This window comes from Synechococcus sp. Nb3U1 (genome assembly GCF_021533835.1).
Classification (GTDB): Bacteria; Cyanobacteriota; Cyanobacteriia; order Thermostichales; family Thermostichaceae; genus Thermostichus.
Genome location: NZ_JAKFYQ010000001.1, coordinates 592,079 through 707,421, shown reverse-complemented (window position 1 = coordinate 707,421; position 115,343 = coordinate 592,079). Strand labels below are relative to the sequence as shown.

At 54.4% G+C, this 115,343-nt stretch carries 93 protein-coding genes, 2 tRNA genes, 1 other RNA gene, 2 pseudogenes and 2 riboswitches (1 of these 100 cut by a window edge); of the genes and pseudogenes, 52 read left to right on the top strand and 46 right to left on the bottom strand.

What is annotated here, in order from left to right; translation table 11 throughout:
* Positions 1-410 carry the 3' portion of a phosphodiester glycosidase family protein gene (locus L1047_RS03225; RefSeq protein WP_235277327.1) on the top strand. The gene continues 772 nt to the left of window position 1, outside the view, so only the last 410 of its 1,182 coding nucleotides appear in the window; its start codon lies off the left edge, out of view; its stop codon occupies positions 408-410.
* 97 nt (positions 411-507) lie between these two features.
* On the opposite strand, the gene L1047_RS03220 is transcribed toward L1047_RS03225, so the two are convergent.
* Entirely contained in the window at positions 508-2,118 is a 1,611-nt protein-coding gene (locus L1047_RS03220) for a mechanosensitive ion channel (protein WP_268836414.1), read from the bottom strand.
* A 602-nt stretch (positions 2,119-2,720) separates the two neighbouring features.
* Between L1047_RS03220 and L1047_RS03215 the strand changes: the two genes are divergently transcribed.
* The 7 genes from L1047_RS03215 (at position 2,721) to mraY (ending at position 11,470) form a co-directional block, all read left to right on the top strand.
* Positions 2,721-3,260 carry a formylmethanofuran dehydrogenase subunit E family protein gene (locus L1047_RS03215; protein ID WP_328286056.1) on the top strand — a complete coding sequence of 180 codons (540 nt, stop codon included), beginning with the start codon at positions 2,721-2,723 and terminating at the stop codon, positions 3,258-3,260.
* Between the two features lie 40 nt (positions 3,261-3,300).
* Positions 3,301-3,452: riboswitch (cobalamin riboswitch) on the top strand.
* 41 nt (positions 3,453-3,493) lie between these two features.
* Positions 3,494-5,452: a TonB-dependent receptor plug domain-containing protein gene (locus L1047_RS03210; protein WP_235277325.1), complete on the top strand. Its 1,959-nt coding sequence runs from the start codon at positions 3,494-3,496 to the stop codon at positions 5,450-5,452.
* 71 nt (positions 5,453-5,523) lie between these two features.
* A complete protein-coding gene (locus L1047_RS03205; RefSeq protein ID WP_235277324.1) occupies positions 5,524-5,934 on the top strand; it encodes a DUF1636 domain-containing protein in 411 nt (136 codons plus the stop codon).
* A gap of 31 nt (positions 5,935-5,965) precedes the next feature.
* Entirely contained in the window at positions 5,966-6,478 is a 513-nt protein-coding gene (locus L1047_RS03200; protein WP_235277323.1) for a DUF7676 family protein, read from the top strand.
* A gap of 29 nt (positions 6,479-6,507) precedes the next feature.
* The gene (locus L1047_RS03195; RefSeq protein WP_235277321.1) at positions 6,508-7,104 is read left to right on the top strand and encodes a hypothetical protein; all 597 of its coding nucleotides are present in this window, start codon (positions 6,508-6,510) and stop codon (positions 7,102-7,104) included.
* Positions 7,105-7,783: 679 nt separating this feature from the next.
* Positions 7,784-10,165, top strand: coding sequence for a phosphoketolase family protein (locus tag L1047_RS03190; RefSeq protein ID WP_235278844.1), 2,382 nt, complete (start codon positions 7,784-7,786; stop codon positions 10,163-10,165).
* A 282-nt stretch (positions 10,166-10,447) separates the two neighbouring features.
* On the top strand, positions 10,448-11,470 hold the full coding sequence (mraY, locus tag L1047_RS03185) for a phospho-N-acetylmuramoyl-pentapeptide-transferase (protein WP_328286055.1): 1,023 nt from the start codon (positions 10,448-10,450) through the stop codon (positions 11,468-11,470).
* A gap of 56 nt (positions 11,471-11,526) precedes the next feature.
* Here the strand turns inward: mraY and L1047_RS03180 are convergent, their stop codons facing one another.
* Positions 11,527-12,741, bottom strand: coding sequence for an aminotransferase class V-fold PLP-dependent enzyme (locus L1047_RS03180; RefSeq protein ID WP_235277318.1), 1,215 nt, complete (start codon positions 12,739-12,741; stop codon positions 11,527-11,529).
* A 140-nt stretch (positions 12,742-12,881) separates the two neighbouring features.
* Between L1047_RS03180 and L1047_RS03175 the strand changes: the two genes are divergently transcribed.
* The gene (locus L1047_RS03175; RefSeq protein WP_235277316.1) at positions 12,882-15,278 is read left to right on the top strand and encodes a M48 family metalloprotease; all 2,397 of its coding nucleotides are present in this window, start codon (positions 12,882-12,884) and stop codon (positions 15,276-15,278) included.
* 14 nt (positions 15,279-15,292) lie between these two features.
* Here the strand turns inward: L1047_RS03175 and L1047_RS03170 are convergent, their stop codons facing one another.
* A complete protein-coding gene (locus tag L1047_RS03170) occupies positions 15,293-16,324 on the bottom strand; it encodes a sirohydrochlorin chelatase (RefSeq protein WP_235277315.1) in 1,032 nt (343 codons plus the stop codon).
* A 29-nt stretch (positions 16,325-16,353) separates the two neighbouring features.
* A riboswitch (cobalamin riboswitch) is annotated at positions 16,354-16,489 on the bottom strand.
* 52 nt (positions 16,490-16,541) lie between these two features.
* Here L1047_RS03170 and L1047_RS16720 point away from each other — a divergent pair.
* Positions 16,542-16,661: an NAD(+)--rifampin ADP-ribosyltransferase gene (locus L1047_RS16720; protein WP_443081699.1), complete on the top strand. Its 120-nt coding sequence runs from the start codon at positions 16,542-16,544 to the stop codon at positions 16,659-16,661.
* Between the two features lie 122 nt (positions 16,662-16,783).
* Here L1047_RS16720 and L1047_RS03165 read toward each other — a convergent pair.
* Together L1047_RS03165 and rplS are read right to left on the bottom strand one after the other, a co-directional pair.
* A tRNA-Trp gene (locus L1047_RS03165) sits at positions 16,784-16,856 on the bottom strand.
* A gap of 74 nt (positions 16,857-16,930) precedes the next feature.
* Complete coding sequence (rplS, locus tag L1047_RS03160; protein WP_235277314.1) at positions 16,931-17,302, bottom strand: 50S ribosomal protein L19; 372 nt, start codon at positions 17,300-17,302, stop codon at positions 16,931-16,933.
* A 202-nt stretch (positions 17,303-17,504) separates the two neighbouring features.
* Between rplS and L1047_RS03155 the strand changes: the two genes are divergently transcribed.
* The 3 genes from L1047_RS03155 to L1047_RS03145 are packed head-to-tail and all read left to right on the top strand — an operon-like array spanning position 17,505 to position 20,433.
* The gene (locus L1047_RS03155; RefSeq protein WP_235277311.1) at positions 17,505-17,831 is read left to right on the top strand and encodes a hypothetical protein; all 327 of its coding nucleotides are present in this window, start codon (positions 17,505-17,507) and stop codon (positions 17,829-17,831) included.
* Between the two features lie 14 nt (positions 17,832-17,845).
* Positions 17,846-19,219 (top strand): efflux RND transporter periplasmic adaptor subunit, encoded by a 1,374-nt coding sequence (locus L1047_RS03150; RefSeq protein WP_235277310.1) that lies wholly within the window; start codon positions 17,846-17,848, stop codon positions 19,217-19,219.
* A 2-nt stretch (positions 19,220-19,221) separates the two neighbouring features.
* Complete coding sequence (locus tag L1047_RS03145; protein ID WP_235277309.1) at positions 19,222-20,433, top strand: ABC transporter permease; 1,212 nt, start codon at positions 19,222-19,224, stop codon at positions 20,431-20,433.
* Here L1047_RS03145 and L1047_RS03140 read toward each other — a convergent pair.
* Positions 20,430-21,938 carry a UbiD family decarboxylase gene (locus tag L1047_RS03140; RefSeq protein WP_235277308.1) on the bottom strand — a complete coding sequence of 503 codons (1,509 nt, stop codon included), beginning with the start codon at positions 21,936-21,938 and terminating at the stop codon, positions 20,430-20,432. The two genes, L1047_RS03145 and L1047_RS03140, sit on opposite strands and share 4 nt — an antisense overlap.
* 51 nt (positions 21,939-21,989) lie before the next feature.
* Entirely contained in the window at positions 21,990-22,889 is a 900-nt protein-coding gene (locus L1047_RS03135) for a carbohydrate ABC transporter permease (protein WP_235277307.1), read from the bottom strand.
* A 202-nt stretch (positions 22,890-23,091) separates the two neighbouring features.
* Between L1047_RS03135 and L1047_RS03130 the strand changes: the two genes are divergently transcribed.
* Positions 23,092-23,427 (top strand): YbaB/EbfC family nucleoid-associated protein, encoded by a 336-nt coding sequence (locus L1047_RS03130; protein WP_235278843.1) that lies wholly within the window; start codon positions 23,092-23,094, stop codon positions 23,425-23,427.
* Between the two features lie 21 nt (positions 23,428-23,448).
* Positions 23,449-24,048 carry a recombination mediator RecR gene (recR, locus tag L1047_RS03125; protein WP_235277306.1) on the top strand — a complete coding sequence of 200 codons (600 nt, stop codon included), beginning with the start codon at positions 23,449-23,451 and terminating at the stop codon, positions 24,046-24,048.
* 7 nt (positions 24,049-24,055) lie between these two features.
* On the opposite strand, the gene L1047_RS03120 is transcribed toward recR, so the two are convergent.
* The gene (locus tag L1047_RS03120; protein ID WP_235277305.1) at positions 24,056-24,550 is read right to left on the bottom strand and encodes a hypothetical protein; all 495 of its coding nucleotides are present in this window, start codon (positions 24,548-24,550) and stop codon (positions 24,056-24,058) included.
* 494 nt (positions 24,551-25,044) lie between these two features.
* Here L1047_RS03120 and frr point away from each other — a divergent pair, with 494 nt between their 5' ends.
* The 6 genes and pseudogenes from frr (at position 25,045) to L1047_RS03090 (ending at position 31,345) form a co-directional block, all read left to right on the top strand.
* Entirely contained in the window at positions 25,045-25,593 is a 549-nt protein-coding gene (frr, locus tag L1047_RS03115) for a ribosome recycling factor (RefSeq protein WP_235277304.1), read from the top strand.
* A 442-nt stretch (positions 25,594-26,035) separates the two neighbouring features.
* A complete protein-coding gene (locus L1047_RS03110; RefSeq protein WP_235277303.1) occupies positions 26,036-27,001 on the top strand; it encodes a hypothetical protein in 966 nt (321 codons plus the stop codon).
* 53 nt (positions 27,002-27,054) lie between these two features.
* The gene (locus tag L1047_RS03105; RefSeq protein WP_235277302.1) at positions 27,055-27,333 is read left to right on the top strand and encodes a DUF7219 family protein; all 279 of its coding nucleotides are present in this window, start codon (positions 27,055-27,057) and stop codon (positions 27,331-27,333) included.
* An 86-nt stretch (positions 27,334-27,419) separates the two neighbouring features.
* Entirely contained in the window at positions 27,420-29,147 is a 1,728-nt protein-coding gene (locus tag L1047_RS03100) for an ABC transporter permease (protein WP_235277301.1), read from the top strand.
* A 138-nt stretch (positions 29,148-29,285) separates the two neighbouring features.
* Positions 29,286-29,747 (top strand): annotated as a pseudogene (locus L1047_RS03095) (DUF29 domain-containing protein).
* 236 nt (positions 29,748-29,983) lie between these two features.
* The gene (locus tag L1047_RS03090) at positions 29,984-31,345 is read left to right on the top strand and encodes an ABC transporter ATP-binding protein (RefSeq protein WP_235277300.1); all 1,362 of its coding nucleotides are present in this window, start codon (positions 29,984-29,986) and stop codon (positions 31,343-31,345) included.
* 65 nt (positions 31,346-31,410) lie between these two features.
* Here L1047_RS03090 and L1047_RS03085 read toward each other — a convergent pair whose 3' ends face one another.
* The 4 genes from L1047_RS03085 to L1047_RS03070 form a co-directional block, all read right to left on the bottom strand.
* Positions 31,411-32,334 (bottom strand): ABC transporter substrate-binding protein, encoded by a 924-nt coding sequence (locus L1047_RS03085; RefSeq protein WP_235277299.1) that lies wholly within the window; start codon positions 32,332-32,334, stop codon positions 31,411-31,413.
* A gap of 422 nt (positions 32,335-32,756) precedes the next feature.
* The gene (locus tag L1047_RS03080; RefSeq protein WP_235277298.1) at positions 32,757-33,194 is read right to left on the bottom strand and encodes a hypothetical protein; all 438 of its coding nucleotides are present in this window, start codon (positions 33,192-33,194) and stop codon (positions 32,757-32,759) included.
* Positions 33,195-33,710: 516 nt separating this feature from the next.
* On the bottom strand, positions 33,711-35,276 hold the full coding sequence (locus L1047_RS03075) for an NAD(P)/FAD-dependent oxidoreductase (RefSeq protein WP_235277297.1): 1,566 nt from the start codon (positions 35,274-35,276) through the stop codon (positions 33,711-33,713).
* 11 nt (positions 35,277-35,287) lie between these two features.
* Positions 35,288-36,619 carry a four-carbon acid sugar kinase family protein gene (locus tag L1047_RS03070; protein WP_235277295.1) on the bottom strand — a complete coding sequence of 444 codons (1,332 nt, stop codon included), beginning with the start codon at positions 36,617-36,619 and terminating at the stop codon, positions 35,288-35,290.
* A gap of 224 nt (positions 36,620-36,843) precedes the next feature.
* Here L1047_RS03070 and phoU point away from each other — a divergent pair, with 224 nt between their 5' ends.
* From phoU to L1047_RS03050, 4 genes are all read left to right on the top strand, one after another.
* Positions 36,844-37,485 carry a phosphate signaling complex protein PhoU gene (gene phoU / locus L1047_RS03065; protein WP_235277293.1) on the top strand — a complete coding sequence of 214 codons (642 nt, stop codon included), beginning with the start codon at positions 36,844-36,846 and terminating at the stop codon, positions 37,483-37,485.
* Between the two features lie 77 nt (positions 37,486-37,562).
* Complete coding sequence (locus L1047_RS03060) at positions 37,563-39,902, top strand: ribonuclease R family protein (protein ID WP_235277292.1); 2,340 nt, start codon at positions 37,563-37,565, stop codon at positions 39,900-39,902.
* A 246-nt stretch (positions 39,903-40,148) separates the two neighbouring features.
* The gene (gene clpB / locus L1047_RS03055; RefSeq protein WP_235277290.1) at positions 40,149-42,800 is read left to right on the top strand and encodes an ATP-dependent chaperone ClpB; all 2,652 of its coding nucleotides are present in this window, start codon (positions 40,149-40,151) and stop codon (positions 42,798-42,800) included.
* A 268-nt stretch (positions 42,801-43,068) separates the two neighbouring features.
* Positions 43,069-43,440: a pentapeptide repeat-containing protein gene (locus L1047_RS03050; RefSeq protein WP_235277288.1), complete on the top strand. Its 372-nt coding sequence runs from the start codon at positions 43,069-43,071 to the stop codon at positions 43,438-43,440.
* 37 nt (positions 43,441-43,477) lie between these two features.
* Here L1047_RS03050 and coaD read toward each other — a convergent pair whose 3' ends face one another.
* Genes coaD through psb29 form a run of 3 tightly spaced genes read right to left on the bottom strand, consistent with a single transcriptional unit; the run spans position 43,478 to position 45,059 of the window.
* Entirely contained in the window at positions 43,478-43,957 is a 480-nt protein-coding gene (gene coaD, locus L1047_RS03045) for a pantetheine-phosphate adenylyltransferase (protein ID WP_235277285.1), read from the bottom strand.
* A gap of 25 nt (positions 43,958-43,982) precedes the next feature.
* A complete protein-coding gene (gene cutA / locus L1047_RS03040; protein ID WP_235277283.1) occupies positions 43,983-44,327 on the bottom strand; it encodes a divalent-cation tolerance protein CutA in 345 nt (114 codons plus the stop codon).
* 12 nt (positions 44,328-44,339) lie between these two features.
* On the bottom strand, positions 44,340-45,059 hold the full coding sequence (psb29, locus tag L1047_RS03035) for a photosystem II biogenesis protein Psp29 (RefSeq protein WP_235277282.1): 720 nt from the start codon (positions 45,057-45,059) through the stop codon (positions 44,340-44,342).
* Between the two features lie 162 nt (positions 45,060-45,221).
* On the opposite strand from psb29, the gene proB reads away from it, so the two are divergent.
* Positions 45,222-46,334, top strand: coding sequence for a glutamate 5-kinase (proB, locus tag L1047_RS03030; RefSeq protein WP_235278842.1), 1,113 nt, complete (start codon positions 45,222-45,224; stop codon positions 46,332-46,334).
* Positions 46,335-46,345: 11 nt separating this feature from the next.
* Here proB and L1047_RS03025 read toward each other — a convergent pair whose 3' ends face one another.
* From L1047_RS03025 to uvrC, 15 genes are all read right to left on the bottom strand, one after another.
* Positions 46,346-47,059, bottom strand: a complete 714-nt coding sequence (locus L1047_RS03025; protein WP_235277281.1) for an E3 ubiquitin ligase family protein — start codon at positions 47,057-47,059, stop codon at positions 46,346-46,348.
* 630 nt (positions 47,060-47,689) lie between these two features.
* The gene (locus L1047_RS03020; protein ID WP_235277280.1) at positions 47,690-48,094 is read right to left on the bottom strand and encodes a hypothetical protein; all 405 of its coding nucleotides are present in this window, start codon (positions 48,092-48,094) and stop codon (positions 47,690-47,692) included.
* 77 nt (positions 48,095-48,171) lie between these two features.
* Positions 48,172-48,269, bottom strand: an RNA gene (ffs, locus tag L1047_RS03015) — signal recognition particle sRNA small type.
* Positions 48,270-48,381: 112 nt separating this feature from the next.
* Positions 48,382-49,104: a BMC domain-containing protein gene (locus L1047_RS03010; protein WP_443081676.1), complete on the bottom strand. Its 723-nt coding sequence runs from the start codon at positions 49,102-49,104 to the stop codon at positions 48,382-48,384.
* Positions 49,105-49,123: 19 nt separating this feature from the next.
* Positions 49,124-49,786, bottom strand: coding sequence for a hypothetical protein (locus L1047_RS03005; protein WP_235277278.1), 663 nt, complete (start codon positions 49,784-49,786; stop codon positions 49,124-49,126).
* 65 nt (positions 49,787-49,851) lie between these two features.
* Entirely contained in the window at positions 49,852-51,825 is a 1,974-nt protein-coding gene (locus tag L1047_RS03000; RefSeq protein ID WP_235278841.1) for a ribulose bisphosphate carboxylase small subunit, read from the bottom strand.
* 56 nt (positions 51,826-51,881) lie between these two features.
* Positions 51,882-52,181 (bottom strand): EutN/CcmL family microcompartment protein, encoded by a 300-nt coding sequence (locus tag L1047_RS02995; RefSeq protein ID WP_235277276.1) that lies wholly within the window; start codon positions 52,179-52,181, stop codon positions 51,882-51,884.
* Positions 52,181-52,522 carry a carbon dioxide-concentrating mechanism protein CcmK gene (locus L1047_RS02990; RefSeq protein ID WP_235277274.1) on the bottom strand — a complete coding sequence of 114 codons (342 nt, stop codon included), beginning with the start codon at positions 52,520-52,522 and terminating at the stop codon, positions 52,181-52,183. The genes L1047_RS02995 and L1047_RS02990 overlap by 1 nt, the downstream gene beginning before the upstream one ends.
* A gap of 128 nt (positions 52,523-52,650) precedes the next feature.
* Positions 52,651-52,959 (bottom strand): carbon dioxide-concentrating mechanism protein CcmK, encoded by a 309-nt coding sequence (locus L1047_RS02985; RefSeq protein ID WP_011430450.1) that lies wholly within the window; start codon positions 52,957-52,959, stop codon positions 52,651-52,653.
* Positions 52,960-53,373: 414 nt separating this feature from the next.
* Positions 53,374-54,111 (bottom strand): energy-coupling factor ABC transporter ATP-binding protein, encoded by a 738-nt coding sequence (locus L1047_RS02980; RefSeq protein ID WP_235277272.1) that lies wholly within the window; start codon positions 54,109-54,111, stop codon positions 53,374-53,376.
* Positions 54,112-54,117: 6 nt separating this feature from the next.
* Positions 54,118-54,960 carry a cell division protein FtsQ/DivIB gene (locus L1047_RS02975; protein WP_235277270.1) on the bottom strand — a complete coding sequence of 281 codons (843 nt, stop codon included), beginning with the start codon at positions 54,958-54,960 and terminating at the stop codon, positions 54,118-54,120.
* A gap of 56 nt (positions 54,961-55,016) precedes the next feature.
* Positions 55,017-55,235 carry an NAD(P)H-quinone oxidoreductase subunit O gene (ndhO, locus tag L1047_RS02970; protein ID WP_235277269.1) on the bottom strand — a complete coding sequence of 73 codons (219 nt, stop codon included), beginning with the start codon at positions 55,233-55,235 and terminating at the stop codon, positions 55,017-55,019.
* A 116-nt stretch (positions 55,236-55,351) separates the two neighbouring features.
* A complete protein-coding gene (locus tag L1047_RS02965; protein WP_235277268.1) occupies positions 55,352-57,034 on the bottom strand; it encodes an NAD+ synthase in 1,683 nt (560 codons plus the stop codon).
* A 105-nt stretch (positions 57,035-57,139) separates the two neighbouring features.
* A complete protein-coding gene (locus L1047_RS02960) occupies positions 57,140-60,340 on the bottom strand; it encodes a PAS domain S-box protein (protein ID WP_235277267.1) in 3,201 nt (1,066 codons plus the stop codon).
* A gap of 528 nt (positions 60,341-60,868) precedes the next feature.
* Positions 60,869-62,740 (bottom strand): excinuclease ABC subunit UvrC, encoded by a 1,872-nt coding sequence (gene uvrC / locus L1047_RS02955; RefSeq protein ID WP_235277266.1) that lies wholly within the window; start codon positions 62,738-62,740, stop codon positions 60,869-60,871.
* 128 nt (positions 62,741-62,868) lie between these two features.
* On the opposite strand from uvrC, the gene L1047_RS02950 reads away from it, so the two are divergent.
* The 3 genes from L1047_RS02950 (at position 62,869) to L1047_RS02940 (ending at position 66,119) form a co-directional block, all read left to right on the top strand.
* The gene (locus L1047_RS02950) at positions 62,869-63,417 is read left to right on the top strand and encodes a metal-binding protein (protein WP_235277265.1); all 549 of its coding nucleotides are present in this window, start codon (positions 62,869-62,871) and stop codon (positions 63,415-63,417) included.
* Between the two features lie 208 nt (positions 63,418-63,625).
* Positions 63,626-65,086 (top strand): 15-cis-phytoene desaturase, encoded by a 1,461-nt coding sequence (gene pds / locus L1047_RS02945; RefSeq protein WP_235277264.1) that lies wholly within the window; start codon positions 63,626-63,628, stop codon positions 65,084-65,086.
* A 154-nt stretch (positions 65,087-65,240) separates the two neighbouring features.
* On the top strand, positions 65,241-66,119 hold the full coding sequence (locus tag L1047_RS02940) for a phytoene synthase (RefSeq protein WP_235277262.1): 879 nt from the start codon (positions 65,241-65,243) through the stop codon (positions 66,117-66,119).
* Between the two features lie 87 nt (positions 66,120-66,206).
* Here L1047_RS02940 and L1047_RS02935 read toward each other — a convergent pair whose 3' ends face one another.
* On the bottom strand, positions 66,207-67,733 hold the full coding sequence (locus L1047_RS02935; protein ID WP_235277260.1) for a family 10 glycosylhydrolase: 1,527 nt from the start codon (positions 67,731-67,733) through the stop codon (positions 66,207-66,209).
* A gap of 229 nt (positions 67,734-67,962) precedes the next feature.
* Between L1047_RS02935 and L1047_RS02930 the strand changes: the two genes are divergently transcribed.
* On the top strand, positions 67,963-68,352 hold the full coding sequence (locus tag L1047_RS02930; RefSeq protein WP_235277258.1) for a hypothetical protein: 390 nt from the start codon (positions 67,963-67,965) through the stop codon (positions 68,350-68,352).
* A gap of 35 nt (positions 68,353-68,387) precedes the next feature.
* Here the strand turns inward: L1047_RS02930 and glpK are convergent.
* Positions 68,388-69,919 (bottom strand): annotated as a pseudogene (glpK, locus tag L1047_RS02925) (glycerol kinase GlpK).
* Here glpK and glpD point away from each other — a divergent pair.
* The 3 genes from glpD to L1047_RS02910 all read left to right on the top strand — a co-directional run bounded on the left by glpD (position 69,918) and on the right by L1047_RS02910 (position 72,562).
* Positions 69,918-71,582, top strand: a complete 1,665-nt coding sequence (gene glpD / locus L1047_RS02920; RefSeq protein ID WP_235277256.1) for a glycerol-3-phosphate dehydrogenase — start codon at positions 69,918-69,920, stop codon at positions 71,580-71,582. The pseudogene glpK and the gene glpD sit on opposite strands and share 2 nt — an antisense overlap.
* Positions 71,583-71,612: 30 nt before the next feature.
* Positions 71,613-71,894 (top strand): gas vesicle protein GvpG, encoded by a 282-nt coding sequence (locus L1047_RS02915; protein ID WP_235277254.1) that lies wholly within the window; start codon positions 71,613-71,615, stop codon positions 71,892-71,894.
* A gap of 80 nt (positions 71,895-71,974) precedes the next feature.
* Positions 71,975-72,562, top strand: a complete 588-nt coding sequence (locus tag L1047_RS02910) for a DUF3727 domain-containing protein (protein ID WP_235277251.1) — start codon at positions 71,975-71,977, stop codon at positions 72,560-72,562.
* On the opposite strand, the gene L1047_RS02905 is transcribed toward L1047_RS02910, so the two are convergent.
* The 5 genes from L1047_RS02905 to L1047_RS02885 form a co-directional block, all read right to left on the bottom strand.
* Positions 72,559-73,314, bottom strand: a complete 756-nt coding sequence (locus L1047_RS02905) for a WecB/TagA/CpsF family glycosyltransferase (protein WP_235277250.1) — start codon at positions 73,312-73,314, stop codon at positions 72,559-72,561. The genes L1047_RS02910 and L1047_RS02905 overlap by 4 nt on opposite strands.
* A gap of 20 nt (positions 73,315-73,334) precedes the next feature.
* The gene (locus L1047_RS02900; RefSeq protein WP_235277248.1) at positions 73,335-74,363 is read right to left on the bottom strand and encodes an NAD-dependent epimerase/dehydratase family protein; all 1,029 of its coding nucleotides are present in this window, start codon (positions 74,361-74,363) and stop codon (positions 73,335-73,337) included.
* Positions 74,364-74,924: 561 nt separating this feature from the next.
* The gene (gene rlmD / locus L1047_RS02895) at positions 74,925-76,319 is read right to left on the bottom strand and encodes a 23S rRNA (uracil(1939)-C(5))-methyltransferase RlmD (protein ID WP_235277246.1); all 1,395 of its coding nucleotides are present in this window, start codon (positions 76,317-76,319) and stop codon (positions 74,925-74,927) included.
* Positions 76,320-76,426: 107 nt separating this feature from the next.
* On the bottom strand, positions 76,427-77,494 hold the full coding sequence (locus L1047_RS02890) for a hypothetical protein (protein ID WP_235277244.1): 1,068 nt from the start codon (positions 77,492-77,494) through the stop codon (positions 76,427-76,429).
* 14 nt (positions 77,495-77,508) lie between these two features.
* On the bottom strand, positions 77,509-79,098 hold the full coding sequence (locus L1047_RS02885; protein WP_235277242.1) for a hypothetical protein: 1,590 nt from the start codon (positions 79,096-79,098) through the stop codon (positions 77,509-77,511).
* A gap of 291 nt (positions 79,099-79,389) precedes the next feature.
* On the opposite strand from L1047_RS02885, the gene L1047_RS02880 reads away from it, so the two are divergent.
* The 3 genes from L1047_RS02880 to L1047_RS02870 are packed head-to-tail and all read left to right on the top strand — an operon-like array spanning position 79,390 to position 84,111.
* Positions 79,390-79,788, top strand: coding sequence for a phosphomannose isomerase type II C-terminal cupin domain (locus L1047_RS02880; protein ID WP_235277241.1), 399 nt, complete (start codon positions 79,390-79,392; stop codon positions 79,786-79,788).
* 50 nt (positions 79,789-79,838) lie between these two features.
* Complete coding sequence (locus tag L1047_RS02875) at positions 79,839-81,782, top strand: cellulose biosynthesis cyclic di-GMP-binding regulatory protein BcsB (RefSeq protein WP_235277240.1); 1,944 nt, start codon at positions 79,839-79,841, stop codon at positions 81,780-81,782.
* Positions 81,783-81,795: 13 nt separating this feature from the next.
* Positions 81,796-84,111: a glycosyltransferase gene (locus L1047_RS02870; RefSeq protein WP_235277239.1), complete on the top strand. Its 2,316-nt coding sequence runs from the start codon at positions 81,796-81,798 to the stop codon at positions 84,109-84,111.
* On the opposite strand, the gene L1047_RS02865 is transcribed toward L1047_RS02870, so the two are convergent.
* Positions 84,108-84,467 carry a hypothetical protein gene (locus L1047_RS02865; RefSeq protein ID WP_235277238.1) on the bottom strand — a complete coding sequence of 120 codons (360 nt, stop codon included), beginning with the start codon at positions 84,465-84,467 and terminating at the stop codon, positions 84,108-84,110. The two genes, L1047_RS02870 and L1047_RS02865, sit on opposite strands and share 4 nt — an antisense overlap.
* A 378-nt stretch (positions 84,468-84,845) precedes the next feature.
* Positions 84,846-86,576, bottom strand: a complete 1,731-nt coding sequence (locus L1047_RS02860; protein WP_235277237.1) for an alkaline phosphatase D family protein — start codon at positions 86,574-86,576, stop codon at positions 84,846-84,848.
* 309 nt (positions 86,577-86,885) lie between these two features.
* On the opposite strand from L1047_RS02860, the gene clpS reads away from it, so the two are divergent.
* Both clpS and L1047_RS02850 read left to right on the top strand, forming a co-directional pair.
* The gene (gene clpS, locus L1047_RS02855; protein ID WP_235277235.1) at positions 86,886-87,167 is read left to right on the top strand and encodes an ATP-dependent Clp protease adapter ClpS; all 282 of its coding nucleotides are present in this window, start codon (positions 86,886-86,888) and stop codon (positions 87,165-87,167) included.
* A gap of 5 nt (positions 87,168-87,172) precedes the next feature.
* On the top strand, positions 87,173-88,009 hold the full coding sequence (locus tag L1047_RS02850) for a type II CAAX endopeptidase family protein (RefSeq protein ID WP_235277233.1): 837 nt from the start codon (positions 87,173-87,175) through the stop codon (positions 88,007-88,009).
* A 275-nt stretch (positions 88,010-88,284) separates the two neighbouring features.
* On the opposite strand, the gene L1047_RS02845 is transcribed toward L1047_RS02850, so the two are convergent.
* Entirely contained in the window at positions 88,285-88,983 is a 699-nt protein-coding gene (locus L1047_RS02845; RefSeq protein ID WP_235277231.1) for a cupin, read from the bottom strand.
* A gap of 332 nt (positions 88,984-89,315) precedes the next feature.
* Between L1047_RS02845 and L1047_RS02840 the strand changes: the two genes are divergently transcribed.
* From L1047_RS02840 to lpdA, 3 genes are all read left to right on the top strand, one after another.
* The gene (locus L1047_RS02840; protein WP_235277229.1) at positions 89,316-89,990 is read left to right on the top strand and encodes a hypothetical protein; all 675 of its coding nucleotides are present in this window, start codon (positions 89,316-89,318) and stop codon (positions 89,988-89,990) included.
* A gap of 199 nt (positions 89,991-90,189) precedes the next feature.
* Positions 90,190-90,981, top strand: a complete 792-nt coding sequence (locus L1047_RS02835) for a TVP38/TMEM64 family protein (RefSeq protein ID WP_235277227.1) — start codon at positions 90,190-90,192, stop codon at positions 90,979-90,981.
* 32 nt (positions 90,982-91,013) lie between these two features.
* Positions 91,014-92,423 carry a dihydrolipoyl dehydrogenase gene (gene lpdA, locus L1047_RS02830; RefSeq protein WP_235277226.1) on the top strand — a complete coding sequence of 470 codons (1,410 nt, stop codon included), beginning with the start codon at positions 91,014-91,016 and terminating at the stop codon, positions 92,421-92,423.
* A gap of 71 nt (positions 92,424-92,494) precedes the next feature.
* Here lpdA and L1047_RS02825 read toward each other — a convergent pair whose 3' ends face one another.
* Positions 92,495-94,696 carry an NAD-binding protein gene (locus L1047_RS02825; RefSeq protein WP_235277225.1) on the bottom strand — a complete coding sequence of 734 codons (2,202 nt, stop codon included), beginning with the start codon at positions 94,694-94,696 and terminating at the stop codon, positions 92,495-92,497.
* 142 nt (positions 94,697-94,838) lie between these two features.
* On the opposite strand from L1047_RS02825, the gene L1047_RS02820 reads away from it, so the two are divergent.
* The 3 genes from L1047_RS02820 to L1047_RS02810 all read left to right on the top strand — a co-directional run bounded on the left by L1047_RS02820 (position 94,839) and on the right by L1047_RS02810 (position 98,812).
* Positions 94,839-95,456 carry a hypothetical protein gene (locus L1047_RS02820; protein WP_235277224.1) on the top strand — a complete coding sequence of 206 codons (618 nt, stop codon included), beginning with the start codon at positions 94,839-94,841 and terminating at the stop codon, positions 95,454-95,456.
* 314 nt (positions 95,457-95,770) lie between these two features.
* A complete protein-coding gene (locus L1047_RS02815) occupies positions 95,771-96,823 on the top strand; it encodes a Fe(3+) ABC transporter substrate-binding protein (protein ID WP_443081675.1) in 1,053 nt (350 codons plus the stop codon).
* 327 nt (positions 96,824-97,150) lie between these two features.
* Positions 97,151-98,812 (top strand): ABC transporter permease, encoded by a 1,662-nt coding sequence (locus L1047_RS02810; protein WP_235277222.1) that lies wholly within the window; start codon positions 97,151-97,153, stop codon positions 98,810-98,812.
* A 25-nt stretch (positions 98,813-98,837) separates the two neighbouring features.
* On the opposite strand, the gene L1047_RS02805 is transcribed toward L1047_RS02810, so the two are convergent.
* From L1047_RS02805 to L1047_RS02785, 5 genes are all read right to left on the bottom strand, one after another.
* The gene (locus tag L1047_RS02805; protein ID WP_235277220.1) at positions 98,838-99,506 is read right to left on the bottom strand and encodes a cytochrome b/b6 domain-containing protein; all 669 of its coding nucleotides are present in this window, start codon (positions 99,504-99,506) and stop codon (positions 98,838-98,840) included.
* Positions 99,507-99,577: 71 nt separating this feature from the next.
* Positions 99,578-100,414 carry a nitrate ABC transporter ATP-binding protein gene (locus L1047_RS02800; protein WP_235277219.1) on the bottom strand — a complete coding sequence of 279 codons (837 nt, stop codon included), beginning with the start codon at positions 100,412-100,414 and terminating at the stop codon, positions 99,578-99,580.
* Positions 100,415-100,546: 132 nt separating this feature from the next.
* Positions 100,547-102,547: an ABC transporter ATP-binding/substrate-binding protein gene (locus L1047_RS02795; RefSeq protein ID WP_235277218.1), complete on the bottom strand. Its 2,001-nt coding sequence runs from the start codon at positions 102,545-102,547 to the stop codon at positions 100,547-100,549.
* Positions 102,548-102,594: 47 nt separating this feature from the next.
* Positions 102,595-103,425, bottom strand: a complete 831-nt coding sequence (ntrB, locus tag L1047_RS02790) for a nitrate ABC transporter permease (RefSeq protein ID WP_235277217.1) — start codon at positions 103,423-103,425, stop codon at positions 102,595-102,597.
* 406 nt (positions 103,426-103,831) lie between these two features.
* Complete coding sequence (locus L1047_RS02785) at positions 103,832-105,136, bottom strand: CmpA/NrtA family ABC transporter substrate-binding protein (RefSeq protein ID WP_235277216.1); 1,305 nt, start codon at positions 105,134-105,136, stop codon at positions 103,832-103,834.
* Positions 105,137-105,342: 206 nt separating this feature from the next.
* Between L1047_RS02785 and L1047_RS02780 the strand changes: the two genes are divergently transcribed.
* The 8 genes from L1047_RS02780 to L1047_RS02745 all read left to right on the top strand — a co-directional run.
* On the top strand, positions 105,343-106,476 hold the full coding sequence (locus L1047_RS02780; RefSeq protein ID WP_235277215.1) for a tocopherol cyclase family protein: 1,134 nt from the start codon (positions 105,343-105,345) through the stop codon (positions 106,474-106,476).
* Positions 106,477-106,609: 133 nt separating this feature from the next.
* Positions 106,610-106,683 (top strand) — tRNA-Arg (locus L1047_RS02775).
* Between the two features lie 117 nt (positions 106,684-106,800).
* The gene (locus L1047_RS02770; protein WP_235277213.1) at positions 106,801-109,275 is read left to right on the top strand and encodes an ATP-dependent Clp protease ATP-binding subunit; all 2,475 of its coding nucleotides are present in this window, start codon (positions 106,801-106,803) and stop codon (positions 109,273-109,275) included.
* Positions 109,276-109,408: 133 nt separating this feature from the next.
* The gene (locus L1047_RS02765) at positions 109,409-110,044 is read left to right on the top strand and encodes an ATP-dependent Clp protease proteolytic subunit (RefSeq protein ID WP_235277211.1); all 636 of its coding nucleotides are present in this window, start codon (positions 109,409-109,411) and stop codon (positions 110,042-110,044) included.
* 274 nt (positions 110,045-110,318) lie between these two features.
* A complete protein-coding gene (locus L1047_RS02760) occupies positions 110,319-110,930 on the top strand; it encodes an ATP-dependent Clp protease proteolytic subunit (RefSeq protein ID WP_235277210.1) in 612 nt (203 codons plus the stop codon).
* A 400-nt stretch (positions 110,931-111,330) separates the two neighbouring features.
* The gene (locus L1047_RS02755; RefSeq protein ID WP_235277209.1) at positions 111,331-112,254 is read left to right on the top strand and encodes a vWA domain-containing protein; all 924 of its coding nucleotides are present in this window, start codon (positions 111,331-111,333) and stop codon (positions 112,252-112,254) included.
* Between the two features lie 300 nt (positions 112,255-112,554).
* Positions 112,555-113,169 (top strand): hypothetical protein, encoded by a 615-nt coding sequence (locus L1047_RS02750; protein WP_235277208.1) that lies wholly within the window; start codon positions 112,555-112,557, stop codon positions 113,167-113,169.
* Between the two features lie 54 nt (positions 113,170-113,223).
* Positions 113,224-115,343, top strand: a 2,120-nt coding sequence (locus L1047_RS02745; RefSeq protein WP_235277207.1) for a DUF4347 domain-containing protein, incomplete at its 3' end; no start/stop codon positions are given.

The following is a 115,343-nucleotide window of genomic DNA, read 5'->3' as shown; positions in this document are numbered from 1 at the left end:
CCTATCCTCACCTCCTGGGGGCCGGGCCTTTGCTGCTTTTGGATGGACAGGTGGTGTTAGATGCCGAACGGGAGCAGTTTCAGCCTGCTTTTCGCACTCAGCGAGCAGCTCGTAGCGCCATTGGCCTGTTGGAGAGCGGACATCTGTTGTGGGTTACAGCAGGCAATGCTCAGGAAAACCAAGGGATTACCCTGCAGGAGATGGCTCAGTTGATGCTGCAGTTGGGCTGTCGACATGCTTTGAATTTGGATGGAGGCAATTCTTCTACTACGTTAGTGCTAGAGGGAGAAGCTGTGAATTGGGAGCGCCCATTCTTAGAAGTCAGCAACCCTGAGAATCCAGCGGATAGTGGATTGCCCCGCCGGCTTCTACCTAGAGTTCACAATGGTCTTGGCTTCTTCCCACTCTAAAGCAAACATAGATTTTCTGCTCCGATCCCTATTTTAGACACAAAAGGTTCAGCCGAAAATTGTTGCAGAGATCACAAACCACAACCCAGGGATCCCTTCACTCTTTCTTCTCAAAAGTCTTGAGCCACTGACGAAGTTGCTCAGCCGCAACATCTCGCCCCCCCAGCCCAAAAGCCAGAGCAACCGCCACTGCAATTGCTCCCAAAATCAGGCTAAAAGCCAGTACCACGATATCGGTGGCCACCCCCATTTGCTGCAGAGCCATTGCTCCCACAAAGATCAAAATAGCAATGCGAGCTGCCTGAGCCACCACCTGAGAAGATTGTCCCCCCAGTCCATGCACCAATGAGTGGGCTAAGTTTGCCAAGTACAAGCCAATACTGAATACCAAAACACCAATTAAGACTCGCCCAGCAATCAACAGGATCCCTTGAACAATATCTGTCAGGGCAGCAAATTGCAGCAGCTCTGTAGCAGGAATAGCTCCTAGGAGCACCACCCCAACCCATGCCACCAATCCCACAACTTCAGAAGGGGTACGCTGTTTCACAACCGGTTCATTCGATTCATTCTCAGATTCCACAGGAGCTATTGCCTGCAGAGGAGGCAAACCCAGCCAGGTGAGGATGTTGTCAAAGCCCATTGCCTGTAGTGCCTGAGTCACGATATTAGACAACACTTGGCCAACAAAATAAAAGACCGCCAAAATGAAACCCGCTCCCACCAGTAAAGGCACTGCCCGCAGCACCTGCTCCAGCATTGCCACAGCCGGATCAGAAATAGCCCGGATATCAAGAGCATTGAAGGCTGCAATCACCGCTGGAATTAGAACCAGTAGGTAAACCACCATGCCGATATTTTGGGCCAGTTGCGACATTCCTAAGCGAGAACCAAGAGAATTTGCCCCAGCAGCTATCAATAGGTTCGTGATAATACCTCGCACAATCCGAGCAACAAACCAACCAATTGCCCCAATAATTACAGCTCCAAAAATCCGTGGCAATACTGAGAGTAACTGGTTGATTAGATTCTGTAAGGGCTGTAAAGGCGCCTGTAAATCAAGAGCATCTAAAATGAGTGGCAAGAAAAATAGCAAGATCAGCCAGTAGAGAATGTTTCCGAGAGTCTCATTCAGCAAAAAAGCTCCAGCAACTTTACCCTCTGCAGTCCCTGCTGTCGCGTCAGCTCTGCTAACCTCTGGAGATACTTTTGCTCCTGCATCTTGAGGGGTCGCTTCTTCAGTTGCACTGTCCTTAGAGACAAGCGCCAACTGATCATCTAGATTAAAACGCTTTAACCCTTGCACTACAGCAAACCGAGCAACTGTAGCCACCAACCAAGCAACACCCAGCAATAAAGTAGCTCCTCCTATTCGTGGTAAATAAGTAAAAATGGCTCCTAAAAAGTTATTCAGAGGAGCTGAAACCACCTCCAGCTTCAGAGCATTTAGGACTGCTACCAAGACAAATAGTAAAATAAACCAATAGATAGTTGCTGGCAGCCATTTTTCTACCTCAGGCAATTTACTGCCTTCCTTTTTCCCAAGGATCCAGCCAGCAATTCGATTATCCAGTTGAGTCTTTTTAAGTAGCTTCTTGGTCGTAGAAGCAATAATTGTAGCCAACAGCCAACCCAAAATCAAAATAGCAATAGCAGCCAGTAAATTTGGCATGAAATCTAGCAGCCGAGACCAAAGATTACTCAGCATAGAAATCGCGTTATCCTGAATGTTTCCTGGGGTATCCATAAGGCTCCTCCAAGTCTACCGAGCTTAAGCAAATAAACCCTAATAACTTCCTTCACTGCCGTGCCAGAAACTCTCTAGCTTACAGAATCCTAACAGAAAGGCAAAAAATGTATGTCGCAACGAAGCTCTCTACCGATTCTATTCCCTAATCTCTTTTCTCAATCTCCATTGCTACATGATGCCAAGACAATAGATACTGTAGATCCTGTAATCTCAGGAAAATGCTTGCAGTAACAAATCAAGTTAAACAAATTCTACAATAGACATGACAGACAACAATCCAGAGAGTTTTGCAAATTTATATTTATTTTTTAAGCCTAAATAATTTTTGTATATTGACTTGAAGAGATAGTATTGGTAAACCCTGTCCTGGTATGGACAGGTTGAAGCGCCAGGGTTATAGTTCCACAGATGAGATGAGATAGTGTAGCATAGTATTGTCAAGTGTCAGGGGGCATTCAAGCTTTCCCGCTGCCTATGATTAGCTTGCTTAGGATTTTGAGTGTAGGGTCTTGCCTGTCATTATCGGGGTTTCTGTTTAGTCTCAGCTTACCTGGAGGCCAATTATTTGTTCTGGCACATCCTCACGGGGGCCCCATTCCAACTTTGCAGGAGCAGCCTTCTTTCTCGCTGTCAGCAACAGCAGAGCGGGTAACAGATATTCATGGGGGAGAGAGCGGGTAACAGATATTCATGGGGGAGCGGGGCCTTGGGCTGTCGCTGGCTATCGCATGGGACTGAGAGCTCTGAAAGAACTGGATTTGCTTAGCCCTACCCCTCACACTTCTGTAAATCGCTTTGCGGTGGAGGTGATTCACAAGTCACCCAAGGAGATCCAGTTTACTTCTATAGTAGATGGTCTTCACGCCGGAACCGGTGCCAGTTTAGGAAAAATGAATCTGAAGCTGGTGGAGGTGGGATCCGTTACAGAAATGGTTAGTCTAGTTATTCATCGGGAGAGTGGCAAGCAGGTGGAATTTCGCGTGCTGGGCACCTTTTTGGAAGAGTATCGAGATTTGCCGCGAGAAGAGTTGTTAGCAGCAGGGCAACGGGTTTTGAGGCTAGCGGATGAGGAGATTTTTGAGGTGACTGTTACGCCTTAGTCCCCCCAGGGTGGATAGGAATCCTCTAGGTTTGGAGGTATAGTGCAAGTCTACCGCTAGGTCACTGTGGGGATCAGCCACGGTGAGTGAGGGGGAAAGTCCGGTGTAAATCCGGCGCTGTGCCGCAACTGTGATGAGTTAGGTGTCTGCTTAGCTCTCAGTCAGGATGCCCGCCTACGGTCTTTGCTCGTGTCCTTGATGTTCCGCGTTGCACGGAAAAGGGAGCCTTGACTGTGAATAAAGTTTTTTTTCTCAGCCTTGGGCTGGGAGGTTTGGTTATTGGGATTCCGGTGTGGGGGCAAGCACTGGATCCAGAAGAGGTTTTGGAGACTGGTATCAGTGCTGAGATTCTCAACCAGACGGTGACTAGTCCCTTTCGTCGCCCGGGGTTATTGCGGGATTCTTCTCGGCCTGTATATGTCATCACCCGCCAGCAGATCCAGGAGCAGGGAGCTAGAACTGCTCAGGAAGCTCTGCGTTATTTGCCGGGGATCCTCAGCGATGGTACTGCCGGGACTCAATTGGGAGCACTCAGCTCTCAATTCATGCGCGGGGGGCGCACGGCTCAGGTATTGGTGCTGTTGGATGGTCGGCCCATCAACGATTTGGGCTTTTTGGGCGGGTTTGATCTGTCCCAGATCAGCAGCGATGTCATCGAGCAAATTGAGGTTGCACCAGGGGGTGGATCCACCCTGTACGGTTCCGATGCCATCGGCGGGGTGATCAACATCGTGACGGTAACTCCCACATCCGAGTCAGAGACCCTGCTGGAAACGGCTGTTGGCAGCTATGGCCTCAATGAGCAAGGGATCCAGCATCGCGGCCAAGCAGAGAATCTGGGCTGGGTGATCAGCTATCGCCGCCTAGAGGGTGCTAATGATTTTCCCTTTGAAATTGCTCGGTTGGAGCAATCCGGAATCCGAGAAAACTCAGCAGTAGAGTACAACAATCTCCAGACTAAGCTCACCTGGCAAGTCAGTGAAAATCACAGTTTCAGCTTGAATGGATTATATCTAAATAAGCAATTTCAAGTCCCTGGCAGTATCAACTTCCCTTCACCTGATGCGGTTCAAGACACCCATGATGTGTTGTTGGATCTAGATTGGCTTTGGGATCAGGGAGATGGATCCCTACGGGCTAGAGTCTTTTTTGACGATCTCAACTATCAGTTTAGCTCTCCCGAAACCCAGGGATCCCGTGATGTTATTGCCAGAACCGGCTGGGGATCCCAGGTGCAATACGATTGGCAAGCAAGTGATACCCTCCGATGGGTAGTGGGAGCCGACTACCGCTCCATTGCGGGACGCAATACCACGTTTTCATTTACTGAGGGATCCACCAATGTCAACTACAACAACAGGGTCAATCAGCAGGCACTGTTTGCTCGCTTGGACTACGATTCAGCATCCAATTTGAATCTCAACCTAGGGATCCGTCAGGATTTTAATAGTTTGGTGAATGGCTCAGCCACCTCTCCGGCCATCGGGATCCGTTGGTCTGTGGGGGATGGCACCACCCTCCGAGCTAACTATGCCAGCAGCTTTCGTACCCCCTTGATTTCAGAATTGTTCTTTCGGTTGCGGGGTTTTTTTGAAGTGAATGGCAATCCTAGCTTGCGACCAGAACGGGGGGAGAGTTTTGATATTGGACTTGATCAGACTTTGGGAGATATTGGTCTTCTTCGTCTAACTTTTTCTCAAAATCGAATCCGAGATGGCATTACATTTGTCAGCACAAGTGAAACGTCAGGATCCTACGAAAACATCGGTTTAGTGGAATATACCGGCTTGGAAGCCGCCTTGGATCTACGTTTCGATTCAAATTGGAGAGCTTTTGTCAACTATACTCTCAATAATCCCAGGATTCGTGAGGCTCTAAACTCAGCCACACTAGGTAAGGAGCTGGCTTTTGTCGGGGCGGATAGTTTCAACTTGGGGCTAACTTATCATTCCTTCGAGGGTTGGCATGGATCCCTGTTGCTACATCAAGTTGGTAACTTTTTTACCAACAATAACAATAGTGAATCTCTCCCTGGTTATACCCTTCTTTCCCTCAAAGGAGGGATCCCCATCTCAGATACTTTAATCCTAGAAATGGGAGTAGATAACCTCCTGGATCAACAGTACGAAGTATTCCCAGGTTATCCCGGTGTTGGCCGTACCCTGAGAGTTAATCTGCGGGGTCAATTTTAGTGGTGCATTTTTACTATCAACGCTTAGGAAGGATCCCAGCTTTCTTACATCCTTTACAACCCAAACCTACCATGACCCAGATCCTTCAAGATCCTCAAGCTCAAGTTCAATCTCAACCCAGCCTCACCCATTACCTTTGGGTCTGCACCACCTGTGGATCCCAGTGGGTGAATGGCAAAAGAGAGGGAGTCAGTCAAGGAGAGATTCTTCTCGAAAAATTGCGATCCCAACCCCTGAATCCCCAACTCAAGCTCAAACCCGTAGCCTGCATGAGTGGATGTAGTCATGCCTGTGTGATTGGGCTGGCTGCCCTCACAAAGACCACCTATATTTTTGGAGATTTGGATCCAGAAAAAGATGTCGATTCAATCCTCAAAACTGCAGAGTTGTATCTCACCAAGTCCGATGGGATCCTGCCCTGGGCTGAACGTCCTCTTAAAAAAGGTGTGATTGCTCGGATCCCACCGATTGAGATTGAATAGTCCTTCAAATTGAGCTAACTGGAGAACAGTGATGGCTGCCTTTAGTCCTTGGGTTACCCCAATTTACCAATCCTGGCAGGATCTTTCTCCTACGGGCTGGATCCTGAGCTATGAAGGGATCTCTACCCACATCGACTGCTTAGGGCCATTGCTGTACAGCCTCTTTCAGGAGCACTGGGCACAGGTGCAATTGGGACACGTTGTCGAGGGAGGTGTGCTGGAACTTGCCTTTAAAGATCCTCCCTCTTTATGCGTGCTCTATGATGGCTATTTGACGGTTGCCACTGAAACTTGGCATTTGCATTTATGCTTAGAAGAACACTTAGGCGGCCCCTACAATAAAACCTCGTCTGGGCTACGTAAGCAACGGTTGGTGAGCCGAGCTGCCCTTTATCAACGGCTTAATCCTGAGGGCAAACCCCGTATGTGGGGGATCCAAGTCCAGTGGTCTTCTATTCTGGGAACCGTACCTGGTACACACGAGTCACCCCTCAAGTTGCCGAGCAAATTGTGCAAAGCCATCTGGTTCATCATTGTCCCCTAAAGTCTCATCTTTTTCCAGGAGAATAAACGATGACCAGCTTACAATCATCCACCTCGTTTGTTTTGCAAAAACCTGCTTGGCTCCCAGCCCACGTTTGGATCCAAACCTGTCAGCAAATGGCTCAAGGTTACTTCTGGGCAAGCCTACTCACCACCATTGGCTGCTTGGGTAATATCACCTACACGTGCACCTTACCTTTTGTAACTATTGGAATCCTGACAGGAACAACTCTGACCCGTTCAAAAGCCATAGTAAGCACTTTGATGATCTGGTTTTCCAATCAAATCTTCGGTTATCTGCTTCACAATTATCCTCGCACACCGGATTCTTTTGCCTGGGGTATTGTTCTAGGAATTAGTACACTGAGCGTTACTCTTATGGCTAGCTATCGACCTCTTTTTAAGCCAGATCAATTGCGGATGAATTATATCTGGATCCCCTTGATGCTATTGTTGGGTTTCTTGGGATTTCAAACTATGATTTTCTTGGCAGGATTATTCTTAGGCGGCACTCATGGCTTAACATTGCCAGTCTTGGGCAAAATCTGGCTAGATAACTGGATTTGGACGGGATTGTGGATCGGTATTCATTCTTTATGGGTGTGGTTGAAAATAAGGAGCATCTAAAATTAGAATGACCTGCGACAAAAAGACCTGCGACAAAAAGTGTGAACAGCGTAACGATACAAACCTGTATACTATTTGTGTCGGATTCTATGGATAATAGAGGATGATAGAAATTCCAAAGGTATGTAGCAGGAAATTGATAGACAGGGTGAGATATTCCTCTTCTGTCAAATTGGGAGAAAGGCTTGATTTCTCGTAGGCTGAAATGACACAAACTCATCAAATTCCCGAAAGTGATGAAAGAGAAATATAGCCCTTTCAGGAGTTTCCTGTGATGATGGCTGGAGTTGTGTCCTTGGCCGAGTAACGGATAGGTAAGATTGGCTGTGCTAGATGACTAGAGAAAGGGCTGTACACGGGAGAGTCCGTGGAGGAGAGAACATTAGAGAAAGAGAACATTGGCTTGGCTAAGGCTTGGCTAAGTATGAACCGGCGGTTGAGTCGAGATAATGAGCCACTGGGAATAATTACGGAAGCCTGGGTCTATCTGGGCATGGTGAGATTGATGCTCAGGCGGCTGGCTTGAATTTCTCATCCATCCTCTAGGGATCCCAATTGGCATGATCCCAGCGGCAGTTCCCTTGCGGGCTAAATCCCAATTCAAAAGAGATCACAAGATCCCCGCAGAATTCATGAAACCTGAACCACCATGAGGGTATAGATACCTATGGGTCTGGTTATGGTTCTGGCAGAACAGCTCTCAACAAAACCCCTTAGCGCTGACCAACTGCAGAAAATCGATGCCTACTGGCGGGCCGCCAACTACTTGTCCGTTGGGCAAATCTATCTAATGAAAAACCCTCTGTTGCGGGAACCCCTGAAGCTCGAGCACATCAAACCCCGTCTTTTGGGGCATTGGGGCACCACACCAGGATTGAACTTCATTTATGTCCACCTGAACCGCATCATCAAACGGGATAACCTCAACATCCTTTACATCACTGGCCCTGGCCATGGTGGTCCCGGCTTGGTGGCCAATACCTACCTCGAGGGCACCTACAGCGAGGTGTACCCGAATATCGGCCAAGACACAGAAGGGATCCAAAAGCTCTTCAAGCAGTTCTCCTTCCCTGGCGGGATCCCGAGTCATGTGGCCCCGGAAACCCCTGGCTCCATCCACGAAGGAGGCGAATTGGGCTATGCTCTCTCCCATGCCTTTGGAGCTGCTTTCGATAACCCCGACTTGCTGGTGGCCTGCGTAGTGGGGGATGGCGAAGCGGAAACCGGCCCCCTGGCCACCTCTTGGCATTCCAACAAGTTTCTCAACCCGATCCACGATGGGGCGGTGCTGCCGATTTTGCACCTAAACGGCTACAAGATCGCCAATCCCACCGTTTTGGCCCGTCTCAGCCATGAGGAATTGCAAAGCCTGTTTGTGGGCTATGGCTACAAGCCCTACTTTGTGGAAGGCTCCGAGCCGGCGGAAATGCACCAGCTGATGGCTGCCACCCTGGATACCGTCATCCATGAAATCCAGGAAATCCAGCATAACGCCCGCAGCAAAGGGGATCCCACTCGTCCCCAGTGGCCAATGATTATCCTGAGAACCCCCAAAGGGTGGACAGGTCCCAAAGAAGTAGATGGCCAAAAAACCGAAGACTACTGGCGCTCTCACCAAGTACCCTTCTCGGAAATGGCCTCCAAGCCCGAGCATGTGCAACTGCTAGAAAGCTGGATGCGCAGCTACAAACCGGAAGAACTCTTCGATGAAAAGGGTCGCCTGATCCCCGAGTTGCAAGAACTGGCTCCTCAAGGGGAAAAGCGCATGGGGGCACTACCCTACGCCAACGGTGGCCTGCTGACGCGGGATCTGAAAATGCCGGATTTCCGCCGCTATGGAGTACCTGTGCCTCACCCCGGCACCACCGAGGCGGAAGCCACCCGTGTCATGGGACAATTTTTGCGGGATGTGATGAAGATCAACCAGGATCAGCGTAACTTCCGCATCTTTGGCCCGGACGAAACCGCCTCCAACCGCTGGAATGCGGTGTTTGAAGCCAGTGACCGCACCTGGGTGGCAGAAACCTACGACTACGACGATCACCTTTCCCCCGATGGGCGGGTGATGGAGATTCTCAGTGAGCATACCTGCCAGGGTTGGCTGGAGGGCTACCTCTTAACGGGGCGGCATGGATTCTTCTCCTGTTACGAAGCTTTTATCCATCTGGTAGACTCCATGTTCAACCAGCACGCCAAATGGCTGAAAACCACTCGTCATATTCCCTGGCGGCGGCCAATCCCCTCTTTGAACTACCTGCTCACCTCCCATGTGTGGCGGCAGGATCACAACGGGTTTAGCCATCAGGATCCCGGCTTTTTGGATCATGTGATCAACAAAAAAGCCGATGTGATTCGCGTCTACTTGCCCCCGGATGCCAACACCCTGCTCTCGGTTACGGATCACTGTCTGCGCAGTCGCCACTACGTGAATGTGGTGGTGGCGGGCAAACAGCCGGCCCTGCAATACCTAGATATGGATGCAGCCATCAAGCACTGCACCCAAGGTCTGGGCATTTGGGAATGGGCCAGCAATGACCAGGGATCCGAGCCGGATGTGGTTATGGCTTGCTGTGGCGATGTGCCGACGATGGAAACCTTGGCGGCGGTGGACTTTTTGCGACAGCACCTACCGGATATCAAGATTCGGGTGGTGAATGTGGTGAACTTGATGAAGTTGCAGCCCCCTGGCGAACACCCCCACAGCATTAGCGATGTGGATTACGCCAGCATCTTCACCCCCGATAAGCCGATTGTGTTCGCCTTCCACGGCTATCCTTGGTTAATTCACCGCCTCACGTACCGCCGTCCCAACCACAACAACCTACACGTGCGCGGCTACAAGGAGGAAGGTACGACCACCACACCTTTTGATATGTGTGTCCTCAACGAGGTAGATCGCTTTAGCTTGGCAGATGATGTGTTGGATCGGGTGGAGCGCTTCAAGTACGAGCGGGCTCACATCAAGCAGATCATCCATAACAAGTTCGTCGAGCACAAACACTATATCCAGGAGCACGGGGAGGATCTACCGGAGGTGCGCAATTGGAAATGGCCCTATTGAGGGGTGCACTCTAAGGGATCCTTCACAACCGACGTTCGCATCTGAGCCTCTGGCGAGATAGAGTTTTTCTGGGCTCTCCCGCCGGAGTTTTTGGGGGGCTGTTGGGGTGTGTTGGAGGCTATGGCTGTGAAGGATCCTGTACCTGTCTCTGGGCCTGATTTGTCCGATCCCCTCACGGATCCCTCTGCTGATCCCGTGGGTGTCAGCGAGACGGAGTCCTGGTCTACCCCAGAGTCTGTGGGGCCAGTGGAGCCGCCTGGGGGATCGGCTGCGGGGGGGGGAATGCTGCTCTCCTTGGGGTTGGGCTTGGCGCTCACGGGCCTGTTGGTCGGAGTACGTCTGTGGGTGCTCGTCCCCTTTGGGGCGAGTGTCTTGGCCTCTGGTGTGCTGGGATCCCTGTTGATCCCCTGGTTGCGGCGGTGGAAAGCGGGGCAGGTGATTCGCCAGGAAGGACCCCAATCTCACCTGAAAAAGGCGGGCACACCAACGATGGGGGGGATCAGCTTTCTACCTGTGGGGCTACTGGTGGCCTGGGGGTGGACGGGTTGGGATCCCCAGGTGCTGGCGATTGGAGTACTCACTTTGGCCTCTGGGTTTGTCGGTTGGCTGGATGATTGGCAGGTGATCCGGCAGCAATCCAACAAGGGGTTATCCCCCCAACAAAAGCTGTTTTTGCAGTTGGGGATCGCGGCGCTGTTTTGTGGCTATTTGGCCTGGCAAGGAATCCCGACTGGGCTAACGTTGCCGGGGCTGGGTACCCTCTCTTTGGGTGGGCTGTTTTGGCCGTTGGCAGTGTTTGTGCTGGTGGGAACCAACAATGCCGTGAACCTGACGGATGGCATGGATGGCTTGGCGGCAGGGGTAGTGGCTATCCTGCTGTTTGGATTGGGGCTGATCCACAGGGATCCGGAGTTATCGGTGCTGGCCTTTGGGTTGAGCGGAGCCTGTCTGGGGTTTTTGGCCCACAATCACCACAAGGCGCGGGTATTTATGGGCGATACCGGATCTCTGGGTTTGGGAGGAGCGCTAGCGGGTTTGGCCCTGCTGGGAGATCAACTGTGGGCCTTGGCCTTGATGGGCGGGGTACTGGTGGTAGAGGCGCTGTCGGTGATCCTGCAGGTGAGCTACTTTAAGTACACCAAACGCAAAACGGGTGAAGGCAAACGTTTGCTGCGCATGTCTCCGTTGCACCATCATCTGGAACTGGGGGGTTGGTCGGAGGTACGGGTGGTGGGATTCCTGTACGGGATGACGGCACTGTTGGTGGGGCTGGGCTGGGCCTGGTGGCACTGGGCCGGAGTTTGAGATACAGCCTTTTCCGACTTCACAGAGGTTCTAAGGTTTTCTGACTTTGCACCACGTTACACCGCAAAACCATCGGGCAGCCGTTCCAATGCCAGTGCCAACTGTTCATACTCCGCCAAATAGTTGTAGAGCTGAGCAGAGATGCGAACCCAAAGCTGCCCTCCGAAGGGGATGATCGGGACTTCGATGTGGTGCGTGTGCCAAAGGTAATCGTGCAACTGGCGGGCCCGGATCGACAAAAGCTGCTCCGGCATCCATTGCTGCCAAACCGGCGGCAAAGGAAGGGTGGCCATAAAACCCAACATGTCCTCTGGAACAGGCGGGATCTCCTGGAGACGATCTAGAAGCAACTGCCGCGCCTGCTTCATCAGAGTGTGATTGTGCTGCCGTATCCGCTCAACCCCCAACTCCTGAATGAACTGTAATGCCGCCGAGATCGCCAGCCAAGCGCTGGGATCCCGTGTACCCACCCAATCGAATTCGGCTGTGAACCCTTGCCCATACCCGTGAGAGATCACCGTCGGGTGGGTTTGGGCCTGTTGATGAGGAGCCACCCACAAAAAAGCACAGCCTTTCGGGGCAAACAACCACTTATGGGCATTGCCGGTATACCAATCGGCCCCCAGGTTTTCCAGCTTTAGAGGGAGGATCCCTGGGGCATGGGCACCATCCACCAAAACAGGGATCCCGCGCTCCCGACAGAGGCTGATCAGCTCAGGTAATGGGTAAATCAGGGCTGTGGGTGATGTGATGTGATCCAAGATCGCCAAACGAGTTTGTGGACTGAGGATCGCCTCGAAGGCTGCAATGACCTGTTCCGGGCCCGCAATCGGAAAGGGGATCTGCGCCTCAACCGGAAGGGATCCCGTTCTGCCACACACCCACCGAATCGTTTGCTGTACCGCTCCATAGCCCTGGTTGGCAAAAGCGATCTCATCCCCCGGCTGAAAAGAGAGGGAGCGCAAGACAGCATTCACCCCGCTGGTGGCATTTTCCACAAACACCAGATTTTCAGGTTCAGCCCCGACAAAATGGGCCAACTCTGCTGCTGCCCTCCGCAAAGCTTGGGGGAGTTCCTCTCCCATAAACCGTACCGGTTGAGCCTCAAGGCGTTCTCGCCAAGCACTCTGAGCTTGCAACACCCTTTTTGGGGCTGCACCGTAGGAGCCGTGATTCAAAAAAATTGCCTGCGGCTCCAACCCCCACAGAGAACGAATAGCACTACCAAATCCGAAAGAATCAAATCCCATACTGTTAGAGGAGAAAGGCATCGTTCACCCAATAGGGCCGCAGAGGTGTACAGGTCGTCTGTGATCTGGGAGGGATCCCACTTGCAAGGGGAAATGTCACAATAGCCACTGTAAAGGCCGATGGTGGCGAATGGCTGCTCTTTTAGACTTGGGAGATGGCTATGAACGAGCTGCAGATCACTCAGTGGCTAGAACAAGCGCTACAAAACCCACACCTGAAACTCCAGGTCAAAACCCAGCCGATTCGGGACAGTGAATCAGAGGCCTACGCCGTGGTGGTGATGATCAATCGTCCTGCTGATCTCATCCTCGACTACGAAGAACTCACCTCCTGGTTCCAAATCACGGTCTCTACGCACTATCCACAGGTCAAAAGGTTAGCCCTCTACAGTCGCCCGATCGGCCAACACGCCGCCGACTGGAAAACTCAGGTCAAGCTCCAACAGCCCCCCGCCCCGGATCCCGTAGCTGTGAAGGTGGAGCCTGACGAGCCTCTAGATCTAAGCCGCTTTTGCTTTACTGACAATCGATTGCTCCTCACCACCGATTTGCCCAAGCCGCCGGGTTTGCTCTGTCAGGCCATCCTGGCTTTTCACCGCCTCACTGCCGAACAGAAGCGCGAGATCTTGCCCCTGCTGCCCACGCTGTTTGAGAACCCCACCTCGGTCTCGACGGTGATGCTGTCTGTGGAGGCAGCTTTGTGGCTAGAACCTCTGAAAACCCTAAATCAGCACCAACTGCGCCTATTGAGCATTTGGCTAAGCCGATACTGCTTTAACCCCAGCACCACCCTGACGGAATTGGAATCTGTGCCGCCTACTCCCAACCGTACTACAGGACAGTTGAAACGCAGCCATCGTGCCCCTCAGATGGGGATCTCGCTCACCTTAGCCAGTTTTGCCGGTAACCTCACAGCGGCCTCAGCAGTGACGGTGGGCCTGTTGTTGGGGATGGTGTTTGTGCTTTCACTGGCAATAATTGCCAGTTTGGAGGGTGGCTTCTCCTTTGCCTATCTCATCTTCGCCATCCTGATCACGCTTGCTTTTAATGGGCTGATCTTCTTTTTGTCACCCTTTTTGATGGACTTAACCCAGGGCTGGCTTTATGGCACCGAATGGGTGAGCCTAGCCGAGATCAAACGGCGTAGCCCAGAAGCGGTGGAGGTGATCGAACGGGTATGTCAAAAACACAAGCTGAAGCAACCGAAGTTGGGGCTGATCCGCGACCAAAACCCCACTGCCTTCACCTACGGCAGCTTGCCGGACACCGCCCGCATCGTCGTTAGCGAAGGGCTGTTCACCTATTTGGAAGATGAAGAAGTGGCGACGGTGTACGCCCACGAGCTGGGGCACGTGATCCACTGGGACTTTGCCGTCATGACCTTGGCTTCCACGCTGGTGCAAATCACCTACTTGATCTATAGCTATGTGCGCGATGTACGGGAGAACAGCAAAGCGGCCAAAAATATCCGCTCCCTCGCCTTCATTGCCTATATCTTTTACGTGGCCGGATCCTACCTGTTGCTTTACCTCTCGCGGGTACGAGAATACTTCGCCGATCACTTTGCTGCTGAAGTGACGGGAAATCCCAATGCGCTTTCTCGGGCTTTGGTGAAGATCGCCTATGGCATTGTGGAGGAAGGGGAACGGGAACAGGATGAGGAAGCCCTCCAGCGCAGTTCGCGCCTCCTGGAAGGTACCCGTGCCCTAGGCATTTACGATGCCAAGGCTGCTACAACGGCCGGCACCGCCTATCGGGTGACTGCGGATCCCGGGCAGGTGGGCAAGGTGTTTTTGTGGGATCTGTTTAACCCCTGGGCTTGGTGGATGGAGTTGAATTCTACCCATCCCCTAACGGGCAAACGGGTTCGCGCCTTGGGTACCTACGCCGAACAACTGGATTTGCCGGTGGAATTTGATATGGCCACGGTGGCGGCGCAGGGCAAACATCTGAACCGTCAACAGCTTTACGGGGGCTTTGTACTGGATGTGGTGTTGCTGAATGCTGTTTGGTTGGGGATGATTTTGGGGACACTGCTGGGGATCCCGGCGTTGATGGCGGATCGCTTCGGCATTTTCGTGGGGCTAATTGTTATGGGAGGCAGTGTAGGGCAGTTGCTGAAAATGACGGTGATGTACCCCAGCCTCAATAATCCTCCGGCATTGAATGTGTTGAAGGCAATGAGCAACCCCTATGCCAGCCCCTTGCGCGGTTTGCCGATGCAACTGAAAGGACAGGTGATCGGGCGAGGCGATGCTGGCTATCGGTTTGGCTCAGATCTGAAGTTTCAGGATGAGTCAGGGATGATCTTCTTGCGCTATGCCTCTCGCTTTGGGCCTCTGGGCAACTTCCTATTTGGGGCCAATCAGGTGCAGGGGTTGATCGGTGAGCAGGGATCCGCCGTGGGTTGGTTCCGGCGTGGCGTGGCTTCCTGGATGGATCTGGCCCGCTTCCAAAACCACCAAGGCCAGGTTGTGACCAGTCATCATCCCTTCTGGCAGTTGGTGTGGGGTGTGATTGGGGGGGTGGTTGCTGTTGGGTTGATGGTGCTGCTTTAAGGGTTCCGCCCCCACTAGGGGACTTGCCAAGCCCGTTGATGATAATCCTCTAGCTGCGCATAGGGATCCGCCGCCGCCGGGTGGCTGTGGTTGTGATGACCGTGGCTATGGGAATGGCTGTGATCGTGTGAGCGATGCGTAGCATTGTCGTGAGGGTGGTGGATATGCTGGGCACCTGCCGATTGGCTCACTGCCAGTCGAAACTTGCACAGGTGACAATTCATTTGGGTTTGGCCCTGGCGGGCTTCTTGTTCCAGTTGGTGCAGACCCTGCAATACCGTATCGACGATGCCCAGTTCCGGTAGAGCCAGCCAGTCCATCTCTGGATGAAGGCGGTGGTGTTCCTCTAGAGTCGCCATAATTTTCTTCACCAACACTCCGGTAAAGAGAAAGTAGGGCAAGACGATCACCCGCCGCGGTTGCCACAACAAAGCCCGTTCCAACCCCATCGGTAGGCGCGGATGGGTAATGCCGATAAAACAGGTCTCAACGGCTCGAAAACCGGATCCCTCCCAAAGCAGACGGGCCAGTTTACAGGTTTCGGCGTTGGCTTCTGGATCGCTGGATCCCCGACCGACAAAGAGCAGCACCGTTTCGGAGTTCGGGATTTTAATAGGTTGAGCGGCCAGTAGAGCACTCAAACGGTCTCGCAGCAGCTGCAGAATTTCAACGCGGATCCCTAGTGGCCCACCGTAATGAATGCGCAGCTGCGGATACAAGCTTTGCAGCCGATCCAATTCCACCGTCACATCAAACTTGTTGTGTCGTGCCCCGAACAACAGCAGCGGCAACGCCACCACTTCTTGCCACCCTTGGGCGATGCACTGTTGGATCCCTTGGGCAATGCTTGGCTCGGTCAACTCCAAGAAGCAAGGGATCACAGGCCGGTGGGGGGTGAGGGCTTGGTAGGCTTGGGCCAAGTCTAAAAAAGCTTGCCGCCCTTCTGAGTCTCGGGATCCATGGCCAATCAGCAACAGAGGCAGGGCTGCTCCCGACGGATCAGGGGTAGAACGGGGCAGGGGTGGGGTACTGAGCAGATCAAACACGAAAACTCCGTTCCTTGTGAATCGCAAGGGATGTGGGATAGGGGCAGGTGGGTGTTCTGGCTGAGGGAGGGATCCCATCACAGTTGCGTCACAGTGGCGGAGTTGCACCGCGCTTTCCCCAGTCTGCCCGAGTTACTCAGGTTAACTTGTCCCTTGGTATTCACCAAGCCCCCTAGGGGGATATCGGTAGGATCCGAGGACATCAGGACGTAGAGGTATTGACCCGTACGGTTATCCAGCCGCCATCTGGGATGCAGCAACTTGGGGGGCTGAACTAGCCCTCGGCGACGGACGCAATAGAATCTACCGCCTTTTCCGACTTTACGCATACCCTTGAGCTAGGCAAAAAACCTGATGGAGCAAGGGATTGACCTGAATCTGCTGTGTCAGATAACACTGGAAAAGGCTGGATGTCAATAGTGGAACCGGTTGGTTCGATCAAAAGGGTTTGATAGTCAGCGCGTCCTGTAGGACTTGAACCCACGACATCCGGTTTTGGAGACCGACGTTCTACCAACTGAACTAAGGACGCATCGGCTGGAAACTGACCAGCTTTTCATCTAGCTCATCCCAGTCTAGCAGCTACACCAGCCGCACCCAAGCCCATTACAGCGACTGCTCTTTGTAATCCACTTTGGCTTTGATGCGAGTGGCTTTGCCCACCCGATCCCGCAAGTAAAAAAGCTTGGCCCGGCGCACTTTACCGCGACGCAGCACCTTAATCGACTCAATGCGGGGAGAGTGAATCAGGAAAACTCGCTCCACTCCCACTCCCTGAAAGATTTTACGCACGGTGATGGTGCGATTGGATCTGGAATTGCGAGCAGCGATGACCGTGCCCTCAAAGGCTTGTACCCGCTCTTTGCCGCCTTCTTGAATGCGAACCCCAACTCGCACCTGATCGCCAATACGGATCTCCGGCAGATCCGATTTCATTTGTTCCGTTTCAATGGAGCGGATGATCTCTTGAGCGTTCATGGCCTTCCCGCGCTACTGGCAGTTAATCATAATAACAACCCATCCTCCTCCTTGTACAGAGTTTGTTTTTGGGTTTGCAGGGGGTCAGCATAGCGAGGGATCCCCGACCCAGTTAAGATGCGGGAAACCGTGTTTACGCCCCCTGAATCTTTCCAATAGGCTAAAGAAAGGTCAATCCTTTGTTATGAATGGGAGACATTCTGTGATCCTGCATACGGATGAGCCAAAGACGGGATCCCAATCCCTTCCCAAACCCTTAGAACCGCCCCTGCCCCCTGCGCAGGCCGGATCCCGGAAAAAAAGAGGATTGCCCATCGGCTGGATGGTTGCCGGCTTGCTGTTGGCGGGTTTAGGTACAGGAGGATATTTTCTCCAGCGGCAGTTCCAGCAACAGATGGCACAACGGTTCCAAGCCCTGACTGTGCCCGTACAGGTGGCGGATCTCACCCAACGCCTGCGGGTGAGTGGGCAGGTGCAGCCCATTCGCCAGGTGAATGTCAGCCCGCGGGAGTCGGGGCGTTTGTTATGAATGGGAGACATTCTGTGATCCTGCATACGGATGAGCCAAAGACGGGATCCCAATCCCTTCCCAAACCCTTAGAACCGCCCCTGCCCCCTGCGCAGGCCGGATCCCGGAAAAAAAGAGGATTGCCCATCGGCTGGATGGTTGCCGGCTTGCTGTTGGCGGGTTTAGGTACAGGAGGATATTTTCTCCAGCGGCAGTTCCAGCAACAGATGGCACAACGGTTCCAAGCCCTGACTGTGCCCGTACAGGTGGCGGATCTCACCCAACGCCTGCGGGTGAGTGGGCAGGTGCAGCCCATTCGCCAGGTGAATGTCAGCCCGCGGGAGTCGGGGCGTTTGCTGGAATTATTCGTGGATCAAGGGGATGAAGTGACAGAAGGGCAGTTACTCGCCCGCATGGATTATGGGGATCTGACCAGCAGCATTCAACAGGCCCAAGCCCGCATTCAAGAATTGCAAGCCCGTCTGGCGGAGCAACAAGCGGGGGAACGTACCCAAGTCATTGCCGGTGCCCAAGCGAGGGTGGATGCGGCCCAATCCCAGGTGGACTTAGCCCAAACCGAGTGGGATCGCATTCAAGCCTTGGTACAAGAGGGGGTGGTGGCCCGCAACGAGTTGGATCAACGATTGGCTCGTCTGGAGCAGGCCCAAGCGGAACTGCGTTCTGCCCAACAGGAACTGGAGCGGCTACAGCTAGGGAGCCGCCCGGAAGCGATTCAGCAAACCCAAGCCCAGATCGCCCAAGCGCAGGCAGATCTGGCCCAACGGCAATCCCGGGTTGCCGATACAGAAGTTCGTGCTCCCTTCACAGGGATCGTGGTGCAACGTTTTGCCGAAATTGGTTCTTTTGTGGCCCCCACCACAGCGGCTTCTGACGCTACAGCCGCCTCTTCCAGCTCGATTTTGGCCCTGGCGCAAGGGATCGAAGTGCGGGCGGAAGTGCCCGAAGCCCAAATTGCGCAAGTCCAGGTGGGGCAACCGGTGGAGATTCGCTCCCTCGCCTATCCTGACCAAGTGGTGCAGGGCCAGGTGAAACGGATTGCTCCGGCAACGGTGGTGGTACGGGAAGTGACGGTCTTTCGGGTGATCGTGGAACCGGAGCCAGGGGCAGACTTTTTGCGGACGGGCATGAATGTTTCGGTGGATTTCATCGGGGATCCCCAGCCGCAAGCCCTGACCGTCCCCTCAGTTGCCGTCACCTACGAGCGAGGCCAAGAGGGGGTGATCCTGCTGGATCCGCAAACCCAACGGCCCGTCTATCGGCAGGTGGAAACGGGGATTACCCAAAGCGGGGTAACCCAGATTCTCTCAGGGCTAGAGCCGGGAGATCGCGTTTTTACCTCCTTGCCGCCAGGGATGACCCTAGATACGTTGATCAAAGCGGAGCCATAAGCATGAGTCTGGTTACCTCTGCCAAAATGGCCTGGCAAATGGTGCAACGGCATCGGCTGCGCACGGGCCTCACCATGCTCGGGATCCTGATCGGCAATGCAGCGGTGGTGGCGATCGCCGGGTTTGGCAATGCGGCCCAAGAGATGGCGGTGGATCAGTTCCGTTCCTTGGGCACCAATTTGTTAATTGTTTTTTCGTCCAGCTTGGGCCTAGCGGATGCCAGCAATACCCGCCCGATTACCCTGGATGATCTGATGGCGATCGAGCAGGAGGTGCCCGCCGTATCGGCAGCCGTGCCCAGCATCGGCACCAATGTGCGCGCGGTGCGGGGGGGAGTAGATCGCCGCTATGAAGCGACGGGCACCTGGCCAGAGTATTTGTCGGTATTGAATTTGGAGATGGAACACGGTCGCTTTCTTTCGCCAGCAGATATTAAGGAACAACGCTCAGTGGTGGTACTGGGTAGTGAGGCGGCTAGCCAACTGTTTGGGCTGGATCCCGCCAGTGCTCTCGGGCAGACCGTGTTGCTGAACAATTTGCCCTTTGAGGTGATCGGCACCCTGCGCTCCAAACCGACGGTGTTTGGCAACAGCGATGCTGGGGTATTTCTGCCGGTGGATGTGGTGGCCAATCAGTTTGTTGGGCGCAGATCTCCCTACGGCACGGAGTTGACGGCGATTTTCGCCTCAGCCCGCTCGGTGGAAGATCTACCCGCTGCCGAGTTTCAAATTCGCAACCTGCTGCGGCAACGGCATCAACTGGTGGGGGAAGATGACTTCATCATCCGTAACCAAAAGGTGTTGCTGGATGGGGCGGCCACGATCCTGGGCCTGCTGCGGGTGTTGCTGACGGGCACAGCGGCCCTCTCCCTGCTGGTGGGGGGCGTAGGGATCATGAATGTGATGTTGATCTCGGTGGCCGAACGCACCCATGAGATCGGGGTACGCAAGGCGATTGGGGCCGATAGCCGCCAGATTTTGCAGCAATTTGCCACAGAAGCCATTTTTATTGCCGTGACGGGGGGGGTGATCGGCATCCTCTTCAGCAGTGGCCTTCTGGTGGTGGTACAGGTTTTTACCCCCTTGGCAACCACGATCGATCCGGTGGCAGTGGCGGTTTCTTTCAGCCTCTCGACGGCAATTGGGCTGGTCTTCGGCATTTTCCCGGCCCGGAAAGCGGCACAATTGGATCCGATCGAAGCGCTGCGGGCCTAGAGTTCATAGCCAAACAAACGGGGATCCGCGGCCTGCAAGTTCACGTCCGAGAGGCCGTACTCCGCCCAGCGGCGCTCGACCAGCTTGGCCACCTCAGGATCAGACGTGAGGGGATCCCGCCAGAGGGAATCGGTTTCCGGGGGGATCTTGGTGGTAGCATCGATGCCCATTTTGCCCCCAAGGCCGCGTTTTTCAGTGGCGAAATCGAGGGAGTCGAAGGGGTTATCTGGCAGAATAAACACATCCCGCTGCGGATCCACCCGTGAACAGAGGCACCAAACCACCGCCCGTGGATCCCGGACATTGATGTCTTTGTCCACCACGATCACAAATTTGGTGTAGCTGAACTGGGGCAGGGCGCTCCAGAAGGCCAGGGCCGCTCGCCGCGCTTGGCCAGGGTAAGCTTTGTCAATCGAAAGAATCGCCGCTTTGTAGCCCAGAGCCTCCATCGGCAAAAAGAAATCAACGATTTCCGGCACCTGTTGTCTCAAGATGGGGGTGTAAACCCGGTTCAGGGCCAGGGCCATCATGTCGTTTTCCTTCGGGGGCTTGCCACTGAAGGTGGTGAGATAGATCGGATCCCGGCGGTGGGTGAGGCAGTGAAAGCGGATCAGGGGGGCTTGCTCGTTGCGGGGGCCATAGTAGCCAATGTGATCTCCGGCGGGGCCGTCAGGGGCCACTTCTCCGGGGGTGATCGTGCCTTCCAAGACGATCTCCGATTGGGCTGGCACCTGCAAATCCACGGTCTTGCATTGGGCCAGGTGGAGCCCTTCCCCCGCGTAGAGGCCGGCAAACAGCCATTCCGACAGATCCACCGGCACCGGAGTCGCCGCTGCCATAATCACCAAGGGATCCACCCCCACCGCTACTGCTACTTCCAACTTTTTGCCCAAGGCCGCCGCTTTGCGCAAATGCCGGGTTGCCCCCCGCACCGACAGCCATTGCACCGTCATGGTGTTGCGGCTTTGCAACTGTAGACGATAAACCCCCACATTGGGGATCCCATTTTCCGGGTCTTTGGTCACCATCAGCCCCAGGGTGAGTACCCGTCCGGCATCCCCCGGATAGACCCGCAACAGTGGCAATTGAGTCAGATCCACTTCTTCTCCCTGCACCACCACCTGCTGGCAGGGGGGCAACAGATCCCGGCTGGGTTTGGCCTTGAGCACGCTAAATAGAGCCTGCCCTAGTTCCACCGCCTGGGAGAACTTTTTCGGAGGTCGCGGCTGATAGAGCAAGGCCAATTTTTTGCCCAGGGTTTCTAGCTCCTGCGGCTGCTCCATGCCCATGGCCCAGCAGATGCGCTCCACCGTACCCAGGGCATTGATCAACAGGGGCATACGGGATCCCTTCACCCGCTCAAACAGCAGGGCTGGCCCCCCACAGGCCAAGAGGCGATCGGCAATCTCGGCAATTTCTAGGTCGGGATCCACTGCCGCTGTAATGCGGCGGAGCTGGCCACGGGATTCTAATAGGGTGATGAAGCGACGCAAATCTCTGGGCATGAAGGCAAGCACTCAAACAGGGCGGGTGTTCCCATGGCATCGGGGACAGGCTCACTTGTCGCGGGCGAGGGCAAAACCGCTCATGAACGGTTTCTGCAGGGCGATGAACACCACCACCGGCGGGATGCTGGCGATGATCGCCCCCAACATCATCGGGCCATAGGAGGCGGAGCTATCCAGGTTGAGCAGCGATTGCAACCCCACTTGCACCACCTGGTTTTCCCGTCCCTGCACGATCAGACGCGGCCACAGGTACATATTCCAAGCGTAGACGAAGTGAATCACCGCTTGGGCCCCGATGGCGTTCCAACTGAGGGGGATCAGCACCTGGGTGAGGAATTGCAGCGGGTTGGCCCCATCCAATTGGGCTGCCTCCGAGAGTTCGCTGGGAATGTTGGAAAAATGTTGCCGGAATAAAAACGTGGCGGTGGCACTGGCCAGAAAGGGCACAATCAGGGCGTAGTAGGTGGAGCCCCAGCCCAATCCGGTGACAAAACGCAGCAGGGCGATGATCAAAATTTCGGTGGGCATCATCAGCGTGATCAGCACAAAGCCAAACACCAGCCATTTGCCCGGAAAACGAAAGTAGACAAAGGCCAAGCCCGCCAACAACGACAGAATGGTTTTGCCGACGGTGATCGCCACCGCCATGATCGTACTGTTGAGCATGTAGCTCCCCAGGTGCCGCGATACCATCACCTGCCGCCAGTTGAAGCCAAAGGAGGAGCCAAAGGTAAATTGATAGCGAAACACTTCCGCATTGTTCTGGGTACTGACGATCAGGGCATACAACACCGGGAAACCCAGCACCAAACAGGCCAGTAACAGGCCCAAATGCACATACCAACGCTCCGGGATCCAGCGCCAGGTTCGGGGGGCGCGGTGGCTGGGTTGGCTGAGGCTGTGGGGGGGAGAGTGGGATTGTTGGGGATCCTGCAAAAGTTGGGCCATCGTTCCTCCTGCCAAAGCGCTGTCGCTGATGGGTGATGCTGATTTGAGATGCTGATGAGAGGCTTATTTGTTGAGGATAATCCGCCAGGGTTAACTGCAACCTAAGGGATCCGATTCTTCCTCGAATTTTCAGGTGCTTTTACCGACGGGAGGAAACGGGTAGAGTAGTACAGCAGTGATCTGGAATAAAGAAGAGGATCCCATGACCCGAGGCTTTGGCCCATTCGGCAAAATCCAAGAAGCGCTCAAGAAAGCCCAACAGGTGCGCGATGGCGCTCAAAAGCTCCAGAAAGAGCTCGAAGAAATGGAGATCGTCGGGGAAGCCGGCAACGGGCTGGTTAAGGTCACCGTGAATGGCAACCAAGAGCCCCTGAAGGTCTCTCTGGATCCTGAAGCCTTAAAAGAAGCCCCGGATGTACTCGAAGATCTGATCCTGACCGCGATGGTGAACGCCTATACCCAATCTGCCGAAACCATGCGCAAACGGATGGAAGAGTTGACAGGGGACATCAGCTTGCCGGGGCTGGGATTGGGCTGATCCCTCCTACCCTAAGCCCTTATGTACACCCGCCCGCTCGCTCGCCTGATCGAGGAATTGCAACGGCTACCCGGCATTGGCTCCAAGACTGCTCAGCGCCTAGCTTTGCATTTGATCAATCGGCCTGTCACCGAGATCGAAGCCTTAGCTCAAGCCCTCCTGGAAGCCAGGCAAACCGTTAAGCATTGCTCCATCTGCTTTAACTGGTCGGCGGAGGATCCCTGTGAGATCTGTCGCTCACCGCAACGGGATCCCTCCCTGTGGTGCGTGGTGGCGGAGGTGAAGGATTTGATCGCCTTAGAGCGAACCCGCGAGTTCAAGGGCCGTTATCACGTTTTGGGAGGCCTCATTTCCCCGATGAATGGCATTGGGGCAGATCAGCTACACATCCGGAAGCTGGTGGCACGAGTGGCCCAGGAGAAACCCCGTGAGCTGATCTTCGCCATCAGCCCCAGCGTGGAGGGAGAGGTGACTATGCACGTGATCAAGGACTTCCTAAAGCAGGTCTCCCCCAGTTTGCACATGACCCGTCTGGCCTTTGGCTTGCCGATGGGATCCGACCTAGAATACGCCGATGAAGTCACCCTGGCCCGTGCCCTAGAAGCCCGCCGAGAGCTATAACCTGGGCTCAGTCGCAGGCGGTTACCCCTTCTGCACAGTAGGTGCTCCACCAGGGGTTGAAGCTGGCGGCATCTTCTGGCAAGGTACTGTTCTCCAAGAGCGCCTGAAAACCCGTGCTGTCGTCGCCATAGCGCATGTGCATGTGGATCGGATCCCCGTGGGGAGCTCGCAAAATTACGTATTTGAAGGCCTCACAACCAGGATTATCCCCAGGATTATCCCCCCCGCGCAATTGAAACAGATCCCAAATGGATCCCAAAGAACGCTCAGGGAAAAAGAAGGGATCCGCAGCTGCCCCCCGATAGACATAGCGGCAGTTCTCCGCCAGAGGTTCTGAGCCTTGCAAATCCGCATAAAAGGAAAAGAACTCCATTTTCTCAAACTTGACCCGCTTCGGGTTGCGCGGATCATTAGCGGACTCTGCTAGGGAGGTATCGAGGGTGAAGGTGCCATCGACTCCCAAGTAGGGCACTTTATAGGCATTGGGGGATACAATCTGCAACTCCAAAGCCCCCGCTGGGGAGCTAAAACCAAAGAGGCTTAAGCTGCCAAGCAAGCCAGCGAGAGCGGTTAGAGGAAAAACTTGACCAAAAAACATAGAACTGAGTTGAGAAGTTTACTGCTCAGCAGCTTAGAAAATACTTTGAGTCCGTACCATCCTGCCAGGGGGCATTTTGGCGATAAATTTAGGATCTTCTTTTTTAGATTTCTGGAGATTTCTGCTCTACCCAGATCCGTCGCAATACTTTTGCCCATACTGCGTTGGCGGAAGCCTGCCGTAGGTTCAGCGTTAGTGAGATGAGCGTCAAAAGTGCACTCCGGATCGAACGGAATCCCGCACTGGATCCCCTGTAGATCCCGACAAGGCAGTAAAATTAAGTTCGGGCTCAGGGTAGGCTTACTGACGATGTTACTTATTGTTTGTTGTTTGGTCATCTAGGCTGGGGTCTCTGAGCCCAACTGTGTCTTGTGTGTCTTGAATGCGAAGGAGCCCCCGTGGAGCTAGCTGAAGTTGAAGAGCTGATGGGTAAAGCTGTGCAGGCCACGCAGCGATCCTTTAATACGGTGCGCACTGGGCGGGCCAATTCCAGCCTGCTGGATCGTATTCAGGTGGAGTATTATGGCGTTCCCACTCCCCTGAAAGCCTTGGCCAGCCTCACCACTCCTGACTCCAGCACCCTCTTGATCCAACCTTTTGATCCTTCCACTTTGGCAGCGATCGAACGGGCGATCGTGGCTTCTGACTTGGGGTTAAACCCTAGCAACGATGGCAAGGTGATACGCCTCAATATCCCACCCCTCACGGAGGAGCGCCGCAAAGAACTCAGCAAACAGGTGGCCAAACTAGCGGAAGAAGGCCGAGTCTCGATTCGCAACATCCGCCGGGATGGGATCGATTCGGTACGCAAACAGGAGAAAAACGGCGAGCTTTCCGAAGATGAGTCCAAAGGCTTGCAGGATGACATCCAAAAACTGACCGACCGCTACATCAAGAAGGTGGATGAGCTGCTAGCGGAGAAAGAAAAGGAACTAAGCACCATTTGACCGAGAAGGGATACAGCTACTCTGGCCCAAAAACCGAATAGGCATGGGGGGCTGTAGCTCTCAGCCTAGTTTTTTCTTCCCATAACTGCTCAGCATGTGAGAGCATGACGGCGAGCTGCCCTCCGACATCAAGGCGATTGATTGCAGTATTACCTTCGGGATCCCACTTCCGGAGATATTTCTGAAGCAGTTGCTATCATCGGCTACAGTGTTGACAACCCCTGGATCCCTGGTTGCTGGCAAGGTGGCCTGATGGGTCTCTGGCAGGCTAGCGTAGGCAGAATTAGGAACGGGTGGTTAGGCTGAGTGGTGTGTTGAGTAGATCTTGGGTAAAGCTCAGGCTCATTCCTGTTACTTGTGGCAGAAAGTGCTTTGCACCGCTCATGCGAATGTTGTTGCCCACCGCTAAGCATTCTCGATTGACTGCAACGGAACCGTCACAATGTCCTCTGATCTGAGACCCCCTTTTCGCCGGCCCCCCAAACCCAGCTCAGCCAAGGGGAAGCTGTCGTCGCACCAGACCGACAGTAGCCGTAGGGGGCTAGACTCTCCAGAAGATTCCCAACGCTTTCCAGAACCTTCTACTCCTGCTCAGCTCAGTAGCCCAGCCCCTGCTGAGGAAGTCAAAGCAGCACAAGAAGACGCGGAGACAGAACGAACCTATTTGGAACCGATTCCACCGCCTGGGGAAGAAATGCAATATCGGGCCATTGGGCTGATCGAAGGGCAATATATCCCCTCCCCCGAGCAATTTACCCGTGGGATTTTGCGCACACCGGATGGACTGGATTTGGATGCGGTGCTGCTAGGCCGGGTGATGAGCCTGGTACGCAAGCATTTGGAGCCGGAACGCAACTACCTGTGGGTGGTCTATCCTCGCACCCGCGAGAAAACTGAGGATCTGCATGTGCAGTTGATGGGAGTCTGGGCACCAGAAGAAATGGGGCAGCCGCTACCCGAGGGATCCCGTTCTCCTGTCGTGCCCGATTGGTTTTCCATTCGTGGCGAGGTGGTGTTTCAGTCCCAAGAAAAGGGGTTCATCATCGTCAAAATTCGTCAGGCCGGGAAAAAATCTCCCTCCAACCGCAACGAGGCTGCCTTGGCCAACAGCAAACCCCAAGCTTTCAAGCTGCGCCTGATCGGATCCCTGCCCAGCAAAGGGGTAGGAAGTTTCTGGGATTTACAGGTGCGCCGCCAGGGATCCCTGCTCTATGTGGAAGCAGGCACCCCGATTGGCCCCGTGATCAAAACGCCCCCACGCCCACGCCTGAAACGCTCAACCCCGCGCCCACAAATCAAGAAAGCCCTCAGCAAACCCGCCAGCAGCGGAGAGTCCATTCCTGAGCAGTTTTATTCTCCACGGGATCCCGCTCAAGTTCCCAAACCGATTAAGAAAAAACGCCCATAATCTTTGTAGATTGAGATTTTCTTGGTGAATGCTCCTTTTACCCTGGTTTAGCCGTGCCGGAATCAAATCCTCCCCGAAAAGATGAGTTTCTCTCCCCTCGCTATCCCTACTGGGGCGAGGTGAAGCCCCAGAATTTGATTTTTGACGCCAATTTACAGGAATTTAGCAATAAAGTGGCCCTGATTTGTAGCTTAGAAACCGGTGGAAAGCTGAAGCCCGAAGAGGCTTATCGCCAGATCAAAGAGTTGTGGAAACAACTGAAGGAGACCAAAAAAGCGATTCTGGATGACCCGCAGTGGAATGAGCCACCGCCAGATTTGCCAGAAGGCTAGCCAGCACATAGGCCTATCTTTAGCCTGCCATAGCCAAGGGCCGCGAGAAAGCCGATAATAACGCCTGGGTAGTGCCGAGTGAGTGCATGCGAACCTTTCCCTCCCCTGAAGCGTTACGGCGGCTGCCAGCTGGGGTTGCCGATGTGGCCATTATCTTTGGCACCCTAGTGCTGCTGGCGTTGGTTGCCCAGGTGGGGACGGGGGCTTTTGTGCAGTTTCGGCCCCCCGCCGTGGTGCCCCAGATCGACCTGGATCCGCGCAATTTGCCCTACTATGCGGCGCGTTCCACCCTGCGCATGTTCATCGCCCTGGGGGTTTCCACCCTCTTTACCCTGATCTACGGCTACATCGCTGCCAAAAGCCACTGGGCCGAGCGGATCTTGATCCCGCTACTGGACATTCTGCAATCGGTGCCGGTTTTGGGGTTTTTGTCGATTACAGTTACCGGGTTTATTGCTCTTTTTCCAGGCAGCTTGCTGGGGCTGGAGGCGGCCTCTATTTTCGCCATCTTCACCAGCCAGGTCTGGAATATGACCTTCTCTTTTTATCAGTCCCTACGTACCATTCCCCAGGAATTATCGGAAGCCACCACCCTTTATCGTCTTTCCGGTTGGCAGCGCTTTACCCAGTTGGAAGTGCCTGCGGCCATGGTCGGCCTCCTCTGGAACGCCATGATGAGCTTTGGCGGAGGATGGTTTTTTGTGGCCGCTAGCGAGGCGATCAGTGTGCTTAACCAGGACTACACCCTACCCGGAATCGGATCCTATGTGGAAGCAGCCATTCGTGCCGAAGATCTGCCCAAGCTGGGTTGGGCTTTGTTGACCATTGCCATTGTGATTGTGTTGGTGGATCAACTGTTTTGGCGGCCTTTGATCGCCTGGTCGGACAAGTTCCGCTTGGAGCAGAGCGCTGGGGTGGCTGCCCCGGAATCCTGGCTCTACGACCTGTTAACCACGGCTCGGATCCCGCGCTTACTCAACACTGGGCTCAGTCCGGTGCGGGAACTGGGGGATCGGATTTTGTCTGGCTTGAGCCGACCTCACCCGATGGCTCCTTCGGATCCACAACGGCAACAGCGACGAGAGCGGCTGTTGACCCAGAGTTTACTGGTGCTGATCGGCGCGATTGTGGTGTGGATCCTCAACTTCATCAGCACCACGGTGGGGTTGGGCGAGGTTGTGCTCACCTTTGGGCTGGGCCTTCTCACCTTGATGCGGGTGGCATTGCTGTTGGTTGTGGCCACAGTAATCTGGACCCCAGTTGGGGTGGCCATTGGGTTTAACCCTCAACTGGCCCGTTTGCTGCAGCCGGTGGTGCAATTTTTGGCGGCCTTTCCGGCCAACTTCATCTTTCCCTTCGCCACGTTATTTTTTATTCGTAGCCACATCAGCATCGAGTGGGGCAGCATTCTGCTCATGTCTTTGGGCGCCCAGTGGTATATTCTCTTCAATTCCATTGCGGGGGCCCAGAGCATTCCTACCGATCTGCGGGAAATGGCGGTGGATGTGGGGCTGAAAGGGTGGCAGCGCTGGCGACGGCTGATCATTCCAGGGATCTTTTCTGCTTGGGTCACCGGCGGGGTCACCGCCAGTGGCGGTGCCTGGAACGCCAGCATTGTCTCGGAAGTTGTTTCCTGGGGATCCACCACCCTGACGGCAACCGGGCTGGGCACCTATATTGCTGAAGCCACGGCGGTGGGGGATTGGCCCCGCATCACCTTGGGAATTGGCATGATGAGTTTGTTTGTGGTGGGCCTTAATCGCCTGTTTTGGCGACGGCTCTATCAGTTGGCTGAAGACAAATATCACCTGTGATGGGGGCTGCAGCGATGTCAGCATACGCTCGTAGTCCTTTTACCACCTTCCGGTAATCCTCTACGCATCGCCTTTGAAACCGTAGCTCTCTAGGTTCGTAGTGATGGAGGCATTTAATCATGAAATCTGAAGTTAAAGATGAATCCCTTGCATTACCTTGCATTATATGAAACAGACTATCAACTTTGGTTAGATCAAACAGTGGTACAGTTGCGTACCCATGATTTTAACCATCTTGACTTGGAAAATTTGATCGAGGAGAGCGAAGGCCTGGGAAAAAGAGACAAGCGAGCGATTGCTAGTTACTTGATGCGACTGTGCGAACATTTACTCAAATTGAAGTACTGAAGTATTGGGAAACTGAACGAGAAACCTATTTTAGGCAGTGGGACTTAGAAGTTGCTAGCTTCCGTCTACAGATTCAAGCAATCTTTCTTTAAAGATAACTCCAGCCTTAAAAAGTATCTCGATGACAACTTTGCTGAATATTCTAGTGCTAAAAAGATTCTCCTCAAAGCAAGCAAGCTGAATGCTAGTTTGGTACCTGAAGAGCCTGAATTTAATCTGGAGCAAGCCCTGTGTGAAGACTGGCTTCCCTGAAACCCGACTCAAGTTTGTAGTGTTCGCTTTGGTCATCTACCTGGTACTGTAAGTCTTGCCAATCAGTTGCTCAGGCAAGTACAGTCATCGTACAGGAAACCCATGAAAGGGCTGCAGTGGAGATCTGGACTTTAGAGGCTGGATATCAGAGGATGTAGCTGTCATCTGTTTGACCTTTAAATTTGACCTCTTATTAAGTGGCATTCTCAAGAGCAGGTTGAGCCAGGAAAGACACTATGACTCCAGGGCCCGAAATCCTCATTGCCGTCGAAAACGTCCATAAACACTTTCCTCTGCCGGAAGGGAAAGGGGAGTTTACGGTCTTAAGCCAGGTCAGTCTGGAGGTGAAGGCGGGGGAAGTGCTGGCGCTTTTGGGCCGTAGCGGCAGTGGCAAAAGCACCCTGCTGCGGATTATGGCGGGGTTGATCCCCCCCAGCCAAGGGCAGGTGCTGAGCAATGGTAAGCTCCTGCGGGGGGCTAATCCGGATGTGGCGATGGTGTTTCAGAGTTTTGCTCTGTTGCCCTGGTTAACGGTGCAGGAAAATGTGGAGCTGGGGTTGCAGGCTCAAGGGATCCCACGGGAAGAACGACGGCAGCGGGCCCTCAAAGCAATCGACTTGGTAGGGTTGGATGGCTTTGAAAGTGCCTATCCTAAGGAACTTTCCGGAGGCATGAAGCAGCGGGTGGGGTTTGCCCGTGCCTTTGTATTGGAGCCAAAGGTGCTGTTTATGGATGAGCCCTTTAGCGCTCTGGATGTGCTAACGGCAGAAAATTTGCGGGGGGAAGTTGACGATCTCTGGAATGCCAGCGCCTTTCCGTCCCAAAGCATTTTGATCGTTACCCACAACATCGAAGAGGCGGTCTTTCTGGCGGATCGGGTGGTGATTTTGGGGGCCAATCCAGGGCGGGTGCGGGGGGAGGTGAAGATTGACCTACCCCGGCCCCACGATCGATCGGATCCCCGGTTTAAGTCCTTGGTGGACTACATCTACACGATCATGACCAACCCGGAGATCGAAGTGACCGGGGAGGTGGCGGCGCCAGCCCCGGTGGTGGAGAAAGTGCTCTCTCCTTATGCCCGTCCGCTGCCCTATGCGCGGGTAGGTGGGATCAGCGGTCTGCTGGAATTGATCGTGGAGCATCCGGAAGGCAAGGTGGATATTGCCCATCTGGCAGAGCGGATCCGACTGGCGGTAGACGATCTGCTGCCGATTTTGGATGCAGCAGTATTGCTGGGGTTTGCTCAGGTTTCCGAAGGGGAGGTTTACCTCACAGAGATTGGCCGAGACTTTGCCACTACCACCATTTTGCGCAGTAAGGATCTCTTCCGGCAGCAAGTTTTGGAGCGGGTACCCGTGTTTAAGAGTATTCTGCAAACTCTGGAGGAAAAGCGCAGCCGCTCGATGCGGGGAGATTTCTTTTTGGATCTGTGGGATGAACATTTCCCCCATGCGGAGGCGGAACGGCAGTTTGCCACTGCCGTCGACTGGGGCCGTTATGCGGAGTTGTTTGAATATGATGCTTTTGAAGAACGGCTGTATCTGACGGAAACGACCTCAGATATCCCAGATAAGGTTGGCTCAAACACAGGGGAGTAGTTGGTACTGTAGGCAGGTTTGCCACGCTGCTGCTCAAGCTTGTGAAAGCATTGTCGCTCTTTCCGTTAACTGATAAAACCTGGAGCTAGCGAGGACTGCAAATCTGGCAACGCCGATACAATGTCATAGGCAAGCATCAGACGTGCTGCTTCGGCCCAGACCTCAGCGTCGATGACACCAAGTGGCTCACCTTTACCTCGCACATAAGGCTCTAGCAATTCGAGTGTTCGGGTCTGGTAGGCTACATCTTTGTAGGGTGACCCCTCGGGCACGAAGCGCTCTACGACAAGAGCAGCCGTGCGCGGCTTGTCTGCAAGAGCCCTGGCCCAACCCTCGAAAGTGGCTGCTAGAAAGGCACGCACTACTTCCGGTTTTTCAGTCAACAGGCGTTCTGAGGCAACAATTGTCTGGGCAGTGGACAAGAATCCGTGCTCGCTCAAGCGTAGAACCTTGGGTTCAAAACCATACTTTGCCGCCACTCCAATGGGTTCGTCGATAACATAGCACTGCACAGCTGCGAACTCGCCAGAGATGACACGATCAAACTTGTCACCATAAGGAATCTCCATCACGTCGATGTCGGTGATCCCGTTGACCCCTTTAACCAACTCCATCACTTTGATCCCATCCACATGAACACCGACGCGCTTGCCGACGAGATCCGTGAGGCTTTCAAGGGCAGCTTCTGGTACTGTCATCAGGCCGTAGGGTGAGGCATGGAACATCGTGGCTACTGCCTTCACCGGAGCACCAGCAGCTTGGGCTGCGATGATAAGGTTTTGCTCGGCGCAGGCCATGTCTACGGTTCCCTCAGCTACAGCATTGATCACGTTCAAACCATCTGACCACTCACGGATTTGCACAGATAGGTTGGAGGCAGCGTAGAGACCTTCTGCTTCGGCAAGGAAAAGGCCCGCAAACTGAGCGTTGTATTTCCAATCGAGCTGGAATGTCAGTGTTGTTGTTGCAGATGCCAACCGCGGCAGCATGAGCGTCGCGAGCGCGGCTGTTCCAGTTGCAAGAACTGTTCGGCGATTGCGGAGTGTTCTTATGGGCATCAACTCTCTGTGCATTTTACAAGAGGCGAATAAAGATGCTCTAAGTTTGCATGCTTTTTAGGATACGGTTCTGTATACGTTCCTACAAGGCAAGAACTTACATACTGCTAAAGAAGTTGAGGTTGCAAGGGATCCGCCGCTTGGAAAGTTGCCAATCTGCAGGGATCCCTGCAATTCGGTTTGAGCTGTCTTGACGAGATAGTCGCCTCGAGTTCATTTGGCTGAGGATCTCTGAACTACAGGCTCGACCTCAGTTGCTTGATCTGGTTACTTCAAGGCTGAACCTTACCGAACCGCGCAGCAAGCCCCCCTGTTGCAAACGCGGCTTTACGACCTACAGGCTGGGGAAGATGTCAACCAAACCGACCAGCGCGGCGCACACTGAAGCGGCCAACTCCCACCTGCTGGCCATCTACGATGATTTCAAGGCGATAACGACCCACCGGAATCAAGTCATTGGGTTGCAAAAGGGAACGGACAGTGTCGTAGGCTTGATCCCAAATGATAGAGAACTCACGTAAAAGTTGCTCGCTACCGAACTCACCCTCTTTGTAGATCCAACGCACCCGTACATCAGCACCGCTACGGGTTGACAAAGGCATCAAGGCCCACATACCACTGTCGGCACTTTTGAACTCGCTCGTCGGTGCTCCTACGGAGCCATCCCCCTGCATCTCGTGGAGGGTCTTGTAGAGAACATCAGTGCTAGCCTCACGGTGGAACTTGAAGCTGCTCTCGGGGCAGTTCGTGAGCAGCCGATCCCGAAGATTGTTGGCGAGGATCCGCGGCACATCCGATCCTTTAATCTCATAAAAGTCAGCATCTCGTACCAACTGGCTAGGCTCTCATCTGGTCGGAGCAAAACGGTCGTATTCACACGCTCGTTGTCCACCTGATCAACAATCACCCACTCATTGGGATCACCCTGGATGGTGATAGTGCCCGCAGGACTTAAGCTGGCAGATGCAAAAAGAAGTGCAGCGATTAATCTGGCCTATACCACAGCTCCTACTCCTAAGGCGGCGACTCTTTAGCCTTCTGTGCACAAAACTGAGGTGGATTCTTCGCTTGTTTACTTCCAACCTATAGGGATCCCCACAGAGTGGAGACTGCCTGTCCTCTATCCCTAGTTCCTGTTACCTATTTGCTTCCATTTGTAGGGAGTGGTGGAGACACTTCAACGCCGTCGCGTCCCTGACCGAGGAACAGGATCAAGTTGGCCACGGACTTGCCGAAATGAGCAGGTCAAGACAAATAGGTTGTTTCAGTGATTTTCCGAGGCGGTCGCAAACGTTTTTTGAGAGAAGCTAGCCTCCATGATCCCCTCCAGAGCCGTATTGCCAAGCTTCGCGGCGGCGTTTCCAGAAATAGTTGGAGGCTGCCCCTTCCCAACCCACAGGGATTCGATTCAGCAGGTCGTAGGCCCCTAGCGAGCCCAAATGGCCCATCCACTGTATCAGCTCCCAAGGCCCGATCTGCTTCAGGAGGCTTGCAACCAAGAGGGGATCCCGGCCCATCACCCCCAGCAACGCCTGCGCTAACCCGCCAAACTGCACCACATCCTGCAAAAAGGGCTTCACCACCTGGGGGCCAGCCGCAAACATCGCCCCAAACACGCTGCTCAATAGGCGGTTAATGCTCTGGGGATCCCAATGGCTCTCTTTGAGCGGCGGAATCATCGCTTTCTGAAACAACCCAGTCACGGCTAAGTTGGGTTGGTAAGGTTGCAAAAGGGCTAGAGCCGCTCGGTCGAGCTGCCGAAGGGATAGGGCCTCGTGGATTCCTTGTTGTAGGCGCTCCAGATGGCGTAGCATCGCCCCAAATCCGCCAAAACTGAGGGGGGACTGGCTGCCACTGCTATCTCCCACTGCCAAGATGCGATCCCAAGGCATTTGCAAAGGGCTGCAGCGGTAGGCCGGGAAAACCCCACACAGCTTCCGCACCCAGGTGATCTGCGCCAAATCCACCCCTTGATAAGTGGGCAGACCCTGCAAATAGTCTTGCCAGAGAGTACTGAGGCTGGGGCGGGCCGGGTGCAGATCGCAGTAGGTGAACAGGTAGGTGGTGCGCCCATCTCGAGCAGGGAAGGCTTCCCAGAAGGGCTGATACCCCGATTGTGCCGGGGCAAAACTATAAAATAGATCTCCTGTCGGCTGAGCTGGCAACCCCCGAGCGCAGGATCCCACCACCAAACAGACGCTATCCGGCAGTTGTCCCTTTCTTGCTTGCGCCACCACAGGGGATCGGTGCCCCATCGCATCCAGCAGCACTTGGGCGCGGATCCGGTCTGTATCTGTCTGGATGTGGATCCCATCGGGGTGAACAGTCGCGCCCACAAAGGCTTGCTGTTCCACCAACTGGCCGCCCCATTCCAGGAAGCGGCTCTTCAAGCGCTCCAGCAGCCCCACCGGATCCACCCCCACATTCAACACATCCTCCACCCACCAACTAGGCCCCCCTGCAAAGCCAATCCGCCCTGAGGGATAGTGAGTCACCTTCACCTGTTCCAGTTCTGCCGGGCTGAGCAGCTCCAGGGCCAGTAAAACCTGCAATTCCTGCCCGGAAATGTTCCACTCTTGATCTCGCCCCCGCAGGATCCCACGTTCGATTAGGATCACCCGCCAGCCGCGCTTCGCCAAGGCTGCCCCCAAGAGGATCCCCAAGGTGCCCCCGGCGATCACCACATCGACCTCATCCAGGGATCCCAGCAGTTGGGCCGACGACTGCACCACAGATGGGGAGGAACTTAACTCTCGGCGACGCAGGGATCCCCACCAGCGATCCAAGTTGGGCAAGACTTCGGGAGGAGCAACGAGTTCAGGCGTGACGAGTTCGGCCATCGGAGGGGTGTAGGAGGGTAGCAGGGAAGACACTCCCCTTCAGCCTAAACCAGGCTGGACAGGCGACGATAGATCAACGTCAGCGTATCTGCCTCGCCAACATTGCCCGGAAACAATACCACCGGCAACTGGGGAAAGCGCGGGTGATCCGCCGGTGTGATCACCATCGAGACCCCCGGGTAGATCTGCCCCAGCAAACGCACAGCCGGCAGGTTCAAGCCCACGCTGAGGGTATCGTTGGAGGTGATGCCTCCTTTGCTGATCAAGTAGCTGATCTCGGCAGGTAACCCCTGCACCACCTGCATCAACAGCCCCGAAACTTTTTGCCCGAAAGCCAGGCGCGTTTCTATCGCTGAGGCTCCATGGGTATCAAAGGTCAGTTCTTCCCGGCTGGTATAAACCACGGAGGTGAGCCCAGCCCCATGAGCGCCATGCACTTGGGCGAGAATGTCCTGTAACAGATCTGTTTCGCTACCGGGCTGCAACAGCCGCTTCACCTCCACTTCAATGGCTTGGATCCCGGACTCCTGCAACAGTTGGCTCAGTTGCTGACTTGACTTTTTCACATGGGATCCGACGATCACCACCCCCGGCTGAGCCGACCGGACAAACCGCCCCATCTGCTCTGGGGGAACAGGTTGTGGGGGCAACTGGGCCAAAGCCGTCAACAGGCTGGCGGCACTGCGAAACAAAAAGCGCTTGCCCTGGGAGGCCGCCGCCAAGACATCCTCGGCAAAGCGATCCAAATCCGCCTGGTTTTCTCCATCCACCACACAGCAGACATTTCCCTGCAACGCCAGCAACCGTTCCAAACAGCCGGAACGAATCTGCTCTAGGGTGAACCGTTCCACCTGCTGAGCAGGAATGCGGCCCTGGGTTTTCTCCTGAACATAATCGGGCAAATAGCTGTGGTGGTAGGCAAAAACGGAATCTCGGGCAAATTCGGTCTCGTGAACGGGCACCCATTCCCCGGCTACCCGCAGATAATGCACGCTCTCCCGCGTGATCCGCCCCCCCTCGAAAAAGGCCGGCACCAAAAAATGGGCATCAAACGGCCCCAATTCCGCCGCCATCACATCGGTCTCTAGGGGGTAGTGCCCACGCAGGGTCGAGTCGGAACGACTGACAAAGATCCCCCCAGGATGCCCCAACTCGTCCATCACCTCTTTCAAGGCTTGGCAGACCGATTGGGTCACCTGTACTGCCTCTGTTGGGGAGAGGGCACGGGTGTTGGTAAGGATAAAACGAATCGGGGATCCATCCTGCAAGCCCAGCCTTAACGTATCTGGATCCCAGCGGGTAAGGAGCAAGCAACTGTGAACGGTTTGGGATCCCGTTGGGTCATCATCCAAAACAATGATTGGGGGAAGGGTCATGAGACAGGCTTCAGCGATGAAAGAAATGTAAAGAAAGAAGATGCAGCGAAAAAACCACCGAAAATCCGTTCCCTCTGACCAGAATGCGGATTCTTTTTCATCCTCCCTCAAATTTGCGGTCATTCCCGCGCCCTAGACTAGAAGAATTTGTCATCATCATCATAATGGGGAATTTTGGCTTCAGCCGGGATTCCCCGTCAATATCACCCTTGCTGGGGAGAACAATGGGGCAAATCGAGCTTCAACTCCACATCAAACGGGTGCAGCAGGATGTGCTGCGCATGGGAGCTTTGGCAGAAAAATCGGTGGTGCTGGCCCAACAGGCCCTGTTTGAGCAAAACCTAGCGGCGGCTGAACAGGTGATGACCCAAGACAAACAGATCGATCATCTCTATCGCCAGATCGAGAAAGATTGTATCAGTTTGATTGCTTTGCGATCTCCTGTGGCGCGGGATCTGCGCTGGATTAGCACCCTAATGCAGCTAATACGGGATCTGGAGCGGATTGGCGACTACTCCAAAGACTTGGCAGAAGTGGCCCTGCGTCTGGTGATGTATCCACCGCCGCCGGAGTTGGGACGGATTCAGGTGATGATGCAGCGTTGCCAGAAAATGCTCAGCCACAGCCTGGTGGCCCTGACGGAACTGGATGCGGATCTGGGCCTACAGCTGAAGCGCGAGGATGACGCGGTTGATGAGGACTACACAAGCCTCTACAATACGTTGGCGCAGCAGACTGACATTAAGGGATCGATCGAGCCTATTCTGTTGATGTTGCTGTCGATCCGCTACCTCGAACGTCTGGCTGACCACAGCACCAACATCGGTCAGCGGGTGGCTTTTATCGTTACCGGCCACCGCGATTAACTCTATCCGAGGTTGGCCCGCCCCACCCTGCTCTGATACATCTTTATTCTCCACCTCTTCTTTCGCCAATACCCGCAATGGATTTCTCTCGGCTTTTTCAACATTTTCTCTCCCAAGCGCCTGACCAATTCACCGATAAAGACGCTCTTTTTGCTCTCCTGCAAGCCCATGACCCAGAAGCGCAAGACATGCTGGAGATCGCCCTCGATGGCTTGGTGCGGGCGGGTTTCTTAGAGCAATCTGGGGATCCGCCCCGCTATCGTCGGCAGCCGGATGAGTCGTTGGTGGTGGGGCGTTTGCGCTGCTCCAGCAAAGGGTTTTGCTTTGCCATTCGAGATGAACCGGGGGTAGAGGATGTTTATATTCACGGCAGCAACTTGAGTGGTGCTTGGAATGGTGACCAGGTGTTGGCACGAGTCACCAAAGATGGCAATCGTCGCCGTAGCCCGGAGGGAGAAGTGGCAGCGGTGATCGAGCGGGTCAACTCCACCTTGGTGGGCCGCCTGAAAAAAACGGAACAGGGCTTCCGAGTGGTGCCCTTGGACGATCGGTTGCTCTTCGAGCTGGCTCTCCCCGAATCCGGGATCCCGACCTCTTCAGAGGGATCCCCGACGGAGCTGGTGGAAGGCCGTGTCGCCTACGTGGAAGTGGAGCGTTACCCTCTGGCGGATCTGCCCCCCACCGGCACCATTCGCAAACTTTTGGGCAATGGCCCCGATGCTTCCATCGATGCTGACCTAGTTTGCTGCAAGTACAACCTGCCGCAGGAGTTTTCTTCCACAGTGGTGGAGGCAGCTACCGCTCTGCCGAAAAAGCTCAGCCGTGCCGACCAAAAGGGTCGCCGTGACCTGCGGGATTGGCTTTGTGTCACTCTAGAGCCCCTCGACTTGCAACATCCCCATGGCCTAGAGCCGAATGTAGCGGTGTCCTTACAAGCTCGGCCAGAAGGGGGGTGGCTACTGGGGATCCACATCGCCGATATTCCCCATTGGCTGGAACCAACCCGCACGGGGGGCACCGAGTCCTTACACCCCCTCGAGCAAGAAGCCCAGCAGCGCACTGCTACCGTTTATCTGGATACAATGGTGCTGCCGCTGTTTCCTCCTGAGGCCCATACCCGCCTGGCCCTGTTGCCCCAACAGGAGCGACTGGCCTACTCCCTGCTCCTGAACATGAGCTCAGAAGGAGTATCAGAAGGCTTTGAGATTCAGCCCAGCATTGTGCAGTCGCGGGCGCACTTGTCCTACGGGCAGGTGCAAGCCCTTCTAGCCACCGCCGCCGACTTCAACCCCGAGGAAGAAGTACCGGAGTTGATGGCGCTGCTGCAAAACCTGCTGCGCCTTAGCCAAATTCTGCGGGTGAAACGCCACCAAGCGGGCGGGTTCGATCTGCCCCTGTTGGATTTGCTCACCCCCCACTCCGCTGATGAAAGCAGCTATGGATCCCTGTTGGTGAGCGACCGCCTCAGTGCCCATGCCCTGATGACGGAGATACTGTTGCTGGCCAACCAGACCCTTGGTAACCATTTGCGCCAGTTGGGGATCCCCTCCTTGGCTCGAGTCCAGCCTGCTCCAAGTGCCGAAGCGCTACAGGGCTTTTTGCGCCTGACCAACTCCATGAAGCTGGATCTGAATTTGCAGGATCCCGAAACCGTGACGCTGTCGGACTGGCAACGGATTTGTGCCCGCATCACCGCCCCGGATGTCTTAGCTTCTGGGGCTAGTCCGGCTTTGGTGGCGCAGATGTTGGCCACCTTGCCCCCGGTGGAATATCGCCTGCAGCCCCTGCCAGAAGGGGAATCTCTCGGGCATTTTGGCCTGGGCCTGACGGAACCCTACGCCACCTTTACCGCCCCCCTGCGCCGCTATGGAGATCTGCTCAACCTGCGTGCTCTACATCTGGCTCTCAGCAAAGGACGGGATCGCCGCAGCACACGGGTGAAAACCGGCGTGGATCTGCACAGTCACACCTGTCACGGCCAGATCAACTGGAACGTGTTGCCGCCGAAGGTGCAAGAGGAATGGCAGGCATTTCTCCAGGCTCAACTGGAAACCCTGCGGGAGGGGCATCAGATACGGTTCAAGGCGGAGCAGGAGCTGATGGGTCTGAAGCGCTCCGAATTCATGCAAAAACACTTGGGCGAGTCGTTCCCCGGCCTGATCATCGGCGTGCAAAACTATGGCTTTTTCGTCCAGGTAGACCCGATCCTGGCGGAAGGGTTGGTACGGGTCAGCTCTTTGAAAAACGATTGGTACGAATATCGCAACCGCCAACAGGCCCTAGTGGGCCGCAAAAGCCGACAGCAGTTTCGCCTCGGAGATCGGGTGGAGGTACAGATCAAAAATGTGGACTACTACCGACAGCAAATTGATCTGGCAGTGATCGGGGAAGGGCGGCCCTACGAAGAGGAGGACTAACCCCGATACAGCCCAAGGCGGGGATCCCTCCACAGAGCTGGGTGGGTGGGGACGGTTCTCTGGAACGCTGGATGTTACAAAATGGGCGATACCTAGATCAATAGATGATCAATAAATCATGGGACAGATCAATGGGATCCCGCCTGGAAAGGATCCCGCAACTGGTGCGGCCAAAGCTATTGACCTAAGCCGCTCCCTATACTGAATACCAAATACCAAGTAACACCAAGCTCCTCCCAAACTTCTATGCAGCCCACCAACCCCAATCAATTTACCGAAAAAGCCTGGGATGCCATCGTCAAATCTCAGGATGTAGCTCGTCAGCGCCAACAGCAGCAACTGGAAACCGAGCATCTGCTCCTCTCCCTAATCGATCAAGAGGGGGGGTTGACCCAGACGATTTTGCGGCGGGCTGGCACTGATCCAAAGCTGCTGCGGGATAAGCTAGAGAGCTTCATCAACCAGCAACCCAAATTGGCGCGGGTGGATCAACTCTATCTGGGCCGGGGCCTAGAAACCACCCTGGATCGCGCCGAGGAGTTCCGCAAAGACTACGAAGATGACTTCATCTCTGTCGAGCATTTGTTGTTGGGATCCCTGCAGGATGAGCGGGTTGGCAAGCGGGTCTTAGCTCCTCTGGGCCTGACGGTGGAGCGCCTCAAGCCCATCATTCAAGAGGTGCGGGGCAAGCAACGGGTCACGGACAAAAACCCAGAATCCCGCTATGAAGCCCTAGAACGCTATGGCCGCGATCTGACCCAGGCCGCCCGCGAGGGCAAACTGGATCCGGTGATTGGGCGAGATGAAGAAATTCGCCGCGTGATTCAGGTTCTGTCTCGCCGCACCAAAAATAACCCAGTTTTGATTGGGGAGCCGGGCGTGGGTAAAACCGCCATTGTCGAAGGCTTAGCCCAACGGATCAATCGGGGCGATGTGCCGGAATCCCTGAAAAATCGGCGGGTGATCTCGCTGGATATGGGATCCATGATCGCCGGGGCCAAATATCGGGGCGAGTTTGAAGATCGCCTCAAAGCAGTGCTCAAGGAAGTGACCGAATCGGAAGGGCAGATTGTGCTGTTCATCGACGAACTGCACACCGTCGTCGGGGCTGGAGCCGGAGAGGGGGCGATGGATGCCGGCAACCTGCTTAAGCCGATGTTGGCCCGTGGGGAACTGCGGTGTATTGGCGCCACCACCCTAGACGAATACCGCAAGCACATCGAAAAAGATGCCGCCCTAGAACGCCGCTTTCAGCAGGTGTTTGTGGATCAGCCCTCGGTGGAAGATACCATTTCTATTTTACGGGGCCTCAAGGAGCGCTATGAATTGCACCACGGGGTGAAAATTGCCGACTCCGCCTTGGTGGCCGCCGCCGTGCTCTCCAACCGCTACATTTCCGAACGATTTCTGCCGGATAAAGCCATCGACTTGGTGGATGAAGCCGCCGCCAAGCTGAAAATGGAGATCACCTCCAAGCCGGTGGAATTGGATGAAATTGACCGGCGCATCATGCAACTGCAAATGGAGGAACTCTCCCTGAAAAAAGAGGATGATGTCGCTTCCAAAGATCGCCTCAGCAAAATCGAGCAGGAATTGGCCAACCTGACGGAACGACAACGGGAATTGAACGCCCGCTGGCAATTTGAAAAAGAGGGCCTCGAGCAACTGCAAACCCTCAAATCAGAGCGAGATGCCGTGAAGCTACAAATCGAACAAGCCGAACAAAAATATGATCTCAACCGGGCTGCCGAGCTGAAGTACGGCAAATTGATGGAGCTAGAACGGCAAATTCAGGAACAAGAAGCCCACCTAGCCAGCCAGCAGAGCAGCGGGGAGCCCCTTTTGCGAGAGCAGGTCACCCAGGAGGATATCGCCGAGATCGTTTCCCGCTGGACAGGGATCCCGGTCACCAGCCTGATGGAATCGGAGAAGCAAAAGCTGCTGCAATTGGAAGCCCATCTGCACAAACGGGTGATCGGCCAAGACGAAGCAGTCGCAGCCGTGGCAGCGGCGATCCGACGGGCCAGGGCCGGCATGAAGGATCCCAACCGCCCGATCGGCTCATTTCTGTTCATGGGGCCAACGGGGGTGGGCAAAACCGAGCTCGCCCGTGCCCTGGCGGAGTTCCTCTTCGACACCTCCGAGGCGATGGTGCGCATCGACATGTCCGAATACATGGAAAAACACTCCGTCTCGCGGCTGGTGGGGGCACCTCCGGGCTATGTGGGCTACGAAGAAGGGGGCCAGCTCTCAGAAACGGTGCGGCGGCGGCCCTACTCAGTGGTGCTCTTCGACGAGGTGGAAAAAGCCCACCCGGATGTGTTCAATATCCTGTTGCAGGTGCTGGATGATGGCCGCATTACCGACTCGCAAGGGCGAACGGTGGATTTCAAAAATACAATCATCATCATGACCAGCAACATTGGTAGCGATTTAATCCTAGAAATTGGTGGGGATGAAAGCCGTTATGAGGAAATGAAAACGCAGGTATTGGCCATGTTGCGGCACAATTTCCGGCCTGAATTTTTGAACCGGGTGGATGAATTGATTATCTTCCACGCTCTCACGAAAGCCGAAATTCGCCAGATCGTCAGCCTGCAAATGCGGCGGGTGGAGCAACTGCTCTCGGATCAACAGATTGAGATCCTCCTCACTGATGAGGCCAAAGACTACATTGCTGAGGTGGGCTACGACCCTGTGTTTGGGGCCCGCCCCCTGAAACGAGTGATCCAACGGGAAATCGAAAACCCGATCGCCACCAAGCTGCTAGAAAACGAGTTCCTGCCGGGAGATACGATCCAGGTGGATGTAGCCAACGAACGCCTCTCTTTCCGTAAGCTCGGCTCCACAACTCGCAAAGATCCCCCGGCTCCGATCCCGGCGGAGAGGGTTGGTTAAGGGTTGGTTAATAGGTAGGTGCTCTGTGGGGCAAGGTTGTACCTTTCGCCAGAAAGCCTGAACACGAAGCCCAGGAAAAAGCGGTAGCAGGATTTCAAACGGCAGAGTTCCTGCCGTTTTCTCTGGCAATCAGGATGGATGTTTCAAAAAATCACTGTTAGGGGACAGTTTCTGTAAAAACTGAAATCATTTGTTAAAGACGCTTGATCAAAACAAATTCGATCCGATAGAGATGAGATATCGGGAGCTAATCCTATGGAGAACCGTCATGATCCAAACTCTTTCTGCCCAAACCCTTTCTAAATTGGCTTTGCAGGGAGCCTCTGAACTGCTGGCCCGTTACCAACAGGGAGATCGCTCGTTTCCTCGGTCTTGCCTGCAATATGCCTTTTTGCGGGGGGCCGATCTGCGGCGAGCCAACCTACAGGGATCCGACCTGCACGGGGCCAATCTGCGCTATGCCAATTTGCGGGGCAGCAATCTGGCTGATGCCGACCTACGCTGTGCGGATCTGCGCTATGCCGACTTGGAAGGAGCTTGTCTGGAGGGGGCAAATTTAAGCGGATCCCATTACGACCACAACACCTGCTTCTCCCTAGGGTTCGATCCAGTGGCGGCGGGTATGCAATTGTTTGAATAATACCAAGTACAGGGAATCCCGCAGGAAACCGTCAGAACTATCCTGCCGGAAAGCACTCTCGCAAATCCTGAATCACATTAACGGGCACCAAATGGTCGATCGGGCCGCCCAGCTTGGCGACCTCCTTGACAAGACTACTGCTGACAAAACTGTGTTCACTCGCGGTAGCCAAGAATAGGGTTTCCAGTTCAGGGGCTAAGAGTTTGTTGGTATGAGCCATTTGCAGCTCACCGTCAAAATCCGACAAGACTCGCAAGCCGCGCACGATCACCTTCGCACCCCGCTGACGGGCATAAGCAACCGTGAGTCCGGCAAAAGTATCTACCTCAACATTTTTCAGATGGGCGGTTGCCAGCCCGATCTGGGCTTGCCGTTGTTCGGGGGTAAACAGAGGGGTTTTATTAGGGTTCTTCAAGACGGCAACAATCACTCGGGTAAACAGAGGACTGGCTCGCTCGATGATGTCGAGATGCCCAAGCGTGATCGGGTCAAAGCTACCGGGGTAAAGGGCGATCATGGCCAATCCAGAGCGTTGCTATCCCTCACCCTACCTGCTCTAAAGCCCATGCCAAATAGGTCGGGCTGACTTGGGCAGCAGCCAGAGCCACGATCTCCGGTTCATCGTAAGGGTGCAACTCTCGCAGGCGTTGCTCCAGTTGGGAATAGGCCCCTGCCGGCAGTTTGAACAAAATCAGCGTTTCGGAATCGGTCTGCAGGGATCCCTGCCAGCGATAAAAAGAAGTGATGCTAGGCAGCACCTGTGCACAAGCCACACAGCGTTCTGCCACCAAAGTATGGGCCAACTGCTGGGCGGTGGCAGCGGAGCCGACGGTGGTCATGACCACCATCAAGTGAGGCTGTTCTGTGGGTTCTTGAGGTGTAGCCAAGGAACTCATCAATTAGGTTGTGGGTTCACTGGGATCCGCTATCGGAGTTTCGGGCAGGGTGGCTGTCGGTTGGCGGCGTTCCTGCTGGCGGCGGGCCGCTTTCACCATTTCTTCTACCACGGCACGGGCCTGTTTCATGCGATCTAAGCTGTTACGGTACAGCTCCAGGTCTTTTTTGACTCGTTCTGCTGAAAACTGTAGCTTGCCTACCACATCCTCCAAAAAGCGGCGGGTACGCTCCTCCACATCCGCGTAAAGAGGGATCGCCACCTCTTCATAGGCGGTGTACAGACCAACCGCCAATACCCGGCTGTAGGCGTAGGGGGGCTGAGTCATCCGTTCCAGGATCCCTTTTAATCCACCCACATCTTCTGCTTCTGGCTTCAGACAAAGTAGGTTCAATCGTTGCCTGGGATCCCCGCTACGCATCAACTCCAGCAAATCGCGGGCATTCTTGCGCAAGACCTCTGGTTTTAGCTGTAGAGCTTTACAGAGGGCATTAAAGATCCCCTCTCGTTGCTCAAGCGGCTGGTAGGCTTCCATCAACCCGTCGTAGATGGTTACCAGCCCCAGGGCAAAAAAGGGATCGTAAATAAAGGCACTGTTGACGGTGGCCAAGTGCAGTTCTACCAACAGCTCTTCCACCACCCGACGGTAAACGGAGTTGATCGGGCGGGGGTAGGCGCTGAAAAAGGCAGCTTTACTAGCGGAGAGGGTACGGACAGGATTCACAGGCAGAAGAGGAACGGCAGCTTAAGATTTTGTTCATTTACTCTCCCATTCTCCCTTGCAGCGACCCCGACAGCAAGCCAACTTTCTCTCGTAGCAACAGAGACTCAGCTCCGGTATGGTGGGATATTGGCTGGGATCCCTTGTGGGCAGGTGAATAGGGCGATGGTGGCAGCAGTAACGGTGGTGGTAAAAATCGGCACCTCCAGTCTGACAGATGCTCAGAGTGGTTCGTTGCGACTTTCGGTTTTAGGGCCTTTGGTAGAGGTGCTCACCCGCTTGCGTAGCCAGGGGCATGCGGTGATCTTGGTGTCTTCGGGAGCAGTGGGGGTGGGTTGTGCCCGCCTAGGGTTGCGACAACGACCGACGGCTATTGCGGAAAAGCAGGCGGTGGCAGCGGTAGGGCAGGGGCGGCTGATGCGTCTTTACGATGATTTGTTCTCGGCATTGAACCAACCGATTGCCCAGGTTTTGCTCACCCGTGCCGATTTGGTGGAGCGCACCCGCTATGTCAATGCCAATCGCACCTTTGCGCAGCTTTTGCAGATGGGGGTGATCCCCATCGTGAATGAGAATGACACGGTCGCGGTAGAGGAGCTGAAGTTTGGCGATAACGACTCTCTCTCGGCGCTAGTGGCCAGCATGGTGCAGGCGCAATGGCTGATTTTGTTGACAGATGTGGACAAACTCTATTCGGCGGATCCCAATCGGGATCCCTCTGCTGAGCCCATCGAGCGGGTATTGCGCGGGATCCCCTTACAAGTGAAGGCGGAGGTGCAGGGCAAAAGCGGTTGGGGCACCGGCGGCATGGCCACCAAATTGACAGCAGCCCAAATTGCCACCGCCGCGGGGGTGACGGTGGTGATCACCAATGGCAAACGACCAGAACAGATCCCGGCGATTTTGGCTGGAGAAGCGATTGGCACCCGTTTTGATCCCGCTCCGCAACCGGCTAGTGCCCGCAAACGATGGATTGCCTATGGGTTGGTACCGGAGGGATCCCTGACTTTGGATGCGGGGGCAGTACGGGCTGTGTGTCAGCAGGGGCGATCGGTATTACCCGCCGGGATAACCGCCATTTCAGGAGAGTTTGAAGCGGGGGCAGCCGTGCGCTTGTGCGATGCGACCGGGCAAGAGGTGGCGCGGGGCCTAGTGAACTACAGTGCCGAGGAGTTGCAGCAAATCAAGGGCAAAAAAACCGCCGAGATCCCCCATATTCTTGGCTATGAAGGAGTCGATACGGCTATTCACCGCGATAATCTGGCTTTGCTGGATTGAATCGGACTCAATCACCTAGACCATGCAATCATTAGACAGATGATCCCTATGACCAAGCTTATAGCTGAGCCACCCAGGCTAGCTTGACCCTCATTCTTCTTTTTTTCTAACAGCTCATTGCCAGACTGGAGGGATACCAGTAGCTGTCCACCTGCTTGAGGTTTGCGGATAACCGCTTCTCCCCCTTCAGAGGCAACTTGTCCTGTGATAGTCACGAAAGTATCTAAGGGAAGGAGCGACTCTTTGTAGTTAAATCTCCTGGGTTTTCGGTAGCCTTTACTGCTAGCAGCAGAATAATTGGCAAGGCTCATGCTAAAGGTGCCATAGTTAATTGTTAAAATATTGGAAGGAGCATTTGTTTGTTCATCTACAACGACAACAGACTCGATTTCTCCTCCCGTTATATCTACTCGCAGGCGACCTGTTTCATCTTGAACATAAAAGGGGGTTGAGCGAGTCATTTTATGGATAGTTTCGCTACCCCTTTCATTTTCTTCAACAACCCAATAGGTGTAACCGTCTTCGGTGTATTGATAACCAACAGTTGGAGAACGCAGCAGATCTGATTGAAAGTCAGACTTCTTCCTTTCAATATCAGATCTTTCAATACTAGATTTCTTCCTTTCAATGTTCAACTTCTCTCTGTTAGGTTTCCAGCTAGAACTTTTGTAAGAAGAATAGCTAGTCCCATAACTGTAATCAGAAGGCCCAGGGCGATCCCGCATATACTCTTCCCGGATCACATTTCCCTTGTCATCTAGAGTTTTGCGGCAATACCTTGTTTCCTCGTAGTCCCAGGTCACTTCTGAGGTGTAGTAGACGCAGGGTCGCTGAGACAGCTCGGCAAATAGGGGTTGAGCACACACAACTTTGCCAGCAACTTGCACCAGCAGGGGAGATTCGGACCGCTGTCTACTGCGAACTAGAGCCTGTTTTGTATACTTTGGTTTTCTCCAGTTGGCGGATTAACCGCTGCAACTTCAGGTACTCAAAAAATAGCGCAACTGCTCCCCCCAGAAATAGGAGCCCGGCAATCATCCAGCCACTCATCAGCCCAGCCTCCAAGTCAAGAACGATACCGAAATGCTAGCTGATCAGAAATCTTGAATAGATTTCGCCACAGTTAAGTCGAGGTTAAGAAACGGCTAAGAGATTTTGGCTATGGCGGACTAGAAGATTCAACGGGAATCGGCGAATCCGAGACCTAGCCCGTAACGAGATTGCCGATACCCGTCAAGATTTCCTGCACAAACTATCTACCCGTAATGATGTGCCAAGAACCTCCATCCGCCCACGGTGGGGAGGATGTCAAATGCCTTGGTCATTTCTGACTATCTCCCAGGGTTAAGTTAGGATTAAGACCTACCTTTGATTCGATCCAATTCCGCTTGTAAGTCTGCAATCTGCTGGCGAAGGCGGGCTGCTTCCGAAAGCTCAATGGCGGTGCTGGCCTCATCTGTTTCGTCGCCAATGTCATCAATGTTGATCTTGCGGGGGCCGCCGGTTTGGCCCGGTTCCACTTTGCGGTTGGCATTGGCAGCCAGGGTGTCCATAAATACCCGCGCTTCTTCAGCGCTCATGGCTCCTCGCTCCACCAACTCATCCACCAAGGTTTGGGCCTGCTTGCGCAATTCATACAGACGGGTGCCAGCCTTACCCGCCACTTTGGCAGCATTGTCCGCCGCCACAGCGGCTAAACCCATGCCGAGATAGAGGGCTCTCTGGGCAAAATTGGCGATGGGATTGTCTGTCTCAGCCATGCGTGGTGCGTTGCCAGTGCAATGGTGGATGGACTTAAAAACAGGCTCACCCAGTGCAGAGAGACTGAGTGATAACGGGCGACCCGGGTTAACGCGCCTGCTCAGAGCATCCCGTGGTGCTGCTACCTTCCGATCCTGACACGATTTAGGCGTCGGAGCCGCACGGACCCAGGTCTTTAAGTAGCCTAGCACTTTTCCCGCTGGGCTGTTGGGTGGGATCCCGCTTTTTGTAGGGTGTCGGACTGGGGCTAGGAAACCCACCCGGAAGCAGCAGCCTATTTACGGATTCAAGGGGGTTCAGGGGGTTCCAAATAAACAGGGATCCGCTCCACAGCAGTATCGCTGCGTTGTACCTCTTGTTCTTGGGCCTGGGGAATGGCCACCGGCAGGCTGACGGGCTGAGCAACAAAACAACTGGCTACGGGCAGGGCTTGCTCCAGCTCGTCGAGGGGGCGTGGGATCACGGCAATCGCGTGTAATTCTCCGATGCGCTCTGCTTCGTACATGCCGGCATCGATGGCAATGGCCACATTGGCCACTGTGCCCCGTACAATTGCCGTACAAAGGCCATCCCCAATGGTTTCGTAGGCAGCCAGTTGCACATCAGCGGTTTTTAGCATGGTATCGGCAGCCCCCACCATGGCTGGGAAGCCCCGTGTTTCTAGCAGACCCACCGCTAAGTTGCTGAGGCGGCTATAACCGCGATTTTGCGCCAGTTGAGAAAGCTTGTTGCTAATCGGCAGCACCACCTCCAGATTGGGCAGAGGGCGCGGGATCACCAAACTGGAGAGATCCTCCTGGTCGAAATGGCGGGCTAGCTCGATCCCCTCTTCGATGGCAATCCGCACATCGGCAATGCCCCCCCGCACAATCGCCGTACAGTAGCCCCCGGAGGTTTTCTCGAAGCCGATCAGAGTCACCCCGGCTGATTTGGTCATGGCATCGGCGATGCGCACGATCACCGGGAAGCTGCGGGTTTGAATCAGGCCCAGAGAAGTTGACATCGGCATCCTACTTACTCATGCCAGTCTAGCCATCGTTGGAGGAGAGCGCCTGTCGATGGGGGTAAATCTTGCCCAGCAGTCGATCCAGCTCCGAGTGTCCCGGGATCCCGTTCAGTTTCCGGATCTTCTTGGAACGAGGCTTTTCTTGGGCTTGCTGAGCAGATTCTTGCCAAAGACGGGTTTGTTTTTCCACATTGGCCACCGGGGAATTGGGGGGTGGAGGTGGCGTGGGTTCTGGGGCGGCTGTTGCTTCTCCAGGTTCTGTCTGAGTGTCGCCAGCGTTGGCCGCTTCGATATGGGTAGGATCGACATAGGTGGGATCCCCAATTAAAGAGCCGGGGGGGATCACCTGTTGGCTTAGAATCGAGCAATCCAGTAGGGTGGTTTCGGAGCCGATACAGGCATGCCTGCCAATGGTGCCCTGCCCGATGATCAATACTCCCGTTCCCAAAGTTGCCCCCGCTTCGATAATTAAGGAGCCCCCATGGGCATGCAGGATGGATCCCATACCAATGCACACCCCCCGCCCGATTTGAATGCGACAGCCGGGATTGGCCCGCAACAGCACCCCCGCCCCAATTCCGGCCCCTGCCTCGACATGCACCTCACCGCTGACGAAATAATGGGCTTCGCTGACTTGACCAGGCAAGGCGCTAAGCGTCAGTAGGTTTGGCAGAGTAGAGGCCAAGATGCTCCTCATCGCTAGGGGGTCGGGCTTGAACCGAACAGAGGTTAATCAAACAATAGGGATCCCTAGGGGGTTTGGATGATTTGCTCCAACACCCGCCGTTTCGCCTTGGCATCAATGCCGAGCAGGCGCACATATTCGCCGCGATGTTCCTCTAGACAGGCCTCTAGAGCAGCCACCACCTGAGGTATCTGGGTGGCTTCGATGGGGCTACAGCTTTGCCAAGAGGAGGTGCGGAAGCGACGCTTATCGGCATGTTCGGTACCAATGCGATAGCCCTGGCTCAACAGCTGTTGTACCTGCGTCAAGACCTCGGCATCGAGGCGAGTGGAGGGGGTATGGGAGGCACTGGCAGAAGATGGGACAGCGGGGGTGGAGGGGGATCCCGCCGGTTTATTGCCGGGGGTTTGGATGATTTGCTCAAAGACCCGTTTTTTGGCCTTGGAGTCGATGCCGATCAGGCGTACATATTCCCCTTGATGTTCAGCCAAGGCAGCTGTGAGCTTCGCCAGCACCTCCGGCCCACGGGTGGCGCGAATGGTGGGGCCACTCTTCCAGGAAGAGGTCTTAAAGCGGCGCTCATCCGCATATTCGTAGCCAATCCGATAACCCTGGGCCAAGAGACGATGAACTTCCTCCTGCAGCCCTAGCTCCAACCCGGCAACGCTCCCTGCCGACGCAGCAGCCCCAGCAGCCTTACCCACACCAGTAGAACCGCGACTCACCTGCCCTTGCGGGGTTTGAATCACCAACTCCAGCACCCGCCGTTTGGCCTTTGGATCGATCCCCAACAACCGCACATACTCCCCTGGGTGCTCCGCCAAAGCGATTTGGATGGAAGCGAGAATCTCGCGGGGTTGGCCACTCAGGTTGCCCAGCGTTTGCCAGGAGGAGGTACGGTAACGACGGGCATCGGCCGCTTCTAACCCAACCCGGTACCCTTGCGCCAGAAGAGAACGGATCTGATCTTCCAAGTTCAGGCCATCACCAGAAGGGACAGCGGGTGCAGCACTTGAGCTGGGGGCTGACGGGATCCGAGATGACCCTCCAGCAACTTGGGCCGGCCCATCAGGAGTTTGGATGATCTGCTCCAAGACCCGCCGCTTGGCCTTCGGATCGATCCCCAACAGGCGCACGTATTCCCCTTGGTGCTCAGCCAGAATTGCCCCCAACGACTGCATCACCTCAGCTTCGCGGGTACTGGTGATTGGGCTTTCACTTTGCCAGGAGGAGGTGCGGAAACGACGCGCATCGGCATATTCAAGGCCAACTCGATATCCCTGGGCCAATAGGGCGCGAATTTGCTCCACCACCTCAGGCTTGAGATGGGATCCGCCGCCGTTCCATCCGTTGGCACGATGGGAGGAATAGGTCATGGGTGCAGTCTCCGTAGCCGTTTTATGGGTGCTCGATTGCAGTTCATTGCGGATCGGGGCAATGCAGACTAGGTTTTCGCTGCATTGGTAGCCCTCTCGCAGCGCTTGGTTAATACCAATCACATGCTGGGCAAACTTGGCATCGCTGTCCTGCACGTTAGGCAGCCGATCTGCCTCGGCTTGGGTGGTGATGATGGAACCAGAGGGCACATATTTGCCGGGGGGAATCTCCACATCCTGAATTAGGCAGTGCAACATGACGATGCAGCCATCCCCAACCCGAGCATTGAACACCGTTGAGCGAAAGCCGATAAAGCAGTCGTTGCCCACATAGGCTGGCCCGTGAATCAGGGACATGTGAGCGATGGAGGTATTCCTGCCGATCCAGACGGAGTAGGGTTCACCATCTTCCCCCACGACCCTTCCTTGCTCGAGGCCGTGGATCACCACCCCATCTTGGATGTTGGATCCCTCACCAATATGAAAAGGGGATCCCTCGTCGGCTCGAATCGAAGTGCCTGGAGCGATCAAAACCTGTGCTTCCACCCGCACATCCCCAATCAAATTGGAGAAGGAATGTACATAGGCGGACGGGTCAATATCGGGCTCCGCCAATTCACGAGACCAAGGGGTCGGCGGCGCAGCATAGGTACGAACAGGCATAACCATGAGCCTCTAAAGCGTATCAGGGGGGAGGAAAGAAAAAGGGTGGATCCCAGCTAGCGTTGATCTCGCTTGTTATAGAGGGAGCGACCGCCAACGCTGACAGTATCGATGATCGCCATCACCACCGCATCTAGAGGACGAGTTTCATTCCCCTGCGGTTGACGGGCAGCACTGCCCTGGCTGACCAGTACCCACTCTTCGGTTCCGGCCCCCACGGGATCGGCGGCCACTTCGTAGTCCGGTTGCGGCTGCCCCTGGAGATCGACATACTGCACCAACAGAAACTTCACGCCCGTCAGGCTGGGATCCTTCTGGGTGCTGGTAACGGTGCCCCGGACGATGGCGATACGCATCAGGGACGGGTGAAGGGACGGATGGCATTCACCCCTTCGCGGAACTGGGCCACATCTTCCGTATACCGAATCGGGAGAACATACTCCAAGTTTTCGTGGGGACGGGCGATGATGTGCCAGGAGAGCAGTTGACCGCCATTGACCCGCTTCACAGAATCGATCCCGGCAGACACCGAAGCCTGCACTTCCGAGACATCGCCCCGTACGATCACCGTGACCCGGCCACTGCTGATTTTTTCGTAGCCCACCAAGGTAACCCGAGCGGCCTTCACCATGGCATCGGCGGCTTCCACCACCGCGGGAAAGCCCAAGGTTTCAATCATGCCGACTGCAATAGCCATATGTACTCCTTATGCTGAAATTCGAGGATAGGGTGCGAATGTAAACTCAACACCAACATTGAGATTGAGGGGCCTAGCCCCATTGCCGCGCTGGCATCCCTCCAGGGATCCCTGAGGACGTCCAACCTCTAGGTGCGGAACTGCTCGACGGCTTCGGTGTAGCGAATGGGCAATACAAATTCTAGGTTTTCGTGAGGACGGGCAATGATGTGGTGGGATAGGATCTCACCGCCACTGACCCGCTTGGCTGACTCCAAACCGGCGGCCACCGAAGCCTGTACTTCCGAGACGTCGCCCCGCACGATCACCGTGACCCGACCACTGCCAATTTTTTCGTAACCCACCAAGGTAACCCGAGCGGCCTTCACCATGGCATCGGCGGCTTCCACCACTGCCGGAAACCCGCGGGTTTCGATCATTCCTACTGCGATAGGCATATCAACTCTCCACTTTTGAACATTGAGTTCCTGAACGTCGCAAAACCAAGCAATGAGGCAATTTTATCTCGCTTATTGGGTTCGCTTATGCAATCTCATCAGAGAGGAACTTTTGCCCAAACCTTGATCAGAAGGCTATCTTGGCTAAACCTCGACCACCCAACAGGAGGACAAAAATGCCAGCTCTGAGCCAAAATCCATATCTTTCTTGCACAAAACCGATCATACAAAATCGATCAGGATGACCCAGAGGAAGGTTCTCCAACTTAACAAAATGATATCCCCAATTGATCCTGAACAAAAATCAATATTTTTAATTAGCGTGATAGCTTTTTATTAAGAGAGGCCAAATAACTGTTAATTAAAAAATAATTCTTGACATTTTTCGCTCGACAACAGCCTCTAGCTTCTGGCTCATCGCCGCAACGAGTAGGGCACCTCCAGGCCATGAGCTTCCATTAGGTCTGGTTGGCTCATCACCTGAGCTGGGGATCCCGATGCCCAAATACGGCCTTGATCCAGCAGAATCACCCGCTCACACACCTCCAGAATCAGCTCTAGATCGTGGGAAGCCAGCAGGAGCGTTTGCGAAGTTTGGTGCAGGAACTGGATCAGCCGCCGCCGTGCCCGCAGATCCAAGTTGGCGGTCGGCTCATCGTAAAGAACCAGTTGCGGTCGCATCGCCAGGATCCCGGCAATTGCCACCATGCGTTTTTCCCCACCCGAAAGATGGTGGGGGGGGCGCTCCGCCAGGTGCAGAGTGCCGGTGTGGTGGAGCGCTGCCTGAACGCCAGCAGTGATCTCCTGTTCCGAACCACCTAAGTTGCGCAGTCCAAAGGCCACATCTTCGGCGACGGTGGGGGCAAACAGTTGATCGTTGGGATCCTGAAACACCAACCCCACCTCTGGGCGAAATTCTCCTAGCACGAGCGGCTGTCCTAACAAGGTCACTTGGCCAGAGCGAATTGGCAACAGACCACAGAGGGTGAGGAACAGGGTGGTCTTGCCCACGCCATTCGGGCCAATTACCCCCAGACGCTCTCCAACCTTGACCTGCAGATCGATCCCTTGCAACACAGGTGGGCGGCCCGGGTAAGCCGTCCACAACTGCTTTGCGTCCACCGCCACTTCAGAGGGGGCTGGAAAGTTCATATGGGTTTAGGGCAGATCTAGCTGCCAACGCTCTTGGCTGGCGCTAGGGGTGAGTTGCAGGGTGGGCACTGTAGGGCTAGTCAGATCGATGTGGACGATTTGGTCAGGAGTACAGTCGCAGTAACGGCGCAGATCCCGCATTTGGTTGAGAGTTTGAATTTGCAGCGCTAATCGGTCGGAAATTGGCCCTAGGTAGACATTGCCCAGTTCGGTACGCAATGTGATCGCCCCGCCCCCTTGCCAGTCCACCGCCTCGATCTGAATCTCCAACTGTTGTAGAGCCTTGAGCAAAAGCGCCCATTGCTCCGGGGTATGGCTCTCCCAACCCAGTAACTCCAACTGGGGCAGGGGACGGGTAGAACGGTCGAGAGCATGACTTCGAAAAGAGTTGAGAGCCACCCAGTTGCCCTGGATATCCACCAAACCCAGTTGATCATCCCGCATTGCTCGTGCAATCGGTTGTCGTTCCCGCACCTGGACGATCACACCCACGGGCAGGAGCCGTCGCCGCACCTGAACACTCTCGATTGGGGAGGGTTGAGTTGGGGATCCCAGTAAAGCCCCTTCTAAAACAGCTGGCTGAACTTGCCAAATATCGAGCGGATAGCGCAACGGCAACTGGGATCGTATCCAAGCGGGATCAACCCAGTCGGCGCCCTCCACCTGAATTTGTTCCGGCTGACGGATCTGCCAGTAGGGCTGCCGTAGGCCCAGCACCAGCAGGGCGAGGACGGCCATTGAACTGGTCAGTCGCCAGGATCCCTGCCAAAACCGGCTCCGCCGTTGCTGACGGAGAAGTCGGCGGCGCTGCAACAGTTGTTCGTGTGTGGGAGAAGCCAGAGGAACCATCAAACCACCTCAACCCAGCCATTGCTGTGGAGACGTGGAGCTACGAATGCTCCTATTCAACCACCAATCTCTTCCACTTGATCAGCTCGCAGCCAAATGGTAGGGGTAGGGACAACCCCGAACTTGATCTGCAAATAGTCGTCTTTCATGTCCACGACCTCGCCAGCGGTCTCGAAGACATAGTTGGGGATCAAAGCGTCGCTGGCTTGGGCTTCTAGGCTCCCCTGCAATTGTTCGCGAACAGCTCGCACTAGACTTCCCCGTTTAATCGCCATAGCTCCTCCTCAATGGGTGACTGGTTCGATTAGCAGTTGTATCATGCCTGCTCCTGATCCGATAAAGAATCCCCAAAAAGCACGGGATCCTTCAACCTTTGGGGTGCCTCTAGGTTCTACAGAATTCCCTCAATACGCTTGGCAATCGGCATCCGCCAGCCGGTACCAAAAGCCCGATCCGTAATTCGCAAGCCAGGAGCAGCTTGGTGCCGCTTAAACTCGGCTAGTTCTACCAACCTCAAAACCCGCTGTACTGTTTCCGGATCGTACCCTTGCACCACCAACTCCGGGCCAGATTGGTGCTGCTCAATGTGTCGCTGTAGGATCCCGTCCAGAATGTCATAGGGGGGCAGGCTGTCGCTATCCTGTTGCTCCGGCTTCAACTCCGCTGAGGGGGGTTTGGTGAGGGTGGAAAGTGGGATCCGCTCTTGGTCGCGGTTGATCCAATGGGCCAGTCGATACACCCAGGTTTTGGGCACATCGGAGATCACCGCCAGCCCACCGGACATGTCCCCGTAAATGGTGCAGTAGCCTACCGCCAGCTCCGATTTGTTGCCCGTGGTCAGCAACAGCCGCCGAAATTTGTTGGAAAGGGCCATGAGGGTGGTGCCGCGAATGCGGGATTGCAGGTTCTCTTCCGTGATGTCTGGAGCTAGCCCCGCAAAGGGTTCTGCTAAGAGGTCGCGGTAGCTGTCCATGACGGGCTGAATGGGCAATTTTAGGGTCGGGATCCCCAAGTTTTTGGCCAGTTGATAAGCATCTTCTAGGCTGCCAGCGCTGGAATAGGGAGAGGGCATGAGCACCCCCAAAACCCGCTCTGGCCCCAAGGCAGCGGCGGCAATAACAGCAGTGACGGCAGAATCGATCCCACCGGATAGGCCCAACAGCACCTCCTGAAAGCCACATTTGCCCACATAGTCGCGGGTCCCCAAAACCAGTGCCTCGTAGAGTTGGACTTCCGGTTCTGCCGGCCAGCGGGATCCAGTGGGCACCGTTGTCTGTCTCTGGGGGAATCCCGGAGACTGAGTCAGTTCAGCCAAATCCAGAATGAGATGATCTGGCGCAAAGGCAGCGGCTTGGGCCCAAACCTGGCCGGAGCGATCCAGGGCACAACTGGCCCCGTCAAAGATCAAATCGTCGTTGCCCCCCACCTGGTTCACGTAAAGAATCGGTAGATTGTGCTTGCGGGCTAGGGATCCCAGCATGTCCACCCGCAGCTTTTGTTTGCCCAGGCTAAAGGGGGAGGCAGAGAGGTTGATCAGCAGATCAGCACCCAATTGGGCCATCTGTTCGACCGGATCCTTGTGATAACGTGGATGCTGCCAAAAGTCGCGGTCGTTCCAAACATCCTCACAGATGGTGAACCCCAGCCGATAGCCACGGTACTGAATCGGTTGCGACTGGGATCCCGGCTCGAAATAGCGATCTTCATCAAACACATCGTAGGTGGGCAGCAGGGATTTTTGGAACCAATGACGGATCTGCCCCTGTTCTAGCCAAGCGGCAGCGTTGTAGAGGGGGCGGCCCGCAGGGATGGGGTTGCGCTGAACGGATCCCACCACCACCGGAATGCTGTTCGCCAACTGGCTGGCCAAATGCTCCAAAACTTGGCTCGCTTTCTGAATCAGGGCGGGGTAGAGCAACAAATCACGAGGAGGATAGCCCAACAGAGCCAGCTCGGAAGTAACTGCCAACTCTGCTCCCGCCGCAGCCACTTCCTGCACCGCCAGACGAATCCGCTCGGCATTCCCGCTCAGGTCGCCGACGGTATAGTTTAGTTGTAACAGCGCTACTTTCACCCCACCCCCTCCACCGCCCTTCTGGCTGAGAAGGGCAATTTCTCGATATGGTAGTCAATATGGTAGATTTCACCATAAGTGACCAAAACCGGATCGTCAACGGAATCAGCCTATGGGCAAGCTGAGGATAAAAGTGGTTCGATGATCGCCGCTCTCCACCTGCAAAGCCCCACCTAGATGATTGGCAATCTCCTTGACCAAAGCTAATCCAAGCCCTGTTCCCCCCTGCTGCCAGGGATCCGATTGGGGAATGCGATAAAACCGCTCGAAAATCAGTTCTTGCTGCTCGACGGGAATGGTGGTGCCAGTGTTGGTCAGGTGCAGTTGCACCCAATCGCGGTCAAGGGACAGGGCTTCTAGGTGGATGTGTGCTTGAGGAGGGGTGAATTTGTAGGCGTTGGTCAGCAGTTCCCGCACCAGCCGTTCCAACAGGCGAGGATTCGCTTGGACAAAGGGCAGACGGGGATCCCAGTGAACATATAGCGTTTGCTGGCGCTCCTGCATCCGTTGGCGGAACTTCTCGACCAAGGGAGCCAGGAACGTGGGCAAATACAGTCGCTCTTGACGAGGACTAAGAGTATTATTACTTAGTTTCTGTAGTTCCAGAAAATCATTGATTAGGGAAATCTCGCGTTCGCATTCCTGCTCCAAAACCTCGATGTAATGAGTTTGCTTCGGATCCAGGGGAGCTGTTCTGGCACTGAGCTTCAACATGCGAATCGAAAGACTGATATTGGTGAGTGGAGCTCTTAATTCGTGGGAAACGGTGGCCAGGAAATCATCTTTAAGTTGGTTCAGTTTTTTCAGCTCCACCACCTGGGTTTGGCTGCTGCGGTACAGTCGGGCCTGACGAATGGCGATGGAACACTGAGCCGCCATTTGTTGTACCAAATGAATTTCCCATTCGCTGAAGCTCTCAGAAGGGAAACGCGCCAACCACAGATCGCCGATAATGCCTTGATCATCTTGATCATCAGTAATAGGGCAAGCCAACTTCGTTAGATAAGGAGGGGAAGTTTCGGGATCCCTAGGACGATCCCGATCGCATATCTGAAAACACCACCCTCGCCACAGTTGTTCATAAATGAAAGGGAAGTCTTCCATGTACACCTGATCCCCAATGCCAGGAGTGGGCAGGGTCGTGTATTCGTAGCTGATCAGGGAGTACATTCTGCGGTTATCGTAAATGCCAATATCGCAAAAGATCACCCTCAAAAAAGTCCCTAGTTCTCGCACCACCGTCTGCAAAATGGTGCCTTCATCCAAGGTTTCGTGCATTTGATGGGTGAGGCGACGCAGGATCGATTCAAACTCCAAACTGCGTTCCAGTTCCTGTGTACGTTTCTGCACCAGGGCATGCAACTCAGCTTCACGGGCTTGCTGTAGCACTTCCAGACGCTTACGCAGAGTGATATCTCGCACCAATACAATGGCCTCATCTGGCCCAAAGGGCAGCAGACGGGCTTCTCGGTATTCAGGTAGTTCTTCTTGAGAAAGCTGAGGAACCGGATATTCTGCCACTTGAATCTGTCCAGTTTGAAAAGCCTGTTCTAAGAGCAGGCCAAAATAGGTTGTCCAGTGCTCTGGGAATAGGTCTTGGGCGTAGTGATTGAGGTATTGCTCACTCTCATAGGCGGCGGCAAATCCACGCGGAGGCTTGTAGGACAGGATTAATCCTTGCCGATCCACTTGCAAGAGCATGTCTGGAATCGCTTCGTAAAGAGCACGGTAACGCGCCTCGCTGCGGGCTAGGTCGGCCAAACTTTCTCGCAGATGAATTTCAGCTTTTTTTCGTTCGGAAATATCTTCTACAAAAGCCAAGATAAAGCAGGGATCCCCCTGTTGAGACCGCACTGCAAATAGCTGTAAATGCGCCCAAATCTCTTTGCCGTCTTTGCGGCGAATGATTTTCTCATATTCGTAGTTGTTGATGTGTCCGGCGATTAGTTCTTCCCAAAGCATTTCTCCCCGTTCCTGGTCTTCAAAATGGGGAGTGTAATCCTGCACCTTCAAATTCAGCCAATCCTCCTCGCTGTACCCGGTGATCTCCGCCATCGCGGGATTCAGGCTGAGATATTGAGGGTCGGGATCAAAGTTCATAAGGGCGATCCCCTGTCCACAGAAATTGAAGATGCCTTCCAATTGATTTCTGGTTTCTTCAAGAGCAGACTTAATGTGTTTTCGCTCGTTGATATCATCCAAAAAGGAGACCGCGAACAAAGGTTGTCCATTCTCATCCTTGACCACATACACCTGAGACTTCACCCAGATGGTTTGGCCGTCTTTGCGGGTGCAGTGGTGTTCTAGCTCGTAGTGGCTGCGCTGTCCGCTGACCATTTCCTGCCAAAAGGTTTTCAAAGTCTCGACATCGGCGGGGTCAGGAATATAAGTTTCTAGGGGCAAAGTCCTCCATTCTTCTGCAGAATATCCGGTAATATCGCCGAGGGCTGGGTTCATCCCATGGGGTTTGGCCTCTGCCTCGAGGGGAACCAGAGAAATACCCAGGTTGCAGGACTCCACAATGCCCCAAAGCCGCTGTTGACTTTCTAGCAGCGCCAATTCTATCTGTTTGCGATCGGTGATATCTCGGATCAAGCCCAGAACCCGATCCGAGCCGTAAGGTACCATACGAATTTCTCGATGGCGGGCTTCTCCTTTAAGGGTGGTGACAGGGTATTCCAGGGTTTGCCGAGATCCCGTAGCCAGACAACGAGAAATCAGTCTTTGCAACGAATCGGCAACTTCTGGCGTAAACAGATCTCCTACGGATTTACCTTGAAAATCCTCCAGCGGAATCGAGGTAAAGTGGGCGTTTTCTGGCGGATAGGTCAGCTCTAAATACTCGCCTTCTTTGCTGAAGATGACCAACACTTCAGGGATCGCCCAAATCAAGCTTTGGTGACGTTCTTGGCTAGCAGCCAGGGCTTTCTCGGTTTGTTTTTGGGCTGTGATATCCTCCACGTATCCTTCCAAATAAAGGGGATCCCCTGCCGTGTTTCGCCCTATCTGAACCTGTTCTCGCACCCACACATCCAAGCCCTGGCGATTGTGGAGATGCCATTCTTGAGCGGATCCCCCATCGTCAACTTGGCCCTGAAGCAGATCCCGGAAGAAGTGACGACGACCGGCAGCATTGGTGTAGAACCGATGGCCAAAATCCGACAGGTGGCGCCTTAGGTGGGTGCTGGAGGCATAACCATAGATCTCCGCCAACTTGGGGTTCGCAAATAAACACCGCCCCTCTAGATCCATACGGAAGATCCCGACAGGAGCATTCTCCAGGAGCACATCAAACCCAGTCAGCATTGGGATCCCCCGTGTCGTCATCAGCGGCTTTAAAGTGTGAAAAGAGACAGCCGCTCTTTTGAAAGTATGTATCATTTTCGCTCTGAGCGATGTTTTCTGGGGCACAAGTTTATCTCTGACTCGCTCAACCGAGCGGGAAGGAGGCACACTTCAGGCGTGTATGGGTGTTGCCCAATCAGGGGTTAATGGATTAGGGATCCCGCCTGGGGGGATTGGACAAAGAAAGAATAGAGGCACCATCAAATTTGCAGCCAAGCCAAGAACACAGCCTTTTCCAGCGATACAGACTACAGCCGATGCAGGCCAACCCTTTGTCCGACAAGAAGTTCTTCTTGACTTTGTGTCGTCCATGAAATTGGAAAAGGCTGTAGCCAAGCACGGAATACCCATACGTTGACCCGACGAACTGCTCCACCTACCCTCACTCTAAAGTTGGGGCAAAGCAGACAGACACAGCCAATCTGCTGAATGGATATTGCGCAAATGATGAATTCTATTGGGGGGATCATCGGGATCCCGGTCATTGCCTTAACCCACCTGCGCGGTCCCTAGGGATTCGGCTTGGGTATCTGGGTGAAAGTAGAGGTAAATCTGCCGGGCGAGCTTCGGGCCAATGCCAGGTACTTGGGCCAACTGCTCTTCTGAGGCCATCTGAATGCGGGCAATGGAGCGGAACTCCTCCAGCAAGAGCTTTTGCCGATGTTGGCCCAGTCCGGGGATTTCATCCAACGTGGAGGCCTGTTGACGAACTTTCCGCTGCTGACGATGAAAGGTAATGGCAAAATGGTGGGCTTCATCCCGCAGCCGTTGCAGCAACAACCGGGCCGGATCCTGAAGATCCAGACGGATGGGGATGGGATCCCCTGGCAAGAAGATCTCCTCCTCCCGCTTGGCCAAGCCGATCACCGGCAGATGATCCAACCCCAACTCCATCAGGACAGCCATGACCGCTGACAATTGCCCCTTGCCCCCATCGATTAGCACCAGATCCGGTTGATCCTGTGGAGTCATCTTGCCGAAGCGACGACGGGCCACTTCTGCGTGGCTGGCAAAATCATCGGAACGACCGGAACGCACCTCGGGGTTGCGAATTTTGTAGCGGCGATAATGTTGTTTGGCGGGCAGCCCATCGATAAACACCACCTGACTGCCCACTGCATCGGATCCCTGAATGTGGGAAATATCGTAGGCTTCCAACCGCCGTGGTGCCTCCGGCAAATCCAGTACCTCCGCCAAGCGTTCCAGCGCCGCCGCATCCCGATCCGCCAAACGTTGGGTACGGGTCAACTCCAACTCGGCATTGCGCTCCACCAACTCAATCAGCTCGGCTTTGCTCTGCCGTTGCGGGGCGATGAGGCTCACCTTGCGGCCTTTCTTCTGGCTCAACCAAGCCTCCAAGAAATCATGTTCGGGCAATTCATACTGGGTCAGAATCTCCGACGGGATCTCGACGGGATCGCAATATTGATAATGCTCCTGCAACACCCGCTGCAAAATAAGGGCTGGATCATCCCCCTGATTTTCGGCAATAAACCCCAAGCGCCCCACCAACTTGCCTGCTCGCACCTGAAACAGTTGAATGCAAGCCCGGGAGTCGTTCATGGCCAAGGCCAGAGCATCGCGGCTGACGGTAGAGTTGGGCAAGGAAACCTTTTGAGATTCTCCCAGTTGTTCTAGGCCACGAATTTGATCCCGGAATCGGGCCGCAGCTTCGTAGTTTTCCTGGGCGGCTGCCTGGGCCATTTTCTCTTTTAGATCTTTAACCAGTTCATCCGTCTGCCCCTGAAAGATCATCGCCACCTGAGACAACGTTTTGCGATAGTCCTCTGAGGTGATCAAGCCTTGGCAGACACCCGGACAGCGCCCAATATCGTAGTTCAAACAGGTGCGATCTTTGTATAGGGGCTTAGGCCGTTGTCGCAGCGGAAAAATGCGCTTCACTAAGCCAAGGGTATAGCGCAATAGGCCCACATCAGTATAGGGGCCATAGTATTTGTCTTGGTTTTGATGAAGACGACGGTGACGGGTGATGTAGAGATGGGGATAAGCGTTTGACCAGGTAATGCACAGATAAGGATATTTTTTGTCATCTTTGAGAAGAACATTATAGGAAGGCTGATGGGTTTTGATCAGGTTATCTTCTAGGGCTAAGGCTTCACTTTCGTTGTCAGTGACGATAAATTCGATCTCACAAACCTGAACCACCATGCGCTGAATGCGAGGAGATAGATCGCTGGTAAACCGGAAGTAGGATCGCACCCGGGAGCGCAACTTTTTGGATTTGCCCACATAGAGAATCTGATCCGTGGCATCCCGCATCAAATACACTCCGGGTTCGGCAGGAAGCTCTTTAAGGCGGTTTTCCAGAATGTCGCGGTTTTGGATCAGGGGGGCAGTCATGGCAGTGCAAGGGATCCCGAAAACTTTCCTGAGAACTTTACTGTAGCGTTGCTTTCAGGGATCCCGCTGGGGCAAGCCTTATGCCGATCAAGCGGGTAAACTGAGCCGCAGTTGCCCAGCTCCGATTTATGCCCCTAGGATCCACCCACGATCGCATTACCCTCTGGACGGCCCCGAGCATTACTTTAGCTGCCGGTTTGCTGGGGAACAGCACCACTATCGCTTTGTCTGTGGGATCCGCCTATTTGTTCAGTGGTCTGATGTTTTCTGGGGATCTGGATACCCGCTCTCGGCAGTATCAGCGCTGGCTGTTCTTGCGCTGGATTTGGTTGCCCTACCGCAAATGGATGCGGCATCGCTCCTTTTGGTCCCATGGGCCAATTTTGGGCACAGTAGTGCGGGTGTTGTACCTCAGCCTGTGGGTGGGGGGATTTGGCCTGTTGTGGGCCTGGCTGGGATCCCTGTGGGGCTGGTGGATGTGGCAACCCTGGGTGTGGCGCAGCGATCTTTGGCAACTGCTGCAGGTGCATGGCGAGCTGCTGTTTTGGATTGGCATGGGGCTGGAGCTGGGATCCATGAATCACAGCCTCAGCGATTGGATGATCTCCGGTTGGAAACGTTGGCGCAAGCGTCGCCAGAGTCAGATCTCTGCAGGGCGGCTCAGCTACCGTCGCTAGATTTGCGCTATTGCCTGAGATGCAGAGACTTCACGCAGGCCCTTGAGCTAGCCAAAAACCCTCATAGAGCAAGGGATTGACCTGAATCTGCTGTATTGGATAACGCTGGAAAGGGCTGTACCGCACCTAACCCCTCTCCACCAGAAGCAGTTCGAGCAATTGTAACGGTTTGCAAATAGAATGAGATTGTTCCTTTGCCATCAGAATCATGCGCGTTGCCATTGCTGGAGGAGGGCTAGCGGGGCTGGCCTGTGCCAAGTATCTCTGTGATGCCGGGTATCAACCGCTCCTCTTCGAACGGCGGGATGTGCTCGGGGGGCTGGTGGCCGCCTGGAAGGATGCTGACGGCGACTGGATCGAGACGGGGCTGCACAACTTTTTTGGGGCTTATCCTAATACCTTGCAACTGTTCAAGGAGCTGGGCATTTCCGACCGCCTGCAATGGAAACAACACGCCCTCATCTTTAACCAGCCGGACAAGCCCGGCACCTACTCCCGGTTTGACCTACCGGATATCCCTGCCCCCTTCAACGCTATCGTCGGCATTTTGCGCAACAACGACATGCTCACCTGGGGGGAAAAGGTGAAGTTTGCCATCGGTCTCATCCCAGCCATGATCCGAGGGCAAGGGTATGTGGAGCAGATGGATCGCTATAGTCTGTTGGAATGGCTACGGCGGCAGGGCATCGATGAGCGGGTGAATACCGATATTTTCATCGCTGTCTCTAAGGCGCTAGCCTTCATCAATCCCGACGAAATTTCCGCCACCGTTCCCCTAACGGCTCTGAATCGCTTTTTGCAGCAGAAGGATGGATCCAAAATTGCCTACCTAGACGGCGCCCCCCCCGAGCGGTTGTGCCAGCCGATGGTGGATTACATTGTGGCCCGTGGCGGCGAAGTGCATCTTAATATGGCTTTGCAGGAGATCTCCCTCAACCCGGATGGGAGCGTGCGGGGATTTTGCTTTACCCGAGAGGAGAGGACTCCGTCCCGCTTGCGCGAGGGATCCGCACCGATTGAAATCACTGCCGATGCCTACGTCTCTGCTCTTTCGGTGGATCCCCTCAAGGTGTTGTTGCCCCCTCAGTGGCAAGGGATCCCATATTTTCAGCAGTTGCAGGAACTGGAAGGGGTAGCGGTGATCAGCCTGCAACTTTGGTTTGACCGCAAGCTGACGGAGATTGACCACTCCCTGTTTTCCCGTTCCCCCTTGCTGAGTGTGTATGCCGACATGAGCAACACCTGCCGGGAATACGCCGACCCCAACCGTTCCATGCTGGAGTTGGTGCTGGCCCCCGCCGCCGAGTGGATCGACCGCAGCGATGAGGAGATCTTGTCCGCCACCCTCGAAGAGCTGAAAAAACTCTTCCCGCAACACTTGAGCGGCCCTAACCCGGCTCAAATTCGTAAGTGGGTAGTCGTCAAAACCCCTCGCTCGGTTTACAAAGCCATCCCCGGCAGACAGCAATACCGCCCCAGCCAGGCTACCCCGATCCCCAACTTCTTTTTGGCGGGCAGCTACACCCGGCAACCCTTCCTCGGCAGTATGGAGGGGGCCATCCTCTCCGGCAAATGGGCTGCTGAGGCCATTGTCCAAGGGAAAGGGATCCCATCGGTAACCTCCACTACATCCTCCACCCCTCCAACCCTTACGGCCTCCAGCGTTTAAATCGCTACCGATCAGAGAAGCCTCTACCCGGATTTCCCTCGACTTTGCTGCCTAGGCTGATCTACTGTGTCCCCTTTCCCGTAGTGTTTATGTTGTGCCGTTCCTGTTTGGATCCCCGTTTTGTCCTGGCCCTGCGCCCCTGGAGATGAGCCAGATGAGTCCGCTTGATCAATCCATCGCCCTCTGTCGCCAGATTACGGCCAAGCATGCCAAGACCTTTTATCTGGGATCCCTGTTGTTGCCCCGACCGAAGCGTCATGCCATTTGGGCCATTTATGCTTGGTTGCGGCAAACCGACGAACTGCTGGATGGTCTGGAAGCCAGCAATACGCAGGTGGAGATTACCCGCAGCAAACTGGAACACTGGGGATCCCATTTGGAAGCCTTGTTTCAGGGGGGCGAACCCCAGGTCCCCACAGATTTGGCCCTGATTAACGCCATCCAAACCTATCAGCTCTCGATTCAGCCCTTCCGGAACATGCTGTTGGGCCAGAGCATGGATTTAGATACCCAGCGCTACGCCACTTGGGAAGATCTACGCCTTTACTGCTACCGGGTGGCGGGGGTGGTGGGCCTGATGTCTTCTGAGATCATGGGCTTTGTGCCAGGTTTGGATGGCACTGAAGAGGCGGTGGCCTTGGGCATTGCCATGCAACTGACGAATATTTTGCGGGATGTGGGGGAAGATGCCCGGCGGGGACGGATTTATCTGCCCTTAGAAGATCTGCGCCGCTTCAACTACTCGGAGCGGGATCTGTTCAACTATGTGATCGACGAGCGCTGGATTGCCCTGATGGACTACGAGATCAAACGGGCCCGACAGCTCTACGCCCAAGCCGAACAAGGGATCCGTACCCTCCAGCCAGATTCCCGTTGGCCGGTGGCGGCTTCCTTGATGTTGTATCGACAAATCCTCAATGCAATTGAGCGCAATCACTACCAGGTGTTTCGCACCCGTGCCTATGTCTCCACCCTCAGTAAGGCTTTGGCACTGCCGGTGGCTTGGTGGCGCTCCAACTACTATGGCTACTGAACCGGGATACAGCCTTTTCCAGCGTTACCTGATATATCTGACCTGATATATCTGATATAGCAGAGAAGACCTACCTGTAGAAGAGACCTATAGTCCCCGAGTTTGGCTTTGCAGGCGGAACTTGCGATCCCGATCCGAGTCTGGCTCCATCCAGGAGTAGACGAAATGGCTCACACACTCCAGTTGAGGATAGCGAGATTCTAGGGCCTCCATCTGAATTTCCAGGCTGGCGTGGCCCCCGAAGGGTTGCCCCCAAGTGCCAGCTAAAATCGGGCAAATGGGAGTACCCACGGGCGTTTTGCGGATCACCTCTCCCACTTGATCGGCAACGCAAGTAGCATTGTTTTCTCCGCAAATGGCATAGCTCATCGGGTGCCGCTCGATCCCTGCCGGAAAGCGATCCCAGGGTTGTAGCTTGGCATCATAAGCTCCATTTTGAATGCGGTTGCCACCGGGGAAAAACACAGCCGCCACAGGGATCCCTTCCGCTTGCACAGGCTTTGCAACGGCGGCCAAAAAGTCGATCACCCCTTGCAGGGCATGGTCTATGGAATGCTGCCAAAACTGAGCTTCGTAACGCTGGGCACGGCGAGCGTGGGTGCGCAACCGATCCATCACCGACGGCAGCGGTTCATCCCCATACTGGCTATCCACCTGGGCAACATCGGCTCCAGACAGGGATCCATTTTGTAAATAGCGCTGCAAGAGTTCTCGCTCCCGACGGGTGGGCATACGCTCCAAAAGAGCTGTGCGGCTGGCCTCAGCATGGATCCACAGTTCATGGGGGTGGCTGACCCATTTGTCCGCTCCGACGGCGGTTGGGAAACGAATGTAGTCGAGCAGGACGCCGTCCGGTTGGCGGGCCAAGATGGCGGTGATGGCCGTGATCAAATCTTGGCGGGCTTGCGGATGATAAGGATCCACGAACAGATGTTCAGTTTCGTAGGCATCTTCGTAAAAGGCTTGCCCATCGATGAGCAGGCCCGGATCAAAGCGAGCCTGGGCAATGCTGGTTTCGCCGAGGCCATTGCGGGCCAATAGAGGGGCACGTTCGCTGCGTTCGCTGTAGCTGTAACCAAAATTCATGGCGAACATCCAAGCGTGGATTTGCAAGCCTCTGGCATGACCTTTCTCAATCACCTCTGCCAGCAGATCCCTATCGGCGGGGAGGATCCCGGCAGCCACCGCCTCCTGTAGCACCGAACGCCAAGGGGTAAGATTATCGGCTTCTGGCAACAACACCCGCCCGTCATAGAAGGTTTCCACAAAAACCTGGTTGTAACCTCGATTAACAATCCGATCCAAAACTTCGTCTAGCACGCCGGGTAGCGCATCGGTATCGTAGAGTCGCAGCCACACCGCCTGAGTTTGCGGCCAAGTTTGGGCTCGACAAGCTTGCAGTCGCTGGGCATGGGATCCGATCAAGGCCCGATAGCGCTCAGCAGCTTGGGGATCGGTGAGGCTGGCTTCTAGGAGCTGTTGTTTCTCTAGTCGTTCTGCCTCCGGCAGGCCACAGGTGGGATCCCCCCAAACCGCCTCCGGCAAAGGCCCTGCCACAGCACTGCTACACCAGAGGGCTGCCACGGCACCCAACCCAACCCAAAATCGCCCCACAGCACACCTCCACCTGTCTGTCCGAGATCTCTTCCCTACACACGGGCTAGTCCGTTATATCCCATGGGCAATGGAGGCAACTTGTGAATGTTCCGTATATCAGGCTTTCGTGTCTGGCATACCGGTAGTGCAACTATCGCAACAATGACAATTCTGTTATTTTCCGTAGCTTTTGCTACAGAATTTACGTTAGGATTGATCCTGTAGAGGTATTGATGTGGAGCATTTTATGAACGCAGCCGCCGAAATGACTGGAGTGAATCTCCTTGCCCGTCATCAACAAAACATCGCTGCCTCTCTGGCTCATCGTCTGGAAGCAGCCAGGGCAGCCAACAACACCCACTTGGTGGAGTTACTAGAGCAAGAACAACGGCAACTAGCTGCCGAATATGGCAGTGGAGCTCATTCTTCTCCGGCGCTGCTTGAGGGCTTGCGCCATGCTTGGGAACACCTGAAGGAAGTGTTGACGGCGTGCGATGAATTGCGGGTACGTCAGTGGGTGGATGGCAACGGCATTATCTGGTGGTATGCCCAAGACCCGATTACGGGCGACCGGCTCTGCACTCATTCCGATTGGGAGCTGATGGACTGGATCGAGAAGCACCACTGGAACGATTAATCCCTTTCATTTTCATTCATCAGCATCAATCCGGATCAATCCGGCCATTGTTTAGCCCGAGCCACAGCCTCTTGCCAGGTGCGAAAACAGGTTTGGGCTAAGTCGTTTGTGGGCTCTGGCTGGAAAACCCGATCCACGGGTCGTGCAGCCACCAAGCCTGAGTAGTCTTCCCAAAAGCCCACCGCCAAACCGGCAGCAAAGGCAGCCCCTTGGGCAGTTGCATCCAACAGTTGCGGGCGTTCTACAGGGATCCCCAGGGCATTGGCTTGCCACTGCATCAGGAAATCATTGCGACAGGCCCCCCCATTCACCTTCAGCCGTTGCAACGGGGATCCCATATCCTGGGCGACCGCATCCACCACCTCCTTGACCTGGTAGGCGATCGATTCCAGCACCGCCCGCACCAGATGCTCCCGGCGGATCCCGGCGGTAATGCCGAAGAAGGCGCCCCGAGCACTCATGTCCCAGTGGGGAGCTCCCAAGCCACTGAGGGCGGGCACAAAGTAGAGGCCACCGTTATCGGGTATCTGTTGAGCTAGGGAGGCGGTTTCATCCGCCGAATGGATGATCCCTAAGCCATCCCGCAGCCATTGAATGCAGGCGCCACTGGTGAACATGCTGCCCTCCAAGGCGTAGCCAGCCGGTTGGTTGGGGCTTGTCCAGGCCAGGGTGGAGAGCAGTCGGTGTTGAGAACGGGCAATGGTTGGGCCCGTGTGGGCTACCAAGAAGGAGCCTGTGCCGTAGGTGCATTTTATCAACCCAGGCCGGTCGCAGCCATGGGCAAACAGAGCCGCCTGTTGGTCGCCCAAAATGGCCGCAATGGGAATGGCGACCCCCAAGAGCTCCGGGGTGATATGGCCGACAATGCCAACACTGGGGCGGATCTGCGGCAGCCAGCTCATCGGGATCCTAAACCATTGGCAGAGGGTTGGATCCCACTGGCGGGTTTGTAGGTTGTAGAGCAGGGTACGGCTGGCATTGCTGTCATCTGTCACGTGAAGAGATCCCCCGCTCAGCTTCCAGATCACCCAACTGTCGATGGTACCCGCCAAAACCCGCTCCCAAGTTTGGGCGGAGGTTTGAGGTTGGAGATGATCCCGAAGCCAGGCCCATTTGCTGGCGGAGAAATAGGCATCCAGTACCAGCCCGGTGCGTTCGCTGATCTCTCTGGTTCGAGGCCTCGATCGATCCACTCCTGACACAGAGGCGCGGTGCGCCGATCCTGCCAGACAATAGCGTTGTGGAGAGGTTGGCCCGTGGTCGGATCCCAAAGCAAACAGGTTTCTCGCTGCACAGACAATCCAACAGCAGCCACCTGCTCGGCGCGAATGCCGGCCTTCTGGAAAACAGTACGCATCGCCCAGAGGGTATCCTGCCAAATCTGCTGTGGATCGTGTTCCAGCCAGCCCGGCTGTGGATAAATCTGGGGTAGCTCGCGGTAGGCTTGGGCCAGAACTTGCCCGTGTTGATCGAAGAGAAGGGCGCGATTGCCGGTGGTGCCCAGATCAAGGGCCATGATGGTGAAGGGCGAGCCAACCCCCGACCCCGAGTGAGTAGAGCTTGTCATGTCATTGGATCCCCCATCCACATCCCCTTATGTACCCAGATCTGGACGGATCCCGGTGCACCGATCCTACGACCTGGTGGTCATCGGCGGAGGCATCAATGGAGCTGGAGTGGCGCGAGATGCAGCCCTGAGGGGGTTGAGCACCCTCCTATTGGACAAAGGGGATTTTGGTGGCGGCACCACCAGTTGGTCGACCCGCCTGATTCATGGTGGCCTGCGTTATTTGGAGACTTTTGAGTTTGCTCTGGTGCGGGAATCGCTGCGGGAACGAGAAATTTTGCTGCGCACAGCTCCTCATTTGGTACGTCCCCTGCAACTAACCATTCCCATCTATCGGCAGGGGCAACGCCCACCTTGGCAAATTCAGGCTGGCATGACCCTGTACGACCTGCTCAGCTTTGACAAAAGTTTGCCCAACCACCGCATGCTCTCAGCGGCGGCTTTTCGGCAACTGTTTCCCCAAGTGGATGCCCAAGATTTGCTCGGGGCAGCGCAATACTACGACGGGCAGGTGGTCTATGCGGAGCGTCTGTGTCTAGAGACGGTACTCTCGGCCCAGCAAGCCGGGGCGACCGTGGTGAACTATGCCCAAGTGACCCACATTGAGGCTGGCCCCAACGGGATCCATACCCTACAGGGACAGGATCCCATCACAGGAGTGCCGTTTCGCCTAACCGGATTGGAAACTGCCATCGTGGTGGCCACGGCTGGCCCCTGGTTGGATTCGCTGTTGGGATCCCTGCGGCCTGGATATAAACCGTTGATTGGGGGTACGAAGGGTAGCCACATTTTGGTGGAACCGTTTCCCGGATCCCCCGCCAGCGCCCTGTACGTGGAGGCCAAGAGCGATGGCCGCCCCTTATTTGTGGTGCCCTGGGGATGGGAAAACTCGCTGCTGCTGATCGGCACTACCGACCTTCCCTACAAGGGCGATCTGGACACCGTGCGAGCTACCCCAGAAGAAATAGACTACCTCCTGCAGGAGGTCAATCAGCTTTTCCCCAATGCGCAACTCACTCGAGCCCAAATTCGCTTCACCTACTCTGGCGTTCGACCCCTCCCCCACAGCCAAGGTCTTAAACCCGGCCAGATCACCCGCAGCCACATCCTCAAGGATCACGCTTCAGAAGGGATCCCCAACTTGATCAGCCTGATCGGGGGCAAACTCACCACCTTTCGACAGGTGGGCCAAGACTGTGTGGATCAAGTCTTGCGCAAGCTGGGCAAACCCATTCCCCCCTGCCCTACCCCAACCCAGCCCTTTCCGGGCGCGATCCACCCTCAGGATCCACGTATCGCAGAAGCCCTACGCACCTATGCTCCCCTTCTCCCGGCCCGCACCCTGCATCACCTGTTTACCCTGTACGGATCCCGGGCTCTCCAGGTCTTGGAACTCGTGGCAGCCAACCCAGACTTAGCGGAGTCCATCGCCCCGCCCGGGCCAGATATTGCCGCCCAACTGATTTTTGCCCTTCAGACGGAAATGGCCCAAACCCTGGTGGATCTGCTGCTGCGGCGCACGACGGTCGGTATACAGGCATATCCTTGCCAAGAGCCCATGCCCCATATTTTGAGGATTCTGCGCAACCATGCGGGTTGGGATGAGCAGCGCTGCCAAACGGAAGTCGCCAACTACCGGGCTTATTTGGCATCCCACTGCTAGGATCAGCCCATCGGGGTTAGGATTCCTCCAATGGTCTGGCAATTGTTGACGTGGCCTGCCCAGAGTTTGTTTTGGCTGGCGGGGCAAATTCAAGAACGCGCCGAGGCCCAACTGGATAACAAAGAAAATCTGCAAAAAGAACTCACCGCCCTGCAAATCCAACTGGATCTGGGGGAGATTGACGAAGCCGCCTACACCGAGCGGGAAGAAGAAATTCTGCTGGCCCTAGAAGCCCTAGCCGAGGCGGAACGGCAAGCCGAAGCAGAAACTGAACCTGAAGATGCCGAGGATGAACCCGAAACGGATCCCTGAACTTGGCAGTGGGGCAGAACGTGGGAGAATGAACTTTTGTTGAACCTGTCCGTTTGCTCATCTACCCTGGGCTGTTTTCGATGAATGAATCCCATGAGACCTTGGTGCTCCGCGACGAGCAAGATCAGCTCCTCAAGTGCGAGATCTTGAGGCAGGTTGTAGTCGAGGATCAAACCTATGCCCTGGTCACTCCTGTCGATGCCGTAATCAAAGTGTTGGTGTGGGAAGGGGAAGAAGAACCCAGCCAACCCGTGAACGGAGATGCCGATATGGAAGGGATCCTGGATGAACCGGATCCAGAGGAGTTACAGGCGGCGATGCCCACAATCCAGGCTGTCTTGGGGGAGTTGAACTTAACCTTGCAGCAAAATGGCTTTGATATCCTCACGATCCAAGGGGAGTTGCCCGCAGTCGAAGATGAAGACGTGCTGGAAATCGGCGAAAGCGACGAAGATGCCCAAGAGTTTCAGCTGCTGGCCACATTCTTCTACAAAGAGCAGAAGTACGGCATTTTTACCCCTCTCGACCCGATTTTGATCTACGCCGCCCTGCCGGAGGAAGGGGATCCCTATCTGTTGACCCCAGATGACCCACCGGAACTGTTCGACCAGCTTTATGCTCTATTGCTGGATCTCGATGAAGAAGTGGAGGACGAAGACGAAGATTAGGGGGTTAAACGCTGCTGCTCCCTAAGGCTCCGATATTCCTGCCAAACCAAGCGGGGTAGGAGACAAAGGAAACGAACGTATCTGGGAATATTCTTCCGAGGTTCTTCGTAGGCTCGATACAGCCACTCCAGTCTCCACCTCAACATCCACTTGGGGGCGCGTTTCACGCTTCCGGTGTGAGCATTGAAGTTGAAGATCGCACCAAAACCAAACATCACTCCTTGATCGAGATAAGGAAGTAGCTTGTGCATGAAGATTTCCTGCTTGGGAGCCCCAAGAGAAACCCAGATAATATCGGGTTGTTCGGCATTGATATCTTTGGCAATGGCAGCATAGTCAAACATTTCCACATCTGCGAAAGGCAACGGGCAAAATCTCATTTTTCGAATGGCAGGATCGATCTTGGAAAGGTTCTCTCGCAGGCTGTCCAAGACCTCTTGTGTGTTTCCCAGGAAATATTGTTTGAAGGTGCGTAATTCAATAAAACTCAGAAACAGCTCTGCACCTATATATGAATCAAAGTTTTGTTGGTGAATACAGGCAAGGATCTTAGCCAACACGGAGCCATCACATATATTGACCAAAGATCTGTTAATTATCGTATTATATTCAGAATTGATATTGGCAATAGAGAGGTTATTGCTTTCAATAGAGCAGACATAGCCTTTTTGCTTATTCAAGATTGCAGAGAAAATGGTCTCATTAACTTTGTCTCGATCAAATTCAATGCTGACATTAAAGAAATTGCCCATGCACCAAATCTCAGCTCCCCTTACGAAGCCAGTTTGTACATGAGAGGAATCACCCATTGTCGTCGTTTCATGTGCTGCTCAATCCATCGATATTGATCCTCAAGCCCTTGCCGGAGAGGAATTTTCGGATCCCAGCCTAAAATGTCTCTGGCTTTGCGATAGTCAGCTCTGCGCGCCCTATCTCCCTCCGGTTGTGTAGTGTCGTAGATAATCTTAATGTCTTTGCCAGAAATGCTGACAATCATTTCAGCCAGCGCTTGAATGGTGGTGCAGGAGGATGGCCCGATTTGGATTGTCCCTCGCCCTAGGCCTTTTTCTAAAGTCAGCACAATCGCATCTACAACATCATCAACATGGACAAAGGCTCTACCTTGGGATCCACTGCCCCAAACGATAAAGGGTTCTCTTGGAAACCGGATGGCTTTGGTGATCAAGGATGGGATGACTTGCCGACGTGGGCCAATATCACAGGGGGTTCCATAGACATTGTGTAGCATGAGGATCGAGCAGGGAATTTGAGTTTCTTTTTCCAATAGCTCTGTCTCATAGTTGCCAATCAACTTGCTCCATCCATAGGCAGACTCAGGCTGCGCGGGGTATAGGTCTTCCTCCCGTAGAGGCCTTGATTCGATATCCTTCTGTAAGGACGATGGGAAGCTACAGGCCGTGCCGGTATAGATAAATCCTTTTATGGATCTGCGATTCTTCCTGATTGAGTGAATCACATTTGAGTTTATAACAATGTTTTTTCTGAAAATTTCTCCCTGATGGGCAAAAACATAGTCTATGCCTGCCACAATATCAGCCAAGTGAATGACGTACTCAACTTGACCGACAAGACCGTCGATTATTTCTGGGATGGCGAGATCACGCAGGAAGAACCTTTCTTCTAAGGGAATTACGAATTTCCCCGCCTCGTTTTTTAGATGATCTATCTTGCCTCTCCAGAGGTTATCCACCACAAAAACATCGTGGTCTTCAGCCACCAACCGTTTAACAAGGTTAGAGCCAATCATCCCGGCACCGCCAGTGACCAGAATTTTAGCCATTCAAAACTTCCTTTTTTTGCATGAGTTAATGGTGGGTGATAGATTTGGTTTTGGCAGGGCAAGGTTCTTGACATGGAGAACCCTAAGTACAGTCCTTTACGCCAAGGGCACGCTAGCGTGTTCGCCTGTAGCAGCCCACAGGGCAACGCCAGTCACCTTGCATAGGGTACATCTCGCTACGCGAGGGCACCCTTGCCAGAGTCCTCTTCTAAACTCTGTTAGAGAGGCAAGCATTGTTGTAGGAAACCCGCTCAAGAGCCGTAAAATCCGCATTGGAGCATCTGCTCATGGAATCTAACTCTCCTCACGCAGATATGGTGTATCATAAATTATCTCTAGAGGAAAGACATCTGTAGGGAAAAAGTATAAGTTGTCAACCCCTTAGAACGATCGCCTGACACAAACAATACGGGTTTCTTTAGAAATCTATTTTGGGGTGGGGTGGGGTGTGCTCAGTCTGTGAGCGAGAACTTTTCCGGTAGCTGTTGATGTTGCTTTTGTCTTGCTAAGGATTCCGTACGGCAAACGGAGAGAGCCAGTTTCAAGTATTTGTGGGTCGCTTCATGCCCGCTCCAAAAAGGCAACCCCCTCCACATGCCCTGTTTGGGGAAAAAAGTCGGCCGCCCGCCATTGGGTCAGTCGATAGGATCCCTCTGCAAGGAGAATCTGCAGGTCACGGGCTAGCGTGGCCGGATGACAACTGATGTAGACGAGCCGTTGGGGATGTCGAAGCAATAAGGTATCCAGCACTTGGCGATCACAGCCCCGCCGAGGGGGATCCAGCACCACAATGTCGGCGGGTGGCAAGGTGGGCAGTACCTGTTCGACGGTGCCCTCAAAAAATTGCGCCGAGGTCATGCCGTTGAATTGGGCGTTGTGGCGAGCCTGGAGTACAGCTTCTGGTAAAGATTCCACCCCCATCACCCGTTTGGCCCGTTGCGCCAATAACAAAGTGAAGGTGCCAATACCGCAGTAGGCATCGAGGATGGTTTCTTGCCCTTGTAGGTTCAGTTGATCGGCAATCCAAGTAAAAAAGGCTTCCGCTTGCTCGGTATTCACCTGAAAGAAAGAAGTGCTGTCGATCCAGAGGGACAACCCGGCAAATTCTTCCCGCAGGGCACCCCGACCGGCAATCACTTCGGTTTGCGGGCCAAAAATGGCATTGGTACGAGCGGGGTTGAGATTGAGGCAAACCCCCACCAAGTCGGGATAGCGATCCAGCCACTGCTGTGCCCAAGTTTCCAACTGGGGAAGCCGACGACTGCAGCTCACCAACGTCAGCAGCACCTCGCGGGTCCGACGACCGATGCGCAAACCCAAATGGCGCAGGTGTCCTTGATGCCGACCTTCCTCGTAGACACTCCAACCTGTTTCCTGCAGATCCCACTTGATGTCCCTGAGGAACACATCCAGCCGTTCGTCCTGGACAGGACATTGGTTGAGGTTGACTAGGCGGTGGCTGCCGGTTTGGTAGTAGCCCATGCGCAACGGTTGGCCTTCCGATTTGGCGATGGGATAGGTGACTTTGTTGCGGTAGCGAAGCGGTTGCGGGGATCCCAAAATGGGCACCGGTTCGGGCAGAGGGATCCCTCCAATGCGTTGGAGGGCATCGGTCAAGATCTGCTGTTTGGTGGCCAACTGCATGGCGTAGCTCACATGCTGCCACTGACAGCCGCCGCATTTATCCGCCACAATACAGGCCGGTCGTACCCGCTCTGGGGAAGGAACCTGAACCGATTGGATCCGCCCAATCAGGTAATTGCGTCTAGCTTCGATCACCTGCACATCCACAAGATCCCCAGGGATCCCTTGGGAGACGAAGATCACCTGCCCCTCTCCGGGGCCGTCGGTGTGGCCAATGCCGTCTCCTTGGGGGGTTAGCCCGGTGATCTGTAGCGAGAGGATGTCTCCTGGTTTGGCCTGAGATGGAGAATGGGAAAGAGAGGGGACAGTCATGGGCGGGCCAAAGAAGGGCTTTCTATTGTGGCATTGAGTGTGGCATTGGGCTGAGAACGCTGCCGAAAGCCCTTTGAGGATTGGGCCTCCAGAGATCCTGCCAAAACCTAATCACCCGCTATCTGAGTGCGAAACTGGCGAGCTGCTGTGAGTGCCCCGAAGGGATCCCCTTTGTAAAGGCCGTAGTGCATCAACGACATTCGCCTCAGCCCTAAGCGCATGACTTCCGTAAGCCAGTCGGATTGGCTCATGAGCTGAAAATCCCCTTGCACCGTGTCCGCTCGCCCACCACTGGGGTGCTTGTCTTTAATGGCCGGTTCGTAGTGAGCCAGCATCAAGTTGGGGTGGATCGGTGAAAACAACTGGCAACAGAGGCGGATTTGTTCTGGATTGCCGGGATCCGGGCCATTTAACTCGGGGTTAAATTCTCCCGGTCGGCGCTGGCGCATCGACTGGAAGGCGATCCCATCCATTTGGCTCATCATCTCGGCGAAGGGATCCACCATGCTGCGTCCGGCTCCCCGTTCCGGCTCATCAAAGGTGGCGATCCAGCCGCCCCAGCAGAGGGCAACCTGAGCTTCTGGCAGCCGATCTTTGATAGCTCTGCGGGCCCGCAGGAGGTTCTGCATCAGGGCTTGGTAGTAGGGGGCAGTATCGGCATTGTAGGTATCGGCAGGCAAGCGCCAGTAGGAAAACTCAGTGGCCAAGCTCCAATCGGTGCGGATCCCGTGGGGGTTCGCCTGGGCGATGTAGCCCGCCAACTCTCTGACATCCTCCACAAATTGTTCCGAGAGGTGGTACTCCCCGCAGGGGAGGATGGTGTCGTCTTCCCAGGTGATCACATGCAGGCTATAGCCCTGCTCAAACCACTCCGATAGCCATCCGGCCCGATGCCAGTCTCGCCAAAATGACAAATCCCCCGTTTTGTGATCGAAACTGTTCAGCCAGCCACTCAAAAAATGGGGATCCCATGCCTGGGCCACCGCTGCTACTTCCGGACTCGACTCGATTTCCCAAATAAACCGACCGGGATCCTCGCCAATACCCACTTGCCAAGCAACAGAACTCAAATCTTTTCTCGACCCACTCTTTCTTCTAGCCATCAGAAAGGTTCCCAAGGCCGCCACCGCCAAGGATCCCCCCACTTGTAAAAACCGCCGCCGCCCCACTCTCATAACACCTGCCCAGACTAACGCGCCAACAGCCGTACCTGTGGGGATCCATAGACCTCCACAAACTCCGGCAAAGAGCCAAAGTTGAGTTCCGGCCAAAATTGTAGCAGCCGATCCGACGACCGTAAGGGATCCTCCAGCCCCGCCAGCAAGAGGTAATCCACCTGCTCCTGGGGTTGTTGCAGGGCAATGGAAAACTCGTGCTGATGGGGCGTAATGAACAGGCGGGGATCCCCGGCCCAAAAGATCGCTTCGAAATGCAGGGCATCATCCACAAGTACCCGCTGCCCAGGGAGCAGATGTTGAAGCAAATACTGCCCCACCTGCCGTTGTTCTTGTCGCTGCGTTTGCCACTGTTGCACAAGCTGGCTCGGTGGACGGGAGCTGGCTTGCAGCCGCTGCCACAGATCTTGTTCTTCAGGGATCAAAGTTCCGTGGGTGAGAACATAACCGCTGGTAAGCAAGCTCAGTAGCAAGGCGGCCGTTATCCCCAATCGCTGCCCCCACCCACCCCGCCCCACCTGCAGGTAGGATCCCAAGAGCAGAGGCATCAGCATCCAAAACACTCCGAAGCGGCTCAGCTCCGGCACAAACAGCCCCTGCCCCAAAGAAGCCACCAGCAGCACCACCGGACAGGCCCAGCCCAGCGCCCAAACCCAGCGCCCACCTATCCATTGCACCATCGTTCCTACCCCCACAATCAGATAGGCAGGCACCACCACCAACAGCCAAATCCCAGCCTGTGCCAGGCTATCCCATCCCCCTGCCGAGATCAGCCACGCTTGCAGTTGCGGCAGCCGCAGCCCACTGCTGGGTTGATAGACAAAGGCCCAGGGATCCCCAACCGCCAGCCCATTCATGTACAACCAGCCCAGGATCAACGCCAGGCTCATAAAGCTGACCACCAAAACTGCCGTGCCCCGAAACCCCCAAGACTCTCGCCAAAAGGCCAACAGCACCAGCAAGTCCACCCAAATCAACAGCCACCAGCTTTCCCACCGCAATAGCATCAACGGCGCCAGACACAGACCCAAGAGCACCAAGCGTAAGGTGAGCGGCAATGGTCGCTGACTTTGACCAACAATCTCTGGTGTGGACAGGGCGGGGGATCCCGTTCCCGGATCCACTTCTGCATCCTTTTTCACCTTGCCCACGCGGCTTAGGGGCAACAACAACGTCATATTCACCCCCAGTAACCCCGCCGTCGCGATCCAGCCAGGGCTACGCAACAGCATCAAGCCAAAGCTGGGCTGCAATGCTATCAACATCCCCCACAGCCAGCGCCACCCCACCCCCACCGGTAGTTGGGCCAACTGTCGCCACCCCCACAGCAACAGCAGGGATCCCAGCGCAATGCGCAACAGCAACGGGGATCCCAGCAGCGCTGTCCCCAATACCAACAGGGGCGGAAAACTGATCCCTACCACCGACAAGCGGGGATCCGGCCCCACTGCCGCCACGGATCCCTTGTAGCCCAAAAATTGATCCTCCAAGCTCACCCAGCCCCAAGCCCATTCCAGGCCCACCAAAACCAGAGTGAGCAACACAAACGGGATCCCAAGCGCCCCAAAAAAGGTAAAGAAAGTTTTAAGTTTTGTTACTAGCATTTCTTTGTTGCAAACTGAAAAAACTTAAGCACAGAATCAACATCAAATTGTTTCAATGGTTAACAGTTTTAAGAGTTAACTGACATGCCAAGTTACTTTGCGGGGAATTGGGCCCACTGGGAGCTGTCACTGTACAAGGCCAAGCTAGCACCCCAAGCCAGGTAAGTTTTCCTACGACTTTCTGCTTAGGTTAATTCAGCAGGATCTTCAATTGTGTCCTCTAAGCCCGAAGGTGAGAATGGGGCAGATCAGAGCCTGACCTGTGAATGAAGATCTTGAAAGGATACGACGATGCTGCAAGCCTTGAGTGAACCTTCCACCCCAACTTTAGAACTTTTGCCCTCCACTGCTCCCAAAGCTGAGATTCGCCCCTGGGGAGCATTTCTGGTTTTGGAGGAAGGCCCCATGTACAAAATCAAGCGTCTTGAAGTCAAGCCAGGCCATCGTCTCAGCCTGCAGATGCACTATCACCGCAGCGAACACTGGATTGTTGTACTGGGCACGGCCCGTGTCACCTGCGGCGATGAAGTGGTGCTGCTCACCTCCAACCAATCCACCTATATTCCTCCCTGCACCCGGCACCGTCTGGAGAACCCCGGCACCATCCCCTTGGTTCTGATCGAGGTGCAAAATGGCCAATACCTGGGAGAAGACGACATTGTTCGCTTTCAGGATGACTATGCCCGCTAAGGGATCCCATCTGGGGTGAGGTCAGCAGTGGGATTTTGCAGGAAGGATAGGTGACCGTGGCATATCACTGGCAATACTGGGGTCTGCTGGCGGCAGGTTTAACCTGTTGGGGAGCCTTGCCAGCCACAGCTCAGAGGGAAGAAACGATTTCTTTGCAAACATTGGGGTATAGCCGCTCTGTTGTCCTGCAGGGAGCTAGCCCGGAATTCAATCTCGGCATCCCTGCCCCCATTGGAGGGCTCGACCCCTCTGCCAGCTTTGTGCAGTTGCGCTTGGATCCGTCGCCAGTGTTGGATCCGGAATCCACGGTGCGGGTTTTGATCAACCGGGAGCCGGTGAGAGTGTTCTCCATTGGGCAGTTGCGGGCCAACCCGGTTGTGCAGGTGCCAATCCCAGATTTGCCTCCTGGGGAGCGCTTCATTAACCTGTCGGTGCAACCATTCTTGACCATCAGCGGAGATATTTGTCAGGACATCAACACCGGAAACCTGTTCTTGATTGTAGGACGCGATAGCTTCTTTCAGGTGGTGCCCCGTATCCCCGAAAGCACGGTAGCCGATTTTTTTCGCCCCCTCTACAACCAGCTTAGCTTGGTAGTGCCCGCTGATCTCAGTCCAGAATCTGCCCAAGCTGCCCTTTGGCTCTACAGCCTGCTTGCCCATCAGTTTCCTGAAACCCCGATCCTCTGGACGAAGGGTTCCGGCAGTGGTCCACGGGTGGTTTTGGAGTCACCTGACTTCGCTCCACAGCTTCAGCGTCAGGGATCCACCTTGCGGGTGGCAGCCAGTCCAGAGGCGATCCGGGCCTTGGCTGCTGAGTGGGGGCGTCCTGGTCTCCTGAGCGGGTCTGTCCCACTTAACTCGGCACCCGCCAGCGCACCCATACCTTTGGGCAGCCGCCGCAGCCTCCGGCAATTGGGGTTTGGGGATCCCACCCTGCGCGGCATTGGCACCCAATCTTTGTTGTTGAACTTCGATCTGGCTCAGTTGGGTGGCCGACCGCGGGATCTAGCCTTGCAACTCAACGCCGTCATGACATCAGTTGAGGGTCGGCTTGGGGATCGGCTAAATGGCTTGGTATTTTTGAATGGAGTATTGCTGCAAACCTACAACCTGACGGGGCGTACCCAACTGAATGAAAGCCTTCGGCTGCCCTCCGGGTTGTTGCGCCGTGCCAATACCCTAGAGCTGCGCTTCGATTATGCTCCCAGCCAAGGCAGTTGTAGGGGAGCCCTGACCCCATTGACCCTACAGCTACGGGGAGATAGCTCTGCCTTCAGTTGGAGTGGGTATGAGGCCCCGGTTGGGGAGCTGCAGGAAATTCCCGCCCTTCTGGAGGGATCCGGCCAACTGTTTCTGGGGGATCCCGACCTGCTCGCCAGTGCCGCGTATCTACTGGGAGCCCTGAGTCGGTTGTCTCCTCAGCCGCTGCTACCCACCCTACAACTGTTGTCTGAGCCGGTATCCCGCTCTCCACTGGGGGATGCCGCCTGGGGATTGATCGTGGCTGGGCCGGAACAAGTGGATCTCAACACCCCGATTCGTCTGGGATCCCAGTTTGAGATCCTTAACCCCCTCAATCAACAGGCAGTGCTAGCCGTTCAACCGGAAGATGAACTGGGCCTGCTGCAATACTTTTTGCTCGGGGGCAAACCCACCCTCTGGCTCTCCTGGTGGGGATCCAATCCGACCCTAGCCGAGCGGTTGAGCCGTTCTCTTGCGGATCCCCGTACTCTTTTGGCCAGCCAAATGCAGGGGAATGTGGTCACTGCCTATGCCGCAGCCCCCGATCTGACCCAGGTACAAAGCTGGGATCTGAGTGGCCAAACCTATCAAGTGCGCTACCCAGACCGCCTGGACTGGCGGCTACTATTGTGGCGATATCGGTTCTTGCTGGTGATTGCGGTGGCGCTCCTGGGGGCAGGAGTTGCCTGGAGCCTCTACCGACGCCTAGCCCGTCTGCCAGAGGTGCCCACCCCCCCACCCCAAGACTGAGGATCTCTGGTTCATGATTCGTTCTGTCACGCCAAGTTTTGCCATGCTGCTCATAGAATCCTGGCTAATCCGCACCGGGTATTTCACCGCTGAGCAACTGGCAGAAGCACGAGAATATCAACAACGGGCCTTTTGTTCTCTGCCCCGTGCCTTCTGGAGTTTGGGGTGGATGCATCCTTCCAAATTTGTAAGGCTCTGTGCCCGTATTACGAATCGGCCCACCTTGTGGGATTGGCTAAAACAGCATCCTCTCGACCCAGAGTTGCTTTGGTTGGTGGAGGCGGTGGATCTGGTGCCGGTGCGTTTTTTACTCTGTGGTTGGGCCAATGCCAATACCTTGGTGGTAGCCACCGAAGAACTGGGCCACCCGATGGTGCGGCGAAGTGTGCAACGTCTCTGGCCCGATGCCGCGATTCACGAGATCCCCGCCACCGAAAAGCAGATTCTCTCGGTGCTCGTGGAGCGCAAACTGGTTGCGGATTTTTTGGGTAGCAAGCTAACGCTAGAACAATGGCAGGCGGTGCAAAACATTCGTCGGCGCACGGGATCCAGCCTGGGACAGGTGTTAACCCGCCTCAATTACCTTGACCCGAAAGACTACCTGGGCATGATCACCCAGTTGTTGGGCTATCCGGTGTTGTCAGACCTGATCGGTTCTGGGCTGCTTTACATCGATAAAACCCTGAGCCAACGCTTTGATCCCCAGAGTATGATGCGCCACCTCTTTTATCCGCTTGCTTGGGCGGATAGCGACACCTTGATGGTGATGGTGCAGGATCCGCTCGATCTGGTAGTAGATGAGGCCATTTACACCCTGCGGCCTGGCCTGCGCATCGAGAAAGTCTTGGGCACCGAAGCGGATATCACCCAACTGTTGGATCAAACCCATGGTTCCAAGTTCAGCCAAGATGCCGTGTTCAGGTTGTTGGCCCGCCTACCGGAAGAATCCGCCTCGCGGGTGTTTACCCCGCCGCAAATTCTGGTGGGCTATGGGCTAGTGTTGGCCTTAGTATGGGGCCTGACTATAGCTCCCTGGAGTACCCTCACCCTGTTGGTGTTGTTGATCAACGTATTTTACATCGGCTCCATTCTTTACAAATTGATCCTCAGCTTGGCGGGATCCGCCGACCAATTCCATCAAATTACCGATGCGGAAGTGGCCGCTGTGGATGACCGCAGTTTGCCCATCTACACGGTGTTGGTGCCGGTTTACAACGAGCCGGAGGTGATGCCGATTTTGATTGGATCTCTGTCTAAGCTAAATTACCCGCACGAGAAGTTGGATGTTTTGATCCTGCTGGAGGAAAAAGATCAAGTTACCATTGATGCTGCCCGCGCTGCTAACCCCCCTAACTTTGTTCGTTTAATCCGAGTACCGGAAAGCCATCCCAAGACTAAACCCAAAGCCTGTAATTATGGTCTTGCCTTTGCCCGTGGTGATTATCTAACCATTTATGATGCTGAAGATATTCCTGATCCAGATCAACTAAAAAAAGCGGTGATTGCCTTCCGCAAAGGGGATCCTAGTCTGGTGTGCGTGCAAGCAGCCCTCAACTATTTCAACCGTGAAGAGAACTTCCTGACACGCATGTTCACCCTAGAATACTCCTATTGGTTTGACTATCTCTTGCCAGGCCTCGAAACCCTAAAAGTACCCATCCCGCTTGGAGGAACCAGCAACCATTTCCGTACCGATCGCCTGCGGGAACTAGAAGGATGGGATCCCTTTAATGTTACCGAAGATGCGGACTTGGGCATTCGGGCCAGCCAGCACGGCTATACCGTCGGCGTGATCAACTCCACCACCTACGAAGAGGCCAACTGCGCCACCAAAAACTGGATTCGGCAACGCTCCCGCTGGATCAAGGGTTACATGCAAACATGGTTGGTACACAATCGCCACCCACTGCGTTCTCTGCGCAAACTGGGCCTGAAAAACTGGCTCTCCTACCAATTCTTCATCGGCGGCACCTTCGTTACCTTCCTCACCAGCCCGATCATGTGGCTGATGTTTTTATATTGGTGGTTCACCCGTGCCAGTTGGCTACAAAATCTGTTTCCCAGTTGGCTAATTTATATTGGCTTGTTTAATCTGATCCTGGGCAATGCCATTGGCATTTATCTCAATTTGATCGCGGTGTTCCGGCGTGGCTATTACGACTTAGCTCTCTACGCTCTCCTCAACCCCATCTATTGGCAGCTACACTCCATGGCTGCCTATATGGCTCTTTGGCAACTGTTTACCAAACCTTTTTACTGGGAAAAAACCGTACATGGCCTGAGCAAATTCACCCAGGCCAAAGCCCACTCTGCCAGTCAGGCAGCCTAAAATCCGTAATCAGAATCCATACTGACACCACAACCGGCGGCATGGGTGCAATTGTACATGATCACCTTGACGGAAAAGTTGCCCTCATAGGGGGCCTGCACGATCGGGTAATCATCGCGCAGCTCATCGGCATCCACCACCCGACCGTTGGCATCATAGAGAACCAAATCGACGTCGTAGCAATCCACATCACACTCCGCCCAAATGTTCTCACCCGAATAGAAATAGCCCGTCGTCACCGTCGATTGCCCATGGAGCAGCCACAGGTTACGACTTTGGGCCCAAGCCTCAGCTCCACCCACTACAGAAGCCGCTGCTACCACACCGACCACTAACCAGCTACGCAGAGAAGACATAAGACCACACTCCTTAAAGAAGAAAAAAGAATTGAGTTGGCAACAGGGATCCCATCTTTCAACGGGAACGCTACTCTTCAACAAATCACCTCATCTCGGAAAAGGTTTGAGCTTTAACTGTATTCAGAACCACTGAAGTTCAACAGAAGCTATCTCTCCCCTTTCTCCACCCCAAAAGTTCTTTCCCAAGCCGCAGCCATCTGAATCAAGTGATCAGCTCTCTTCCTGATGACTTTTATACTTTAACACTGAGGCATGGGATCATCAGAATGATCTAGATCACAAAAAACAGGGATCCCAAAGCACAACAAGGATCTCTGGATTCTGATCAGAATGGGCTGGCTAAAACTATAAATTTTCTGTGAACCAGTCCAGCTTTTATTGAGGCAAAATTAACTCTCCACGTCGACCGAAGGGATCCGTCAAGACACTGCCGGTCGGGCCTTTGATCTGGATGGTACACTGGCTGCCAGAAACCTCAATGGTGTGATAATTGGGCACCGCCAGTTCCAGAAAGCGTAGATTACTGGTGGTTACCCCCGGGATGCCACTGATTTGCGGATTACTAGGGTTCACCGGGGCCAGAAAGCCATTGACAATACCGTAATAGATGCGGCTGGCGTTGGGGATCCCCAATTGATTGCCCAACTCATCAATACTGAGGGCAGTGACACTGCGCCCGGTAGGACCAGCCCATACTTCCCAAATCGGGTTATCACTACCGGGATTAACTTGCCCAATGAAGCCGGCATGGTTATTCCCCGTTAAGAACACCACGTTGCGGATGTTGTTAGCCTCAATAAAGTCCAGTACCTCCTGCCGTTCCAGCCAGTAGCCCTCCCAGACATCGTTGGAGCGGAAATAGGTGACAGTAATCGGGAACTGGCTGACGATGAATTTGTAGGTAGCAGTGGAGTTGCGTAGGCCATTCAGCAACCATTGCTTTTGCGGGCCACCCAACAGAGTGCGCGGGGTACGACGCAGCAGGTTAAAGAGCGCTTCTTCGGATCCCGGTGGACCAAAGAAGAGGGCCTCCTGTTCGGGGGTAAGGCTAATACCGGAGAGAGCCAAAAATTGCTGCCGGGTCAGTCCGGGGGGCAAAATGGGCAAAATCGGAGTGACCACCGCCAAATCCCGGTATTGGCGTAAATCGGGGATGAACACCTCCGCATTGGCCCCATAGCGGAAGCTGCGAAACACCCGATCCCGAGCATTCACACCTCCCACATCCGTGAGGCTAGGAGTAATGGGGTTGTACTCAAAGAAGGCTTGGTACCCCAATACTTTCAAGTCTTCCACATCGCGGGTTTGCCCGGTGGTGTCGTCCAACTGCACCGCAGGGCCACCCCGATCCTTCTGGCCGCTGTAGTTGTCGATCACCTCATGGTCATCCCAGTTGATCACAAAAGAAGTGCGGCCAAACAGCTGCGGGAACTCGGGCCCCGCATAGTTGGGATCCCGTTGGTCACGGTAGAGGCTGCGGTAAAAATCTAAGTTCCCCGTTGGATCTAGCCCCAGCCAGAAACGGTCGGCATAGACGGTATCCCCGTTGAAGGAAATAAAGTCAATGTCTCCTCGGCCCACTTCCGCCAACATGGCAGCCCCAATCGGGAACGGTGGCTCATTGGCACAACTGATGTGCATAAAGCGAATGGCCCGTCCATCCCCAGCCTCCGGTAGCGTCCGGAACTGCCCCACGGGGCTAGTAAAGCCATCGGCACTGACAAAGCGGTAGTAGAACGTTTGGGCAGGCGGTAACCCCTGTACCACAACGCGGGCGATGTAATCTCCGGGCTCGTTGCGATAGTTACTCCCGGCAGTGCGGCGGGCACTCAGTGGAATCTGCTGCACAATCGAGGCAAAATCAGGATTATCGGCAATCTGCAAAGTGACCGATACGCTATCCACCGCACCGGCAGGGATCACCCGCGTCGAGAGCACCGCCCCTTGAGCTGTCGGATCCCCGGCGAACACCCCCTGCGGAAAACCGGGCTCACCCAATGGGGCAACCGAAGAACTGGAACTGCCTCCGCAGGCGGCTAGAGCGGCTGCCCCACCCCCAAACATCATCAGTTGCAGGAAAAAGCGACGGGAATGCAGGGGACTCATAAGACCAACCTCAGCGACGCAGGCAAAATGTAAAGGGATCCGCAACAAAAACCAATCGCCCTTAGTCAAGCATTTTTGTGCCTGTACTGAGGTTGTGAGCAGGTGAAAGCTTGGTTAGCGTTTGTTTAATGCCTAAATACCTAAAGAACTCCTTGGGCGTGGCGCTGTGGATGGAACTTGGGGATCCCCTCTATAGGGGGTTTGTCCTCTGGGCGCTGTTTCTTTTTGAACCCCACGCTGGGGGCTGAGAAGGCTAAAATTTCATTACGCTTTGTCACCTTGTTGTCGTCACCTTAAGGAGTGATCCTCGTGCCTACGGAGACTCTGGTTAAACCCTCTGTCACCCCAAAGCACATGCCCATGTACCGGGTGCTGCTGCACAACGACGACTTCAACACCATGGAATATGTGGTGGGAGTTTTGGTACAAGTGATTCCGGCAATGATGCCACCCCAAGCTACGGAGATCATGCTAGAAGCCCACAACAATGGCATGGCCGTGGTGATTGTGGTGCCCCAAGAGCACGCCGAGTTTTATTGTGAACAGCTACGCCAGCATGGCCTGACCAGTTCGATTGAACCGGAACGCTGAGCCTGATGTTCCCTCGACTGAGTGCCAGCCCTTTTCCTGGGCGGCTGCTGTATTTTCTGGGGATCCTGGCTCTGGGGTGGTTACCGTTTGTCGGGGTGGGCTGGTGGCTCTTTCCCGGTGGGCGCGACTACCTATGGCTGCCTCTGTACGGCCTGTTGCTGGGCTGGATCTGGCTATGGGGTGAGTGGCGGGGATCCCGTGGATTTGCCACCTATGGTCTGGATCGCAGTTGGGCTTGCCAGGGCCGGATCCTACAGGGCCTAGTGACGGGGTGCGGGGGGCTGCTGCTGCTCTTTGCCGTGGAAGGGGGGTTTGGGTGGCTGACCTGGAGGCCAGTTGGTTGGGGCTCCCTGCTGGGCTACAGTCTGCTGGGGTTACTCCTGGGTTTTGCCGTGGCGCTGGTGGAGGAGCTATTTTTTCGCGGTTGGATGCTGGAGGAAATGACGCTGGATTATGGAATGGCTTTTGCCTCCTGGGGATCCAGCCTGATATTTGCCATCGCTCATTTTCTCAAGCCGCTGCCGGAGATTCTGGCCACTTGGCCACAGTTTCCGGGGTTGGGGTTGATGGGATTACTGCTGGTTCAAGCCCGTCGTTGGACACACAACAAACTGGGCCTCAGCCTAGGACTTCATGCTGGCTGGGTGTGGGGCATCACCTGGGTGAATAATCTCAATTGGGTAGACTATACAGGCAGAGCCCCGGAATGGGTCACAGGAGTTGGGGGCAATCCGTTGGCAGGAGTGCTGGGGGTTTTGTCTTTGGGGATCACCTTTTGGGCGTTGGATATTTCCTTCAAGATTTCCCGCAGTTCCGTTGAGTCTACAGATGAATCTCTTTGATTGAAACTCTTTGATGAATCTCTCCAAAGGAGGTTAACCCGGAAAAAGGATTTATGCCTTGGTGAACTACTCCCAGGCTACGCCAACACCTTACCCTTCGGGAAGCAGGCTACAGGTAGAGCGCGGGGCTAGGAACGACCTGCGGTCTACCCGCCGATTAGCCAAAAAGCAAGCCTGGGGATGATAAACCCTATCGGCAGATCTATCGCTACGGCTACAATCTGGAAAACTTGATCGTGTCGCAGATTCGCTCGGCCCAAAACTTGATATTGCCGTCAAAACAACTTGGCTGAACTCGGGGAGGGATCCGTCGGGTCATATTCGTAGCGCTGGCTGAAGTCTGTTTCGCCATACACATTCAACGTGAGGGTGGGGCGACCCTGACCCACGGGATCCACCGCCTGCACACTGTGAATGGCTTCCGATGTCAACCCGATCAAATCTCCTGGCTTGAGGGTGAGGATCCCGGTTTTTTCCACCCCGCCCTGCTTCGTCTGCCGCCAGAGAGTGTTTTCTTCATAGCCATCTTGTGCTGGATCCCCCAGCAACGCCACAATCCCCCAAGTGGCATGGTTGTGTACCGGGGATCCCTGACCGGGCAACCAAGAAACCAACTGCACCGTAAATGGATAAGCGGGCTCATCGTAAAGAAATGAAACCGCCCAGCCCAAAGCTGGATCCGGCAGCGGACAACTCTCGGCTATCCAAGCAGATTCCGCCAGCAGATGACGCACCAACACCGCTGCCAATCTCAAACGTTCCCGCTCATCCCGTACAGCCCCCACCAAATCTTCCAGGTGGCTCAAGAAGCGATACAGCCGATAAGGTCTGGGCAAGGAAAACCGACACAACAGGCTAGCCGCAGGGGATCCCATCCGGCGCACCACTCCGGCCCCACCGACCTCATAGTTCTGGGCTGACTCTCGAGGCGGCTGAAGAGCCAGATCGGATCCCAAGGGGCTAGGCACCATCATAAGAAGAAATCACCCCAAAAAGGACAGTTAAAAAAGGACAGTTATCGATACAGCTTTTCCCGACTTCACGCAGGCTCTTGAGCTAGGCCTGATGGAGCAAGGGATTGACCTGAATCTGCTATATCAAGTAACGCTGGAAAAGGCTGTAAGCCCGAACATCTCTCGATGGAGCCTAAAGCTAGCATTTTTCATCAAACTCGACTGAACTGAATTCCCCCTAAATTTGGGCTGAGAAAACTCTAATCTCTAGCTCAGGGGGCTGCGGGTTTAAAGTGAAACACTCAAAGTGAACTGGCTGTTTCCGTCTTAGCCAATCTTTAAGGAGTTTCCTGATGAAAGTTCAGTACCTGGCCCTGATTGGATGTGCCATTGTCCTTAGCCTTGTGAGCGGTATTACTCAGAGTTCATTAACTGCCCAAGCCAACCCATGTGGGCCAAATCCCTGTGCTCCTCTCAACCCCTGCGCAGCAAAATCCGCTAATCCCTGTGCAGCTAATCCCTGTGCAGCTAAGACTGCTAATCCTTGTGCGGCTTCCAGCTCTGCCAGCGAGCCGGTTGAAACTGCTGATGTGAAAGCGGTGGCCAACCCCTGTGCCTCTTACAAGTTGGCAGTAGAAGTGGTAGATGGCAAAAATATCGTTAGTCTGACCCAAACTCCTTGTCAGTTTTTGGAGAGCGAAGGGGTGAACCTGAACTTCCAATCCAATTCGGCGGAAGACTGCAAACAGATCAACCAAACCACTGCCGATAGCCGCACAGCTCAACCGCTCACCCTGCCCGCTGGAGATTATGTTTTCCGTGTCACCAACGAATCGGTACCTTATGAAGTAGGGTTCTATTTGAGGGGGGCTGGATTGGGGGGTGTGACCTTACCCCGAGTCAGTGGTGGTGGCCTCACAGAAGGAATGACCAAAGATTACGTGGTCAGTCTCAGACCGGGTGAATATGTGTATAGCTGCCCCCTCAACCCCACCCTGAATTACCCCCTGGTGGTGACCGATAGCTAAGTCAGTTTTTCGAGATAGATGTGCAGGTTGCCCGGAATTAAACAAAGGTCTTGTGCCAATGGGGGACGGGCAGCCTGTGTATCTAACTTTGAGAGATTGCGCCTCCCCATTGAGATAGGAAAGAGATCTGAACCTCTATTGAATTGATATAGATGCTTCCCATATCTCAAGGCTCACCCATTCTATAGGAGTTTGACTAATGGAAAATCTGTCTCAACCAAGCGCAGCCCCTGGCAAGCGGCGGTCTTGGCTCAAGCTTGCTGTTAGTCTGGGTGTGGCTATTGTTGTCTTTTGGGTGGCGCATCAATTGGGATTGTTCGGAGCTGTCCAGAGCTTTTTTACCGATGCTCTAGCCTGGATCGAAGGGCTGGGGCCATTGGGGCCGATCATCTTCATCGGCATCTACATTGTGGCGACGGTACTGTTTCTGCCGGCTTCTGTGCTGACCTTAGGGGCGGGGGCTGTATTCGGGGTGCTGGCGGGAGCTTTGTATGTGGTGATCGGGGCGACGATCGGAGCGAACCTGGCCTTTTTGATCGGACGCTACTTGGCACGGGAACGGGTGGCCAAGCTGATCGAGGGCAATGCGAAGTTTGCGGCTATTGATCGGGCGGTGGGGCGTGAGGGGTGGAAAATCGTTGGCCTGATTCGTTTGTCACCAGCGTTTCCTTTCAATGTGCTCAATTATGCCCTGGGGCTGACCCAGGTGTCGTTTTTGGATAATGTGGTGGGCACTGCCGGGATCGTGCCGGGCACGTTTATGTATGTGTACATCGGCTCGTTGGCGGGATCCCTGGCCAACATGGGCAGCTCAGAGTTGGGTCCACAGGCCCAAATCGCCCAATGGATCATTCGCATTGTTGGTTTGATGGCCACGGTGGCTGTCACCGTTTACGTCACTCGCATCGCCCGCCAAGCCCTACAAGAGGTGGTAGAACCTGCTCAAGGGATCCAAACCGGGGGATCTAATGTGCAAGGGGCGTCAGAATGAGACAATAGAGTACCTGTCCACCCGATTTCACCATGAGCTTCGTTCTTGCTACACAAGGTGCGCAGCACCAGTACGACCTGATCATTATTGGCGCGGGCGTTGGCGGACACGGCGCTGCCCTACACGCTGTCGAATCCGGCCTGAAAACCGCCATTATCGAATCTGCAGAAATGGGAGGTACCTGCATCAATCGCGGCTGTATTCCTTCCAAAGCTCTGTTGGCGGCATCCGGTCGCTTGCGAGAACTGCAACACAGCTCTGAACTGGGCATTCAAGTGGGATCCATCCAATTTGACCGGGGGGCGATTGCTGCCCATGCAGCAGGGATGGTGGAAAAAATTCGCTCCGACATGACCCGCTCTTTAGAGAAGTTAGGGGTGACGATCCTGCGGGGACGGGGCAAGCTGCTCTCGGGCCAAAGCGTGGAGGTGCAGGGGGAAACCGGATCCCAAACCTACACCGCCCAGGATGTGATCATCGCTACCGGATCCCAGCCCTTTGTGCCCCCTGGCATTCAAACCGACGGCAAGACGGTGTTTACTAGCGACGAAGCCGTTCGACTGGAGCGGATCCCGGCCAAGCTGGCAATCATCGGCAGTGGCTACATCGGCCAGGAATTTGCGGATGTCTACACGGCCCTCGGAGCGGAAGTGATCATGATCGAGGCCTTGGATAAGCTGATGCCCGCCTTCGATCCAGATATCGCTCGGCTGGCACAACGGGTGCTGATCAAACCCCGCCCTATTCAAACTCTTGTGGGGGTCTTGGCCAAACAGGTGATCCCTGGGGATCCGGTGACCATTCACCTGTCCACCGGGGAAACCCTTTCGGTGGATGGCTGTCTGGTGGCAGCCGGGCGGATCCCAGTGGCGCGGGAGCTGGGTTTGGCGGAGTTGGGGATCGATATTGGCAAACGGGGCTTTATTCCCGTCGATAACCGCATGGCCACCGATCTGCCCCACCTTTGGGCAATCGGCGATGTCACGGGCAAGATGATGCTGGCCCATGCGGCAGCGGCTCAGGGGATCGTGGCGGTGGAGAACATCTGTGGCCGCACCACCCACATGGATTACCTGAGCATTCCGGCGGCGGTGTTTACCCACCCGGAAATGGGTTTTGTCGGGCTGACGGAACCCCAAGCCAAAGAAGAGGGCTACAGCGTCGGCACGGTGCGCACCTATTTTGGCAGCAACTCCAAAGCGATCGCCTCTGGAGAAACCGACGGCATGGTGAAGTTGATCTTCGACAAAGCCACCGGGCAACTGCTGGGATCCCATATTTTCGGCGCTCATGCTGCAGATTTGATCCACGAGGCCGCCCAAGCCATTGCCCGCCGAGCCAGTGTTAGGGAATTGGCCACCTTGGTGCATGTCCACCCCACCCTAGCGGAAACCCTGGACGAAGCCTACAAGCGGGCTGCCCACAGCTTGGTTGCATCCTAAGCCGGGTTCAACCGCTCCGCCATCCTGGCCCCAGCTTTTCTGAGCGTGTGGTGGCAACAGCACTAGGGCGGTTAAACAGTTTCGGACATCGCCCCAGGGATCCCATGGGTGGGCTGCACCTGAGCAAACACCTGCACCTCCGTGCTCATTTTGCGCAGCTGTCGGGCTAGCTTGATTGCCTTGTCACGGGGCATGGGTGGGCTGACCACAGCAGGAAGATGGTGCAATAGAGGCTTGAGCACAGTCTTGGGCAAACGGGCATAAAAGGAGAGCGCCGAGAGGATCTCCTCTTCGAAGTAGGCGTTGTGGTACTCCAAAAGGCGCACCTGATAGAGTTCTGGGGGGAAAGGCCGGTTTTGGGCTAGGCGAATCAGGGATCCCACTGCCCCCATCACGTACAGTTGATCCCCCTCCTTCAAAAAAGTCTCACCTTCTTTCTGCCAAAGTTTTGGGAAAATTTGAGGCTTGCCCGGCCTGGACTGATGCAGCAAAATCACAAGATCGTAATCTTTGGCCAACTGCCGCAGCGATAGCCCCAGGTAGTGGGACTGGGCAGAAACCTCCAGCAGTGTCACCAAGAGGGTTTCCCCTTCCCAAGCCAACGTGCCATAAACAGATCCCACTAGAGCCGCTGTGGCAAAGGCCGGTGCCGCCAGCCCGGTGGCACTATAGCTGATCCCGAGGGTTTGAATATGGCGCTGCATCCGATCCGCCAGTTCTGGATCGGCGACCCGCAGAATAGTGCGAATGCCAGGGTGGAGGGTGTGGGCTGTGAGGGCTGTCTCGATGTTGGTGAGGTCATTGCGGGTGGTGCAAATCAGACAGCGACTGCCCTCGATGTGCCCCTGTTGTAGGGTTCCGGCCAGGGCATAATCGCCTCGAATGACCATCGCCCCTTCCCGCTCTGCCGCTTCTAGCAGGGGATTTTGGGTTTCTGGTTCCAGAAGCACCACCTCGTAGCCCATCTGCCGCAACAACTGCAAGACTAAGTAGCTCAGCCGCCCTAAGCCCGCGATCACCACATGATCCTGCTTGGGCATGCGCGCGGCCCGCCCCAAGCCAAAGCGGCTGCTCACCAACTTGTCGGTGACCAAACCGTAAACCAACCCGACCAAAGCTGCCCCCACCAAAGTCATAAATACCGCCAACACTTTCACCGCTAGCGGCGTGTCCGGCTGCTGAAAATCTTCAATATCCCCGTAGCCCCCCGTCAGCACCACAATCGTCAGGAGCAATCCATCCACGACGGATTTGCCAATCAAGCTGAAGTTAATCACCCCCAACACCAACATTGCTCCCAAGGTGAAGGTGAGGGTGCGCACGATCGGCTTCATCTGCACCAGCCCTTGCCCCCCCCTGCGCAGCCAAAATCCTAGGGATCCCCACCGGAGGGGTGTGCGCTGCCGTTGTTGTTGTTTGTCTTCTGCCTGCCCGCTGGCCCAGCGTTGGGCCCGTGAAGATCCGCGCCGCCCGTTGCGCTCCAACAGTTGTAGGTAGGCTTGCGGATCACAAATCACCAGAATGCGATCCCCCTCGATCAGCTCTGCCTCATGGTCGAAATCATCGAAAACCCGGCACTCGGAAAAGTCGGAAAGTCCATCCACCGGGTAGTGGAACAGCACCCGCGCCCCGAAGGTTTCTTCCAGTTCCGCCAGGGGCATGTGCAACAGGCGGGAGTTATCCTCAATTGTCAGATCCACCACGTTCCAGAGGGTGGTTTCTTGGGACAGGGTGAGGGACAAGGGATCCGCCAATTCGGGGGGCAGAATCGCTGGCTTGGCCTCCAGCTGGGGCAACTCGAAGTAGCCGACAAATTCATCCGAAACCGCTTTCAGGGCAAAGGCCGGGGCAGCCAAAGCGGCAATAGATAGGGAAAAGTGCTGCGGCAAAACCGAGTCGAGGTAAGCGGCGATGCTGCGGTTGAACAGACGAGAAACAATGCGCACCTGGGGGTTGAGATCGCGGATTAACAAGGCCAGCTCGAAATTAGCTTGGTCGTTGTCTTGCAGCAGCAGCACCACCTTCACCCCCTCGATCCCAGCCTGTTGCAATACCTCCCGTTGCCGGGGATCCCCTCGCAGATGTCGCCAGCGATGGATTTGGGTAGGCAGCGGCTGCGGATCCACCACCAAGGCCCGTTGTCCAAAAGCCTCCAAAGCCTGTAGGGTCAGCTCTACCAAATCGTTATAGCCACACACCAGAATGGCCGCGTCGGGATCCCTGCTGTTGTCTTGCGGCTGTAGTCGGGGCAAGTCAGAAAGGGAGCCTGTCATATCTTGCTACATACCCTCCCCTCGTTATACCAAAGGGATACCCAAAGGATTTCCAGCCCTACAGGTGTTGAAGATCTCCGCCTTAGGTGAACACACCTTGCTACACTCAAGTCACCCAACGTTGCAGGCTGGGGCTCTTGCTATGACTTCCACTCAACCGGATCCCCGTTCTGGTTTTCCCTGGCGCGGGGTTGCCCTCGGGTGCGGACTGCTCCTGGTGCTGGGGGTGGGATCCTGTGTTGCGGCAGGCTACTATCTCTCGCGGGTGTTGCGGGAAGTTACGGGCTTTACCCTCGACTCAGGGGCTGTAGAAGAAAAAGCACAAACCATTTTCAAACACCAAATTCCTGGCGGCTCACAGGGGGTGGTGAGCTTTAGCCTCGGCCCGATCGATTTTGCCGGGGTAACCAGCCGCGACGAAGAGGTGCTGCTGATGGTGGGCCGCATTGGCGCTGAGGCATTGAACGAGATCGACCGGCAGGAGCTAGAGGCCAATTTTCGAGAAGGGGTCAGTGAGTTCCGTTCCGAGGATGTAGAAATTACCCTCGAGCGCAGTGAATCCCGCCGCCTTTGCGATCAGGCCATCTCGCTCTTGATCTTGGAAGGAGAGAGCCAAGAGGGATCCACAACCGTGCCCAGTGTCGTTTATCAGTCCGCGGTTTTGCACCGAGAAGACCTGCTCATGTTTCTGCTCATCTCCACCGGCAACAACGCCCTGCCCCAAGCGGAACAGGTGTTTGCCAGCCTCGATTGCCATTGAACCCCTCGCCCTTCAGCATTCAACCGAGCTCTCCCAAACTCTGTGGATCAGCAGACGATCCACAAATGAGAATATATCTTAATAGCTTGACCAGGTATCTGAGATCTCTTATCATGAGCACCAGAGAAAAGTTCCTGAATAAAAATCTCAACAAGTTGAGCCTGAGGTAACCGACATCGGGCTTCAAATTCAGGGCAACCACTTCTGCTTCAGTGGAGCGGTTTTTGAGCGTTTTCTCAGCAGAGAGGGCCATTGCCGACTCTGTTAATGGGGTGGTGCAGCTTTTTTTAGGATTTTCTGAGCTTGGGAGTTAGTTGTATATGCGCTTATCGCGACGGCAGTTTGTCAGTGGAGTCTCTTTAGGCTCTGTAGCCTTGGCGGCGGGATCCTTCCTGCGTCCGGCCCACGGCGCTAACCAGGAGGTAAACCTTTATACTTCACGGCACTACGGCACCGATGAAGAATTGTACGAGCTGTTTAAGCAAAAAACGGGCATTACAGTCAACTGGGTTCAGGGCAATGCCGACGAGATTACCCAGCGAATTCGCAGCGAAGGAGCGAATAGCCCTGCCGATATTTTCATGACGGTGGATATTGCCCGGCTGTGGCGTGCCCAAAATGAGGGCTTGTTTCAACCGATCGAGTCTGCTACCCTGTCCAGAAATATCCCCGCCTCCCTGCGGGATCCGGAAGGGCATTGGTTTGGTCTCACCAAACGGGCACGAGTGATCATGTATAACAAAGACACAGTGGATCCTGGCGAACTCTCCACCTACGAGAATTTGGCGGATCCGAAGTGGCGGGGTAAAGTGCTCACCCGTTCTTCCAGCAATGTCTATAGCCAATCTCTGACCGCCTCGATCATTTTGGCCCACGGGATCCCGGAAACGGAGGAATGGGCGCGGGGCTTGGTGGCCAACTTTGCCCGTCCGCCGGAAGGAGGAGATACGGATCAAATCAAGGCCGTTGCTGCCGGCGTCGGGGATGTGGCCTTATCCAACACCTACTACCTGCCCCGCCTGATTAAGTCCGATAACCCCGAAGATCGGGCGGTGGCGGAGAAAATTGGTGTCTTCTTCCCCAACCAGGAGGATCGCGGCACTCATGTCAATATCAGCGGTGCTGGTATTTTGAAAACTTCTCCTAACAAAGAAGCAGCTATCCAGTTTCTAGAGTTCCTCTCCGGGCCAGAAGCCCAAGCCATTTTCGCCCAGAGCAATAATGAGTATCCGGTTTTGGCGGGAGCGGAGATCGATTCGGTGGTGGCGAGCTTTGGCAGCTTTAAGGAAGATACCCTCAACGCCGCTAGTATTGGCCGAGTCACCCCAGATGCATTGATGGTCATGGATCGAGCCGGCTGGAAGTAGGGTTTGGCGGGAGCAAATATCTAGCTCAAAAACCTTAATTCAGATAGACAGACTTGATCCTGGCTCCGGAGGGTGGGGATCCCTGGTCAGGGATCCCCGATATCTTGAGTAAGTTAGCCCATGTCAGAACCCATGCCAGCTTTGGCTTTATCCAAACCCAGGTTCGTGAGAGGGTAGAATAAGGTTTCTTGATTGGGATCAGGTTCTCAGCCGATTATCGACTGAGAGAGGAACATTAATTTGAGTTTGTGAAAATTTCACCTAAGTTGGATGAGCAAACTGGCCGAGCCACCCCTAAAGAAATACTTTGGGCACAGCCTCAGGAAAATGCAATGGCCTAGGTTAAACTGCTGGGCATTGCTCACCCTGGTTTTAACGGGCCTAATTTTGGTGCCCACCCTGACGGTGTTGTTGAGTCTGCTAGCGGACGAGCGGCAGGTGTGGGAACATCTGGCAGGGACGGTGCTAGGGCTTTACGTACGCAATTCCCTACTGATGATGGTAGGGGTGGCAACGGGGGTGATCCTGGTAGGCAGTGGCACCGCCTGGTTGGTGACCCTATGTGAGTTTTGGGGGCGGGCCTGGCTGGAATGGATGCTGGTATTGCCCCTGGCGGCCCCCACCTATGTTTTGGCCTATGCCTATACCGATTTTTTGCAGGTAACCGGCGGCTTTCAGATTTGGCTGCGGCGGATCACCGGCTGGGGAATTGGCGACTACTGGTTTCCCAACATCCGCTCCCTCTGGGGGGCAACGCTGCTGCTGATTCTCACCTTATATCCCTACGTGTATTTGGCGGCGCGGCTGGCTTTTCAGGAGCAATCAGTGGCCTGCTTGGAGGTGAGCCGATCCCTGGGTTACGGCCCTTGGGCCAGCTTTCGGAAGGTGGCGTTGCCCCTGGCCCGACCAGGAATTGTAGCTGGGGCTCTGTTGGCGCTAATGGAAACTCTGAATGATTTTGGTACCGTCAGCTATTTCGGGGTAGATACCTTTACGACAGGCATTTACCGAACCTGGACGGCCTTGGGCAACCCGGTGGCGGCAGCCCAGTTGTCAGCTTTGTTGCTGCTGTTGGTGCTGCTGCTGATGGTAGGAGAGCAAATGGCTCGACGGCGAGCACGCTACTATCGCCAGGGGTGCAAACCCGCCGCCAGTCGTTATGTCCTGCGGGGAATGCGAGCCGTGGGAGCTTGGCTAGCCTGTGGGATCCCGATTGTCTTGGGCTTTGGCGTTCCCGCCCTGATCCTGTTGAATATGACCCTACGACAGGGGAGCTTGGGTCGCCGCTTCTGGAGCTACGCCCAAAACAGCTTGGTGCTGGCCACAGTGACGGCGGTGATTGCCATATTGGTATCCGTGCTGGTGCTTTATGGCCTGCGGCTGCAGGGGTTAGGACGCCTGGGATCCCCCTGGGGTCTGCGCCTAGCGGTACAGCTGTCGTCTTTGGGCTATGCTCTGCCAGGGGTGGTGATCGCCGTGGGGGTACTGCTCCCCCTGGGGCGGCTGGATCAGATGTTGAGCCATCTGCGGCAGGTACTTTTCCAACAACCCCCTGGCTTGGTGATCAGTGGCACAATCACAGCGTTAATTTTTGGCTATTTGGTGCGATTTTTGGCGGTTTCCCTCTCCACCATCGAAGCCACCCTGATGCGGATTCCTCCCAGCTTGGATGAAGCAGCCCGCAGCCTAGGCCAGGGATCCCTGGGAACCCTGTGGCGAGTGCATCTACCCCTGATGGGGGGAGGGATCCTGGGGGGGATGATCCTGGTATTCGTAGATGTGATGAAAGAATTGCCCGCCACAATGGTGCTGCGGCCCTTTAACTTTGACACCTTGGCGGTGCAGACCTACCGGATGGCCGCTGATGAACGGCTAGCGGAAGCAGGAGCCCCAGCTTTGGCGATCGTGTTGGTGGGAATCTTACCGGTGATTTTGCTTAATTTCCGGTTAGCCCAGCAGCAACGGCTGAATTCATCCGGGGATCCCTGAGCATCAATCCTTACAAAAATATAGATTAGACACTAAGAACTGGCAAAACAAACGCCAAAACAATTCCTCCAATCACAACAAATTCAGTAGCTCTTAAAACCAAGCTAGAGTGTTTGATCTTGAATCCTTTTAGCCAAGAGGGAAAAGAATCTTCGCCTTTGACTTTCCAATTGAACATAGACAGAAGCAAAGGCACTCCACCGACTTTGGCACCCATCAGCAGATGCAGTGCAATGCTGATAAACACACATACCCAGGCTATCAAATGCACCAAATACCATGGATGATTGATCTCTCTAGCGGGAAGCCACTCTTCTTTCATCATTCGACCTGTCACCACTGCAAGCGTTACTGAAAGCAGCATCAGTGTATTAATCAAATGGTGAATAGAGATCCAAAAAACTGGCTTACCATATTTTTTTAGCTGACTAAGTGATTGCTCTTGGATTAAGCGACGATAGCCAAGATGAAAGCTATAAAGAGCAAAGATTGGCAAAAACAACAGAAAAGTTAAAGCGATTGTACCGTGAATACCCTGTATATCTCCTAGCGTAGGTAAAGGAAGGGCACCCCAACGTTTGTCATAGGTGTTGTAAACCCAAAAGCCTGAAATCAGAGCTAAAACAGTTAGTACTGCTGCTGCACCATGCAAAATTCTCAGCAAAATCGGTTGATAAGGATAAACACGCGGCATCTTCAGCTCTCGCAATCAAGATTTTTTCATAGCAATCGTCTTACGGGCTAGATCTTGGAAGCTCTGATCTGTTAGTGCGCTGCTTCTGGATTGGCCTCATGCCCGTAGAGATAACTTAAGATGGAATTGCGCAGGCGGTAGTATTGCGGATCTTCCAAAATGCGCTCCCGATCGCGGGGCCGAGCAAAGGGAATATCGATCACCTGTCCGATGGTAGCCGCCGGGCCGTTGGTCATCAACACCAGTCGATCGGCCAAAAACAGAGCCTCATCGATATCGTGAGTGATCATCAAGACCGTACAACGGTGATCGTTCCAAATTCGCAGCAACTCCTCCTGCAATTCTTCTTTGGTGATGGCATCCAAAGCGCCAAAAGGCTCATCCAAAATCAGCACTTCCGGGCGAATGACCAGAGCACGGGCAATCGCTACTCGCTGTTTCATCCCTCCCGAAATTTGCGGCGGATACTTCTGGGCTGCTTCCCCTAGTCCTACCAAATGCAGATGTTCCTCCACAATTTGATGCTTTTCCGACTGGCTCTTTTGGGGAAATACCGATTGAACTGCCAAATAGACATTGTCATAAACAGTCAGCCAAGGCAGCAGAGCATAACCCTGGAACACCACCATCCGATCTGGCCCCGGAGCTGTGATGGTTCGCCCTTTTAGCTGTACAGATCCGCTCGTCGGCTGAGCAAAGCCAGACACCATGTTCAGAAGAGTGGTCTTGCCGCAACCGGAGTGTCCGACTAGGCAGACAAACTCACCTTCCTGAATGGTGAGGTTGATGTCTCGCAAAACGGGGTAGTCACCTTTGGGGGTGGGATAGATTTTGCTGACATTTTCAATACTTAGGTAAGGTTTGGCTGCTACTTGAATCTTGGCAGGATCGGTCAGAATTGCCGTCATTTGAGCTTACTCCTAAGCAAAGTTCTTGGAATTGGCTAGGGGTGAGAGATAGACTGGAATGCCCAAATCAAAGTAACCAAAGATCTAAAGTGATCGCTATGAGTCACTATAGATGAGCATGGGCAATCATGGTTACGATAGCACCAATGGACGGCGGTTCAAGGCCACTTCTGCCATGTAGATATCGTGTTTGATGGGCAAACTGTTGAGGTAAGCCACGGGATCCTCCCCATTGAAGGGAACTCCATCAAACAATTGAATGGGATGCCGCTGATAGGAGACATCAATGCCCAACTCACGGGCCGCTGTACTGAAAACCCCTACTTGGCAGACCCGCTCTAAGATCTCCACCCAGTTGCGGGGGAAGGGCAGATCTCCCCAGCGAGCCATCTGGGTCATCATCCACAGATGCTCCGTGCGGCTGGGGCGGTTACCCGCTCCCAAAAAGAACTGATGGTGGGCATATTCCCGCATCGGGGTATCCAGGTCACAGGTGATACGATGGGGATCCCCCAGATGGATGTAGCTTTTGTCCGTGCTCAGGTAGGCGCGTCGGCTGAGGAGCTCGCGAATTTCCTCGTGATGGGCTGAATCCTCGCAGTAGCGACAGGCCTCCATAAGGGCCTTGACCAAGGCAATGTGGGTATTGGGATAGGCTCTGGCCCAGTCTTCCCGTACCCCCAGCACCTTGCCCGGATGCCCCAGCCAAATTTCCAGATCAGTGGCCACCGTAAAGCCGCTGCCTTCGAGGGCGGCCCGCAAATTCCAGGGTTCCCCCACACAGTAGCCATCGATGTTGCCCGCCGTCAAATTGGCCACCATCTGGGCCGGGGGCAAGGTTTTCAGCACTACATCCTGGTCGGGGTGGATCCCACCGGCGGCCAACCAGTAGCGCAACAGCAAATTGTGCATTGAGCTGGGATGCACCACCCCAAAGGTGAGTTGCCGGCTGGGGCTATCCAGAATGTAGGCCTTCAGCTGGCTGAGGGTGTGGATCCCTTGCTCGTAAAAGCGTTTGTGTAGGGTAATGGCGTTGCCATTGCGGGTGAGGGTCAGGGCCGTCACTATCGGCTGCGGGGAATTGTCTCCACCCCCCAAAGACATCCATATCGGCATACCGGCGGGCATTTGGGCACCATCCAAATACCCCCCAATGATGCCATCTTGGATCCCACGCCAACTGGTTTCCCGCACCAGCTTCACCTCTTCTAATCCGTGCTTAGCAAAAAAGCCCTTTTCTTGAGCCACCGCTAGCGGAGCACAGGCGGTCAGAGGCACAAAGCCAATATCCAGGTTGACCTTTTCCAAGCCATGTCGGGCAATCACCGCCTCTTTGCGGGCACGCCATTGTTTAATCCGTTTTTGTTGATTTAAAAAGTAGATGATTTCGCTACGGTAGCTATAGTAGCTGGGGTGATTCACCACCTCCAAGCGACGGCGAGGGCGGGGAATATCGATGGTTAAAATATTACCGATATGGGATCCCGGCCCATTGGTGAGCATGACTACCCGATCCGAGAGCAGCACCGCCTCGTCCACATCATGGGTGACCATAATGGTGGTCATGTGATGTTCTTCACATATGCGCATCAGTTGCTCTTGCAAATTGCCTCGTGTCAGAGCATCCAAAGCCCCAAATGGCTCATCCAATAACAACACTTTGGGCCGTAAAGCAAGAGCGCGAGCGATGGCCACCCGCTGCTTCATACCCCCTGACAGCTGGGCCGGAGGCTTATCAGCAGCATGGCGTAACCCCACCAAATCGATGTGCTCCTCAATAATCTGTTGTCGTTCTGCCTGGGAATAATTTTTCAGAACCGCATTCACAGCCAAGGCAACATTTTGCCGCACAGTTAGCCAAGGCAACAGAGAGTAATGCTGAAACACCACCATGCGATCCGGGCCAGGGGCAGTGATGGTTTGTCCATCCAAAGCTACTACCCCACCTGTAGGCAAAGCCAAACCCGACACCATATTCAAGAGGGTAGACTTACCACAACCAGAATGCCCAATCAGGGAAACGAATTCTCCTTGATGGATCTGCAAATTAATGCCTTTGAGAGCGAGATATTCCTGACCTCCAGGTAAACCAAAAGACTTTTCTACCTGCTCCACATTCACCAGTACAGACACAACCAATACCTCCTCAAGCAAAACAGTATAAAAAGCATCGAAAAAGCCTAGCGATTTGCTATTTTGGCTTGTAAAGCTGTCATCAGTCGATCCAGCAACAAACCCACAGCCCCGATGTAAACAACGGCAACAATGATCTCAGTCACGTAATTTTGCTGATAGGCATCCCAAATAAAAAAGCCAATTCCAGGTACACCCGACATGACGATTTCTGCTGCAATAATCGCCAACCAAGACAAACCAATGCCAATCCGCAAGCCGGTGAACATATAGGGCAAGGCAGAGGGCAACAAGACCTTAAAGAAGAAGTCTATCTTGGAGAGCTTGAGTACCTTGGACACATTGATATAGTCCTCTGGGATCTGGCGCACTCCCACAGCAGTGTTGATTAAAATTGGCCAAATCGAGGTAATGAAAATCACGAAGAGAGCAGCAGGTTCATTGCGTTGCAGAGCTGCCAGGGAAATCGGTACCCAAGCCAGGGGAGCTACCATGCGTAAAAACTGAAAAATTGGATCCAAAGCACGATTAATCCAGGTACTGCTGCCCACCAAAATACCGAGGGCAATCCCCACCAATCCGGCGCTGCAATAGCCAATCGCCACCCGTTTTAGGCTGGCCAGGGTTTGCCGTAAGAGACCCTGATCCAGGTCACTATTGCGATACCAAGGGTGAAGAATCAGATAACGGCTGCGCTCATCCATCCAAACATCCCACGGCCCCGGCAGACGAATGAGATTGGTACTCGCTAAGATTTGCCAGATGAGCAAAAATCCAACGATCCCAACGACTGGCGGCAGAACTTGATCTCGATATTTCGTCAGATCAACTTTTGCAGTCTTAGATTTAGAGGCAGGAGAAGAAAGTGTTGCCGTCATGGGTTAGTAGCAGATAGAGGACAGTAAAACTTTGAGGCTCTCTGGAGTTTGGACAGGCTTTACAGAATTTGAGAAATGAGACAGGAGTTCTGGCCTGTTTGGTTTTTTGACCCTGTAGGCAAGCATAGGGTTTCCAAGCTCAACAAAACTTTCAGAGCAATTGCAAAACCTAACAACCCAATCGTCACTGACAAGAGTAGCTTAGCCAAGCAGGGCTTCTTCGGTTCATAGGAAAAGGGATCCCTAGAATAAGAGTATTCCCGAAGAATATTGATCAGTGCCAACATAACGAACCTAATACAAACGATAGTTACTGAATAACCCAGCGAGATACTGTTAGCTACGAATCCCGTTGGCTGGATGGAGAAAGATCGATATCTTCTCCAATCCAGCACATAGAGGCCAATTAGGCTTTCTTGATTTTTAAGCTGTTCAGATAGGCTTGTGGATCCTGGGGATCAAACACTACCCCATCAAAGAAGCGTTCCGTACCCCGTGAGGTGCTGCTGGGAATGTTGCTGACCCCCAAAGCCTGGGCCGCCTCGCGCCACAGATCTTCTCTGTTTACCTCATCCACCAGGCGACGCGCCGTATCCAAATCAGGAATGAATTGTTTGTGGAAGCCCCAACGTAGACTTTCAGTCAAGAACCAAAGATCATGACTCTTGTAGGGATAAGAAACACTACCGCGACCATCTTCCCAATACAGTGGGCCAGCATTAAAGTCTTGAATCTTGGGCTTGCCATCTCCCATCTCATAGTTACCTTGGTAGGGAGGTGTTAGCACATCGGCTGGAACATTTAGATAGTCGCGCCGGGATAGAATGCGCACCAGTTCTTCACGGTTGGCTGGATCATCGCACCACTGCTGCGCTTCCATCACTGCCATCAAAATGGCTTGGGTTGCTTTGGGATTTTGTTCCACCCAATCGGCCCGGATAGCCAGATATTCTTCAGGGTGGAAGGGCCAAATTTGATGGGTCAGAGCTGCCATGAACCCGATTCCATCCGCTACAATTCGGTAGGGCCAGGGATCCCCGGTGCTAAAGGCATCCATGGTGCCATTGCGCATACCCTGCACTGTTTCAGCAGAAGGAACGGCCAATAGATCAATATCTTGATCTGGATCGATACCCCCTGCGGCAAACCAGTAGCGAATCCAAAAGTCCTGATTCACATTGGGAAACGTATGGGCAGCTTTGAACTTACGTCCATTGGTGGCCGGAAAGTTTTTGATGTACTCTGCTGCTCCTGAAATATCCAGCCCTAGTCCTTTGCCAGTGTGCATACCTGCCACGGCAATTCCATTCCCCTGAGTAATTAGTTGACACAAAAGCGCCATACGGACAGGCTGGTTGTTGGTAATCGCTCCGGTATGAATCAGATGAGCCATGGGCATTTGCCACTGGCCTCCATCAATGCCTCCACCCGCTGAACCAATGACTACATTGTCACGCGCTGCAGGCCAACTGGCCTGCTTGAGAACCTCCACGCCAGTCATGCCATGTTTGGCAAAGAACCCCTTTTCCTGGGCAATAATCAGGGGGGCAGATTCCACAATCGGAATAAAACCCAACTTGACGTTAGGAGTCTCTGGGCCACTGGCCTGAGCAACCCAGTAACCGGAACTGGCCTGTGCCAAACGACTACTCAAAATTCCGCCAACTGTTGCTGCTCCAGCGGACAGCAAGAAGTTGCGACGTGAACTCATGCTTACCTCATTGAAAGGATAATGAACGCAAAAACAAAGCCTTCAATCCGCTAGAGCCACGAAGTCCCCTCCGTGAAATCTCAAGAGATCCTTAAGTCCTAGCTTGGTTGTTATCTTAAAGGTAGATAAATATAGAGACAATATAATTATTCCTTTGATAATCATAGGTTTTTATCTACTGAACTTTATCTATGGGCTTGAGCTCGATGCGGTTTTTTTTGAGTGTGGATCCCTGTAGGCCGAGAGTCCTCAAAGATCCGGGATCCCTGCCCCATGCGGGCTACCACTGGGATGGCTGGACGCAGCCGTTTTTCGAGGGCTGGTACACCCGAGTTACCTTGCCCATTGCAAGGGATCCAACCGAGCCAGCTAACCCGGGTTCCGTCAGTTTTTCTTTTATGTACGCCATCAATCCGCAGCAGGGGGGCATGGCGCAGGTGTTGGGGCCGCAGGATCAGCTCTGTTGGCGCACGTTCTCCAATCCCAACGGGTTTTGGGCAGAGCGGGATCATCTCGGGCATAGGGGAGCCTTGCGGGAGGGGAGATGTGATCACAACCCCGCCGGACTCCAGGATCCCCTCACTTTCTTTCAGATCCTCTCCAGTGGCTACCAATTCTCTGCCCACCTGAACCAGGGCATTTTGCCGGATCCCCTCTGTTCAGAGCCGATTCGTTGGCTCTACCGCATCCAACCCCACTTTGCCTATGGGATCCCACCGCAAGCGACGATGGGGATCTGGTCTTATTTGCCCATTTTTGAGCCGGGCTGGCAGATCTTGATGGCCCACGGTTTGGCTAGTGGCTGGGTGGAATGGGGGGGGCAGCGGTATGAATTTCAACAGGTTCCCGCCTATGCCGAAAAAAATTGGGGACAAAGTTTTCCGCGTCGCTGGTTTTGGATCCAGTGCAATGCCTTCCCGGAGCATCCCGGCCTCAGCCTCACCTGTGCCGGAGCCGAACGGCGAGTGCTCGCCCGCTCGGAAGAAGTGGCCTTGATCAGCCTGCACGGTTGGGGATCCCAGCCGTTTCTGGAATGGCGACCCGGCCAGGCTCATCTAACTTGGCAAGTGGATCCCTGGGGATCCTGGCAAATCACAGGGCAAAACGCCGCCCATTGTATCCAACTGCAGGGCCATAGCCGACAACCCGGACAAACCGTCTTTACCCCAGGCCCCAAAGGGATGCGGCGCAACTGTCGAGACACCTTGGCGGGGCATTTGCTCATGCAGCTTTGGCGGCGCAACGGCCAAGTCTGGACACAGATCCTCACCGCCGAAAGCCATCAAGCCGGCTTAGAGGTGGGGGGAGAGCACGTTCAAACCTGGCAAGGCCAATGCTGACGGATATCTGCACTTCCGTCAGACTTCCCAAAAGACTCTCTTGTGCTAGAATACCTGAGCCACATTGATAAAAGTCCATTGCGGACAGACATTCAACCGTGGTTGCCCCATTCTCATCGCAGTTGGGTAGCTTGCGCCTGTAGCTCAGTGGACTAGAGCACGTGGCTACGGACCACGGTGTCGGGAGTTCAAATCTCTCCAGGCGCGTTTCCTCCCCGGACAACTCCAGTCTGGGGTATTTACCGTCCCTTGGCCTCCCAAGATCCTGTGTTAGGATTAGCCTTATCAAGTCCGCCTTGATGCAGGCGTAGGGAGCCTAAGATCATGTTTGAACGCTTTACGGAAAAAGCCATCAAGGTGATCATGCTGGCGCAAGAAGAAGCCAGACGGTTGGGTCACAATTTCGTTGGCACTGAGCAAATTCTATTGGGGTTAATCGGCGAGGGCACTGGGGTCGCTGCCAAAGTTCTCAAGTCCATGGGAGTGAACTTGAAGGATGCCCGTATTGAAGTGGAAAAAATTATCGGTCGCGGATCCGGCTTTGTTGCCGTCGAGATCCCCTTCACTCCCCGCGCCAAACGAGTGCTGGAACTCTCTCTAGAAGAAGCCCGTCAGCTGGGCCACAATTACATCGGCACCGAACACCTGCTCTTAGGCCTGATCCGAGAAGGAGAGGGGGTAGCCGCACGCGTTTTGGAGAACCTGGGGGTAGATCTTTCTAAGGTGCGCACCCAAGTGATTCGCATGCTGGGGGAAACTGCCGAAGTAACGGCTGGGGGTGGATCTTCTGGCCGTACCAAAACTCCAACCCTGGACGAGTTTGGCTCCAATCTCACCCAGTTGGCCCAGGATGGCAAGTTGGATCCCGTGGTGGGTCGGATGCGAGAGATCGAACGGGTGATTCAAATATTGGGTCGCCGCACCAAAAACAATCCAGTGCTCATTGGCGAGCCTGGGGTTGGTAAAACCGCCATTGCTGAGGGCTTGGCCCAACGCATTGTTCAGGGGGATGTACCGGATATCCTGGCAGAAAAGCGGGTAGTTAGCCTCGATATTGGTTTGCTGGTCGCTGGAACGAAGTATCGGGGTGAGTTTGAAGAACGCCTCAAGAAAATCATGGATGAAATTCGTGGGGCGGGGAACGTCATTCTGGTCATTGACGAAGTGCATACCTTGATTGGGGCCGGTGCTGCCGAGGGAGCTATCGATGCGGCCAACATTCTGAAGCCAGCCTTGGCACGGGGCGAATTGCAGTGCATTGGGGCCACTACCCTGGATGAATACCGCAAGCACATCGAGCGGGATGCTGCGTTAGAACGTCGCTTCCAGCCAATCATGGTGGGGGAACCGACGGTTTCCGAAACCATCGAGATCCTCTTCGGATTGCGAGAGCGCTACGAGCAACACCACAAACTGAAAATCTCAGATATTGCTCTGGATGCTGCTGCTAAGTTGGCAGACCAATACATCTCCGACCGGTTCTTACCCGATAAAGCCATCGACTTGGTGGATGAAGCTGCTTCTCGGGTGCGCTTGATCAATTCCCAACTGCCTCCAGCGGCTCGAGAACTGGATCAAGAGCTGCGGCGGGTTTTGCGAGATAAAGATGCGGCTGTGCGTGCCCAAGACTTTGACAAAGCGGGCCAGTTGCGGGATCGGGAGATGGAAATCAAGCAGCAGATCCGCGCCATTGCCGCCGCTAAAAAAGCAGAGGAAAACAACCGCGATGAGATGCCGGAGGTAACCGAAGAGGATATTGCCCAAGTGGTGAGTGCCTGGACGGGTGTGCCAGTGGCAAAACTTACAGAAACCGAATCGGTGAAGCTGCTGAATATGGAAGAGACCCTCCATCAGCGCATTATCGGCCAAGAGGAGGCGGTACGAGCCATTTCGCGGGCTATCCGTCGTGCCCGTGTCGGGTTGAAAAACCCCAACCGTCCGATTGCCAGCTTCATCTTCTCTGGCCCAACAGGAGTGGGTAAAACTGAGCTGACCAAAGCCTTGGCGGCTTACTTCTTCGGCTCTGAGTCGGCCATGATCCGCTTGGATATGTCGGAGTACATGGAGCGACACACCGTCAGTAAGCTGATTGGATCCCCACCGGGTTATGTGGGCTACAATGAGGGAGGTCAACTCACGGAAGCAGTGCGCCGTCGCCCTTACACAGTGGTGCTCTTTGACGAGATTGAGAAGGCTCATCCGGATGTATTTAACCTGCTGTTGCAAATTCTGGAAGATGGCCGCTTGACGGATGCCAAAGGCCGCACGGTGGACTTCAAAAACACTTTGTTGGTAATGACCTCCAACATCGGCTCGAAAGTGATCGAGAAAGGAGGCGGTAGCCTGGGCTTTGAGTTCAACAGTAATGATGAGGATGCCAACTACAACCGCATCCGCAACCTGGTGAACGAGGAGTTAAAGCAGTACTTCCGTCCTGAGTTCCTCAACCGGCTGGATGAGATCATCGTCTTCCGGCAACTGAACAAGGAGGAAGTGAAGCAAATTGCCGATATCCTTCTCAAGGAAGTGTTTGACCGCATGACGGAGAAGAAGATTCGCCTCACAGTCAGCGACCGCTTTAAGGAGTTGGTGGTGGATGAGGGCTACAACCCCAGCTATGGGGCACGTCCTTTGCGTCGTGCCATTCAACGTCTCTTGGAGGATATTCTGGCGGAGGAGATCCTGACTGGGCGGGTGAAGGAAGGGGCTGAAGCAATCATCGATGTGGATGATGAGCGCAAGCCAAAGGTGCTGATTGCCGAGCCAGAGCGGGTCTTGTTGCCGCAAGGAGCAGAATAAACTCTGCCCTGTATCTGGTCTTTCTTGCCCTCTCTTGTACAAGGGATCCGAAGTCCCACGGATCCCTTTCTTGTCCTCTTTTACTCTTTACCTTTGATGTTTTGAGTGGATTCACCCATAGGAGAACCCTGGCATGGTGCAATCAACCTACTACTACGGGGGTGGTGCCCCGGTTCGTACCCCTCCACCGGATTTGGCATCCTTGCTTTTGCAGGAGCGGATCGTTTATCTGGGCTTGCCCTTGGCGGAGGAGTCTAATGCCAACGTCACCAAGCTGATTGTGGAGCAGCTGCTGTATCTGCAGTACGAAGATCGGGAAAAACCGATCAAGATGTACATCAACTCCACGGGCACCTACAGCTATGACACAGCGGCCTTTGCCATTTTGGATACGATGAACTACATTAAGCCACCGGTGCACACCATCTGCATTGGCAACGCCATTGGTATGGCTGCGATGTTGTTGGCAGCGGGAGCGAAGGGGTTCCGGGCCAGTTTGCCCAATGCCACGATAGTGCTACACCAACCCTATGGCGGCACCCGTGGTCAGGCCAGTGATATTGAAATTCGCACTCGAGAGGTGTTGACGGTGCGCAACATGATGTTAGAGCAACTGGCCCACAGTACGGGACAACCTCTGGAACGGATTAAACGGGATACAGAGCGTCTGTTTTTCATGACCCCGGAAGAGGCCAAGGCCTACGGTTTGATCGACCAAGTATTAACCAGTACCAAGTCCTTACCTGCTTTGGCAGCAGCCAAAAGCTGACTAGCTCCAGAGAAGGATAGGCTTGCTGTCTGATCCTAGATTCTAGGTGCATAGGTTGAGTTCACCCTGGGGTTAGCTCGGCGAAAAAGCTGAAGAGGAGGGTAGATTGCAGGGGATCCCAGGCGAGGGCTTTCCTGGTTTTATTCCGGCTGAATCTGAAGGCTGAATTGGAATGTAGAAGATATCTGACAGGTGGGCTGTCCTCTTTGAACAAAGACTTAGAAGGATGTCTGAGTTTTGTCCTGAACTTTTTTGATCTTTTAAGGAGTTGGTTATGCCGATTGGAGTACCCCGTGTTCCCTACCGTTTGCCTGGTGAACCCTACAGCCAGTGGATCAATTTAGATGATCGCTTGTATCAAGAGCGAATTCTTTTTATAGGTGAACCCATTGATGATAGTCTGGCCAATACTATTGTTGGGGTGATGCTATATTTGAACTCTCAAGATCAGCAGAAAGATATTGTTATGTACATCAATTCCCCCGGCGGGTCTGTAACGGCAGGTATGGCTATTTACGATACCATGAACCACATTAAGCCTGATATTGTTACGGTTTGTGTGGGTCAAGCCGCTTCTATGGGAGCCTTTTTGCTGGCCGCCGGTACCAAAGGGAAACGCTTTGCCTTGCCCCATTCCCGCATCATGATCCATCAACCTTCGATTGGCACAATTCAAGGCCAAGCCAGTGACATCGAAATTCGCGCCCGTGAGACTCTACGGGTGAAAAGACGCATGAACGAGATCTTGGCGCAGACCACTGGACAACCGCTGGAAAAAATTGAGCGGGATGTGGAGCGGGACTTTTACCTCTCTGCTGCAGAAGCACAAGCCTACGGTCTGGTGGATCGAGTGATTGAGGAACGCTCAGAAGCGCTGGCCAGCTGAGGGTAGGGCATGGCTCAGGTCGAGGGGATGTGAGAGAGGTTAACTGTTGGATGGGATCCTTCCCGACAATTGACCCAGGTTAACCTCTTGTCGATTGCTTCTTGGAAAAAAATTTGGTATCTTCCACGGCGGTAGTATAAAAATATCTACCGTATCGTTCCCTAGAAGAGGAGCTTGTTCCCTTGGCAACTGCTTCTGACTTCTCTGCTTTTTTCAGGTTGATTACTTTGCATTGGTTCTCTTGGGTCGGTTTTCTAGCTTTGTGGGCAGTAACAGGCTGTGGATCTTCCTCCTCCAGTACGCTAGTCGGCGTAGGGGATTCCGGAGCAAGCGGGAGCCGCCTTACTTTTAATGGGTTAATGGGGCTTTTACGCGTTTTTTCGTCGGCACTCAAGGGGAGATGGAGTTTAGCATTTCTCTGCTCGAGCAAAGGGATCCTCCTCGACCTGTAACACAGCTGGCGGTGAATGAAATTGGCTTTAGGGTTGATAGGGTTACGGATCTGGTGGGAATCCCGCAGCCCACCTCTTTGAGGTTAATCCCCAGCCAGGTTCAAAATCCTTCTCCTGACCTAACGCGGCAACCCCTGGCGATGGCGCTCCTGATGGACAGCTCAGGCAGCCTGTTTGTTACCGATCGCCAGGATCGCAGGTTTTCTGCAGCGTTTGATCTATTGCAACAGTTTCGTTCTTCCCCCTTGGATCTGGGAGCAATTTTACGGTTTGACAATCAGGGAATCGGTTTTGGGACAACAGCTCTGGGCCGACCTTTGCGAACCGCGCAGCTCCTACAAGACTTCACCAGCGATCAAGCAGCACTGCGTCGAGGCATTCTACTTAGCACTCCTGGAGGCAATACAGCTCTCTACGATGCCACCCTAGAGACAGCTCAGTTTCTCAGCGATTTCCGGCAAAGTGAAAATCTCAACCGGCGGCTGGTGGTTTTTACAGATGGGATTGATAACGAGAGTCTCCTGAGCTTGAGGGAAGTAACCCGCCAAGTGCAGCAGTTGCCCAACGGATCCCAGCGAGGGATACCAGCCTACATCGTCGGTTTGGGGACAGATTTGAATCTGTTTGAGCTACAGCAGCTGGCGGAGGCCACCCAAGGAACCTTTGTTTTGGCCAGAGTAGCGGAAGATTTAGGGCCTCCTTTTGCCAATCTCTTTCCGGCGGCGATTGGAGAAAATCGAGTGGCCGTAAGGGTTGAGACGACATCTCCTTTGGCGGCCGGCAACTACCTGTTGAGCGGTAGCCTGCAGATTAGCCGCGGTGGGCTGAGCTTGACGACAGAGTTCCGTGATGCAGTATTGGTGGTGCGGTAATGGCAACTCGAGACAAGGCAATCCGATCCTTAGTGGCCGTGGCTGGACTGCTAGCGGCAATCTTACTGAAAAGTTGTGGTGGGGACAGCTCTAGTTTAACTACGGCTCCACTGCCCAATGGTGGGGGCAGCCCAACGGCAGGGATCCCAGCAGTCCTTACGGGGCGGGTACTGGATCCTTATTATCTTACTGGGTTGCCCTGGCAATTCAGAAGTAGCCTTGTGTAGAGGCAGGAGCATTGTTTTTGGTTCAGGCAGCCTTGTTCAACTTTTCAACCTTAGCTCACGAGGGGATCTTCTTTTGCCAGCACGGGATACAACCTCTCTTAGCTCTGGAGGAGGCTTTAGCTTTTCGTTTCCAGGTTCAATCACCGCTCCAACTGGACAACTGGTGCAGGTGAGTGCTGCCGATGGCAGCGTTTTACGAGGGTTTGTCTTCAGCGCGGCAGTGGATGTTAGCCCTTGGAGTGAAGCCCTTTATCGCCTGATTCTGCGGGAGCAAAATCAGGGCATAATTGCCTGGGTAAACCTAACGTCTGCCGAGCTACGGGATCTGGAGAATATCCTTTTTACACAGGTAGCTTTGTCGACAACGGCCAGAACTGTTGAAGAGCTGATCTCAGATTTAATCAATCGAGCGGATCAGCTTCGCTTCGGCAATTTACGCTTTGTAGAAGACCTAATTCGGGTTTGCTACGCTCCTGAAGGCAATCAGTCGGATCAACTCTGTCGGGTGGAAATCCCTGTACCCCTGCCACCACCGCTGCCGGAGAACTCACCCAGACCTCCATTGCCTACCCCATCAGCTCCCACTCCAGAGCGGCCAGGGCTGGTCTTGATCAACAGGGCTTTTGTCACGGTCAACGGTGTAAGACAATCTTCCAATGCTGTTTCTGTAACGATTACATTCCCCTAGTTTCCTCACGTTTTGTAGAAGCAGGATCAAGACTCTGTGTGCAGGAGCGTCAGTATGTCAGCCCAAAAATCTAATGGATCTCAAGCTATTCAAGCCAAGGGGCTAACAGTCAAGCGCTGGATCCCTAAGTTGGGTTTGGGAAGCGTTGCAACTGCACTCTTGCTGCTAATATCTGCTTCGGCTGAGATCAACGCAGTCCAAAAGGATCCTGGTGGGATTGTGGATACTGCTGCTCGCCAGGAGCTGGTTTTTGTGGATCCAAATCTGCCGGATTTGGCCATCTTATTGGCAGGGATCCATCCCAGTGCTGAGGTGATACTGCTGGATAGCAATCAAGACGGGATCCGACAAATTACTGAGGTTTTAAGCATCCGCCGAGGAATCCAGGCCATTCATATTCTTTCTCATGGCAGCCCGGGAGCCATTGAGTTGGGGAGAGTGTCACTCTCACTGAGCAACGTAGGCACCTATGTGCCGCAGCTGCAGGCATGGCAAAAAGCCTTGGCACCTGCTGCTGATATTTTGATCTATGGTTGCCATGTCGCTGCCGGATCTGAAGGGGAATTGTTGGTTGAGCAATTGGCTCACTTGACCCAAGCCGATATTGCGGCGTCCAACAATGCTACCGGTTATGCAGATTTGAATGGCGACTGGCTCCTGGAGGTTACTGCCGGCCGTGAAGTTGCTTCAACCATTGTTGTTGAGAATAGCGCGCAGCAGCGCTACCAACACACTCTGCAAACCGCTGCCGTACCAACTCTCGATGTCAACAGCGAACTGACTAATGTTTCTGTTGGCACCCTACAAGCTACACCCTCAAGCGTTATTAATCAAGTTAAGCTCAATCGAGTTGATAATGCAAATGTAAAAGGTTCTCGTCAAATTGTCTGGGTGCGTGATCCTGACACTCCGATAACGTTAGGCCTGAACACAATGGAGGATGCTCTTCTAATTCAACCAACACTGATTATCAAAGCCGGATCAGATAACTTGTTTACTAATACTGGATCTGTAAATTCCAACAACATCGAAAGAGTTGACTATATCAATACTTCAGGAATTACAGCTCCGCCAGCAAAGTTAGACAAAATTGGTTTTTTAATTTTAGAGCGAGGGGGAAACGATCCATTTACAATCTCCGCAATTCAAAGTAATCCATTATTATCCCCAACCTATAGTTCTGTGATTTCTGTCGGCAGTGGAACTTGGGGCAAGGGAACTGTAATTCCTTCTACTAAGGTTTATAAATCTGCAGGCCCTACCTTGTCAGGTGCTACGGTAACGGCTACGGTTACAAATCAGAAGCTTTCCGGAGTTTTTGTCAGCTACAAAGATCTGGGAATTGCTGCTAACCAAGTCTTTTTTGGTTTCTCTTTGGCAGGTGAAGATGCACCAACCGTTCCGGCTCAGTTTGCTGATGTAAGCACATTCCCTACAAACACTGCTGAGGCTAAGGGCGGAATAGATCTGGCTGCCAACGGGGCCGTTATTACTTTTAATCCTATTGCAGATGACGACAGCGCAGTCACTTCAGGAGTTACGCCTGTTGTCATTGATGTGCTGGCCAATGATCAAGGTGTTACTTTTGATTTAGATCCCACTAGTGTCACTATCACTACGCCTGCAAGCAATGGCACAGTCAGCGTTAACCCGTTAACTGGAGAGATTACCTACACTCCAAATCCCTCATTTACCGGTACAGACACTTTTGTTTACCAGGTTTGTGATACAGGCTTTTTGACTATTCAACCCACTTGTGACACGGCCACTGTCACAGTGACGGTGGAATCAGTAGGGCCGACAGCCAATGATGACACAGCAACAACCCCGGCCAATACGGCGGTGACCATTCCTGTGCTGGGTAATGACATTGCCGGGACAAACCCTCTGGATCCCACTAGTGTCACTATCACTACGCCTCCAAGCAATGGCACGGTCAGTGTTAATCCGCTAACTGGAGAGATTACCTACACTCCAAATCCCTCATTTACCGGTACAGACACTTTTGTTTACGAGGTTTGTGATAACGGTTCTACACCCCTCTGTGACACGGCCACTGTCACAGTGACGGTGGAATCAGTAGGGCCGACAGCCAACGATGACACAGCAACAACCCCGGCCAATACGGCGGTGACCATTCCTGTGCTGGGTAATGACATTGCCGGGACAAACCC

Coding starts and splice junctions, on each gene's coding strand:
- L1047_RS03220 (WP_268836414.1), bottom strand. CDS start 2,118: ATGCTGAGTAATCTTTGGTCTCGGCTGCTAGATTTCATGCCAAATTTA.
- L1047_RS03205 (WP_235277324.1), top strand. CDS start 5,524: ATGACCCAGATCCTTCAAGATCCTCAAGCTCAAGTTCAATCTCAACCC.
- L1047_RS03200 (WP_235277323.1), top strand. CDS start 5,966: ATGGCTGCCTTTAGTCCTTGGGTTACCCCAATTTACCAATCCTGGCAG.
- L1047_RS03195 (WP_235277321.1), top strand. CDS start 6,508: ATGACCAGCTTACAATCATCCACCTCGTTTGTTTTGCAAAAACCTGCT.
- L1047_RS03190 (WP_235278844.1), top strand. CDS start 7,784: ATGGTTCTGGCAGAACAGCTCTCAACAAAACCCCTTAGCGCTGACCAA.
- mraY (WP_328286055.1), top strand. CDS start 10,448: ATGCTGCTCTCCTTGGGGTTGGGCTTGGCGCTCACGGGCCTGTTGGTC.
- L1047_RS03180 (WP_235277318.1), bottom strand. CDS start 12,741: ATGCCTTTCTCCTCTAACAGTATGGGATTTGATTCTTTCGGATTTGGT.
- L1047_RS03175 (WP_235277316.1), top strand. CDS start 12,882: ATGAACGAGCTGCAGATCACTCAGTGGCTAGAACAAGCGCTACAAAAC.
- rplS (WP_235277314.1), bottom strand. CDS start 17,302: ATGAACGCTCAAGAGATCATCCGCTCCATTGAAACGGAACAAATGAAA.
- L1047_RS03145 (WP_235277309.1), top strand. CDS start 19,222: ATGAGTCTGGTTACCTCTGCCAAAATGGCCTGGCAAATGGTGCAACGG.
- L1047_RS03140 (WP_235277308.1), bottom strand. CDS start 21,938: ATGCCCAGAGATTTGCGTCGCTTCATCACCCTATTAGAATCCCGTGGC.
- L1047_RS03135 (WP_235277307.1), bottom strand. CDS start 22,889: ATGGCCCAACTTTTGCAGGATCCCCAACAATCCCACTCTCCCCCCCAC.
- L1047_RS03130 (WP_235278843.1), top strand. CDS start 23,092: ATGACCCGAGGCTTTGGCCCATTCGGCAAAATCCAAGAAGCGCTCAAG.
- recR (WP_235277306.1), top strand. CDS start 23,449: ATGTACACCCGCCCGCTCGCTCGCCTGATCGAGGAATTGCAACGGCTA.
- L1047_RS03110 (WP_235277303.1), top strand. CDS start 26,036: ATGTCCTCTGATCTGAGACCCCCTTTTCGCCGGCCCCCCAAACCCAGC.
- L1047_RS03100 (WP_235277301.1), top strand. CDS start 27,420: ATGCGAACCTTTCCCTCCCCTGAAGCGTTACGGCGGCTGCCAGCTGGG.
- L1047_RS03090 (WP_235277300.1), top strand. CDS start 29,984: ATGACTCCAGGGCCCGAAATCCTCATTGCCGTCGAAAACGTCCATAAA.
- L1047_RS03085 (WP_235277299.1), bottom strand. CDS start 32,334: ATGCTGCCGCGGTTGGCATCTGCAACAACAACACTGACATTCCAGCTC.
- L1047_RS03070 (WP_235277295.1), bottom strand. CDS start 36,619: ATGACCCTTCCCCCAATCATTGTTTTGGATGATGACCCAACGGGATCC.
- phoU (WP_235277293.1), top strand. CDS start 36,844: ATGGGGCAAATCGAGCTTCAACTCCACATCAAACGGGTGCAGCAGGAT.
- L1047_RS03060 (WP_235277292.1), top strand. CDS start 37,563: ATGGATTTCTCTCGGCTTTTTCAACATTTTCTCTCCCAAGCGCCTGAC.
- clpB (WP_235277290.1), top strand. CDS start 40,149: ATGCAGCCCACCAACCCCAATCAATTTACCGAAAAAGCCTGGGATGCC.
- L1047_RS03050 (WP_235277288.1), top strand. CDS start 43,069: ATGATCCAAACTCTTTCTGCCCAAACCCTTTCTAAATTGGCTTTGCAG.
- coaD (WP_235277285.1), bottom strand. CDS start 43,957: ATGATCGCCCTTTACCCCGGTAGCTTTGACCCGATCACGCTTGGGCAT.
- proB (WP_235278842.1), top strand. CDS start 45,222: ATGGTGGCAGCAGTAACGGTGGTGGTAAAAATCGGCACCTCCAGTCTG.
- L1047_RS03025 (WP_235277281.1), bottom strand. CDS start 47,059: ATGCGGGATCGCCCTGGGCCTTCTGATTACAGTTATGGGACTAGCTAT.
- L1047_RS03020 (WP_235277280.1), bottom strand. CDS start 48,094: ATGGCTGAGACAGACAATCCCATCGCCAATTTTGCCCAGAGAGCCCTC.
- L1047_RS03010 (WP_443081676.1), bottom strand. CDS start 49,104: ATGCCGATGTCAACTTCTCTGGGCCTGATTCAAACCCGCAGCTTCCCG.
- L1047_RS03000 (WP_235278841.1), bottom strand. CDS start 51,825: ATGCCTGTTCGTACCTATGCTGCGCCGCCGACCCCTTGGTCTCGTGAA.
- L1047_RS02995 (WP_235277276.1), bottom strand. CDS start 52,181: ATGCGTATCGCCATCGTCCGGGGCACCGTTACCAGCACCCAGAAGGAT.
- L1047_RS02990 (WP_235277274.1), bottom strand. CDS start 52,522: ATGGCTATTGCAGTCGGCATGATTGAAACCTTGGGCTTTCCCGCGGTG.
- L1047_RS02985 (WP_011430450.1), bottom strand. CDS start 52,959: ATGCCTATCGCAGTAGGAATGATCGAAACCCGCGGGTTTCCGGCAGTG.
- L1047_RS02980 (WP_235277272.1), bottom strand. CDS start 54,111: ATGAACTTTCCAGCCCCCTCTGAAGTGGCGGTGGACGCAAAGCAGTTG.
- L1047_RS02975 (WP_235277270.1), bottom strand. CDS start 54,960: ATGGTTCCTCTGGCTTCTCCCACACACGAACAACTGTTGCAGCGCCGC.
- ndhO (WP_235277269.1), bottom strand. CDS start 55,235: ATGGCGATTAAACGGGGAAGTCTAGTGCGAGCTGTTCGCGAACAATTG.
- L1047_RS02960 (WP_235277267.1), bottom strand. CDS start 60,340: ATGCTGACTGGGTTTGATGTGCTCCTGGAGAATGCTCCTGTCGGGATC.
- uvrC (WP_235277266.1), bottom strand. CDS start 62,740: ATGACTGCCCCCCTGATCCAAAACCGCGACATTCTGGAAAACCGCCTT.
- L1047_RS02950 (WP_235277265.1), top strand. CDS start 62,869: ATGCCCCTAGGATCCACCCACGATCGCATTACCCTCTGGACGGCCCCG.
- pds (WP_235277264.1), top strand. CDS start 63,626: ATGCGCGTTGCCATTGCTGGAGGAGGGCTAGCGGGGCTGGCCTGTGCC.
- L1047_RS02940 (WP_235277262.1), top strand. CDS start 65,241: ATGAGTCCGCTTGATCAATCCATCGCCCTCTGTCGCCAGATTACGGCC.
- L1047_RS02930 (WP_235277258.1), top strand. CDS start 67,963: ATGAACGCAGCCGCCGAAATGACTGGAGTGAATCTCCTTGCCCGTCAT.
- glpD (WP_235277256.1), top strand. CDS start 69,918: ATGTCATTGGATCCCCCATCCACATCCCCTTATGTACCCAGATCTGGA.
- L1047_RS02915 (WP_235277254.1), top strand. CDS start 71,613: ATGGTCTGGCAATTGTTGACGTGGCCTGCCCAGAGTTTGTTTTGGCTG.
- L1047_RS02910 (WP_235277251.1), top strand. CDS start 71,975: ATGAATGAATCCCATGAGACCTTGGTGCTCCGCGACGAGCAAGATCAG.
- L1047_RS02905 (WP_235277250.1), bottom strand. CDS start 73,314: ATGGGCAATTTCTTTAATGTCAGCATTGAATTTGATCGAGACAAAGTT.
- L1047_RS02900 (WP_235277248.1), bottom strand. CDS start 74,363: ATGGCTAAAATTCTGGTCACTGGCGGTGCCGGGATGATTGGCTCTAAC.
- rlmD (WP_235277246.1), bottom strand. CDS start 76,319: ATGACTGTCCCCTCTCTTTCCCATTCTCCATCTCAGGCCAAACCAGGA.
- L1047_RS02890 (WP_235277244.1), bottom strand. CDS start 77,494: ATGAGAGTGGGGCGGCGGCGGTTTTTACAAGTGGGGGGATCCTTGGCG.
- L1047_RS02885 (WP_235277242.1), bottom strand. CDS start 79,098: ATGCTAGTAACAAAACTTAAAACTTTCTTTACCTTTTTTGGGGCGCTT.
- L1047_RS02880 (WP_235277241.1), top strand. CDS start 79,390: ATGCTGCAAGCCTTGAGTGAACCTTCCACCCCAACTTTAGAACTTTTG.
- L1047_RS02870 (WP_235277239.1), top strand. CDS start 81,796: ATGATTCGTTCTGTCACGCCAAGTTTTGCCATGCTGCTCATAGAATCC.
- L1047_RS02865 (WP_235277238.1), bottom strand. CDS start 84,467: ATGTCTTCTCTGCGTAGCTGGTTAGTGGTCGGTGTGGTAGCAGCGGCT.
- L1047_RS02860 (WP_235277237.1), bottom strand. CDS start 86,576: ATGAGTCCCCTGCATTCCCGTCGCTTTTTCCTGCAACTGATGATGTTT.
- L1047_RS02850 (WP_235277233.1), top strand. CDS start 87,173: ATGTTCCCTCGACTGAGTGCCAGCCCTTTTCCTGGGCGGCTGCTGTAT.
- L1047_RS02845 (WP_235277231.1), bottom strand. CDS start 88,983: ATGATGGTGCCTAGCCCCTTGGGATCCGATCTGGCTCTTCAGCCGCCT.
- L1047_RS02840 (WP_235277229.1), top strand. CDS start 89,316: ATGAAAGTTCAGTACCTGGCCCTGATTGGATGTGCCATTGTCCTTAGC.
- L1047_RS02835 (WP_235277227.1), top strand. CDS start 90,190: ATGGAAAATCTGTCTCAACCAAGCGCAGCCCCTGGCAAGCGGCGGTCT.
- lpdA (WP_235277226.1), top strand. CDS start 91,014: ATGAGCTTCGTTCTTGCTACACAAGGTGCGCAGCACCAGTACGACCTG.
- L1047_RS02825 (WP_235277225.1), bottom strand. CDS start 94,696: ATGACAGGCTCCCTTTCTGACTTGCCCCGACTACAGCCGCAAGACAAC.
- L1047_RS02820 (WP_235277224.1), top strand. CDS start 94,839: ATGACTTCCACTCAACCGGATCCCCGTTCTGGTTTTCCCTGGCGCGGG.
- L1047_RS02810 (WP_235277222.1), top strand. CDS start 97,151: ATGCAATGGCCTAGGTTAAACTGCTGGGCATTGCTCACCCTGGTTTTA.
- L1047_RS02805 (WP_235277220.1), bottom strand. CDS start 99,506: ATGCCGCGTGTTTATCCTTATCAACCGATTTTGCTGAGAATTTTGCAT.
- L1047_RS02800 (WP_235277219.1), bottom strand. CDS start 100,414: ATGACGGCAATTCTGACCGATCCTGCCAAGATTCAAGTAGCAGCCAAA.
- ntrB (WP_235277217.1), bottom strand. CDS start 103,425: ATGACGGCAACACTTTCTTCTCCTGCCTCTAAATCTAAGACTGCAAAA.
- L1047_RS02785 (WP_235277216.1), bottom strand. CDS start 105,136: ATGAGTTCACGTCGCAACTTCTTGCTGTCCGCTGGAGCAGCAACAGTT.
- L1047_RS02780 (WP_235277215.1), top strand. CDS start 105,343: ATGCGGTTTTTTTTGAGTGTGGATCCCTGTAGGCCGAGAGTCCTCAAA.
- L1047_RS02770 (WP_235277213.1), top strand. CDS start 106,801: ATGTTTGAACGCTTTACGGAAAAAGCCATCAAGGTGATCATGCTGGCG.
- L1047_RS02765 (WP_235277211.1), top strand. CDS start 109,409: ATGGTGCAATCAACCTACTACTACGGGGGTGGTGCCCCGGTTCGTACC.
- L1047_RS02760 (WP_235277210.1), top strand. CDS start 110,319: ATGCCGATTGGAGTACCCCGTGTTCCCTACCGTTTGCCTGGTGAACCC.
- L1047_RS02755 (WP_235277209.1), top strand. CDS start 111,331: ATGGAGTTTAGCATTTCTCTGCTCGAGCAAAGGGATCCTCCTCGACCT.